We start from the raw sequence: 95,024 nt of genomic DNA, 5'->3' as shown, positions 1-95,024 counted from the left end.
GGTACGGCTTACGCTCACCCATGCCATCAGTGCAGCTCAGCCACACCCATGGTCACAATCCACCGCCATATGATTGTCACTCACAGTGACTAGTCATACTGGAACGCTCGGCCACAAAACTCCCTCTGAGGTTGCCGTAGCTGATGGCATGTTCCCACCGGATGTAATCGCTCACGGGCTCGGATACGATCCGCAGCCGACGGAATCGGATACCGCGGGCGACAGCGCCCCCGACCAGGTCGATCCAGCCGTCCCATTGGTAGGTGGTGTCGCCGTCCTCCAGCCATTTCATGAAGGCCGGGTCCGTCTGGTCGTACGTATCGCGGGCTTCGAGGTGGACGACGGATCGTTCGGTTCCGGCCAGTAGTTCCTCGAAGGCCGGTTCCCCGGGGCCGTCCCTGCCCGGCTCGAAGTCGCCGGTGAGGGCTTCGAGGAGGCTCTGTTTGAGGTTCGCCGGCGTCCAGATCGCGACCTCGTCGTCAGCGATCGATGTGTGCCGGCCCAGCCGAGCGAGGGTGGCGGGGTCGGTGACCCGGCGTCCGACCTGAAGGACGTCACCTGTGCCGGGGACCACGAGGACCGCCGGACATTTGTTGGCGGGCGAGTCGTCGTCGATCCCGACGAAGTCGACATCGCCGGACGGCGGGTTGTTGGGCTTTTCGGCCGGTCCGGGCATGAATAGCTCCCAGCTAATGTTCGCTTCACCTGATCCCCCTGACATTGACCGCCTCCCCGGTCGACGGTCAACCCTGCCGGACCGCGCACGGGTGTGAATGTGTGTGAACTTTCTGGCACCTGCCAGAGCTGTCGGCGAATCTCCTTGCCATGGCCGCAGAGCCGACAGTGAGGAGCCGTTGAGCTCCGGAAGGGTGTGGAGAGTCGATGACCATCCGAGAGTCCATGGAAACCGACGAGTTCGACCTGGACATCAGTGTTCTGGAGTCCAGCGACGCATCAGCCGACCTCATCGTCCTCACCGACGACGGGTGTGGCAGCACGTGCGCCAGCCCATGCGCGACCAACGTCGTCTGACCGCGCTCTGACGTTGACGTCCGGGCTCCCGCCCATGCTCCGAAAGGTTGTCCGGGGCATGGGCCGGAACCCGGCAGAACGCTCCCCGAAGGCGAGACGATGGCATCAAGCGACGGAAAGCGCCTGTACCGGTGCGCTGAGACGGCGATGGTCCGTGCCACTCCTCACTCGACGTTGGAACTGCCGGAATGGCCGGACCTCACCGGCAACTCACCGGAACACGTCGCCGGTTGGCGTGCGTGGCTCCAGGCGATCTGGACGCTGGACGAGATCGCCGAAGCCATAGAACAGGCCAGCCCGGCACTGACCCGGCAGGTTGCGGTGGTGTGCTCGACCTCGACCACGGACGCCCGAAAGGCGCGGCGCACGGTGCTGTCGGTCATGCGATACGTGCTCCGGATGACGGGCAGAGCGACGCCTTTCGGGCTGTTCGCCGGAATCGCACCGGCCGGCTTCAGTGCCCAACCGGTGGTCGAGTGGGGTAAGGACCATCAGGTCGTCGCACGGGCCGCCGCAGGCTGGATCAGCGAGGTCATCGCCCAACTGCAAGGCATCCCGGAACTGTTGCGGCGGCTGCCCCTGATGGCTAATCCCCTCGCATTCGTGCGGGGCGGTCGCCTGGTCGTCCCTTACCCGCCCGGGCGGCGGGCAGGTCAACGCTCCCCGTCGGAAGTATCACTGCGGTGCACCACGCCCGTGCAGATCGCGATGGAGACGGCCCGTCCTCCGGTCCCGTTCGACGAAGTGGCGGCCGCGGTCGCCGCCGTGTTCCCCGCGACGCCGCAGTCCCAGATCGAAAAGCTGATCACCAGCCTGTTGGATCAGGGCGCTCTCATCAGCAGCCTGCACGCTCGCTCCACCACGATGGATTCCTTGGGGCATGTCGTGGAGCAGGTCGAGAAGGTCGGGGCAGGCGAACTGCGGCAGGTCGCGGACCTCTTGGATCAGCTGCGCGAGATCCAGACGGGCCTTGCCGAGTACAACCGGCTCACGACCCCTGCGGATCGCCGAAAGGCCCGCCCCGCCCTCGCGGATTGCACGGCGCGCCTGGGAACGAACACGGACTCAGCCCCAGTGGTGGACATGCGGGTCGATTGCTCGCTGAGCTTGCCGTTCCAGGTCGCCCGGGAGGCCGAAGCGGCCACGTCGGTGCTGGCACGCCTGACCGAGTTCCCGGCAGGCACGCCTGGCTGGCGGAGCTATCACAACCGCTTCTTCGAGCGGTACGGGATCGGCTCGCTCGTGCCGCTGCGGGATCTGATGGATCCCAATGTGGGTTTGGGGTTCCCCGCCGGTTACCTGGGTGGCGAGCCTGAAGCACGCGAGCCGGTGACCGCCAGGCAGTTGCGGCTGCTTGCCTTGGCGCAGGCGGCAGCCCTGGACGGGTGCCAGGAGATCGTGCTGGATGAGGACCTGATCGGTGAGCTGGAGATCGGCGCCAAAACCCAAATCTTGGTACCGCCGCATCTTGAGCTCCGTTTCCACCTTCAAGCGGCATCCACGGAGGCGCTGACTCGCGGACACTTCCAGCTAACGGTCGTGGGACCTTCTCGTGGCATCGGCACGACAACCGGCCGGTTCATCGGCTTGCTGAGCTCTGGCGACCAGGCCAATGCCGCTGCCGTATTCGATCGGCTGCCGGTCAGCGAACCACGGACGATAGCCGTTCAGCTGTCCTTTCCGCCGCTCAACTCGGGCGACGCTCATGTGGCTCGGGCGCCGGAACTACTCGCCGCCACGATCAACCTCGCGGAGCACCGTTCTGCAGGGCCCGAGGTGATCGGGGTGGACGACCTGGTGGTCGGTTGCGACCAGCGCCGCCTCTTCCTGCTTTCGCGATCACGGGGGCAGCGTCTGGAGCCGGTGGCGCTGCACGCGCTCGATCTGCGGACGCACACTCCCCCGCTGGCGCGCTTCCTCGCCGAGATCGCCAGGTCCCAGTCTGCGGTCGTGTCCAACTTCTCATGGGGTCCGGCCGGGCGAATGCCGTTCGTGCCCCGCCTTCGGGTGGGCCGCACGGTCCTTTCACCGGCTCGCTGGCGCTTGCACCATTCGGACCTACCCGACCGCCATACGCCGTGGCCCCAGTGGTGGGACAGCATGTGTCATTGGCGGGCCCGCCGTCGCATACCGGACGCCGTCACCCTGACCGATGGGGACCAGGCCCTACCTCTGGACCTATCCCAACCCGCGCACCTGGCGGTGCTGCGCGCACACGTTGACTCAACCGGCGTCGCCCTGTTGAGCGAAGCGGCGACCGGGAACGGCTGGTTCGACGGCCACGCCCACGAGATCGTCGCGCCCATGACCGCGGTCGTAGCAAGAGGATCGGCAGGGGGACCGCGAGTCCCGGCCACCCGGCCGCAACGTCGGGATCATGGGCAGCTGCCGGGGGCGTCCCGGCTGCTGCTGGTCAAGCTCTACAGCAGTACCGAACGGCACCCAGAGATCCTCGGCAGCTACCTGCCGGACCTGCTCGCTCAGTGGGCGAATCCACCCAAGTGGTGGTTCCTGCGCTATCGCGACCCGCTCCCCCATCTACGGCTGCGCATCGCGCTCAACGACCCCGCCCAGTTCGGACCCGCCGCCAACCGCGTCTCCGGGTGGGCCGCGCTTCTGCGACGCGAAGGGCTTCTCAACGAGGTGCAGTTCGCCACCTCCTACCCCGAGCCCGGCCGCTGGGGCTGTGGAATGGTGTTGGAGGCGGCGGAGGAGGTCTTCGCTGCAGACTCTCGTGCACTCGCCGTGCAGTTCGCACAGATGGCCGGGCCATCCCCGCAGGCGCTAACCGCAGCGAACCTCGTCTCCATCGCAGCCGGCTTCACCGGCAGCACGCAGGGTGGCATGCACTGGCTGATCCGGAACGGGAAGGTCGATGCCGCTCGGCCCCTGGAACGGCCAGTACTCCGCGAGGCGGTCCGCATAGCCGACCCGAAGGACGGCTGGGCAGCGCTGTGTGCGGTCCCCGGCGGCGACACCGTCCTGGCCGCCTGGTCCGAACGCGACCAAGCGCTGGCCCGCTACCGGGACCGGTTACGCAGCGCCGAGGACTTGAACCCCGACCTCGTCCTGGATTCACTGCTCCACGCACATCACATCCGGGCCGCTGGGCCGAACAAGAACGACGAACACATCTGCGTGCGGCTGGCCCGCGCCGCCGCGCTGGCGTGGACAGCACAGCGGTCGTCGGCGGCCGGACGGTGAGGTAAACGTGGCCGATCAAACGGTAGTCACGCCGGCCGGCGCGCAGGCTGGAGCAGGGCTGGCCGCCCGAATCGCTGACCACCTGGCCTCGCCGCAGGCCGTGCGCGCTACCGTACCGGCCCACAGCTGGTGGCCGCAGTCCCTGGCCTATGGCGCGGCCGGGATCGCGTTGCTCCATATCGAGCGAGCCCAGTTGGGCGAGGGCTCCTGGCAGCGTGCTCACGACTGGCTCGCCTGCGCCGCTGCCGAACCCGCCTTAACAGGGGCGGACAGCCACCTGTACTACGGGGCACCGGCTCTCGCCTTCGCCTTCGACGCTGCGGCTGACCGGCCTGGACGTTATGCCCGCGCCCTGGAGAACCTTGATCGGCGCATCGCCGCTGTCACCCGCTCTCGGTTGAACGAGGCCCACGCCCGGATGGATCGCGGCGAGCTGCCCGCGCTGGCCGAATTCGACGCCATCCGCGGGCTGACCGGCATGGGGGCTCTGCTGCTGCGGCGCACTGTCCACCATGGCGATGCTCACGCCGACCTAGTCCGGGCCATCCTGGCCTACCTGGTCCGGCTCAGCGAACCCATACGGCACCACGGGGACCTCCTCCCCGGCTGGTGGAGCGATCTGGCCCCATCGGGCAAACGGTCCTCGCAGTACCCGAGCGGGCACGCCAACAACGGCGTCGCCCACGGCATCGCCGGCCCGCTGGCTCTCCTGGCCTTGGCCTCCCTACGCGGCATCACCGTCGGCGATCAACGAGAGGCGATCGAACGGATCTGCGCCTGGCTCGACCTGTGGAGGATCGAGGGACGAGACGGCCCGTGCTGGCCGTACTGGATAACCGTCAGCGAGCTGGAGTCCGGACGTCCCAGCCCTGGTCCCGCGCGCCCCTCCTGGTGCTACGGCGCCGCAGGTTCAGCGCGCGCCCAGCAACTCGCCGCTCTGGCCACCGGCGACACCGGACGTCAGCGCATGGCCGAAGAGGCGCTGCTACACGCCATGACGGCCCGGATTCCGCTTGCCGCGACCACCGACCTGTCACTGTGCCACGGCTTCGCCGGCCTGGCGCACATCGTCCAACTCGCCGCGGCAGATGCGATCACGCCAGGCCTGCGCGAGTGCTTGCCCCGCCTCTTAGCACCGATCGAACGCACCTCGCCGGGCACCCTTGTGGCCTGCGGCGCCGGACTTCTAGAAGGCGCCACCGGCGTGGCGCTGGCTCTGCTCGCCCAGGTCACTGGAGGCGCCCTTTCCGGGTGGGACTCCTGCTTCCTAATTGCCTGACCTCGTACGCCTGAAGGGAGACCGGCCGGATGACAGCCCAGCAGTGGCAACAGCACGTCATCACATTCGCCGACTGGCGCAGCGCCGAGCGCACCGTGCTGGAGCATCTGCTGCCCGCACTCGAAACCTCGCAGAGCGGGGAGCCGCACGCGTGGTCGTTCGTGCGCAAGTACCCGACCTGGCGGCTCCGGCATCACCCGACCACCGACCACGGCCTGCGGAGACTGGACCGGGCGCTGGACATGATGCTCTCCAACGGCTTGATCGAAGGCTGGACGCCCGGCATCTACGAGCCGGAGACCACCGCTTTCGGAGGCGCTGTGGGCATGGATGTCGCCCACGCGCTCTTCCACCACGACAGCCGCCTCGTCCTCCAGCATCTGGCCCAGTCCGGTCTCTCCTGCAGGAATCCGCGAGAGCTCGGGCGACGCGAGCTCGCGGTGCTGCTCCCCAGCTTGGCGATGCGGGCCGCGCGCCTGGACTGGTATGAGCAGGGCGACGTCTGGGCCAAGGTCGTCGAGCAACGACCCACGCCGCATGGCCAGCCCGGCTCCCGGCGGCTCTCGCATGCCATGCACCGGCTCATGACCGTCGAGGCGGGCTCGGCCAGCACTCTGATGACCACGGGCAGGCTTGCGCCGCTGGCCGACTGGGCCACCGCCTTCGAGCACCTCGGTCGGCGGTTGGCAGGTCTCAACCACCTGGGCCGGCTGGAACGCGGGCTGCGGGCCGTCCTCGCCCACCACGTGATCTTCCACTGGAACCGCATGGGCTTGTCCCGCGAGGAGCAGGCCACCTTGGCCGTACTAGCGAAAGAAGAAGTCATGGGAACAACCGGACAGCGTCCCGTGTCCGCCTCTGGCACAGGTCCGCCGAACACTACGGTGGCCCGCGTGAGCAATGACACGATCGAGGCCGCCTCCGCCGAGCCCCTGCGCCACGCCCTGGTCAACCAGCTGATCGAGCACGGGCGCATCCGCACCTCCCGTGTCGAAGAGGCGATGCGCACAGTCCCCCGCCACATGTTCGTGCCGCAGGCTCCCCTGGAGAAGGCGTACGCGAACGCCACGGTAGACATCAAGCTCGACGCCGGCGGCGCGTCGATCAGCTGCGCCTCCCAGCCCGACATCGTCGCCATGATGCTGGAACAACTCCAGGTCGAACCGGGCCACAAGATCCTGGAACTGGGGGCCGGGACGGGCTACAACGCTGGTCTGCTCGCCTACCTGGCCGGCCCAACCGGCCACGTCACCACAATCGATGTGGATGACGACATCGTCGACGGCGCCCGCACCTCACTGGCCGCCGCCGGCATCGACAACGTCACCGTCATCCTCGGCGACGGCGCTCTCGGCCACGCCGACAACGCGCCCTACAACCGCGTCATCGCCACGGTCGGCGCACACGCTGTCCCCCACGCCTGGCTCGACCAGCTTGCCCCGAGCGGACGGCTCCTCACACCACTGCGGCTGCGGGGCACCGTCGCCCGCTCCATCGCCTTCGAACAGCAGGACGGCGCCTGGCGCAGCGTCAGCAGCGAGATGAACACCTTCATGCCGCTTCGCCAAGGCATCGCCGACGATCCGCGGCGCCTGGTTCCCGTGACCTCCGACGGCACGGTCACCCTCGTGACCAGCGGCGGCCAGGAGGTCGATGCCGAAGCGCTGGGCGATGTCCTACACCAGCCCGCCTCACAAGTCTGGACCGGAGTCACGTTCCGCGGCCAGGAGTCGGCCGAGTGGCTGGAGCTGTGGCTGGCCTGCACGATGCCCAACGGTCTGAACCGCATGCCCGCCAAGCCCCAAGCCATCGAAAGCAGCCTCCTCACCGCCCCCTACCTCAGCTCGACAGCCTGCTTCGACCAGGCGGCACTCACCTACCTGACCCGCCGCAAGGCCACCCGCGCCGCGCCGGACGGCGCCAGCCTGTACGAGTTCGGCGTCATCGGCCACGGCCCCGGCAGGGACACCCTGGCCGAGCAGGTAGCCGATGCCGTCCGCACCTGGGACCACGAGTACCGCGGACGCGAGGTCACCTTCGAGATCCAGCCGCTCGACAGCCCGCCTCCCGCCCAGCGCCCCGGCCGTTTCACCTTCTCCAACGCCCTCAACCGGATCCTCATCGAATGGCGATGAAATGGACGTCGGCCCGATAGCCCAACGCTTCCCACTGGTCGCCCGCCCCCGCCCCACCTGCCCACCCCTCGCCGAGCGGGTCGGTCAACTCCGCGAAATGGCCCGCACCGCTCACACGGAAAGCGACCAAGCGTCGGCCGCCGCCGTACAGAACAAGGCCGCCCTGATCGCCAGCGACTGCGGCCTGCACGACCTGGCACGGACCCTGTGTTGGCGGCACTTCGACACCTACCTCAGCCACTGGCCCCTCGATGCACCAACAGCCCGGCATGCCCTGGAACCCCTGGTCAACATCGCCCGCCTGCTGATTCGCACCCGCGACGCAAACAGAGCCCACCATCTACTGGACGCCCTCTTCCATGCGGTCAGCGCCCACGACGACGTCGTGATCGACGGCCGCTCCATATCCTTCCGCCACCTCACCAACACGGAAGAGGACCACCGCACGCTCTGCCAATGGTTGTGGACAGTCCTGCTCGCCGACGGCACCCGCGCCCTGACGAGCGCCGGCCGGTGGCAAGAGGCCCTCGCTTACGTACAGCAGCACAAGGGCATCGGCCGCCGACTGCTGGACGGGCGGCAAGTCGCCGTCCTCGCCCACCTCCACGCCGACGATCCCGACACCGCGCTGACAACCCTCAGCCAGAGCGCCACCGCCGAGCCATGGGAACGCGCGGTGGCCGCCTGCCTGACCGCCCTATGCACAGCCTGCACCGACCGGCCGGCCAACGCGGCGATGACCACCATGATCGACCACTACCTCAGCCTTTTCCCCAGCCCCGAACTCGTCCTGTTCCAAGTCCGCTTGGGCCTGACCGCCACAGACATCGCGGGCATGGCCGGCCAACACCACGAAGCCGAACGAGCCGCGGGCCGACTCGTCGAGCAGGCCTTGACCTTCGAAGACGGATACGCTGCCCAAGAGGTCCTCAACAACCGAAGCAGCCGGACCAGTCTGACCGCCGCCCATAGGCGCGTTCTGTCCGCAGTCGTACGATCGGCTGGGCTCGACCGCAATGCCATCCCCCAACACCTCATCACCGAACTCCTTAACGCTGCCGAAGCAGCCCGGGAAGTCACCACGCGACGACTGCACGCCCCAATCCCTCGTCCACACCCTCGAGGCTCGAGACAACTAACCTGAAGCGAGCACTCTTGTTCCCGCGTGGTCTGCACCCCAGGTCTGCACCCGATGGGGACGATCTCTCCTCAAGCATTCATCGTTCCTCGACGCCGACAGTGAGATCGAGACCGTGGCGCGGGAACAGATCGCCGAAGACTTGGTTCGTGGCCACCGCGTACGGATTCGTCGAGGCGGACCGGGAAGAGCTGATCGCCACCCCGGACTGGTGAACATCGAAGGAGCAAGATCATCAGTACCTCGGGGCAGCCTGCGCGGAGCAGAGCGCTCTCGTTGAAGCCTCATTCCGGACGCTGCACGTCCTTAGGTCCGAGCGCACTTCCTTGACGACGGCATTCGTCCAGCGTCAGGAGGAAGACGTGCCCCAGGAGTCCGATCCGATTACCCGTCCTGAGCTTCACCGGCAAGGCACCGCCGAGGAACCGGGTCGGCGCCGGAGTAGTGGGGACGACCCGGGCAAGTTCGTGATCGTGGCGAACGCGGCACTGATCGGTGTGCCGACCGCCTATGCCACCTCCCAGTCCGTCCTGGTCACCGTGCTTGCCGCGATAGTCGCCATCGTGTTCGTCCTCGTCCACGCGGCACGTCGGCCTCGGTGAACGCACGCCAGCCCCGTTCCCGGAAAAGATTTCTGGGGACGGGCTGCACGTTCGGCCCGCCGATCGCACTTAGTGATTGAGGGGATGGGAGGACGCGCCTGGATAGCAGCAGGGGCTGACAGCCAGGCGCATCACCCACCTCATATGTCCACGAGATAGGAAGGCTTCGTGATGCGCGCACGGCAACCCCCAAACCTCATGGAATGGAGTTCCAGCGCATGCCGAAGAAGGTGGCCCTCGACCCGTCCTCCCTGGCGGGCTTCCCCTCTTACTACCGAACCGACTTCACCCCCCTGATCAGCTTCGTGATGAATCTGGGCGCCAAGCCCGAGGAGGCGCGCGACGTGGCACAGGAAGCCATGCAGGCCGCGATGCGCAGCTGGTCCGAGATCGAGTACCCGCACGCCTTCACCCGCAAGGTCGCCGAACGCGTCTACCTGCGCGAAGCCCAGAAGCACCGGCGCATCCGCGAGGCGGTCCTCAGCGACGTCCACCACCGCACCGTCGCCTCCCCCGACATCGCCGTCCAGCAGGCGGGCGGACGGTTGGTACTGGAGCTGCTCACGCTGCTGCCGTCCGAGCAGCGCGCCGTCATGGCCTGGACGATCGATGGCTACTCCCCCAGTGAGATCGCGGAGATCACCGGGCACCGGCCCGCGACCGTGCGGTCCCATCTGCGGCACGCCCGGCGACGGCTCCACCAGGAAATCAAGTCCAGAGAGGAGGCGAGCGATGGACCGTGACGACGGCCTGGACCTGGACCGGCTGCTCCAGCAGGCGTCCGCGGCCACGCGGGAGAGCCTGGACTCCACTATCGACGTCGAGCAGCACCTGTACGACCTCTTCCAGCAGATGGGGCTCGATCCCGCCTTCGCACACCAGGACGAGGACCCCACCGGATAATCGCCAGGCCCCGCAGGCTGGTGGACCGAACGACCAGCACGGTCCACCAGCCTGGCGCCGCCCATCGCCTGGCCGATGCCCACGCGACCACGACGACTCACAGCAACCCGACCCAACCATCGAGTTCATGAGCCGGCTGGCTCGTCTCCAGGAAGTTCTCCGCTGAGACTTCGGTGGAGAAGTCGATGCCCATCACTGCCGTTCAGACTCCGTCGCCGGGCCTCCAGGTGGGCGGTGTCGCGGTAGAAGCGGCGAGCGTCTTCGATCGAGGCCACGGCGAAGCCCAGACCGAACGGGCCGGAACCTGTCAGACCTGGTGAGACGTCAGGCTGCGTGGGTGCTTTGGCGCTGGTTGTCGGGCTGGAGTGATTCAGGTGGCGGGGTTGATCCAGACCTCGTCCGGGAGCGGGGTGGTGAGGGGCACCGTCCGCGGAATCGTTCGGGTTGGGTCTGGAAGGCGGTGTGGGGGTGGCGGCCCCGGCGGGCCTGGATCTGGGCGGCGGTGCCGTCGTGGACGGTCGCGGGGATGTGCATCCCGATCCCGGAATGGCGATGTTCGTGGTTGTAGCTCGCCGGCGCTCAGGCCGTCGAGGTGGCCTTCTTCGATGCCCGCCTGACGATCCAGTTGCTCAGAACCGACTGGCTGATGCCCAGGCTCTTGGCCAGCGCGGTGACCGACTTGTCGCCGGTCCGGGCCAACTCGACGGCGCGGCACCGGAACTCCGGCGGGTGAGGTGGTGGCACGAGACGTTTCCTTCCAAGTTGATCAAGGTCAACTCAGATCGGATGTCCGTGGAACGGGGGAAGCTCATGGCCGTCTCACGTCCCGGCCTCGATCAGTCATCACGCTGTACCGGCGCGATGCGGGTTGCAGCGATTAGGCTAGTCCGGCATCTATCCCCCTGACTGGCTGATGTGCGGGTGTGACAAAGGAGCGTTGAGGCTGGAGATGACCGGAGTGCCCACGCGGATCGGCCGGTACACCGTATTCGAAGAGCTGGGCTCGGGTGGCATGGGAGAGGTGTATCTCGCCTACACACCCGCGGGCGACCCGGTGGCGGTGAAGCTGATCCGCAGGGACAAGTTGAACCCCGACTCGAGGGCTCGCTTCGAGAAAGAGGCCCGGATCGCTCGCACTGTGATCGGCACTAATCGAGTGGCGCGGTTCCTGGATGCTGATCCGTTCGCGGATCGACCGTGGTTGGCGATGGAGTACGTGGCTGGACGCACGCTTCTGGCATGCGTGGACGATGACGGGGTGCTACCGCTGCCGCTGGTGGCCAGCCTCGGCGCGCTGCTCGCGGAGGGGCTGCACGCAGTGCACGAGGCGGATCTACTGCATCGGGACTTGAAGCCGCAGAACGTCATCATGGGCCGCGAGGGCCCCAAGATCATCGACTTCGGGCTCGGTGCCTTTGCAGACGCCTCGCAGGATTCCCTGTCACACAGCGGCATGATCATCGGGACGGTGCGCTGCATGCCGCCGGAACAGGCGAGCGGCCACCCGCATGTGACACCGGCCGCCGACGTGTACGCGTTAGGAACGGTTGTGCTCTATGCGGCGGCCGGCCACTACCCGTACGACGGTCTGCGTTGGGAGGCCGTCGCGGCCCAGGTGACGAACCCTAAGATCGGCCCGGACTTGGGTGGCGTTCCGCAGGTGCTGCGGCCCCTGCTCAGTTCGATGCTCGCCCATAAGGCCGAGGATCGGCCGACGCTCGATGAGGTCTCCGACAGGTGCGGACAACTGCTGCAGGTCGCCGGTCGGACACCGGCCGAGGCGCGGCTGGCGTTGATCGCCCGGACGACAGGGGGCAGCGATCCGACCGCGTCCAAGGAGCTGCCGTCGCCTTCGGTCGAGCAACTGCTTGCCGATCACGCCGAGGCCGATGATGCCTCGAACTTGGCCAGTTCCCTCGACAGCCCGCCCGGACCAGCGGGCGAAGACGATGAGGCGACGGACGAGGAGCGGGCAGAGCCACTGCCTGGGGGCACTAGACCGGCGCCGAGTTCGAAGACTCAGCCGAAAACCCGTCGCGGCCGACCGGTGGCCTCCAAGCTGGTCGCGGATGGGTTGCGGACGGAGTACGCGGTGGATCCGGTGCTTTGAGTGCTGTCGGCGCCCGGTGGGAAGCTTGGCGGACGAGGGCTTGAGGCGGGCGTTGCCGCCACATCCGTTCGTCCGGTGGGTGATCGGTGGCAGGTGCACCAGTGCGAGATGAAGGGATGGAGCGGACGTTGAGCGTCGAGGCAGAAGCGGTAGATGTCCATGACGGCGCGGTGCCGGGTGCCGTGGGACTCGACGATTCATCGGCCGAGAGAGCGGCACCGGCCTCGGCCGGGTATGCACCGGGTGCCCAGGTCCTGATCCGCGACGAGTTGTGGTTGGTGCGCAACAGCGTGCTCACCACCCATGACGGCTGGATGCTCGAAGTCACCGGCATCTCCTCGTTCGTCCGCGGTCTGGACTCCGTGTTCTACGACCGGTTGGACACCGTCAGGGAGTTAGACCCACGCGAGACCGAACTCGTGGCCGACGATTCACCCAGCCACCGGCGGGCCCGGCTGTTCCTGGAGGCGGTCATGCGCAAGACCTTCCTGCCCCAGACACAGCTTGGGCTGGCCCTGGCGGACAACTTCCTCATGGACCAGCAGGTCCACCAGCTTCGCCCGGCCGAACTGGCGCTATCGATGAAGAACCCGCAGCCGCGAATCCTCATCGCGGACGTGGTGGGGTTGGGTAAGACTCTGGAGATCGGGGTGCTGCTGGCGGAGCTGATCCGCCGCGGACGGGGCGAACGCATCCTGGTGGTAACGCCGCAGCATGTGCTTGAGCAGTTCCAGCGCGAGTTGTGGACCCGGTTCGCGATCCCCCTGGTGCGACTGGACTCGACCGGTATCCAGCGGGTTCAGCAGGACATCCCGGCTGGACGCAACCCGTTCGCCTACTTCAAGCGCGCGATCATCTCCGTGGACACGCTGAAGAGCGACGTCTACGCGCACCATCTGGAACACACCGATTGGGATGCGGTCGTCATCGACGAGTCTCACAACCTCGTCAACCGCGGCACCAAGAACAATGCGCTCGCCCGCCTGCTGGCCCGCAGGACCGACGCGCTCATCCTGGCCTCGGCCACCCCCCACAACGGCGACCCCAGCTCGTTCGCCGAGTTGGTCAGGATGCTGGACGAGGCCGCGATCGCGAACCCCTCCCAATACGAAGTCAAGGACCTCGACCACCTCTACATCCGGCGGACGAAGACGACGCCGGAAGTCCGCGACTCGCTCAAGGGCGCCTGGGCCGACCGAGGTCCTTCCCAGCCTGTCTACGCGCCGGCCCGCGAGAAGGAACTCGCCGTCTTCGCGGAGTTGATCGCTCGGTGGATTCCCGCTGATCCAGATACTCCGTCCGTCAGCAGGCATCAGCTTGTCCCGTACCAGCTGTTGAAGTCGTTCTTGTCGTCGCACAAGGCTTTGCTGGAGACCATCGATACACGGATCGGCACCTTGGACAAGCCGCGCCCCGACAAGCGCGCGAACGGCGCCAAGAGGCAGCCCAGACCCGCCGATCCGGCGGCACAGGAGGCCGAGCGGAAGGCTGAACGAGCCGCGCTTGTTTCTCTGCGGCAGCTCGCCGAGCAGATCGGCGACCAGGATTCGGCAAAGCTGGCCGCGCTGCTGGACGAGCTGCGCGCGCTGGGGGTCGGGCCGGGTTCGGACACGCGAGTGGTGGTGTTCTCCGAGCGCATCCCGACCTTGCGGTGGCTGGCTGAGACCGTGCCAGCAGAGCTGGGCTTCGAGCGCACCGACAGCCCTGACAACAAGAAGCCATGGCTGGGCTTCGGCGGCGCTGTACAGGTCATGCACGGCGAGGCCAATTCCGACGAGGAACAGCGCGGCATAGTCGAGAATTTCGGGCTACGCGACGACCCCGTGCGCATTCTGTTCACCGGCGACATCGCGTCCGAAGGCGTCAACCTGCACCAGCAGTGCCACCTGCTCATCCACTACGACCTGCCGTGGTCGTTGATCCGCATCGAACAGCGCAACGGCCGCATCGACCGCTACGGGCAGGAGCGCCCTCCCCAGTTCCGGGCACTGGTCCTCACCAGCGACCTGCCGTGGCGTACGGATGAGGCCACCGGCCGACCGCGCACACTGGACGACCGGCTGGTAGGCGAGAAGCTCCTCAAACGAGAGGAAGAAGCCCACAAGATCGAAGGATCGGCCGAGGCCGTCACAGGGCTCTACAGGGCCAAGGAAGAAGAGGACCGCCTGACCCTGGACTTGATCACAGGCCACACCGTCGAGGAGTCGATCAAACAGTCGCAGCAAGGTGGCGCGGCCTTCCTGTCCGGGCTGCTCGGCCAGGTCGGCGCGGTACCTGAGCATCCCGACGTGGCCCGTGCGCCGGAGCTGCGACTGTTTCGTTCCACGGCCGACTACTTCGATGAGGCGCTACGGCAGATCTGCCGCCCCAACCCCGAGGACATGCTGTCACTGCGCCGCGACGACGACGGCACCATCGCCTTCGAACCGCCCGGCGACCTCCTCTACCGGTTGAAGGCGCTGCCCAAGTCATACCTGGACGAGCAGCACATCCTGCCACGCAAGGCCGAGCCGGGCCGGATGCGGATCACCTTCTCCAAGACCCTCGCCGGCAAGCGCCTGACGGCCGCGCGGGAGACCTCCAAGTCTCAGTGGCCGAACGTCTCCTATGTCACCGATGTCCACCCGGTCTTGGACTGGCTCACCGACAAAGTGCTGGTCGAGATCGGCCGCCACCAAGCCCCAGTACTGGCCGCCACCGTTGACAGCCCCACCTACCTCGTTCAGGGCATCCACTCCAACGCCCTAGGCAAGCCCACCATCGTGAAGTGGCTCGCGGTCTCCGGCCTGCCCGATGACCCACGCGTCGAGCAGCTCACCACGGCCCTGCTGGAGCGTTTCGGTGTCGGTCCGGCCATGCCCGGCCGCGCCACGCCCCAAGACCTGCCCGGGCTAAGCGCCCTGGTACCCGATGCTGTGGAGGCGGCTCAGCGGCACCTGACCGACGTCGCAGACGAGTACCGCAAGCGGATCTCCAAGACCCTCGCCCCCTATCGCGAGCGGATCGATCGGTGGCAGCAGGATGCCCTGTTCGCCAGCGCGCGCCCGAACAGGAAAGGCATCGACGAGACCGCCGATCGGCGACGCCGACTCGTCGAGTCCCTGGAGACGGTCGGTAAACCGATGCTGCGTCTGCTGGCCGTGTTGGAACCGCATACGGCCGCCGAGGAAGGCACTGCGCGATGAGCACCGACTTCGACTCCTTCACCAACCGAGGCGAGTACCTGTCCGCGCACTACTTCGCCGAACAACTCGGCACCGACCTCAAGAAGGGCCTGTTCGCCACCTGGGCCGTGCGCGAGGGGGACGCACACGACCCCCGCAAGACACCGCGCGAGCAGCTGCGCGCTCTGCGCACCGCTTACCTCGCCGATGAACTGCGCGGCTACTTCGTCAAGACGACCGAGAGCGACTCCGGCGACGAGGCGCGGCTCACCACCTACAACGACCCCGAATGGACCAAACGCCTGGCCGAATGGCACCAGATGGTGCTGCACGCCCTCGGCTATGAGCCCTCCCCCGCCGAACTCACCGTCCACCGGGCCGGACGCGACCACACCCTGCCCGTTGCCTACCACGGCCACGGCATCATCGCCCTCGACTGCGGCTGGGCCACCGACAATGACGCAGCCCTAGACACCGCCGGCCCTGGAAGGCTGCTCACGCCCCTGCGCGTCAGTGCGAGCGAAAGCTACGAGACCGGAGCAGCCCTGGCCTCCTGGCTCTTCCAGAGCGAACTCGGCGAGGCGAACGGCCCGCACCCTCGCTTCGTCCTCCTGCTGTGCGGCGGCGTGATCCTGCTCGCCGACCGCCAGTCCTGGAACGAGGGCCGCTACCTCGCGGCCAACCTCGATGCTGCCCTGGTGCGTAACGACCGGACCCAGCACGGGGAACTCGCCACCATCGCGGCCCTGTTCAGCCTGGACATGCTCCGACCCGGGGAGAACGACCAGAGCCGCGCGATCGACGGCCTGCTCAAGTCCTCCGGCGACAACGCCGCCGGAGTCTCCAGCGAACTGCGCTACGGCCTGCGACGCTCGGTCGAGATCATCGCCAACGAAGTCCTGGCTCGGATGGCCGAACCGAGAAACAACGTCACCCCGAGCGACATCGCCAGCCCCCAAATGCCCTTCGCCCGGGAACTCACCCGCGAGTCCCTCCGCTACCTGTACCGCATCCTCTTCCTGCTGTACGCGGAGGCACGCCCCGAGCTTGGGATCCTCCCCGCCGACGATGGCTCCTACGAGGCCGGCTACTCCATGGCACGCCTCCGCGAACTGGTCGCACGCGACGAGCAACTCGTCGACGAGGAAGCCAGGAACGGCTTCCACCTCTTTCAGTCCTTGGACGTTCTGTTCGGCAAGGTCAATTCCGGTCACCGCCCCTACGGCACCGAACCCGACGACGACCAGCCCGGTGACGACGACGAAACCCGCAAGGCCAAGGCTGCCCGACGCAGCGAGGATCGCGGCCTGCGTTTCGAGCCTCTGCGCAGCGAACTCTTCGAACCCGCCGCCATCCGCCTCATCGGTACCGGAGTTCCCGATCCCACAAGCGATGAGGACACCGACCCACGCTGGCTCGACCTCCGCCTGCGAAACGTCGCCCTCCATGAGGTGCTACGCCTGCTCACGATGAAGAAGGGCAAGCGCGGTGAACGTGGCGGGTTCATCTCGTACCGCAACCTTGGCATCAACCAACTCGGCGCCGTCTACGAGGGGCTGATGTCCTACACCGGCATCATCGCCGAAGAGGAGCTTTGCGAGGTCGCCAAGGGCGGCGACCCGGAGCAAGGCTCCTGGCTCATCCCCTCCCGCAGGATGGACCAGTACCCCGACAAGACCCTCGTCCAGTACGGGGAGGATGACGCCCGCAAAGGCTTGCGCGGGGTCAAGAAATACGAGAAGGGCTCCTTCGTCTACCGTCTCGCCGGCCGTGACCGCGAGACCTCCGCCTCGTACTACACCCCCGAGTCACTGACCAAGGTCACCGTCGAACTCGCCCTGAAGCACCGCCTCGACCAGGAGCGCGACGAGGACGGCAACGTCATCAAGACTCGGGCGTCGGAGCTGCTCAAGTACAAGATCTGCGAGCCAGCGCTCGGGTCTGGGGCCTTCCTGAACGAGGCGATCAACCAGATAGCAGAGGAGTACCTGCGGCGTCGCCAGGACGAACTCGGCGTCACCATCCCCGCCGCGGATGCGATCACTGAGAAGCAGAAGGTCAAGGCGTACATCGCCCTGCACAACGCCTACGGCGTAGACCTCAACGCGACCGGAGTCGAGCTGGCCGAAGTGTCCCTGTGGCTCAACACCATGCACCCGGGCATGCGTGCACCCTGGTTCGGGCTGCACTTGCGCCGAGGTAACTCCCTGATCGGCGCCCGACGCGCCGTGTACGCCGGGGCGGATGTAACTTCGCCGGACAAGGCGTGGCTTAAGGCGAAGGATACTCTGGCCCCGACCCCCTTGCCTTTTCTCAGGGACGGCGAGTCGCAGTTTCTTCCCAACGACGCGGTTCACCAGTTCCTGTTGCCAAGCCCCGGATGGGCGGCGGTGACAGGCTCAAAGGAAGCCAAGGAGCTGTCCAACAAAGGCGTGGAACAGCTCGCTGCCTGGAAAAAGGGTATCCTCCAACGCCCCAAACGCAGCACCGCGCATCTCAACAAGGACGGCAGCCCCAAGCTCGACCGCAAGACCGGGAAGCCAAGGCAGGAAACAAAGACCCAGTTCACGCGGCTACGGGACGCTGCCCGACGAGTCGAATTCCTATGGTCGGCAGTTGTCAAACGTATGGAACTGTCCGAGAGGGAGATCGCGAGACGCATCGACGTCTGGCAAGCCGATCCAACCGACCCGGAGTACGCTTTCCTCCAGCACCCCGACCAGGCGGTACCAAAAGAGAAGGTTCTGGAAGACCTCTTCAACGCTGTAGACACTCCGTACTGGCGACTGAAAAAGGTCATGGACGCCTGGTGTGCGTTGTGGTTCTGGCCGACCGACAAGGCCGGATTGCTGGACGGCACCGATGCCGAGTACTCGACACGAAACGAGGTAAGCGATCCCAGCGAGCTCAGCGAGATCTTGGGTGGCCTCCCACTGACAGGGGGAGAGCTAGAACCCGGGGCACTGCCAGTTCAGGAAAAAGCTCGCGAGCCGACTCCTCCCTCCAGAGTTGAGCTGCGCTCAGTTGAAGTGATGGCGCTGTTCGCCATAGGCCCCGAACAGACCTCTCTCAGTGACCTCGAATTGCCCAGCAACGAGTCGCCGATCTTTGAAACAAAGCAGATCGGTTCGCAAACAAAGAGGCCCGCACCCAAAACGAAGGCTCCCAAGCTCCGCCCGCGCATCCCGCTCAAAGAGCTTGATGATTGGCTGGACTTCCTGGAAGCAATGCTCGGCACAGCCAACGAGTTCGAAGGGACCCTTCTCGACACCTTCACAAGCCTGGAAGAGCTCAAGGAGTTTGAACAGGCGATACCTCACTTCATGCACATGGATCCTGGCGATCCAGAGCAGCGTTTCCCGTGGCTGCGCACGGTCCACGACATCGCGAACGAGCAGGGCTTCCTGCACTGGGAACTGGAGTTCGCCCTTGTGTTCGCGCAGGGCGGAGGCTTCGATCTTCAGGTGGGAAATCCGCCCTGGGTGCGTCCTCGTTGGAACGAGTCCGCAGTGCTGGCAGAGCACGAACCGTGGTTCGAACTGGAAAGCAAGGCATCGACCGCAGACAAGGATCGGCGACGCGAAGCGGTTCTCGGGGAGGAGGAGGCCCGACAGTACGTGCTTGACGAGATAACGAACACTACTGCCCAGGTCGCAGTGTTCGCGGCGCCGCAGATGTATCCACTACTGACGGGAACGCAGCCGGATTTGTACCGGGCGTTCATGCTGCAGGTGTGGGCACACATGTCGGCGGAGGGGACCGCCGGTATGGTGCATCCGGATACGCACTTCACCGGAGACAAGGAAGGGAAGCTTCGGGAAGCAACCTATCGGAGGCTTCGAATTCACGGAGACTTTGTTAACTCGGGACAGCGGTTCTTTCCGCGGCCGGTCGGCGACACTGCCCATTTCGGGGTGCACATCTATGGACGGCCAGGCAAAATATCCTTTGACCATCTCTCCTGGCTCGTCTCCGCGGACGCGTTGCGGCACTCTGCGCAGCACGACGGGGAGGGCGAGGTGCCGGGCATCCGATACCGCAATGGGGAATTTGACGAGCGTCCTCACCGGGCTCGCGTTGTACGGGTGGACACGCGACAACTCACAATCTGGCAACGCCTGCTGGACGTGACTGATCAGCCGGTCGAACAGGCCCGGCTGGCGTTTCCGGTCAGCACAGCGGAAGCATCGGCGATTCAGGCGCTGGCGGTGTATCCGGTGCGACTTGGAGCCCTATCTCCGCAGATGTCGTATGGTTACAACGAGAGCGGAGCCAAGAAGGCCAACCTGATCGATCACAACCGCCCCAACCCCACCACCGGCAAGGAGTATCGGCCCAACCAATGGCGTCGTGTCATCCTCAAGGGCATCCAATTGAGCGTCGCCACTCCCGTCTTCAAGCATCACGATGCCAACAGCAATGATCCACATGGAGCCGATCTTGTAGCTCTTCCCCCTGACTTCGTGCCAGACACGGCTTTTGTGCGAGTGCCCGGACGAAATCGTGAATTTCTCAACGAACAAGAGAGATGGATCGACTTTCGAGCACTCTCGCGCTTGCGGACGAGCGACAAAGCGATCGCCCGTGCACGGCAGCAGCTTGCGCACGCGCACTCCATTCCCGAGGAGCGGGTGGCGCCGGACCAAATCGACGCGGTATTGCAGCAACGAGCACGGCGCCGATACGCCACGTTCTATCGGCTTGCCTGGCGTCGACAAATCGCGCCGAACACAGAGAGGGCGCTCTACGGTGCCCTCGTTCCGAGGGGCATGGCTCACATTGACGCAATGAACAGCCTCGCAATGCCAGAACTCCGCCACACCGCCCTGGTGGCCGGTTTCTGGGCATCATTGCCCCTTGACTACTTCCTGCGTGTCACCGGACGGAGCGACCTCCGCAGCGCAAGCGCCAAGGCCACCCCAGCGCCTGCACTCGGCCATCCTTTGGCCTCCGCCCTTCTCCTTCGAGCCCTCCGCCTCAACTGCCTCACTTCCGCCTACGCCAACTTCTGGACCGAGCTTTACGACCCCGGCTGGCCTGACCAGGAACCCTGGGCATGCGACTGGCCCGGGCTCCAACGCCTGAACGAGGTCACACCCGACTGGCGCCCCGAAACCCCCCTGCGTACCGAGCGTGCCCGCCGGTCGGCTCTGGTCGAGATCGACGCCCTGGTGGCCGTGTGGCTCGGTATGGATGCCGATGCGCTCATCGCTGCTTACCGAGGCCGTTTCCCGGTACTGCAGAAGTATGAGGCCGTGACCTGGTTCGACGCCGACGGTTGGAAGATCGCGGGGAACGCGCGGACAATCGGGCAGCGGCAGACGAAGGAGTCGTGGAAACAGTTCGAGCCGTACCGAACGGCGGTGGAGACCGGCAGCGACCCGGACAAGGCACCCGTGCCCGACGGCTACTGCGCCCCCTTCTACCAGGCGAAGCGCGAGGACGAGATGCGTACGGCGCACGCATACTTCAAAGCACGGCTAGACGCGGCGGTCGCGCGCGGGGAGTGGGATCCGGTCCAGCAGGAGGTGCCGAGGTCGTGAGGCCGACGCTGGAGGCGCGTGGGCTCAAGGAGAGCCTGCTGCAGTATCTGTCGACGACGTATGCGTTGACGGATGAGGGTGCGCGCGAGGCCTTGCACCGGTTCCTGGGGGATGAGACCTCGGGCATGTTCCGGGGGCCATACCTGCGGATTCGTACACCATTCACCTTGGCCAGCGACGAATGGCGCGAGCACCTGGAGTGGCGGCGCGATGGGTGGGTGCCGTACGCCCACCAGGCCGCCGCGTTCGCCCGGCTGACCTCCGCACAAGGGCATACGCCACAGCCGACGCTCATCACCACTGGTACGGGTTCGGGTAAGACGGAGTCGTTCCTGTATCCGGTGCTGGACCACTGCCGAAGGGAGCGAGAGGCGGGTAAGGCCGGGATCAAGGCGGTGTTCCTCTACCCGATGAACGCCCTCGCGACGGACCAGGCCCAGCGAATCAACGACCTGCTCACCCAGCATGAGGCGGAACTCGGCAAGCTGTGGGCCGGCTTGTACATCGGGGACCGGGCGGCCATCCGGTACGAGAAGGTGCGGACGTGGCGTTCGGACATGCAGTTGTCGCCGCCCGACATCCTGTTGACGAACTTCAAGATGCTGGATCTGCTGCTGCAACGCGAGGCCGATGCTCCGCTGTGGCGGGACGCCGACATCCGCTACGTGGTGGTCGACGAGTTCCACACCTACGACGGTGCTCAGGGCACAGACGTGGCGATGCTGCTGCGGCGGCTCGCCGCCGCGGTGGGGGTGTCGGAGAAGGGGCGTCCGCTGGGACAGATGTGTCCGGTCGCAACGTCGGCGACGCTCGCGTCAGGGACGGACAAGGACGGCGTGGCTCGCCTTCTTGAGGTGGCGACCGATGTCTTCGGGACCGAGTTCAAGGCGGACTCGATCGTCGGGGAGAACCGGCTGCCGGTGGAGGAGTTCATCCCGCTGACGGGGTTGACGATGCAGGGGCTGCCCACCCCTGATGAGCTGCTTGCGCTGCCCGACCCGGCTGTCGGCGATGAGGCGCTGCTGGACCTCATCGAGACGGTGACCGGTGTGCGCGACCTGGATCCGGTCGTCCTTGGCGGCAATCTCCAGCGGCATCTGTTCACTCGAGCGGTGATGCAGGCGCTGGATGGCGAGGTGAAGACCAGCGCCGAGGTCTTGGACATCATGTGGCGGTCCGGGGCGGCCGGTTGGGCCGAGTCGGTGGCCCGGCAGCCGGAGAAGGCCGCCGAGGCGTTGGCGCGTTTTGTGGCGCTGCTGTCGTATGCGCGCCATCCGGATTCGCCTCCAGGTGAACTGTGGCCCTTTGTGCATGTCGAGGTGCATCAGTGGGCGCGGTCGGTGTCGCGGTTGCTGCGGGGTGTGCTGCCGTGGCCCAGGGCGGAGTTCCGGTGGGATGCGGCGGGTGCGGCGGATGCTAGCGCGGCGGAGAGCGGCCGGAATGCTCCGGTGACGACGGCAACGTCGGTACAGAGCGCGAACCTGTTCTTGCCGGCCATTTACTGCCGTGATTGCGGGCGCTCGGGCTGGGCGGTGTTCTCACCGGAGAGCGACGACCACGACGTCCAGTTCGACACGTTCAAGATCCGTCGTTCTTCTCTGGGACAGGACAAGGTCCGGGTACGGAACCTGATCGCGGCGACCGACCGGGAGGCCCAGGAGGGATCGGGGGCGGCGGCCCTGCCGTCGGCTGGCCGGGGCGCCAAGGGAGCAGCGGCGTCTCATGGGGCGGGCGGGCTGCTGATGGTGTTGGACGGGGCGCGCAAGCGGTTGCGGCTGCCCGATCCTGCCAACGACTACGACAAGGACACCGGCGAGCCCCGGCTGACGGCCCGCGACTCGGCTTTCGTCCTGGTCAACTTCGGGGAGACCGCGAACACTGCAGCGTGGGAGGACTGGTGTCCGGCGTGCGGGGAGCGCAATGCGATCCGCTACCTGGGGACCGGGGCGGCCGCGATGGCGGCGGCGTCCATCACTCAGTTGTTCACGGGCGGGGAGCTCGACGTCGAACTCCACGAGGACAGGACGTTGATGTTCAACGACTCGGTGCAGGATGCCGCGCACCGGGCCGGATTCGTCGCCAACCGCTCGTACACCTTCTCCCTGCGCGCTCTTCTGGCCAAACACCTGCGCTCCGACTCGCCGACAGCGCTCAACGATCTGATCGCCGATGTGGTCGAGGCCACGACGGACAAGGACACGCTTGCCGCGGTCGTACCACCGGATCTGCATGGTTTCCGAGGGGTTGAGCTGCTGCTGTCAGGGCGGGGACACGGCGGGAGCCGACCGACCTGGCAGATGATCGGGCAGCGACTGGCGTTCGAGACATTGATGGAATTCGGTTTCCGCTCCCGCAATGGCCGCACTTTGGAGCTGACCCGCACTGCCGCCGCGCAGGTGCGGATCGCGGACCCCGATGCGGTAGTGACGCTCGCCAGGCAGGCCCACGAGGAGTGCACCGACGGCAAGGTGCCGCTCGTCGAGCAGGATGACGCGCGCTATCTGGGCCTTGTTCGCATCTTTCTGGAACGGCTCCGTACCAGGGGTGCGGTCGCCCACAAGTGGCTGGACAAGTACGTCGAAGAAGCGGGCACCAGCCGCTACTACATATGGGGGAAGCGGGCGCCGGGAATGCGGCCCTTCCCCAAGCGGATCGCGGCCCCCATGTTCCTGCTCAACCCGACCAAGACCGGCAGTGAGTTCGACTTCGTCGCGGGGCGCCTGTCCTGGTGCGAGCGATGGGCTGGGAAGTGTCTGGAGTTGCCGCGGGAGCTGGCCCCGGAGTTCTGGCATCGGCTACTGCCCGAGCTGGTGGCGCTCGAGTTGTTGTCGGTGCGTACGCCGCGAGACTCCTCCGTGCGGATCTACGGGCTCAAGCCGGGGCACATCGAGGCGCAGCTCCTGGATGACGAGCAGGTGCGTCATGCCTATGTGCGCTGCCCGGTGTGTTTCTGGGAGCAGACGGTCCATCCGTCCCTGCTCGACCAGTGGCGTGACCAGCCCTGTCCCGCGTATCGCTGCCGCAGTGGCCGCCTGGTGGCGGGGGACCGGCCCGCGCGGCTGGGCGTGCACCATCGTGATCGCGACTACACCAAGGACTACTACCGGCGGTTGTACCGGGAGGCGGGCACCTATCAGGTGGTGACCGCCGAGCACACCAGCATGCTCGACCGCCCGCAGCGGGAGAAGGTCGAGAGGGCGTTCAAACGGCGTGGGGGCTTCAAGGATCCCAATGTGCTGTCGTGCACGCCGACGTTGGAGATGGGCATCGACATCGGCCAACTGTCCGCAGTGGTGCTGGCCGCGTTGCCGCGCCGCGCCGCCTCCTACGTGCAGCAGGTCGGCCGAGCCGGGCGACGCACCGGAAACGCGTTCTTGCTGACGATCCCCGACCGGCGCCGCCGTGACCTCTACTTCTTGGAGCGCCCCAAGGACCTGATCGCCGGCACGATCGTGCCCCCGGGCTGTCATCTGTCGGCCATCGAGATCCTCCGCCGTCAGTACTTGGCGCACCTGCTGGACTTGGCCGCCGCGGGACGCCTCGTGCGCGCGGACGGCATCGTGCTGCGTGCGCTGCCGTCCAAGGCACCCGACCTGTTCGGCCCCTCTGGCTACCTGGTGGACCTGGTCGAGGTCGCTCTCGCTCAAGGCGCTGAGTTGGCGGAGGGATTCCTTGAGTTGTTCCCCGCCGGCGTCAACGAGCAGGCCAAGGCCGACCTGCGCGCATACGCGACACACGATCTGCGCGGCAGGATCGAGGAGGCCGAGCGGGAATGGTTCCGCGGCCGGCAGGCACTGAAGGACCGGCTGCGGGAAATCCACGCCGCGCACGACGAGCTGCACGACTCTGACCCGGATCAGGCCCGCCAGAAGGCCGAGCTGGACGCCGAACAGCGAGGGGTCGGGAGGCGCCTGATGATCCTGGGCGACACAGCCGCCCAAGAGGCCCTGTGCGATCTGGGGCTGTTGCCCAACTATGCGCTGATCGACTCCACCACCACGCTGTCGGCCACGCTGATAGGCGAGGATGGTGTCGACGCGGAGACGGGGAAGGTGCGTTTCACCTCCACTACCAAGGCCTATGAACGACCGCGTCGCCTCGCCCTTGAGGAACTCGCCCCGGGCAACACCTTCTACGTCAACGGATACAAGCACCAGATCAGCGGGTTGGAGCTCAGCACCGGTGGCCGGCAGGAGTGGCGCACCTGGCGAGTGTGCCCGGGGTGTGGCTACGTGCGCACGGAGAACGCTGCCGCCGACCGCTCGCCATGTCCGCGCTGCAAGACCGGCCACATCGCCGACGACGGCTCGTGCTTGTTCCAGGTGGTGGAGCCGACCACCGTCACCTCCCGTGACAACCGGGACGATGCCCAGATCCGTGACGACAAGGACGACCGAGACCGCCGCACATATACGGTCGTGGACGCGGTCGACATCCCGTTGTCGGACATCGAGCCCGGCTCCTGGCGGCACAAACGTCAGACCTTCGGCGTCGACTACTGCCGCAGCGCCGTGATCCGCCGGATCAACGTCGGCCCTGTTCGCTACGACGCCCCGAGCCGGGACGACTTCGCCGGTCACCGGGTGCGACTGAACCCCTTCCACGTGTGCACAGCCTGCGGTGCGGCCAGCGCCGACGGCCGGCCTGTCTTCGACCACGACACCGACGCGCTCGATTCCCTGGCGGCCCGAAACCCACGGCTCAAGCACCATCGCCCGTGGTGCCCGCTGCGCCGCGGGAAGAAGGACGGGGTGCGTCAGGAGCCGGTGCTGCTCGCCCATCGGCTGGAGACCGAAGCCCTGCGGGTGCTGCTCCCTGCCGCCACCGCCGACGTCGACGCCAAGGTGCACTCTTTCCGGGCTGCCCTGCGTTTGGGTGTCGATCTCCATTTCGGCGGAGATCCGCAGCACCTGGACACCACCGTCGCCTCCATGCCGGACAGTGAGAGCGGAGAGCGTCGCTGGTTCCTCGTGCTGTTCGACTCCCTACCCGGCGGGACGGGTTACCTGGACCGGCTCACCGACCCGTCCGCGTTTCGCGATACGCTCGCCGCCGCCTACGAGGAGCTCAAGGCCTGCCCATGTGCCGAGGAGCAGCGCAGGGCCTGCCACCGCTGCCTGCACCGCTACACCCCCGAGCACCTTCAAGACATTGTTTCACGCCAAGCGGCGCTGAACATGATCGAAACGTTGCTGTTCAAGATGGACGGCACGGATGGGTGGGAGACCAGCGACGTCGACCACACCGGCCTGGTCGGGCTGGACGCCCAAATCGAATCCGACCTGGAAGCCCGTTTCCTGGCCGCGCTACGGGAGTGGGTCAAGACAAATGATGACGCCGCTCTGGAAGAAGACGGGCATGCCAGCGGACATCTGCGCTTCACCGCCGGATCCAGTGTCACGCACTGGCGGCTGACCGCCCAGCAGGTAATGCACGGCACCCGGACTGACTTCACCTTCACCCGTGTTGACGGCCCTGCGCAGAGCGTCAAGGTCTACCTCGAAGGCTTCCGCTTCCACGCCAGCCGTGAGCACAACCGGATAGCCGACGACGCTGCGCAGCGCACTCGGCTACGTGCCGACGGCGAGATCGTCTTCCAAGTCACATGGGCGGACATCGACCTGTTCGAACAGCGCACCGAGCGGGCCGAGCCCGTCTGGCCGCCGTACCAGGGCACCGCTCAGGAACAAGCCAAGGCCGCCTACGAGCAGTACGGCGGGCAACGTGCCCACCTCGCGCCGACCGTGTTCGCCAACCCGATCGACAGCCTGATCGCCTACCTGCGGGATCCGGATGCCGACCTCTGGGCTCGGCGGGCCCAGGCGCTGGTCACTGGCCTGGCAGCTCACCCCGATACCACCCCCGTCGCCTCGACCAGCAGCCGTAGCGAGCTTGTGGCGGCCCTTCGTAACCAACTCGCCGCCTTGGGCGTCGGCGGCCGCAACGCCGGATCCATCGGGCCGGACGGCGCAGGAATCGGGCCCGTTCACGTTTTCCGTACGAAGGATGCCAGCGGGCTGCCGATCCTGTTCGTCCTGGACGCCGCCGACCCCGAGGCGTTGAAATGGACGGCACTCGCCGTCCTCGACGACTCCGAGACCGTACTGGAGACCGACGAGCACAAGAAACGCTGGCGGTCCTGGCTGTACTGGACCAACCTCACGCAGTTTCTGTCCCTGGCCGGTGGTGACGGCGTCCAGCTCGCGACCAGTCGCGCCGCCGACTTCGAGGTCGAGGTCCTCGCCGTATGCGGCGGGCTCGGCGAACTCGACTCCGTCAACGGCACCCCCGGGGTGCCCCTGCCTGCTGGCAAACCCTTCGCGTCCTCCCTCGGGGCGCCCCCGGCAGCGGATGCCACGCTCGGTCAAGCGTCCCGGGACGCGGCCTGGGACGAGGACATTCTCGTCATTCTGCGCGAGGAGCCCGAGGAGGAGCCGGATCTGCTCCGCCTTGCTGAACGGCTCGCCGATCATGGCAAACAGGCCCCGATCTTCGGCTACGAACTCGGCGACAGCCGCTGGCAGGCCGACCTCGCCTGGGACGGCTCCGACCTGAAGATCGCCGTCGTCTCCCTGCCCCATGGCGCCGACGATCACGAGGCCGAACGCCGCGACATCGCCTACGCCGAGGATGGCTGGACGGTACGTACCGCCGCCCAATGGCTCGACCACTTCGACGAACTGCTCGACCGGCTCCCCGACACGGAAGGCACCACCTGATGACCGCCCGGCTTAGCCTGTACCGCAAAGCCGAACAAGAGCTCTACAGGCTCGACCGCTCGGTCAAGGCCCAGTTCTACGACTTCTGCCACAATTTCCGCAACGACCCTGCCCTGCCAGGACTCAAGAAGAAGAAGCTAAAGGGCGACTCTCGTATCTGGTCCGCGCGCATCAACCAGTCCTACCGGGCCCTGCTCACCCCGACCGGTATCGACCCTGACGGGACGGAAAGCTGGCTGGTCATCGCCGTCCGCCACCGCAGAGAGGTCTACGAAGAACTTCAGGTCGCCGTCAACCGTGTCACCGGAGAAATCGAGTTCGTCGACCTCTCGGTCGTCGGCGACAGCGCCCTGCGCCGCGCTGGCATCACCCTCACACCAACCGAGCCGGCAGCAACAGACGAACCCACCCGCTCGGCAGAGGCCAACCGTCGCCCCGAGCCCGAACCGGAAACCAAAGCCCCGGCACTGCTCGCCGCCTATGACGCCGAGCAACTCCGCAGGCTCGGCGTCGCTGACCAGCTGATCGACCTGGCTCTGACCGTCACCGACAGCGCCGAACTCGACCAGCTCGTAGAAAGCGCCCCTCTGCTGTCCAAGGACATCCTGTACGGTCTTGCTGCCGGCATGGACATCGACGAGGTCCGGCGCGAGATCACCACCCCGGTCGAACTCGATCAGCAACCTGACCTCGACGACTTCGCAACGGCGCTGTCCCGCACGAAGGTCACCAGCGTCGACGATTCCGTCCGCGCCGTCATCGAAGAGGGTGACTTCCGCACCTGGAAGGTCTACCTTCACCCCACCCAGGAACGCATCGTCCACCGCCATTACAACGGCCCCGCCCGCGTCTCCGGCGGCCCCGGCACCGGCAAGACCATCGTCGCCCTGCATCGAGTCAAGCACCTCGCGAAGCGGCTGCCGCCCGGCAATGACAAGCCGATCCTGCTGACCACCTTCACGAAGAACCTCACCACCGACCTGCGGCTGCGCCTCGCATCCCTCGTCGACACGGAGCTCCTCGCCCGCGTCGATATCGCACACATCGACCAGCTCGCCGCTCGTGTCCTCGGCGAGAACACCGTCCCCGGCCACGGCAAGCAACGCATCTACGACCAGGTGGCGCTGAATGAGATGCGCCAGCTCCTGGCCGAACTCGACGACCACCGATGGGATGCTGAGTTCCTCCTGGAGGAATGGGAACAGGTCATCCTCGGTCAGGCCGTCCCCACCCGGTCCGCCTATTTCCAGACTCGCCGCGCCGGCCGGGGTCGAGCGCTTACCCGCCCCGAGCGCAGCCACGTCTGGAAGCTCATCGAACAGTTCACCGCGCGCCTCGACAAGCTCGGGGTTGAAACCTGGGGCCAGGCCGCGGAGCGCGCCGCACGGTTCGAGATCGAACGTGCGGCGAAGATCAAGGCCCGCCGCCAAGCTCAGGAAGGCAGCGACGGCGAGGGCCCCACCGCTAGCGATGACAGTTCGGGCCTGCGCTACCTCGGCTACCGCTATCGACACATCGTGGTCGACGAGGCCCAGGATCTGCGCCCCGCGCATTGGAAGATGCTGCGGGCCATGGCCGACCCCGACCAGCCCAACGACATGTTCATCGCCGGCGACACCCACCAGCGCATCTACGACCACCAGGCCGCGCTCGGCGCCCTTGGCATTCATATCCGCGGCCGCTCATCCCGCCTGACTCTTAGCTACCGCACAACCAAGGAAATACTCGCCAAAGCCCTCTGCGTCGTGGACCCTGAGCACCCAACGGAGAAGATCTCCTACGACGATCTCGACGATGGAACCGACACGCTCGCCGGCTATCGGTCCGTCCTCCGCGGCCCAGCCCCTCTCCTCGTCCCCTACCGCAGCTGGGACGACGAGCTCGCCGGTCTCGCCGCTACCTTGCGCAACTGGCGCGAGGAACTGTCCACCGACGACAACGGGGCTATTCGCGACCCCGGCGGCCTGATCGCCGTCTGCCTCGCAGACCGCAACATGGTCAGCCAGACCATGTACTACCTGGAGACCCAGGCTGGCATCACCTGCGCCGAACTCACCAAGGACGGCCCCAAGGGTGATGGCGACATCCACGTGGGCACCATGCACCGCTTCAAAGGCCTCGAATACCAGCGGCTCGCCATCGTCGGGGCGAGCGACGGCATCATCCCTCACACCAGCATCATCGAGCGCTACCGCACCAAGGACCCGATCCGCTACGAGCGCGAACAGCGCAAGGCCCGCTCTCTGCTCTTCGTCGCGGCCACCCGAGCCCGCGACGCCCTCACCATCAGCTGGCACGGCCGACCGAGCCCATACCTGCCGCTCTGACCTGGCTTGTGCCCTGGGAAGTGACCCGTCGCACGATCGTCAGGCCGGCAGCATCAGGGAGCCCGCCTACCCTTCTGTTCCCGGACGGGACAGCGAACTCGGCTCGTACTGCAACTGGTAGGTGCGCACCCCGGCACCGTCCATGCGGTAGAGCGTGATCGTGGACAGGAACTGCTCCTTGAACTGGGTAGTGCGACGGCGCTCCTTCTCCCCTATGCCGCTGATCCACTCCTCGATGTGCTCCGGGATCTTGAACGTCAGCTCGTACGCGCCCGCCGCGTCCGCAGGCGACAACGTCCATTCAGCAGCAGCACCGGTCCCGCGGCGCCTGATCCTCACCGGATGATCCGGCCTCGTCTCCGCATACGCCAAGAACCGCCGGTGATCGTCAACAGCCAGCGGAAGAATGAACGGAGCGGAGGGAAACCCCAGCAGCAGTTCCGCTTCGCTGCGCTGCCCCAGCACGGCGGCGAACTGTGCGAGGGCCACACCGGCGGCCTGCCTGAACTTCCCTTCGGGGACCGAAGCGGGGGGCAACAAATTCAAGGGCGAGGTTTCCAGAGCCTTCCGCAGTTCCGTCCGCATCCACGTCACTGGGAACGGATCTGACCCAGGCAGATGCTGCTGCGCCCCGTACAAACTCGAAGCCGTCGTTCCGATCAAGCCGAGCAGCCAGGCAAAGGATGCACCCGACAGGTCCACCAGGGAGATTTGATGTGCGAGCGCGTACCTCTGGGCGTCTCTCGTGAACCCGTTCGCCGAGAACAAGGCATAGGAGTACTTATACCGCTGTCGGGGGCGTGCACCGTCGTCCGCCATGAAGTTCTCGTTCACATCGTGTATCACGCCGTGAGCATTACGAACGGTCTCCAGCCCGCAACTGCCCTGGTAAAACTTGGCCTCCAAGAACAGCCTCACCGGCATGGAGAACGCCGGAGTGAACGCGAACTCGCCGAGCACGTCCACTTGATGCTGCGCACCCCGCCCACGAACCCGAAGTGTCCCGCCGTCCCTGATCAACTCAGCAGGGTCCTGGTCTGCATGGACCAAGAGCCGGTATCCGCTGAAGCGCAGCATCCAAGCCAGCGACTCTTCGAGCAGATAGCCCCGCAAGGCGGATTCCCTGATCAGTTCCAACGCCTCCGACCTGCATCCGTATCGTCCGCTACATCTTCAGCCAGCGGCACCACCAACCGCGTGCCGCGCTACTCGGAACGGACCGGTCCGAGTAGCGCGGCACGCGCCGACAGCCGTCACATTCCAGCGACGTGCTGCAGCGTGCTAGCCGCCAGCGCCGTGCCGATTCCGGTCGCCACCTGGAGCGCCCAGCCGCCCGCACGTGCCAGCCTGCTCTGGGCACCCTCCTGGTCGCCCTGCCGGAGCAGTTCGACGGCCTGGCTGACCTCGGCGACCGCGACGTCCTGTTCGGCATTGGCCGCCTGCTCGCGCATCGCGTCCCGCAGGGCCACCAGTTCTTTGATGAGTTCCGCCAGCATGCCGGGAGCGGCGATGGAGCCCGCGAAGGTATTGTTGTGCGAGGAGGCGTTTTCGCCCATCGCACCGACCAATCCGTAGTTGTTGTAGTTGCTCGTCATGTAAGGGCCTCCTGCGGCGTTGGCATTCACGGTGAGGATCAGTGAGGGCTGCTGCGTCCCGGGTTGTGTGCCCTTTCCATCGTTCTCGGGAGGGGACGGCGCAACGAGGGGGAGTTCGATCTCGTACTCCTCCATCAGTTCGGCGACCGGCATGCTGTCCGGCGAACGGTGCAGGTCGAACGGCAAGCCGGTCAGTGCCCTGGGCAGCCACGGGAAGTAGAAGGCCGGGTATTTGTCCGGGGCCTTGGGGATGTCGTCCCATATCCTCAGCCACAGCCGGTCGTCGGTTTCCGCATCGTCGGGCAGGGGCTTGTCGAGGCAGCGGCTGAATTCCTTGCGGGCACGTTCGTCATCGTCCGTGCATAGGGCGACCATCCCGCGCAGCCAGAAGGTGCTCTTATTGGGCGGCAGCTCGGCCTGCGCCAGGATTTCGGCGGCGCGACGCGGCTCGCGCTCGCAAAGCCAAGCGAAAGCCGCCTGCGAGATCAGGGCGTGCGTCCGTGGGTTGGACTGCGCGAGCTCCGCGGCGCTGGCGAAGTCGTTCAGGATCTGCCGGCGGATCACCTCGCAGAGCAGCAACTGTTCGGTCACCAACGGCGAGTTCACCGCCATGATGGTCTTGCGGTTCTCGTCCAGTTCCGTGGGGTCGTGTCGGCCGAAGGCGATGAAGATCGCCTGCTCGATCAGGCGCTCGGAGTTCTCGACCCCGGCGATCTCCCTGTAGCCGTCACGCAGCAGTCTTAAGGCGTCCACCTGCCGCCCCGCCGTGCACAGGACGAACGCGGTGAAGGAATAGATGCCGTACTTGTTCCCGGCGGGGAGGCTACTTCGCCCCTTGTCCATCAGGCGCAGGGCACGCGCCTGGTCCCCTAGCGCCATGAGGGCCTTACCTGCAGCATGGTAGAGCTGGTAAGCCATTGCCGGGGGCACGGCGTCCACCCCCTGCATCAGGGCGGCCTCCACGGCGGCGGCGCCTTCGAGCCGGCCGGCCAACTGGATCCGCGTCCGCCATGCCCATAGGTCCCTGGTGGCGCGGCTGGCTATGGTCAACTGCTGGAGCGCGATGCGGTCGTCGTCGCGACCTCCGCGGGCGAGCAGCAGCTTCGCCAGGAATATCCGGACGGGGGCCTGCACCTTGGTCTCCTCCGCCAGCGCCGCCATGAGGGTCGCCGTCAACTCCTCGATCCTGCCCGGGTCCTCTGGGACCTTCGCGGAACTGCGGTAGGCGGACAAGACCATGCTTCGGAAGGCGTGCGCCACCTCGTCGAACTCCCGCGTTCGTTCGGACTTCAGGAGGTGGTAACGGGCCTCTACGAACTGGGGCGCGAACTTCAGGGTCGCGCCCGAGCGCGCCCGGAAGTGACGCACGTAGAAATCGGCGGCCCGGCTGTGCGCGGCAAGCTCCTGCTTCGGGCTTCCCCGCAACTGGGCTCGGAGGATCTCCCGCGCCACCGGGTTCAGCGAATACCACTTTCGGTTCCGGGTGAGAATGAAGCGCGACCTCAGGCGCTCACGTGAGACCTCTACGTTGGTCACCAGGCGGCGCAGGTTGTCGATGGCCTCCTTCTGGAAGGGCCTGCGGTACACCGAAAGCATCTCCAGCAGCGTCCCTGAATCGGGATCCAATCGGTCAAGGATGCGGTGCAGGAACTGCCGCTCCAGGCGTTTGATCAGTTGTGGGGAGGTCGCCTGGTCACGCATGTCCCAGGAGGCCTGGTCGAGACCAATCAGGTCCTCCAAGGGGTCGTCCTTGAGGCAGGAGACCAAGATGCGCATGGCCCGCCCGTTGTATCCAAGCCACCGGACGACGTCGGCACGCTGCGGCGGCTGGATCTCCGCTTGAAGGCCCTCGTCGGCAAGGAGCATACCGAGATATCCGACGGCGTCGGATACGCTTGGCTTGGCGACCTGCCTGATCCTGGCGTTCTCGAGCCATGGCGCGTCGCCGTCCAGGCTGATGCTGCTTACTAGCAGCAGTCGCCCCCGGGTCAGTGGACTGCGGCCGATCTGCTTGATGAACTCCGCTAGCCACGGATCGGGCAATCGGGACTCGGGGTCCAGCAGGACGTCGAAGTCGTCTACCACGACCAGGCAACTCTGCTTCATCGCGGCTGCGAATCCGGCGCGCAGGTCCGGTTCGTTGGCCATCGCCGGAAGACCGCCCTGTTCGAGACCAGCCGCGATGTCCAAGAGGATTTCATCAGACTCCGCCATGCCCGGTGAGACCGCGACGAACGCGTTGGGGACGGTCGCGTTCCGGGCTACCTCCATGGCGATCCTGCTCTTCCCGACGCCGCTGAATCCCTGGATGACGCACACCGACTCACCGTTCTCCTGCCAGTCGCCCATGAGCCAGGCAAGGAGCTCGTGGTCAAGCAGATCAGTCAACCAGCCACCCCGTTATCAGTCGTAAGCACGCAAACCGCACATGGAGAGCAGTCGCTCGTCCCCCGAGACGCTCCACCCCTTAGCAGAACCAAGAAGAAGCACCGTAACACGCCATGAATGCCGCCACGGCGCACAATCAGACAAACATCTCCAAGGGCTTCGGCTTGCTCGACCACCCTCTCCACAGGAAGGGTTCTCACGAGGCTCTCGTAGCGACTCGCGAGCCGCCTCAAGATCGTCAGCGTCATCGGCCGCCACCGCGGCAGCCCACTCAGTCAGGCAGCCAGACCAGGGCGCTCGCGCCCGCGGCGCTGAAACCCCCGGCGCACTCGAGCAGGGCATAGTTGACGACCCTCCGATGCTGCCGACGGCCACGGACAACGCCGACGCCGCCGCCACGCGATGCCGTGGGCCGCCACAGCCTGTCACGGCTCGCCCACCTGACCCGAGGCGGTCCCAACCGAATGGACACACTCCCTACGGTTCGAGGGGATGGACACGTAGGCCCTGATCACCGTCATGACAGGAACTGTCGGCGGAGCCACATACTCTGTGTAGAGGGGATTTGGATAACTGGGGCAACGGCAGTGACTGATGACGGCTTACCTGATCATGGCGGACGAGTCGGTCCTGGAAAACGAAGCGGCGTCGTTCTCACGGGCGATCACCGAAACGATCAAGTTCTAGCCTGGTGGCTGCTGGGTGTTCCAACGCCGTCAGTCAGAAGTCCGGTTGATAGCCCTCGGTTATGGCGTGCCGAGGCCCAGGCGGGCGTCATCGACCCAGCGGGTTGTAAATGTGACCCGTCTGGAGCGCGTGGACGAGGAAGCCGATCTTGAAGAGATCCTCGCACGGCTCCAAAACCAGGGCGCTTCAAACCGGCGACTAACTCGACGACTCTGTCGCCGGCGGGACACCGCACCGCTCGCAGCCGTTCGCATGGTCGTCCCGACAGACGTAGCCGATGGCACCTTCCACGCACCATTCGGCAGCTGCTTCGGACAGCAGGTCCGGCCCGGCAAGCAGGAGCCGACGCAGTTCAGCGTTGTCCGCAATGTCGGCCGGACGGCTGGTGAACCACTCGTCGAACCAAGGCTGGTCCCGGTGCACGCGCCAGTGTCCGTGATCCCGGTCGTCGACTGCGGCAACGAACCGATCGACGATGCGCCTCCAACTAGGTGCGCCGAACCAGCCGTTGTCGAACGCGCAGAAGAATCCGATCAGGGTCCGCAGGCCGAACTCCTGCTCGTGGAGGCGGTACGCACGGCCCCAACCGATCGCGTCCTGTGCCATCTCCGCGAGGTCGTCGCGCGGATCATCCTCGTGCGCCGGGTCGTCAGGGTTGTGGCAGGCCAACCCGAGCTCGAGCACGGACTGTCCAGTCGGCAGAACCCGAGACGGCTCGACGATCGCGAGACCGACATCGACCCAGTCGACATGGTCAAACGACAGCATCGAGCGCACGAGCCGGGTGGTCGCCGCGTTGATCCGCATCATCGTGCCGTCGTGCAGCGGGCTCCTGCCGGCATGCCAGTTCTCGACAGGCGTGTTGCGCCACAGGGCGAGCGTGATCCGGGTGGCGGCGAGCCATAGCAGAGCGTCGTCGTCAAGGTGCCCGAACCGGCTGGCGCACTCCTGGGCGCCGTACCGGATCAACTCTCGCTGGCTCGGTCGCGCGTGACTGTCGGGCCTTTCGGGTTCGACGTACTCGTAGTCGGTGGCGTACTCGTCGAGGATCTCGTTGAGCTCGGCTGCACTGTCGGCGACGTCGTACTCGAAGCCGTCCGGCCCATTGACGGTGTACACGTCGTGGTCCCACGTAACTTGCACGTCGCCCCAGAGCACGACGGCGTCGCACTTGTCGATGGCACCGTCAGTCACTACCGGCCTGATCGTGATCGGTGCAGTTCGCCCATCGGTCCGCCCGTCGTCCTGTTTGGCCGCCCACGCGGTGATGACGCCCAGCGGCTTCGGGACGAAGGGACCGACCTCGGTGAAGCTGAACGGCTCGTCGTTCTCATCGGTGTCGAACCGGCTGTTGATGAACGCGACCGCCTCGGCAGGCGTACTGACGATGGCCTCGGCGCCACTGTCGTTGTCGACAACTCGCCACAACACGCTGTTCTTCACGACGGTCTCCGATCGAGGTGGGGACACCGGGGCTGGCAGGACGCCGAGTTGCTCGGCGCTGACTCAATCATGTCTCCGCTTATCGACAAGAGCGGCGACTTCCTATTGCCTTTGAAGAGGAAACGGGAAACGTCCATATCGCCTTGCCCTCCCAGCCCGGGGTCCCGCAGTCTTACTGACGGTGACTCTCGGCTGTTCGGACAGGCAGTGACGGAGGTTGAGGTGGTCCAGCAGCCGACTGACTTCGGAGCAGAACTTCGACGACGGCGCCTGGAAGCCGACATGACGCTGACGGGGCTGGCCCAGCGGGTCCATTACAGCAAGGCCCAGCTGAGCAAGGTCGAGCGAGGCATCAAGAAGCCCAGCCGTGAGCTGGCCCGCCTCTGCGATGCCGCGCTCGCCGCCGATGGAGCGCTCGCCGCCCTGGTCCCGGAAGACCCTTCCGGGATTGGAGTCACCGTAGATGCAAATGGTGATGAAGAGGTGTGGCTGATGATGTTGTCTTCACAAGGTCAAAGCCGGTTCCAGCCGATGAGCCGACGACAGGCGGTTGCGGCCGGTGCCGTGTCGATCGCGGGTGTGAGCATCGGCCTGCCTGCCGTTTCCACCAACGTCGAGGACACGACGCTTGTCGGGACATTCCAATCTTTGTTCGATCAATATCGACAGCTCGGTCAGACCACCAGCCCCGGGCTGCTGCTACCCGTTCTCATCGCACAGACCCACGCGCACCAGGAACTGTCAAAGACCGCCGGTGCACACACGCGCAAGGCGTTGTTACGGCTCGGGTCCCGTTACGCCGAGTACATCGGCTGGTTGGTTCAGGAGACCGGCGACGAGCATGGCGCGCTGTGGTGGACCCAGCGTGCCGTCGACCTCGCCGACGCCGGCGGTGATCACCATCTCGCTGCCTACTCGCTGGTCCGGCGCGCGCTCGTCACGCTCTACCGCGGCGACCCCGGGCAGACGATCGGACTGGCCCGGCAGGCGCAGAGCGGTGATGTGTCACCGCGGATCCGTGGCCTGGCCGCACAACGGGAGGCCCAAGGACACGCCCTCGCCGGCGATTACCACGCTTGTATGCGGAGCCTGGAGCAGGCCCGCGCCCTGCTCGCCCGCCCAGGGGAGGGCTCGGGTGCCCCGGTCATCGGCACCACGAATCTGAACGATCCCGCCGAGATGGTCAAGGGCTGGTGCCTGTACGACCTGGGGCGGCCACGCACCGCCGCGCAGATCATCGAAACACAGCTGGCACAGGTGCCCGAACAGGCCCTGCGTACGCGAGTCCGCTTCGGCCTACGGCGGGCGCTCGCCCACGCAGCGGACGGCGAGATCGACCATGCCTGCCAGCTCACCCGGGATCTGCTGTCAGGCGTCACCACGCTCGGCTCGGCGACCATCGCCACCGACCTGCGTGCTCTCGCGCGCACGCTGTCTCGCCACCCCAAGAACCGATCGGTGCGCGCGCTGGCACCCGCACTCGGTACCGCCCTAGGGACCACCACCCGCAAATGAGGAGACCACGATGCATGGAGTGTTCATCAACTACCGCACCGGCGACGGCGACGAGGCAGCCACGATACTGGAACAGGGACTGTCCCTGCGGTTCGGCAAGGAGCGGATCTTCCGCGCCACCACGTCCATCCAGCCCGGCCAGGCCTACCCGGAAAGACTCCTCAACGCCGTATGCAACAGCGCGGCCCTCCTAGCCATCGTAGGCCCCGACTGGGCTCGCGACCCCCGGCTGCGCGACGAGAGCGATTGGGTACGCCGGGAAATCCTGGAGGCCTACGCCTCGAAGATTACCGTCATCCCGATCCTCAAGGGCCGCGGAACCGAACGCCTGAAAGCCGCGGAGCTGCCGACCGAACTGGAACGCCTGGCCGATGTCCAATCCCTCAGGCTGGACCCGCGCGACAGCGAGATGGACATCAGACGCATCGGCGACTTCCTTGCCGAACTCGTCCCGGTCCTCAGGAAGGCGGACCGGCAAGCCGCCCCACCCCCCGACACCGGCCCCGTATACAACACGGCGCGCGACACCCGCGGGACGGTAATCCAAAGCCGCCATGTACAGGGCGACGTCGGCACCGTCATCAAGGGCAATCAGGGTCCCGTCCACGCCGGGAAAGGCGATATCAACCAGAACACCCAGCATTTTTCCGGTGACGGAGCGACGTACATCCACGGCGATAACCACGGGGGCGTCGGTCACCGCTTCGGCCAGGCGCGCGGAGACGAGGAGGAGCGTTGAGCGACTCTTTCGAGGCGCACGCCTCCGGCTTTCACGGAGGCATGCACACGGGAGCCGGAGACATCAACAACATCTACTACCTGCCGCGGACCGACCCCCTCGGAGCCTCTCCCCGTAAGCAGCCCACCGACGAGTTGCGGTGGTTGAGACGGCGCTTCGTTGAGCCAGCGGGACTGGGCAAGGCACGAGACATCCTGGAGACCTCCCGCACCGTGTTCCTTGACGGGCTCCCGGGCAGTGGCAGGGTCGCCGCGGCGAAGATGCTCCTGTGGGAACTCGGGGTCGATCGGAGGCAGATCCACGAACTGGTGCTACAGGAGAATGCACCGCGCATCGATCGCAGTCATGTCGGCGACGGCGACCTGGTGTGGCTGGATCTGTCACGGGTCGCGGGGCGACGGTGGGATGAGGTCCAGGACGAACTGTCCCCGCTACGCGCGACGGTGCACGACCATGACGCGCATCTCGTCGTCGTCCTGCCGGACAGGACCGGTCATCTCGGTTCAACCCTGGACCGATACCGCATCGAGATACAGCGCCCGGCCGTCGATGAGGTGTTGTCCCGCCACCTGTTGGCGGAAGACATTCCTCGACCGGCTCCGCTTCCTCCGCTACGTTTTCTGGACGCGGACCGCCGCATGGACGAGGTCGACAAGTATGTCGGGCTGATCCGCAGGGCTCGCGACGAGCGCCGTGAGGGCAGCTTCATGGCCTGGTGCGATGAGGCCTATCGGGCGCTGTCCCGCCAGGCGCGGGACGTGGCCGAGCAGGTGGCCGAACTCGCCGCGGGCCCGCAGCGCGCACTGCTGCTCGCCGTCGCCATGCTGCACGGAGCACACGCCGACGTGATCCACCGGGCCGACGCCAGTCTTCTCACCGCTGTCGCACATCCGTGTGAGGACAGCCCGCTTCTGGAGCGTGTCCCCCTCGACCAACGGCTCAAGGAGATCGGCGCAGAGGTCGATTCTTCCGGCCGCGTCCAATTCGAGAAGCTCGATTATGATGCGGCGCTCCGTTCGTACTTTTGGGCTCATATGCCGGAGCTCCGCGACGCGCTACAGGATTGGGTGAAGCAGACCGCCGACTCATCCGACCTCTCCGCCGGCGAACGGAGGAATCTGGTCGAGCGGTTCACCGAGTTGTGCTTGAACGAGCGCTACCGGCCGACACTGGTATCTCTGGTTGAACAGTGGACCGCAGATCCCACGACGACCCGCAAGATGGAAGCGGCCGCTCTGGTGGTGCGGCGCGGACTTCGGGACGAACAGCAGGCCCGCTCCTTCCGCCGGCAGATATACACCTGGGCGCGTACGGACAGCCTCTCTCAACGGCTCGCCGAAGTGATCATCGTGGCGTGCCGTGACGAGATGATGGCGAGGCATCCCGACGAGGCCCTGGTCCGGCTGCACCACGTTGCGAGGCGAGAGCGCGGAACTCGGGCAGGCGAGACCTTGGTCGAGCTGGTCAGCGGTGCGCCTCGGCTCCGTCGGCAGATGCTGACCCGTCTCACGGATCCGAAGTTCGAACGGGGCAGATGGCACCGCGACATTGACCTGTTCCTGCAACTCGCCGACCCCGAAGCGCTCACCGACCCTGGACGACGCGATCACGCTCCCATAACCGAAAGCACGGTGCGCCAACAGTTGGCCACCGGCTGGTCGCTGGTCTTCGCGCGCTGTCCGCATGATGTGTGGACCCCGGCCATCCGGCGGTGGCTGCATGTCGCCGCCACAGACGAACGGCATCGGCACGCGCTCCTCGACATCCTCGTAGGCGGAGGCGAGGAGGAGGCCAGCGTTCTTGCTCGGCTCTACGCGATGACGCGCGAGCGGGAAGCATGGGCACCGCTCGGTGACCTGGTCATCCAGGACATCAACACCGTCTGGGGAGCCCGGACAGCATGACTCACGGGAACGAACGGAGAGCCCCATGAACACCGGCCGGAACACCGCGACACTGTACTTGGCGCTCACCGGCGGAGCGATCCTCATCGGCCTGATCCTCTTCGCCCCCTGGCCGCTATTGATCTCACTCGGAACGGCGGGCGCGCTCGGCGCCGGCCTGCTGTTCCTGACACGGCCAACCGGGCAACGAGCCGCCAGAACCTCGCGCTCCGAGCCCATGTTCGGGAACGCAGCCGACCCGGCGGCGAACGTCAGGAGGTCGCGCGTCACCGACATCCTCTTGCCGACCGACCTGCCCGACTACCACTTTCTGTTCTCGGCCACGGTGATCTGGTCACCGACTCCGGCCGTGACGGACGAGTCCGCGATCAATCCCGCTGCCCTCGCGGTCGACGCCGTGGTGAAGCGCGCCCGAAAGATCACCGAGTTACGAGATCCAAGTCACGCCTCACTCGTCCGGCACGAACTGGCCGGCGCGCTCGGAGAGATGCGGACAGACAGCACAGGACGACTCCGAACGATGGCCGAGTCGGTCCAACTCGTCCTTCCCGACCACGATCAGGAGCGGCTGGACAAGCTCGCCACGGTCCGCAAGGAAGAAGCCGTCTGGGAGCACGAACGCAAATATGAACTGAGCAAGCGCGACTACCTCGGCGGAGACGTTTTGAAGAACCCCGGCAGCGCCGTGGTCTGGTGGCTCGCCAGGAACGACTACCAGGTGGAGAAGACGGTCAACGACATCGGTCTTCTCGTGCAACTCTCGTCCGCCGCCAATAACAGCGATATGCCGGAGGCGTTCCACTCGTTCATCTCAGGATTCGCCGCACCGAACGGCCAACCCGGCACGAACGGATCAGGTACGGCTTGGCCGTCAGAGCACAAGGAGTCCGCCGGCGACCTCTTCGATGCCCTCCTGCACGCGATACAGCTGGACGAGCACGACCCTCAGCGCCGCCTGTTCGCCCGGCAGGTGGCCGACTGGGCCAACGCGCACGGATGGCAGGAACTGGCAGAAGAACTGATACGCCGATACGACACGCCAGCCGACAACGAGCCCGCAGGAGAGGCAGACGATGGAAGCTGAACTGGCCGCACTGGCAAGCAGTGGAGCAACCGCACTCGTCGGATTGATGATCTCCGATTCCTGGGCACAGGTGAAGGGCGGATTCGCACGAATGCTTGCTCGGTCCGCTCCCGCCGAAGCGCCGCTGGAGGAACTGGAGACATCACGGACGGAACTTGTTACCGCCCACCTCGAGCATGACGACACGAAAATGGCAGCCATAGAGAGCCATTGGCGCTCTCGCCTGGAACTCCTCCTACGCTCAGACGAAACGGCCGCAGATGCACTACGACGCCTTCTCCCTGTGCCCACACCGTCTCCCGTGAAGACTATCTCCAACTTCAACAGCGGAGACACGCATTTTGGCTCCATCATCCAAGCGGGGCATATTTCAGGAGCGACTTTCCACATGCCGCCGACGTCCGGTGAGCGCATCGACAAAGATGATGGGCCCCGATAAAGAGTCGAATACTCGACTTTTCGAGCACCGCCGGATCTGCTGAAGTCACCGACAAAACTGTGTCAATAGGCCTGTATGCTGTGTCCTATCGCGTCACCGGGCGGCCGGGGCCAGTGCTTGTTATAGGGATATGGGTCCGAGCCTGGTGTTGACCGCGGCGAGAGAGAACTCCGCCGGGTCGAAGTCGGTGGGTGACTGCAGGCCAAGCCAGTCGAGCATCTCCTGGTGCTCGTCGAAGGTGGGGTCCGCCATGATCGTCTTGAGGTCGGCGTAGCCGAAGGTGCCGCCGCAGTCCTCGGGTGGGCAGGCGCCCTTGCCTGCGGTGGCGACCGGGTATGACGTGCCGGTGTCGAGAGGGAGGATCTTCTCCAGGCGGATCTCGTGCTCCCAGCCGTCGCCGAAATCGTAGGTGTAGTGGAGCTTGTCTCCGGGGTCGCTGAGGAGTGCTGACAGCGGCACCGCACTCTCGTCTCGGTGGCCGAGTTCGGCGTCGGGAACGCCGTACGAGTGGTCCCCTTCGGTGAACACGTGAAGATGGCAGTCATGCCATCCCATCGCGCGCTGAATCACCAGGTGCAGCCGGTCGAGACCGATCTCCGCCGGGACCAGTACCCGCCGCCAGACCGGCGGTGTGGAGACCCCGCCAAGCGTGATCTTGATTTGGTAGGCCTGGTCGGACCGGACGCGCTTGCCCCGCTCAGGTCCGGGTGCCGCCTGCATGGTGACCGGTTGCGGCGCGAATACGGAGCCTTCGAGCGCCTGGACGAGGCGCCCGGCCGCGGGGTGGCCCGAGGCCGCGAGCTGGGGCAGTGCCTCGGCCAGCTCGCTGTCCGCCAGCTGTTGCACGATCATTGGGAGCATGAGGCCGGTTGCCTCTTCGGGGAACGCGTCGAGCATCGCGACGAGCGTGTCCACGGTCGCCCACGCCTCGTCGCCATCGCCAGGCACCTTGTCGTTGTGCTCGGCGAGCCAGATCCGCGCGTATGCGCCGAAGCCGGGGCTGGTGCCGTACTCCTCCCAAGCCGGGGCTGCCTCTGGGCCGCACTGCCGGGCGAACTGCAGCGCCTGAATCCGTGCCGATCCTTCGGCGGACTTGGCTAGGGCGAGCAGTTCCCCGGCGGCCGATGCCGGGGTCCGGGCGTCCAGCCAGGGCCGCGCCATCAGCCTCGCCACCATCGGCGGGAGGCCGTCCAGCGTGGTGACGAACTCCGCGACGTCGGTATCCGCGGCCGGTGCGCTGTGGTGGAACATGACCGTGGTGAGCCACCGGCCGAGCACGGACAGCTCGACGGCATCGTCCCGGACCGTGACCACCCCGAACTCGGCCAGGTCCAGGACGGCGGTCTCCGCCCGTTCGCGAGGACTCACGATCAGCCCGAACAGGTCCGGGAAGCCCGCCGCCTCGCCATGGAACTCGCCACAGTCCGGGCAGGGCGCGCCGTCTCCTCCGCCGGGGAACTCATCGATACCGGTTGCGAGCGCATCGAGCGTCGCGGTGGCGCCGCGGTCGTACAGGGTGCACAGGACGGCCAGGTAATCCAGATCTTCGGGCTCTGCCGGTTCCGCCAGCCCAAGCCCGTCGACGGCGCACTGGGTCCAGATCGCCACCGCCGCCCGCGCATCCCCGTCCTGCCATTCCCGCAGGGCAGGACCCGGGACGACCCGGCGATCGGTGATCTCGATGAACCCGGCGCCCGCGGCCGCGCTCCACGCCATCATCAGCTCGTCGATGTCCAGCGCGCTGCGCGGCTTCTTCGGCGCATCGATGCCGAGTACCGCACATGCCTCGACCGCCGCCCCGGGCCTGAGCACACCACGGGCGGTGAGGTCACGGCCCGCGCCTATCCACTCGGCCAGCTCCTGAGCGGTGACCAGAACTTCGCAGTCCCGGGCACGCTTCGCCATTTCCGTCAGCAGGGCGGGATCATCGCCCAACGCGAGGTGGGTTTGGGGCACGTCGGGAGCATAGTGTCTCGGGTTCATGGCGGCTGCCGGAATCGACGCGGGAGCGGATGACCGGAGGAGCTGTGGCCGCTCTAATGGAAGAAGTCGGCGCCGCTGTGAGCGGGACCGGCCAGATAGGGGCTGATCCAACGGCGCTCGATCCGCTGTCGGCCGGGGCCGCAGCGGTAGCGGCGCCAGTGTCCCTCCACCCACCACCGCACCGAGTACTCCCGCCCGCTCCTCCTCTTCGAGGATCAGTCCGGCCTGCTGCACGCCGAACGGCGCCAGCCGGTACACCTACGTCCGCGGCTTCCAGCTCGCCGAGATCCGCAAGGCCGCCAGCGTCACCCAGGCCGAACTCGCCGACACCCTCGGCGTCAGCCAGACCCCCATCTCCAAGATCGAGCACGGCGAGGCATCCGGCATCGACGTCGTACGCGCACCCTCGGCGGCCACCTCGACCTCATCGCCACCCTCGACGACCGCTCCTGGAAGGTCGCCTGACCACCATCACAGCCACACCGGTGATCGCATGTTCGCTCGGTGTTCGCTCGGCGGCATCGGTACGGACCGACACCCTGCGGAACGGGACGGCACGCGAACGCCATGCATCCCGGACAGGACGGCACAGACCGACCGCGAGAGCACTGATCTGACACGAGAGCAGCGGACTCTTAATCCGCGGGTTCGGGGTTCAAGTCCCTGACGGCGCACCCGCTATTGACCTGGGCGTTCACGACTGTGTCGCGAACGCCCATCGGTGTTCATGGGCCCCTTGCCCGCCCGCCGGACACCACCCCAGACACCTGCGCCACCCATGGCCGGCTTCTCCAGCACTTGCCATGGGCCCAGGCGCCGCCGAAACGGTCCCGCCATCACAGGCGCGCGCTGCTGCTCCCGGTCGGCGCAGCCTGCCGGGCGTGTGGGTGCCGGTTGTGTCACCTCATGCGACCTGCGAGTACTCGTGGAGCAGTCCGCCGAGTCGGTCACGGCGCAAGACGCGGAACGGCGTTTCGAAGCAGGTCGAAGCGCCATGTCCGGAGGAAATATCGAAAGCCCATACTCCAGAAGGTCGAGATCATCTAATGAACCGCATCCGCTGAAGATCCGCAATCTGCGGAGAGGCGATAGAGAATGTGCATGTGATGCGGCAGCGAGTGGCGTGCCGCTCGGTTATCGAGTGTGCGGACGGGGCACGGCGTGCTCACGACGCCGCGGGCGACCGCAGCCGAAGGCTCGCCCGGCAGTACGCCATCTGCCGGCGTCTGCTCACCAGGTACGAGGGAGGGGCGAGGAACGCCACGTCGTTCGGCAGGCCGTCGGCACCGCGGGCGTCGAGCATCCGCTGCGCCTGCCGCGCGGTCCCCACCACCGCGATCGCCTCCACCATCTCGTCGGTGACCGCGGCTGCCATCGAGCCGGGGTCCCGGTCGGCGAAGGCCGCGCGGATCCGGCGGACCGGCTCGCCCCAGCCGTGGCGCTCGACGTAGGCGTCGTAGGTCTTCACCGTGAGGTAGAACGCGATCATCCTCCGGGCGTCCAGGACGGCGCGGTCGGGGTCGTCGTCGTCGACGGCCGTGATGACCCATCCGATCTCCCGCGGCGGTGCGTGACGGGACAGGTCGGCGGCCTCCCGCCCGTCCGCCATCGCGGGTCTGACCGTCTCCTCCCACCACAGGCGCGTGAACAACCCGTGACCGACGACCCCGTCAGCGACCTGTCCCGCTGCGCGGGCCATGCCGGCGTTGAATCCCGCCACGAGCAGGGGTATCTCCAGCCGCCCGAGGACCGTGGCGCGGATGTCGGCCGCGAGCCGGTAGTGCTCGCCCTCGAAGCGGACGACCTCGCCGTTCTCCGCCTCGAGATACGCCCGGACCGCCCGCACGAGTTCCTTCATGCGAGCGACCGGCCGGTCCGCCTCCACCGAGAACCAGTCGCGGTTGATCCGGTACGCCCCGGTGCCGAACCCGAGGAAGACCCGGCCCGGGGCGACGCGGTGGAGTTGGCGCGCCGCGGTGGCGTGCGCGTACGGCGTCCGCGCGAAGGCGTACGCGATCGCGGTGCCGACCTCCGCGGAGACGGTCTCCCGCGCCATGTCCGCCAGATTGAGGTAGGCGTCGTGGTCAGCGAAGTCTCCGGTGCAGAAGGCACGGAAACCCGCCGCCTCGGCCTCGGCGGCGACCTCGGCACCGTTCCACGGCAGGCCCAGCCTCACCGCGTTGCCACAGCGGGGTCGCCCGCGGCCGCGACCGTCTCCAGGACGGCCCGGCGGGAGCCGAACGAGTGCGCGAGCGCCAGGTGGCGGCGCACGAAGAGATGCGCGTCGGCCTCGGCGGTGAAGCCCATGCCGCCGTGGTTCTGGACGTTGTCGGCCCCGTTGTGCTCGGACGCGTCCCGTGCGACGGCGAGCGCCGCAGCCGCGTGGAAGTCCGGGTGGTCATGGTCCTCGTCCTCCACCAGTGCGGCGTAGACGGTCTGGAAGAAGGCGGCCTCGGCCCGCACCGCCATCTCGGCGCACCGGTGCTTGACCGCCTGGAAGGCGCCGATGGGCTTGCCGAACTGCTCGCGGGTCCTGGCGTACGCCGCGGAGTCGTCGCGCGTGGCCTCCGCCATGCCGCAGAAGATCGCGGCCTGCAGGATCCGGCCGTGCCGGACGATGCCCGGATCGTGGACGACGTGGATCGCGGACGCGTCCAGTGCGCCGATCGTGACCGGCGCGGTCGGGTCCACGGCGTCCACGGCGTGCGGGGTGATCGCCGCCGGGACGAGTGCGGCAGCATCGCCGTCGACGACGACGATCACGTCGGCGGTCTCCAGGTCGTGGACCCGGACGGTGCCGCTCACCCGGTCGCCGACCTCGAGGTCGGCTCCCGTCTGCCGGAAGGCCACGGCCGCGCGCAGGACGCCGTCCGCGATCCTCCCGGCGATGTCGGCCGCTCCCGCCGCGACGGCCGTGTGGGCCGCGATCACCGTGCCGAGCACGGGTCCCGCGGCGAGGTGACGGCCGGCCTCGCGGAAGACCGCGACCTCGTCGGCGACCCCGAGGCCGGCGCCGCCGGCGTGTTCCGGGAGGCCGAGCACGAACAGGCCGAGCTCGGCCAGGCCCTGCCAGTACCTGTCCGATGCGGGGGAAGCCGCCTCCGCTCCCGGCTGGTCGGCGGCGTGCAGCGTCGAGAGCGGCAACGCGTCGGCGAGGTACCTGCCCAGGGAGGCGACCATGGCCTCCTGCTCGTCGGTGAACAACATGTCCATGTGAGGGCCTATCTGTCCTTCGGGAGCCCGAGCAGTCGCTCGCCGATGATGTTGCGCTGGATGTCCTTGGTGCCCGCCGCGATCGACGCCCGGAACGCGTTGAGGTGCCCGTGCGCCCACGGCGAGAGGCGGTCGTGCCCGACCGTGGTGCTCCCGAGCACCTCCACGCCGAGGGCCTGCGTACGCTGGAGCAGCCGGGAGAAGTAGAACCGGACGATGGACCCCTCCACACCGGGCTTGCCCGTCCGTGCGATGCGGGAGACGGTCGCGTAGTTCAGCGCGCGAAGGGCGCTCACCTCGGCTCTCAGCTCACCGACCTGAGTCCGGACCACTTCGTCGTCGTAGGCCCGTCCCGTTCCGTGCGGCGCCGGCGCCTGCTTGGCCTGCTCGATCAGCCGCTCGACCGTACCGGCGAGCTCGACGATGTCCGCCATGAAGGCGGTGCCCCGCTCGAACGACAGCGTGGACATGGCGACCGACCACCCGTCGTTGAGCTCGCCGACGACGTTGCCGAGCGGGATCCGGACGTCGTCGTAGAAGACCTCGCAGAACTCTTCCTGGCCTGCGATGTTGCGGATGGCGCGCACATCGATCCCGGGCGTGGACATGTCGCAGATGACCCAGGTGATGCCCGCGTGCTTGCGGGCCTCGGGGTCGGTGCGGACGAGGAGCTCCTGCCGCTCGGCGACATTGGCATAGCTCGTCCAGATCTTCTGGCCGTTGACCACCAGGTGGTCGCCGTCGACGACGGCACGGGTGGAGAGGCTCGCCAGGTCGCTACCGCTGCCGGGCTCGCTGAAGCCCTGGCACCAGATCTCGTCGCCCGCGAGGATCCTGGGGATGTGGGTGGCCTGCTGGTCGCGGGTCCCCCGGGCCATCAGCGTCGGCCCGGCGTGGCTCATCCCGACGAAGTTGACGCCGAGAGCCGGGGCGCGGGCCTCCGCATAGGCCTCGTACCACAGCAGCTGCCGCAGCATCGAGAGGTCACGGCCGCCCCACTCCGCCGGCCAGGCGATGCCGGCCCAGCCCCCCTCGTACTGGGTCTTCTGCCAGGCCACGTCGTAGTCGCGAGCATCCGGCCACTCAGCCGGACGGGGCTCGGTCGGCCTGTTCTCCTCCAGCCACGTGCGAGCCTCCTCCCGGAAGGCCCGGTCCTCCGCGGAGAACGTCAGATCCATGCCACTCCTTCAGGCGCGTCTGCGATACGCGCGGTAACCTAGTTAAATCATATGACTCAATCGATGTCCACCCGGCCGGGCGGCGGCCGGCGTGACAATATCACTAAATAATTATACCTTTTGTGCCATGACTGCTGCCCCTTCCCCGCCCCTGGTCTGGCGACGGCCGCGCCGTGTGCCGCGCCATGTGCCGCGCCTCGATCTGCGACCGTCACGGTCCGCTGCTCGCCACGGCCGACCAGCAGGGGCTGCTGCGGCGGCGCCGCTCCGGTCACGGCACGACCCTGTATCCGACGCCGCACGGGCGTGACGTCGGCAAGAGAGGAAGCTGACCCATGTTGCTCGACGGAGTTTCGGCCTTCATCGCCGGCGGTGGAGGAGGTTTCGGCGCCGCCACCGCCCGGCGTCTCCACGCCGCCGGAGCCCGTGTGATGATCGCGGACCTCGACCAGGACAAGGGCGCCGCGGTGGCGAAGGAGCTCGGTGCGGGGGCGCGGTTCATGCGCACCGACGTCACCGACGAGGACGGCGTCCGGTCGGCGCTGGACGCCGCGGCCTCGATGGGACCTCTACGGGTCAGCGTCGCCGCGCACGGCGGTCCCGGCGGCAAGCGCGTGCTGGACCGGGAGGGCGGGGCTCAGGAACAGGCCGACTTCACCCGCGTGATCGATGTCTTCCTTTCGGCGACCTTCAACATCGCCCGGCTGGCCGCGGAAGCCATCGCCCGCAGCGAGCCGCTCGAGGACGGCGAACGCGGCGTGATCATTAACACCGCGTCGATCGCGGCCTACGAGGGCACGATCGGCCAGGCCGCGTACGGCGCCGCGAAGGCGGGCATCGTCGGGATGACGCTGCCGCTCGCCCGGGATCTGTCCCCGGTCGGCGTCCGAGTGGTCACGATCGCCCCGGGCACCTTCCTGACGCCCGCCTTCAAGGATGCCGACCCCGTGCAACTGGACGCGATGTGGGGGGCGGCCGTGCCGTTCCCGAAGCGCATGGGGCGCCCCGCGGAGTACGCGCTGCTGGCCCAGCAGATCTGCGAGAACGTCTATCTCAACGGAGAGACGATCCGGCTCGACGGCGGTCTCCGGTTCACGCCCAAGGGAGCCCGCTGACGGTCTCCCCACCGGCCGCGGGTCGACCGCGGTCCGGTGGGGGCGCCGTCCCCGGCCCAGTCTCAGCGCATGCGCGGCTCGGGCTTGTCGTAAGTGGACCGGTCGACGCCGCGGATGCCCTGCGGGCTGCCGATGTGCGTGTAGGACAGGCCACGCTCCAAGGCGGCGGCGCGGCCGAGGTCGAGCGACTCCCAGTTGGCGCGGACGGTGCCCTGCACGGCCAGTGGCGGTTTCGCCGCGATCAACGCCGCGATCTCATGGGCGCGGGCGTGCAGGTCCTCCCGGGGCACCACCTCGGTGACCAGGCCGATGTCGAACGCGGTCCGCGCGGTGACACGCTCATCGAGCCCCATCAGGGCCATGCGCATCGCCTGGGCAAAGCCGATCTTGTGGACCATGCCGATCGTTTCGAGCGACGCGACCATCCCGTAGCTGACATGCGGATCGAAGAAGGTCGCGTCCTCCGAGCAGATCACGATGTCGCTCTCGTTGATCCAGTAGAAGGCGCCCCCCGCGGCCATCCCGTGGACCGCGCAGACGACCGGTTTCCACACCTTGCGTGCCTTGGGACCGAGGATCACCCCGGGGTCGCGCCGCGACCAGACGTTGTCCGGCTTGGGGACCCCCTCCTTGACGTCGATGCCCGTGCAGAACGCCCGGTCGCCGGCGGCACGCAGCACGAGCGCCCGCACGTCATCGTCGCCGTCGACGACCTGCCACACGTCCGCGAACTCGTCCAGCATCCGCTGGTTGAAGGAGTTCATCGCTGCCGGCCGATTCAGGGTGATCGTCGCGACGCCGTCCCCGGAACGCTCGAACACGATCGTCTGGTAGTTCACGGCACCCCTCTCTCTGAGAAATCCAATTGAGTGATATGGCCATCAAGGCGCCCTCCGAGCCCCGGGCCCGTCAGGCGCCGAGTTCCGCGATGATGCTCTCCGAGGTCGCCACCGTCGACAGCAGCGGCAGCATGTGCCGCAGAACGAAGTCATGGGTCTCATCCGTCGCACCGGAGACGCAGTCCGACGGAACCACGACGGAGAATCCCCGGTTCACGGCTTCGATGATGCTCCCCGGAAGGGCGATGTTCAGCGACACCCCGGTGACGACAAGGCTTTGGACGCCCATGTTGCGCAGCAGGTATTCGAGCTCCGTCCCGTGGAACGCGGTCAGGCCGCGGTGCCGGGCGACGACCACGTCCTCGCCGGCGACGGTGATGCCGGGGTGGACGGCCGTGCTGATGTGCCCCTCGACCAGCGGCCGCTTGCGGATGCTCGCCGTCAGCGGGCTGTTCGCCCCCCAGCCCCGGAAGCCCGGCAGTCCCTGGACCGTCGCGTGGAAGACGGGGACGCCCCGTGCCCGGAGCACGGCGGCGAGCGCCTCGATCTTCTCGATCGTGCCGCGTTTGCACACCTGCCCCGAAAGAAGGTCGTTCGTCGAGTGCTCGGGATCGGTCATCCCGTTCTGGCACTCGCTGATGAGCAGCGCCGTCGTGCTCGCGGTGCCGAGGCCCTTGATCGCCACAACCCCGTCCTCCCGATCGATGGGCTCAGCTCCGCGCCGCGGCGCGGAGCTCATTGTGGCGCCGCATCAACCGTGCGGCCTGTCCGGCGAGTTCCCCGGGAACCTCGGGAAGGCGGACGTCGCCGTGCTCCCGACTGGGCAGGGCCACCGTCGCGGTGGCCGGGCACGTGTTCTCACCCCGCTGGTTGACGCCGCTGAGCTCGAGGTCCACCACCGGCCGACCGTCCTCGATCCGCTTGGCGACGACCGTGCCCGTGACGACGTGGTGGTCGCCCATGTAGTTGAACTTCCGGATCTCGCTCGACTGGCGCAGCAGCCAGGCGTCGTCGCCCATCCAGTCGGTGACCAGGTGGGAGAGCCAGCAGTCGCGCATGACGCCATAGTCGTAGGCCATCGGGGCGCCGACCTGTTGCGCCCACGCGGAGTCCCAGTGGACACGCTGGGCGACGTCGGGCACGCCCTGGGCGTTCTTGACGTAGAAGGACGCGATCCGCCGCCGGTTCCGGTAGGCGAGGCGGCCCGTCGCCGGCGCGAACGGAGTGAATCCGTAGCCGCCGGCGTGGAAGACGATGATGTCCGTCGTGGTCAGCGGCCCCTTCGCAATCGGCCCCAGAGCGTCGCCGGCGGAGACGTCCTCGAACCACCGGGGCACGGCGCCCCGGCGCCGCTCGGCGGCATAGATCCCGTCCAGGCGGGCGAGATCCTCCGCGGAGTGGACGGCCGGTTCGACGACGTACTTCCTGCGAGATCGAGCCGCCTTCCGCTCGGCGTGGATCAGGATCACCCGCGCCACCGAGACGACCTCGGCGTTCTGGTTCATCCGGACGTGACGGCGCCTGATGATGACGGTCCGCCCGGCGAACTCCGACTCCTTCTCCTCCACCGACTCGTAACCCTGGAACGTGTGGAGGGTGTCGCCGGGACGGACGGGCCGGTAGAGCTCCCACTCCGTCCCGGAGACGAAGTTGTGCACGCCCCGGAAGGCGGGGCGCCTCAGCTCGGCCGGCCGCGGGTCCCCGAGCATCGGCCGGTTGATCGCGAGGCCGATGAGCGGCGGTGCGATCTGCCCCTTCCACACCGTGTTCGCACCATAGTCCTCGTCGGTGTAGAGGGGGTTGTCGTCGCCGTACCCGCGGGCGAAGTTGCGCAGGGAGTCCGGATGGGCGCCGGTGTACAGCTCGGCGTTCTTCTCCGCGAAGTAGTGGCCGCACAGCTTGCGCGCCTGCGCGACGTCCTCCTCCTTGATGGTCCCGTCATGATCGGCGGCATCGTCGGCCATCGTTCACCCTCTCCCGGACGCGTGGCGGCCGGCGTTTCAGACCGAGCGACCACCGTCAACAGATATTTGTCTGACTGTTTTTTCCGGACGGCGGCCGAGGCGCCCACGGGTCCATCGCCCCGTCCCAGCGACCCACCCCTGCCACCGCGCTGCGGCGGAGCCGGACCCGGGCCCGTTAGGCGGGCTGGATCTCGTCCTCCAGGACGCGCGCGAGTACCTCGCGCCGGACCAGCTTGCCCGTCTCCGTACGCGGCAGCTCCGGCCAGAACCGGATGCGCTCCGGGGCCTTGCTGGAGCGCAGGCTCGACCGCACGTGGGCGCGGAGCTCGGAGCCGCCGGGTTCGGCCCCCGGACGCGTCACGACGACGGCCTCGATCCGCTGCCCCCACTCCTCGTCGGGCACGCCGATCACCACCGCCTCCGCTACGGCGGGATGGCGCATCAGCACGTCCTCGATCTCGGCGGGCGCGATGTTCTCCGCCCCTCGGATGATCGTGTCGTCGACCCTGCCGCCGACGAACAGGTACCCGTCCTCGTCGACATGGCCCTGGTCGCGCGTGTCGAAGAAGCCCTGCTCGTCGACCGCGCGGCCGATCCCGGCGTACTCGGCCGAGACCTGCCGGCCCCGCACGCAGATCCGCCCGGGGACGCCCGCGGGAAGCGGCCGCCCGTCGTCGTCCCGGATCTCGATCTCGACGGTCGGCAGCACCTTCCCCACGGAGGAGAGACGAGCACGGACCCGGGGGTCCTCCGCGTCCAGCGCGGTGCGGTGGTCGTCCGGCCCGAGGACGGCGATCGTCGAGCTCGTCTCGGTGAGACCGTAAGCGTTGACGAAGCCCACGTCCGGCCACGTGCGCAGGGCGCGCTCGATCACGGCCGCCGGCATCGGGGCGCCGCCGTACGCGAGCGCGCGCAGGTGAGGCACCGACTTGTCGCAGTCACTGTCGGTGATGCGGGCGAGCATCGTCGGGACCACGAGCGCGTTGGTCACCTTCTCGGCACGTGCGGTCTCCAGCCATTCCTCCGGCCCGAACCGCTCCAGCACCACGGTCCGCCGCCCCGAGTACACGTTGGAGATCACGCTCGCGACGGCGGCGATGTGATAGGGCGGCACGCTCACGAGGGCCGCGTGCTCGGGCTCGGCGCACGCGAACTCCACCGACCCGACGACGTACGAGACGAGGTGCGAGTGGCGGAGCAGCACGCCCTTGGGCTCGGACGTCGTCCCGGAGGTGTAGATGATGACCGCCGTCTGATCCGGGTCGGACGGCTCGTCCGGCACGACGGCGTCGTCCCGTTCGGCCGTGATCGCCGACCACTCGTCCGGCCCGGCGGCCTCGATGCCGGCCGCGGCCAGGGCCGCGCGTCCGGCATCGTCGGCGATCGCGTAAGCGCCCGGATGCCTGGCGAGCAGAGCGGCGAGCTGGTCGCCGCCCAGCCGGTAGTTGATCGGGACCAGCGGAACGCCCGCACGTGCGGCGGCGAACATCGCGATCGGGAACGCGGGGCCGTTCACGGCGACGTACAGCAGCGCGTCCGCGCCCTTCTCGTGCAGGACGGCGGCCCCGCCCTCGGCGCGGCTGCGCAGTTCCACCGGTGTGAGCGCGCTTCCCGCGCGCCCGATGATCTCCCGTTGCCCGAAGCCGTCGACCGCCATGTCGAGCATGAGTGAGAGTCGCATGCCCGCGCCTTCAGTCGGACGCGGGGAGCGGCTTGGCCCCCTGGACTTCGAGGGGATCGCCGTCCATCGCCAGCGTCCCGCTTCCCCCCGCGGTGCAGAGCAGTTCGAGCCGCCCCTCGGCATCGGCGTACCGCTTGCCGAGCAGGGTGCCACCCATCTGATCGTCGTCCGGGGAACCGGTCGGCGGCTCCTCGCCCTTCGGATGCATGGCCACGCCTCCGCAAGTGAGCACCACGTCACCCGCGGGGGCCCTGGTCACGATGACGGCGGTTCCGTCCACGGCGCTCTTGAGCGCCTGCCCCACCTTGAGCCGCACCTTTCCTCCTAGTCCTCGCACGGCCGGAACACGGCCGCTGATGTCCGCCGGAGCCGCGAACGGCTCAGCGTCCGGTCCACACCGGCCGACGCTTCTCCGCGAAGGCCCGCGCGCCCTCCCTGGCGTCGTCGGACGCGGAGACCACGCGCGTCATGGTCACCGACTTCTCCATGCTCTCGGCGAACGTCCAGTCCCGGCCCTCGTATGCGAGCCGCTTGGTCACGGCCACGGCCAGCGGACCGTTCGCGGCGATCGCCCCGGCCAGGTCGATCGCGGCCCCGCGGGTCTCACCCTGGGGCACGAGGCGGTTGACGAGCCCCAACTCGGCCGCGCGACGCGCGCCGATCGGCTCCCCGGTGAGCAGCATCTCCAGTGCGACGCACTGGGGAACGCGCTGCGGAAGCAGGACCGCCGCACCCGCCGACGCGACGAGGCCCCGCTTGACCTCCGGCACCCCGAACCGGGCGCCGTACGACGCCACGACCATGTCGCACGCCAGCATCAGCTCGAACCCGCCGGCCAGCGCCCACCCCTCGACGGCGGCGATCAGCGGCTTCTTCGGCCGCCGCGCGGTGATACCGCCGAAGCCGCGACCGGGGATCCCGGGGCTCTCCCCACCGGCCGCGAACGCCTTGAGGTCCATGCCGGCACAGAACGTTCCGCCGGCACCGGCGATCACGCCGACGCGCAGATCGTCATCGGCGTCCAGCTCGTCGACGGCACGGGCCATCTCCCGGGAGGCGGCGCCGTCGAGCGCGTTCTTGACGTACGGGCGGTTGATCGTGATGACCTGGACTCCCTCCCGACGCTCGACGAACACCTCGTCCGACACCTTCTCGGCCATGGCCCTGACCTCCCATTGTGCGCACACCTGCGGGGATACACCAGCGCAAAGAGTTTAATGATTTTACTTGAGGCTCACCTCTCAAGCCTGAACGCTTCCCGTGTGCACCCGGGCCAGGTGCAGCCCGTCCTCCTGGGTCTCCACGTCGACCCGCCAGTCGCCGCATGAGCAGAACGCGTAGTACCCGGTCCTGTTCTCGTGGGGCAGGACCGCCTGGCCGTCGCAGTGCCCGCCTGAGTTCGCGATCGAGGTCATGAACTCGAGCGGCTTCTCATGCAGTGCGTTCTCGTCGTGGTCGTCCATGTCCGTTCTCCCGGTGGTGGTGCGGCCCGGAGGCCGGGATCCGAATCGGCTGTCACCCCTCGGCCGGCACCGGGGGGACGTGGGGGAACAGCTCGTAGAAGGCCCCCTGGGTGATGCGGAGCCGCGTCTCGTCGCTGACACCGTCGAACAGGTCCTTGAGGGTGTTCTGGGTGTGACCGAACGTGCCCTCCATGTGCGGGTAGTCCGAACCGAACATGACGTTCTTGTAGCCCATGGCGTCGTGTGCGGCGACGGCCGTCTCGTCGTGCTGGAAGGAGGCGTAGACCTGGGTCATCAGGATCTCCTTCGGGTTCCGCGACAGCTTCGGGCGCGCCATCTTGTAGTGCTGGCGATACCCCTCCAGCAGCCGGTCGCCGAGGAAGGGGATCCACGTGGCGCCGCCCTCGGAGATCAGCACCTTCAGGTCCGGGTGGCGGTCGAGCGCACCCGACGCGACCATCTTCATCGCCGCCCGCTGGCCCGAGAACGTGGTTTCGGCATAGTTCAGCACCGCTCCCCCCGGGCCACGGAAGACGACGCCGGCCCCGCCGGCCGTCAGGTCGACGGGGTCCGTGCCGATGTGGAACGCGACCACCATGCCGGCGGCCTCGGCGGCGGCCCACAGCGGTTCCCAGTCGTAGCGGTGCCAGTCCGGAGCCTTCGGATGCGGAGTCGTGGGCAGGAACACCGCCCTGAAACCGTTCTCGGCGGCCCACTCCAGCTCGGCCACGGCGTCCTCGACGACCAGCGTCGGGATCTGCGCCGTGACGACGTACCGGTCCGACACCGGGACGAGCTCCCCCATCGCCCACTCGTTCGACGCGCGGAGGGCCGCCCTCAGCAGCTCGGGCGTTCGGAACGTCGACGCCCACATGCCGAGCGAGGGGAAGACGACCTCTCCCCACACCCCTTCCTTGTCGAGATCCCCGATCCGGGCCCCCGCGTCACGGACGCCCACCGCCCGGTAGGAGTCCTCCTTGAAATCGGCCATGGCCGAGGTGGGCAGCTTCCTCCGGAACGACTGACCGTCGACGTGCACGGTCTCCCACTCCCCGTCGGGGTCCTTCTCGCTGCGCGGGGTCAGCTCGGCCAACTCCTTCGGGAGCCGGGTGCGCCAGAGGTCCTCGGGCTCGAGGAAGTGCGAGTCGCCGGAGTTCGTCCAGATCTTGCCCATCACGCGCCTCCTTCGTGCGGCGGCCGCCGGTGACTCGTCTCCACCGGCTTACCGGGCTATATTTAAGAGCTATCGATTAGCTTCTACTCCTTGATATCATGTCCTCCCAGCTAGGCCAACCCATAGATAATGGCTATCTATTAATTTCAAGGATGTGCGGCATGACACAGGACCCCGCGACCCCGGACGACACCGTCCGCCGCCGGAGGTCGCACACCGGAGGCGACGCCACCCGGGCGCGGTTGCTGGACGCGGCGGAGTGGCTGATCGCCGAACGCGGCGTCGACGGGGTCTCCCTCAGCGAGATCCGCAACCGGGCCGGCCAGTCGAACTCGTCGGCGATCGCCTACCACTTCGGCTCGAAGGACGGGCTGCTCCGGGCCCTGGTGCTCGACCGGCACCGCCGGATCGAGGAAGAGCGGACGAAGATGATCGGCGAGCTGGTCCGGAGCGGCACCGAGCGCGACCCGAGGTCCGTGGTGTGGGTCGTCGTCCGCCCCCTGGCCAACACCGTCCGGTCCGGCAGCCGGTACGCGGCCTTCCTTGCCCGCCTCTCGGAACTCCCCGAGGTGCGGACGCGGTACTGGCCCCGGCAGGCGGATTCGACCGCGGACGACCTCGAACGCCTGCTCGAGGACTCGGTCCCGCACCTGCCCGAGCGGGTGCGCAGGAGCCGCTCGTTCCAGATGACCAACAGCGTTCTCAACCTGCTCGGCGAGCACGCCCGCACCAGGCGCAACCTGAGCGAGGTCCGGCTCCTGAGCTACGTGGACGGCTGGGTCGGCATGCTCACCGCACCGGTGTCCACGGACACCGCGGGCCTGCTGCCCGGCTGACCCGCCCGTCAGAGCGTCTCGATGACGACCGCGCCGCCCATGCCGCCGCCCGCGCACATCGCCGCCACTCCGAGGCCTCCGCCGCGACGCCGCAGCTCGTGGGTGAGCGTCGTCAGCATCCGCGCTCCGGAGGCGGCCACGGGGTGGCCGATGCTGCAGCCGCTGCCATAGATGTTGACCCGGTCCTCGGGGATGCCGAGCAGGCGGCAGGAGGCGAGGGGCACCGGGGCGAACGCCTCGTTGATCTCGAACAGGTCGACGGCGGAGAGGTCGACGCATGCCCGCTTGAGCACCACCGGGATCACCTCGGTCGCGGCCATTCCCATCCGGTGGGGCTCGACCCCGATCGACGCCCAGGCCCGCACCCGGACGAGCGGTTCCAGGCCGCGCTCGGCCGCGAGTTCGTCGCTGACCAGGGTGAGCGCCGCGGCCGCGTCGTTCACGCCGCTCGCGGTGCCGGCCGTGATGCCGAAGCCCTCGATCTCGGGGTGCAGGGGTCGCAGCGACGCCAGCTTCTCGGCGGAACTCGACCGGCGCGGGTGCTCGTCCACACCGAACTCGGCCTTCTCCCCGTCCTCCCCGATGACGGACACCGGGACGATCTCGTCCGCGAAGAGCCCGCCGTCGATCGCGGCGATCGCGCGCCGGTGGGACCGCAGGGCCCAGCCGTCCACCTCCTCGCGCGACAGACCGGCCTCTCGCATGGTGTTCCAGCCCACCGTGACGGTGACGTCGTCGGTGTATCCGTCGTAGTAGGGGTACGTGGGCGGCATCCCCTCCCTCGGCGGCTCCCCCGGCAGCGGTCGCCAGCTCAGGGACGGCGCGGTCGACGTCGACTGAACGCCGCCGGCGATGACGGCGCGGTCCATCCCGCTCCGGATCGAACCGGCCGCGTTGGCGACCGCGGTGAGGCTCCCGGCGCAGTGCCGGTTCACCGCCTGCCCCGGCGCGCGGGTGAGGCCCGCGGCGACCGCGGCGTACCGCGCGAGGACGCCCCCGCCGTAGTGGGACTCGGCCAGGACCACGTCGTCGATGTCCTCCGCGGCGAGACCCGCGCGCTCGACGGACGCCGCGACGGCCAAGGTCGCTAGGCGTTCGGCGGGAACGTCCTTCAGCGATCCCTTGCGGGCGGTCGCCACGGGCGTGCGCAGTGCGGAGACGACGACTGCTTCGACCATGGTGTCGAGTTCCTCCCTCTGTACCGGGCCGACAGCGACCCATGAGTACAATTATCTTACTCTTAGCTTGGCGAAGGAGCCAGACCGCCCCCGCCCCGGGGCCGGACTCCGGGGGGTTTGGCCGCCCTCCGACTCAGCCCTGGAGACTCCGGACGAGGGCGGGAACCTCGGCCAACGCGCGGATCGCATCGTTGAGGTGCGTGCATCCCGCGACCCCGCGCAGGCGCCGGAGCACCTCGCCGCGCAGGTCGCGCAGCGCCACTCCGACGAGCGCGTCGACGTTGCGGGAGGCGAGCGGGCATTCACGGTAGGGCAGCACCCGCGGATCGGCGTCCAGGCGCTCGACGACTCCGCTGCCGAGACCGGCCTCGCCGGTGAGCCGGTACTCGTGCACGGCCGCGCGACCGCCCCCGGGCTCGGTCGCGCTGTCCTGGAACATCGAGTCGATCAAGATACGTCCCCCGTCGATCCGGACGTCGATCCGGCGCGCCCGCCGCATCGACATCTCCGTGATCCGCTCCACCTCGTGCCAGCTCCACGGGTCGCCGTCCTCATCGACCTCCGGCACCGCTTCGGTGTGGCGCTCCAACACCGGGGCACCATCGGGCATGAGCGCCCCCGATCCCGGCATGAAGCCCGTGCACACCCCCGTCATGGGACGCGGCGGCGGCCTGCGGATCACGGCGAGCTCGTCGCGGGGAAACCAGCGCGAGTACGCGAACCCGGCGATGAGCGTCGCTCCCGCGATGTCGTCGAGGAGGAGGTACAGCCCCGTCCCCGCCGCGGCCTCGTCCGCCATCACCGAGGCCAGCAGCCCCCGGGAGTGCCGCCCGCCCCGCGCGCCGGTCAGCGCGTCGGTCCCGGGCCGGCGCGGAACGGTCTCGAGCCACTCGACCGTCCGGGACGCCGGTTCGAACCCCGCGGTGAGACGGGCCGAGTCGAGCACCCTCGGCGCGGCGCCGTCCGCCGGCGTCAGCAGATCCCGCGCACGTCCGTCGAGGCGCAACCGCGCCCCCGGTCCCGCCGGCCAGCGCATGTCGATCGTGGAGGTCCTCCGGACCGCCCCGGGACGCCGGCGCGGCGCGGGGCCCGACGGCCCGCCGATGGCCGGCTCCGCGGGCGCGGACGCGTCCGCGTGAGCCGTCCTGCCCCCTTCCGGCGGCTCGATCACGCCGCGGGCACCGCCCGGAAGGTCCGGCCACGCGGGTGCGTTGCCGGAATGGCGCTCAGCAGCTGCCTCGTGTAGGTGTGCTCGGGAGACTCGTAGAGCCGGCCGGGCGTCCCCGTCTCGACGATCTCCCCCTGCCTCATGACGACGATCCGGTCGGAGATCGCACGGACCAGCGACAGGTCGTGGGAGACGAACAGGTACGCCAGACCCCGTTCGGCCTGCAGTTCCCGCAGCAGCTCGACGACCTGCGCCCTGATCGACATGTCGAGGGCCGCGACCGGCTCGTCGCACACCACGATCCGCGGGTCGGTCATCAGTGCGCGGGCGATGGCCACGCGCTGCAGCTGGCCGCCCGACATCTCGTAGGGGTAGCGCTCCAGGAACCGCGGTCCGAGGCCGACGCGTTTCATCAGCGCGGCGATCCGATCGGACCTCTCCGACCTGCTGTAACCGCCCTGGACCAGCATCGGCTCGGCCAGCGCGTGGACGATCTGCCGCTTCGGGTCGAGCGACTTGTACGGGTCCTGGAAGATCATCGTCGCCTTCGCGCGCATCCGCCGCAGGTCGTCCCCTTTCAGGGACGCGATGTCCTGTCCGAGGATCTCGATCCGGCCCGCGTCCGGCTCCACCAGCCGCAGCACCATCCGGCCCACCGTCGACTTCCCGGCACCGGACTCGCCGACCACCGACAGCGTCTCGCCCGCCCGGATCGAGAAGTCCACTCCGCGGACGGCGTGGTGGACGCGCTTCGGACGCCCGAACGCGTTCCGCTGGAGCACGAAGTCCTTCCTGAGGCCCTCCACCACGAGGGCGTCGCCCGATTCGGCATCGGTCGCGGGCGCGGCCGGCGGCTCCCCCAGTTCCCGCGCACCGAGCAACCGGCTCGTGTAGTCGTCCCGCGGCTTGTCGAAGAGGTCGACGACGGTCGCGTGCTCGACGACGCGACCGCCGTACATCACGGCCGCGCGGTCGCACACCTCCGCGACCACGCCGAGGTCGTGGGTGATGAGAAGGACACCGAGCCCGAGCTCCTCCTGGAGTTCGCGGATGAGCTCGAGCACCTGGCGCTGGACCGTGACGTCCAGTGCCGTCGTCGGCTCGTCGGCGATCAGCAGGCTCGGACTGCACGCGAGCGCCATGGCGAGCATGACCCGCTGGCACATGCCGCCGCTGAACTGGTGCGGGTAGTCGCGCGCCCGCCTGGCCGGGTCGGGGATGCCGACCCGTTCGAAGAACTCCACCGCCCGGGACCAGGCCGCCTTGCGGTCGACGCGGTCGTGGTGACGGACCGACTCGGCGACCTGGTCGCCGACGCTGAACGCCGGGTTCAGGCTGCGCCGGGGCTCCTGGAAGATCATGCTCATCTCGCCGCCCCGGAGACGGCGGAGTTCACGGTCGGGAAGGCCGACCAGCTCCCGGCCGCCGAGCCTCACCGAGCCGGTCAGCCTGGCGTTCGCCGGCAGCAACCGCATGACGGCGAGGGACGTGATCGTCTTTCCGGATCCCGACTCGCCGACCAGCCCGACGGTCTCACCGGGACCGACCGTCAGGTCCACGTCCTCGACGAGCGTCGTCCACCGCCCCTCGTTCGAGACCTCGACCTTCAGATCGCGCAGGTCGAGCACCGGTGCGGTGGCGGCCGTAGCCATCGCCGCACCGGCGTCCTTCACCAGCTTCGTCATGGCGCCCTTCCTCACGATCTTTCGGCCTGCTGTCGTCCGCCCGCGTCCCGCAGCGCGTCCCCCAGCAGGGAGACCAGGAGGATGGCCACCACGAGGATCATCGAGGGCGGGACGATGCTCCACGAACTCTCGGCGAGCCGGTCGAAGCCCTCGCGGGTCATCGACCCCCAGCTCGCCGTCGGAGGCTGCGCCCCGAGCCCGAGGAAGCTCAGCCCGGACTCCGCGACGATCACCACCGAGGCGCCGAAGGACATCTGCACCACGAGCGGGGACGCGATGTTGGGGAGGATGTGCCTGACCACGATCCGCTGCGGCCCGGCACCGGCGGCCCGCGCCGCCTCGACATAGTCCTCGTGCTTGCTCTGCGAGGTCTCGATCATCGCCAGCCGGAAGAACCGCGGCAGCAGCAGCACGCCGACCGCGATCATCGCGTTGGTCAGGCTGGGACCGAGAGCACCGACGATCGCCACCGCGAACAGCAGCGGAGGCAGCGAGAGGAGGACGTCGGTCAACCGGCTCAGCACCCAGCCGACGGGGCCTTCGACGAACCCGGCCGCGACGCCGAGCGCCACCCCGCCGACGACGGCGATGCCCATGCCGACGAAGCAGGAGACCAGCGCGGTCCAGGTGGCGGCCATCAACCGGCTCAGGATGTCGCGCCCGAGGGAGTCGGTGCCGAGCCAGTACTCCGACGAGGGTGGTCGCAGGCGGTTCGTCAGCTCCTGCGCGGCGGGGTCGTGCGGCGTCCAGACGAGGGACGCCAGCCCGAACAAGAGCAGGAACATGAGGCCCACCAGGCAGGACACGCCCACCCTGTCCCGCGCGAAGCGCCTCAGGGTCCGGCCGGGACGGTAGGAGACGCGCAAGGCCCGGAGGGCGGGAGTAACGATGGTCATGACGTTCGCATCCTCGGATTGAAGTAGCCGTAGGAGACGTCCACGACCAGATTCATCACGATCACGATGAGGCCGCTCACGAGGACCACGCCCTGCATCGTCGGCAGGTCACGGGTGAGCACGGCCTCGACGCCGAGCTGGCCGAAGCCCCCGACATTGAAGATGGCCTCCACGATCACCGCCGCGCCGACGATCCGGCCGACCTGCAGACCGAGGATGGTGACGTACGGGATCGCCGCGTTCTTCGCCGCGTGCTTGCCGACGACGAGCCGCCCCGCGAGGCCCTTCGCGCGGGCCGTCCGGATGTAGTCCTCCTCCAGGGCATCGATCAGCGAGCCTCGGCCGAGGCGTGCGAGCTCGGCGACGCTGATGCTCGAGATCGCGATCGCCGGGAGGACGGCGAAGCGCAGCCACTCGGCGAATCCCGCCTCGCTCAGCTCCGCGTAGCCGCCGGGCGGAAGGATCCGCAATCCGCCGAGCGAGAACCAGGCGATGAGCATCGCGGCGAGCACGAACGGCGGAAGCGCCAGCATCACAACGGAGGTGCTCGTGATCAGGCGGTCGATCCACGTGTTGCGCTTCAGCGCCGCCACCACCGCCACCGGGATACTGATCACCACCGAGAAGAGGATCGCCAGCGCGGCGATCGAGGCTGTCCGCGGCAGCCGGTCGAGCACCCGGTCGAGCACCAGCTCGTTGGTCGAGTAGGACGTCCCCAGGTCGCCCTGGAACAGGTTCGCGAGGTAGTCCCCGTACTGCACCAGTGGTGAGCGGTCGAGCCCGAGATCCTCGCGGATCGCCGCCACGGCCTCGGGCGACGCGTCGGGGCCGGCGATGGTCGCGGCCGGATCGCCCGGCGCGATCTGCACCAGGGCGAACACGAGCAGCGTGAGCAGGAACAGCAGCGGGACAACGGAGATCACGCGCGTTCCCAGGAAACGGAGCATGCCGTCGGTTCGCCTCCCTCGGAACGAACCGAACCGCCGCGCATCGGCGGATCGGGCGTGATGGTCACCACGCGTCTCAACCGTGACAAAGGGACAAAGAGACTGTCAATATATTTGGGTAGAATTATTTTACTATATCGGCGGGCTGAGGCCGGCGGGCGGCTCAGCCGATCACCCTCCGGGCGCGAAGCTCGGCGATCCGGTCGTCCGGCACCCCGATCTCGGCCAGGATCGCATCGGTGTGCTGGCCGATCAGGCAGCTGGAGTCGGCCTTCACCGCCGAGCGCGAGAACGTCGTGGCCGGGGCGAGCCGCCGGTACTCGTCGAACACGGGGCTGACCGCCGCCACGCTCAGCCCCAGATCGAAGCCCGCGTCGTCCTGCAGGCAGCGCTCGGGGACGTCGTCCGCACAGGCGACGCAGCCCACGTCCGCCGCCGTGAGATCGTCCTCCCACCCTTGCTTCGGCCTCCGGGCGAAGGTGTCGCCGAGAACCTTCGCGAGCGCGGCCGGGTTCCGCCGCCGCGACTCCTCCGCGGCGAACCGCCGATCCGCCGCCAGGTCCACCCACGGGCGCAGCGCCTCCGTCAGCGTGTCCCACTCCCGAGCGGTGGGCGCGGCCAGGAAGACCCAGCCGTCCGCCGCACGGTACAGGCGGTACAGGGGCGACAGCCCGTAGAGGTCCGGATCGGGCTCGGGCACCGCCGGGCGATCGGGGTAGTCCAGGTTCCGATCCATCAGGGCGACCGTGGAGGTCGCCAGCATCGTGGTCGTCATGGTCCCCACCGGGCGCCCGCGCCGGCGCGCGAGCAACCCGAGCAGCAGCGCCGACGCGACGCCCAGAGCGGCCACGCCGTCGGCCTGGACGCTCTGGTTCATCCCTGCCGTGTGGAGCGGCGGGACACTGCGCTTGATCTGCTCCATGCCGTCCGTCGAGCCCGCGGCACCGGGCACGGAGGACAGGGCCAGGCCGGACGCCGCGCCGATGGACGGCGCGTAGGCCGGGGCCTTGCCCAGCGGCCCGTCCGTACCGTACCCGGGCGCGTTGAGGTAGATCAGGTCCGGGTTGACACGCCGCAGGGAGTCCGCGTCCACGCCCGCGCGCGCGGCGGCCCCGGCGCGGAAACTCTGCAGGACGACGTCGGCCCGCCGCACCAGCTCGTGGACGATCTCTCGCCCCTCGGGGGTGGAGATGTCGACGGCGATCGACTCCTTACCCTCCAGCACCTTCGAGCCGCCCGCCTCGGGGAACGCCACGAGCCGGCGGATCTCGTCGCCCTCCGGTGACTCGACCTTGATCACCCGAGCGCCCAGATCGGTCAGCAGCGTCGCACCGTAGGGCGCGGCGAACATCGTCCCGAACTCGAGCACGGTCACGCCGGCGAGCGGCAGCCCGCCCACCGGCGGTTCGCCCGCGCCGGCGTCCGGAACCGTGCGCGGCTCGACGTCCCGGTACTCGCCGAGCCGGGGCGCCGGCCGCGGCGGGACCAGCGGCCGCCCGTCGACCTGGATCATGGTCGAGGGCTGCCGGACGGGTCCGGCCTCCGGGTCGTCGACCACGACGACCCGGTTCTCGTGCAGCAGCTGCGGATGGTCCAGCGCCTCGACCGGTGTGCGGAAGACCTGAGCGCTGACATCGGGGTTGCGTTCGAACGCCTGCCGCCACTCCGCGTAGGTTCGCTGACGGACCCGTTCGATCATGATCTCCCAGAGCCGGACCCGGCGTTCCACGTCCGGGAAGTCGGGCAGTCCCTCCCATTCCGGCTTGGCCAGCTCTTTCGTGAGGCCGAGCTCCTCGACGAAGGCGTCGAAGAGGCGCGGCTGGGTCTGGGCGAACTGCAGCCAGACACCGTCCCGGGTCGGGGCGATGAGCAGCGCGTAGATGAGGCGGGCCTGGGGGCGTCCCTCCTCGTCCCAGGGGCCGCCCATGCTCGCGAAGGCACCCGGCCACCTCCGCGCCACCAGTTCCTTGAACCAGTTGTAGGTGTCCATCGTGGCGACGCCGCGGATCAGGTCGGCCTCCACGTGCTGGCCGTGACCGGTCGTCTCGCGTTCGTACAGCGCGGCCAGGATGCCGTGCACGGCGGTGTGCGCGGCCCCCCAGGACGCGTACGGCGTGCTGATGAAAGCCTGGCCGGGGCGCGGCGTGGCGTCATGGAGGCTCTGGAAGAAGCCGAACTTTCCCATCACCAGGCCCTCGTAGCCCTTGATGTGGGCCAGCGGGCCGCGGGACCCGAAGCCGGTGATCGCCGCGCTCACCACACGGTGGTTGCAGGCGGCGAACTGCTCCGGCGTCAACCCCAGCCGCTCGGCGGCCGCGGGACGCATCGCGGTAACGACCACGTCGGCGCCCGCGACGAGATCCCGGATCCGCTCGCGGTTCCGGGGGTCGCGCATGTCGAGTTCGAGGCTGCCCTTACCGCGGGCGAGCCCGGGCCACCCGGCGCTCGACCGCAGCGGGCTGCCCCCGGCGGGCTCGACCATGAGGACGTCCGCGCCCCCGTCCGCCAGAAACTGCGTCGTCATGGCTCCCGGCAGGGTCCGTGTCAGGTCGACGACCCGGATTCCGGCAAGCGGTCCCTCCATCGTCCCGAGTTCAGCCACCTGCGACTCCTCCACCTTCTCGGCCGTGCGACATCATCGGCGGACGACCTCGGCGGCGTACGCGGCGAGCACGTCCTCCAGCCGGCGGACGTCGTCTCCGGGGGGTTGCAGGACGAACGAGTCCACTCCCGCCTCGGCCAGCCGACCGATGTGATCTCTGTGCTCCTCGTACGACCCCGCCGCCTTCATGAAACCGCTCTCGGGTGTCTGCACCTGGACGGTCACTTCGGCATCCGGCCCCTGGATCTCGGCTGCGCGCTCGCGCACCTCCGTGACGCGGACGGCCAGTTCCTCGATCGTCGCGAGCGGCGGGGTCCGGGTGGTCGCCGCCTTGGCACCGGGCGCCATGAGAAGCGGGCTCCACCCCTGGTTGGCCGCGGCCCGCCGGCGTGCGACGGCACTGTTGCCGCCGACGAGGATCGGCGGACCGCCCGGCTGCACCGGCCCCGGCAGCGACGCCACGCCCTTGCCGACGAAGTTCCGGCCCTCGTGATGGAACGGAACCCGCGTCCACACGCCTCGCATGACCTCCACCGATTCGTCGAAGATCTCGTTCCGTGCGTCCATGTCGATCCGCAGGGCGAGGAACTCCGAGCGCAGGTAGCCGGTCCCGGCCACGACGGTCACCCGCCCGCCGGACAGCAGATCGAGGGTGGTGAGCGCCTTGGCCGCCGCGAAGGGGTTGTGGTAGGGCAGCACGAGCAGGTAGGTCATCAACCGCAGCCGGGTGGTCCGGGCCGCGCAGAACGACAGGGCGGAGACGATGTCGAGGGTGTGGTGTCCCCCGGCCTCGATCCACTTCAGCGAGGGGGCGGGGTGCTCGGTGAAGGCGACCGCGTCGTACCCCTCGCGCTCGATCGCCCCGGCCACCCGCGCGACCCCCTCCCCCGTGACGAGGGCGGGATCGTAGTCGCGGGCGGCGACCGGATACTCGATCGTGAACTTCACGGTCACCTCCTGCGTTCGGCCGGGTCGCGGGACGGCATCCCCGGTTCGTACGGCAGGCGCAGCACCTGCTCGGCGATCGTGTTGCGCTGGATCTCCGCGGTGCCGGCACCGATCGTGGACGCCCTGGTCCGAAGAAAGCCGTAGAGCCAGCGTCCCCGCTGCACGGCGTGTCCCGACCCCCGCCCGACCAGTCCGGCCGGGCCCAGCACGTCGACCGCGAACTCGTGCAGCCGCTGCTCGAACGCCGTGATCAGCAGGCGGGACACCGACGATGCCGGCCCCGGCTCGCCCCTGGTCATGATGTCGGATATGACCCGTGCGGCGTTGTAGCGCATGATCCGGACCTCCACGTCGAGGGAGGCGAGCCGGTCGCGCACAAGCGGATCGCGTCCGAGGTCACGTTCACGAAGCAGCTCGATCAGCTCGTCCAGAACCCGGCGGTAGGTGGCGGCCTGGTTCATCGCTCCGGCCGCGCGCTCGTGGCCGAGGCTCGTCCGCACGAGCGGCCACCCGCCGTTCTCCTCACCGATCCGATCCGACACCGGGACGCGAACGTCGTCGAAGTAGATCTCACTGAACGCGTGACCGCCGGTGATGTCCCGGAGCCGGCGCACCTCGACGCCCGGGGCGTGGGCGTCGATCATCAGATAGCTGATCCCGTCCCGGCGGGACTCCCGCGATCCGGTGCGGACCAGCGCGAAGATCACGTCTCCCCATGCGCCCTGCGTCGTCCACACCTTCTGCCCGTTGACGACGTACTCGTCGCCCTCCCTGCGGGCCGCCGTGCTCAGGTTCTCCAGGTCCGAGCCGGCACCGGGCTCCGAATACCCCTGAACCCAGATCTCGTCGCCGCGCAGCATCGGACGGAGCCACCGGCGCTTCTGGTCCTCGGTCCCGTACCTGACGATGATCGGCGCGACGATGCCCTGGCCGGTCCCGAGCGGCCGCGGGACCCGTGCCCGGGTCAGCTCCTCCTGGTAGATCACCTGCTTGGCGAAGGACAGGTCCATGCCGCCGTGTTCGACCGGCCAGCCGGGGCCCGCGAACCCGTGGTCGTACATCGTGGCCTGCCATGCCCGCTGCCACGCGAGCCGCTCGTCCGGAGCCTTCGGCCCGCGCCCGGGATGGCGCTCGCGCAGGAATGCGCGGAACCGCCGCCGGAACTCCTCGTCCGCCTCGCTCGTCACGCTCAGATTCCGATCAGGGTGGCGAGGCGGGCCCGGTGCTCGACCGGCGACCCGAAGAGCACCTCGGCGCTCTTGGCTCGCTTGAGGTAGAGGTGCGCGTCGTGCTCCCACGTGTAGCCGATGCCGCCGTGCACCTGGATGTTCTCCTTCGCCACGTGCGTGAACGCCTCGGAGCAGTAGGATTTCGCCAGCGCGGCGGCCACCCGGGCCTCCGGGCCGCCTCCGGCGACGACCGACGCCGCGTAGTACGCGGCCGAGCGCGCCGACTCCACCTTGAGCAGCATGTCGGCGCACTTGTGCTTGATCGCCTGGAAGGATCCGATCGGCCGCCCGAACTGCTCGCGAATCTTGGCGTACTCCACCGCCGTCTCCAGGGCCCGGGCCGCGCCGCCGGCCTGTTCCGAGGCGAGCGCCACCACCGCCAGATCGTGCACTCTCTCGAGGAGCCGCGCGCCGTCGGCGCCCGGAGCGATGCGGATGGCCGGCGCCTCCCGCATCTCCACGCGGGCCAGCCCCCGGGTCAGGTCGAGCCCGTCGAGATCGGTGATCGCCACGCCCGGGGCGCCGCCGTCCACGCCGAAGAACCCGAGGCCGTCCGGCGCCACCGCGGCGACGACGAGCAGGCCGCTGGAGACCGCGTCGACCACGAACGACTTCGCTCCGCTCACCCGCCAGCCGTCACCGGCGGGCTCACCCCGGGTGGCGAACGTGGCCGGATCCCAGGAGCCCGCGTCCTCGGTGACGGCGAGCGCGGCGGTCAGCGACCCGTCCGCGATGGACGGCAGCCAGGTCTCGCGCGCCGCCTCGTCGTCCACCTCGGTCAGAAGCTGCCCAACGAGGGCGACGGTCGAGAAGTAGGGACCCACGTAGAGCCGCCGCCCCATCTCCTCCAGCACGATGCCGAGTTCCACCGGGCCGAACCCGGCGCCTCCGTACTCCTCCGGGATCGCCAGGCCCTGCAGCCCGAGCTGCTCCGCCATCTGCCGCCACACCGCGTCGTCGCGGACGGCGCCCGCGTCGATCCGCTCCCGCACCCGCTCCGGGGAGGACTTCTCCTCCAGGAACCGGCGGACGAGGTGCCGAAGTTCCTGCTGCTCGTCGGTGAAAGACATCGTCATCGCCCTTCCGTCGCCCTGAAGACCGGCAGCATCCAGCCGTCGGAGATCGGGCTGAAGTCGACCGTGACCCTCATCCCGATCTCGACGGTGCCGGGATCGATCCCGACGATGTTGGTGACCAGCCGTGCGCCCGGTGCGCCGGCGAGGTCGACGACCGCGGCGACCAGCAGCAGGTCCGGGTGGCCGGGGAAGCCGTGAACGACGGAGTAGCTGTAGACCTCGGCCTCACCGCTCAGTTCGACCCAGTCGATGTCGGTCGACCGGCACTCCGGGCAGAACGGGGTCGGCGGCATGCGGAAGGTTCCGCACGCCGCGCACCGAGGCGCGACCAGCCGTCGCTCCTTGGCGGCCCGCCAGAACGGCTCGGTCGACGTGTCGGTCGTGATCCGGACCGTGTCGCCGGGCCGGACGGTCGACAGGGTGCTCACTGGTCCCTCCCCAGGATCAGCCCGCTGACGGGCAGGGTCGCGGGTCCTCCGGTCACGAGGGCGAACTCGGCGTCCGCGACCTGGTTGATCGCGGTCCCGCGCAACTGCTCCACGCCTTCGAGAACATGGGTCATGCCGACGATGTAGGCCTCCGAGAGCTGGCCGCCGTGGGTGTTGACCGGAATCGACCCGCCGTCGTACCGGATGGCGCCGCTCTCGACGAACGGCCCTCCCTCGCCCTTCGCGCAGAAGCCGTAGTCTTCGAGCTGCATCAGCACCATCGGCGAGAAGTGGTCGTAGAGGAGGGCGACATCGATGTCGCCGGGCGTCAGCCCCGATGCCGAGTAGAGACGGTCAGCGATCGGCTTCTGCCCCGAAGACGCGAAGTACTCGTCGGGCATGCCGAACCAGTTGAAGGCACGTCCCCATTGGCGGACGCCGCCGTGGGCCGCGGCGATCACGGGCACCGGCCGCCGCCGGAGGTCGCGGGCCCGGTCCATACTGGTCGTGACGACGGCGACGGCGCCTTCGGACTCCAGGCAGAAGTCGTACAGGCACAGCGGATCGGCGATCATCCGCCCCGCGAAGTACTGCTCGGCCGTCAAGGGCTCGCGGAAACGCGCCTTCGGACGGTCGACGGCGTTCAGCCGGGTCGAGATCGCGATCTCCGCGAACGCCTCGCGCCGGGTCCCGTAGAGGTGCATGTGGCGCCGGGCCAGGATCGACTGGGCGTGGCCCGGCCCCGACACGCCTGAGGGCACCACGAACGAGTTCAGCGGGTCGACCGGTTTCGAGGCCGTGACCTCACCGAGCCGGATCTGGTCCTGCTTGAGGGCCATCACCGTGACGACGACGTTCGCGTCACCGGCGACGATCGCCGCACGGGCGAGGCCGATGGAACCGGCCGAGCCCCCTCCGCCCGCCGTGAGAGCAGCGGTGAAGCGCACCTCGGGGATGCCGAGCATCTCCACGAACTCACCGGTCTCGAGCTTCTGGCCGTAGCCGGCACCGGCGCCGGAGTAGTACGCGAAGCCGTCGATGTCCTTGACCGGCAGACCCGCGTCCTCGCAGGCGGCGATGATCGCCTTGCCCGCGAGCTCGTTGGTCGTCTGGGGCGCCGACTCGCCGCGGCGGTAGTACGGGGTCGCTCCTACACCGACGATCGCGACGTCGGGTGCGCGACGGGTCATGGCTTCACTTTCCCTTGGTCGTCCTTCACGGCATCGCCGTCCTTCACACCGGTGTTCCTTCCCGTCACCGCGCCCCCGGCGGAACCCGAACCGATCTCGGCGGTGATCCTCTCCAGCAGGTCGACCCGGCTGACCTTCGCCGAGGCCGTCCGCGGCAGTTCGTCGAGAACGGCGACGAAGACGGGCACCTCGTACGCGGTCAGGGTCTCCCGGCACAGGGTCTTGAGCCCGTCCGAGGTGGGCCGCTCGCCGTTGCCGCCGACCTCGACCGCGGCCACGGGCACCTGCCCCAGCCGCGGATCCGGCAGTGGCAGCACGGCCGCCTCCCGTACGGCGGGGTGCCGCTCCAGCGCCTGCTGGATCACCAGGGGCCGCACCTTGAACCCGCCCCGGACGATGATGTCGTCGGTACGGCCGTTGATGAACAGGAAGCCGTCCTCGTCGATCATCGCCCGGTCGCTGGTCCGCACCCACGCGTCACCGCCCTGCGGGGCCTGGGCGGTGCGGATCTCCAGGACGCCCTCGTGCCCGGCGGGGACCTCGTCCCCGCCGTGGCCGACCACGCGCAGTTCGACACCGCGCGTCGCGCGTCCGACGCTGCCCTTCTTGCGCTCCCACCACCGCTGGTGCATGGGCTTGGTCCAGCGCGCGACCGCACCGGCGAACTCCGTCGCCCCGTAGGTCATGAGGACCCGGACGCCGTACTTGTCGAAGAACGCGGACGCCAGTTCGGGAGGGCAGTAGGCAGTGCCGCAGGTGACCACCTCCAGGCTCTGGATCCTGTCGCGCGGCAGATCGGCGTCCAGGACCGCGCGAAGCGCGGCCGGGACCAGTCCGGCGGCACGCGGCCGGTGCTTCGCGACCAGCCTCGCCCAGGGCTCCACCGAGAACTTGGGCAGCATCGCGATCGACCGCCCGGCGTAGAGCGGGGAGAGGACGCTCCACAGCCCCCCGATGTGCGCCAGCGGTGCGACGACGAGTCCGACGCTGCCACGGAACAACCGGCCGTCGGCGGGCGGTGCGACCGCGGTCCTGATCGCCCGGTCCACCTGGCGGTCTGTGAGCTCGATCCGCTTCGGTGGCCCCGTCGTCCCCGAGGTGAACATCTCGATCATCACCCCCGGGTTGGCACTGTTCGCGGAGCCGGAGACCCCGCCCCCGAGTTCGGTGACGGCACCGTCCGGCTCGAGCCGGAGGATGACGCCGCTCGCCGTGACCGCCTCTCGGACCTTCTCGTCCTGAAGGACGCCGGGGCTCGCCAGCACGGCAGGGAGGGAGCTCTCCTCGATGGCGCCCGCGAGACGTTCGGGAGGCTGCAACGGACTGAGCGTGACGACGCAGTATCCCTGAGCGATGAGGCCCACCAGCGCCGCCACGTGCTCCGGTCCGTTCTCGATCACCAAGCCCACACGTGCCGCGGCGCCGAGCCCTCGGGAGGTGAGGAGATCGTCGAGTCGTGCGGCCACCGATCGGAACAGCGCCCAGTGATGCCATCGATCGTCGAAGTCGACGGCCCGGGCGTCGTCGGGAGCCTCGGCCAGCAGGTGCGCGAGCCGTCCACGAAGACCACCCACGGTCCCTCCATCCGCTCATTAAGCATAAACAGTTATATGTTTGTACCACACCGGAGGCAGTGCCCGGCTGGAGGGGGTGGCACGTCCGCGATCACGTGGGCTCCCGGGGAAGGCCGAGGACGCGTTCCGCGAGGAGCGTGCGCATGATCTCGGTGGTCCCGGCGGCGATCGTCGACGAGCGCGTGGCGACGAACCGCCGGGCGGCGGGAGACGAGGCGAGCAGTCCGGCATGGCCCGAGGCGTCCAGCATCGTCTCGCCCAGCCGCGAGGTGGCCAGGCTCCAGGCGAACTTGATGATCGACTGCTCGGCTCCCGGATCGTCGCCATCGCGCAGCTTCTCCAGTGCCCTGACTCCCATCAGCCCGGTCAGCCGCGCGTCGATCCAGCACCGCACGAGCCGGTCGCGGAGCACGGGATCGGCGATGTCGACGACCTCCACGAGCCCGCGCACCTCGCGCTCGAGTCGAGCGGCGTGATTGATGACGCCGGTCCGTTCGTAGCCGAGCGTCTTCGTCGTGACGGTCCAGCCGCCGTGCAGCGCTCCGAGCAGTCGAGCACGCGGAACCCGGACGTCGGTGAAGAAGAATTCCGCGAATCCGTGGTCACCGGTGATCTTGCGCAGCGGGCGCCGCTCGACTCCGGGGGCGGCGAGGTCGACAAGGATCGCCGAGATGCCACGATGCCTGGGCGCCTCCTGGTCGGTCCGGGCGAGGAGGAGCATGTGGGTCGCCTCCATGCCGTCGGTCGTCCAGACCTTCTGCCCGTTGACGACGAAGTCGTCGCCATGGGCGTCGGCACGGGTCCGCAGGCCGGCGAGGTCGCTGCCCGCCTCCGGTTCACTGAATCCCTGGACCCAGATCTCGTCGCCGGTGAGGATGCGCGGCAGTGAACGCCGCTGCTCCTCGCTGCCGAACATGATGAGAGCGGGCCCCACGTTCTGCAGGCCGAGCACCCCGGCGAGCTGCGGCGCTCCCGCCTCGGCGATCTCCTGATCGCACTCGACGCGATCGACGGCCCCGAGCCCTCTGCCCCCGTGCGCGACGGGCCATCCGGGAGCCGCCCACCCCGCGGCGGCCAGCGAGCGCTGCCACGCGAGCCGGGCCGCGAACGAGTCGTCCTCGCCCCACGCGGTCCGGTGGGCCGGCAGCAGCCGCTCCAGGACCGCCCGCAGTTCCCGAGCCGGCCGCCCCGGCTCCGCTGCGCTCATCGGGCGCGACCCAGCATCTTGGCCGCCATGGCACGGAAGTCGTCACCGGCGAGGAGGCCGCCCTGGACGGCACCGAGGGCCGCGAGCTCCGCGTCGAACGAGCCCAGCCCGGCCCGCCGGAGGGACGCCTTGCTGCTCCGGACGGCGGGGCGGCTGAGTGAGGCCAGGCGCTCCGCGACGGCATCGACCTCCTCGCGGAGGCCGTCGGCCGATACCACGGTGTTGACGAGGCCCCACGTGTGCGCCGTGGACGCGTCGATCGTGCGTCCGAGCAGGACGAGTTCAGCCGCCCTCGTGCTGCCGACCGCCCGGGTGAGCAGGTGCGCTCCCCCCATGCCGGGAACCAGCCCGACATTGATCCACGAGCTGGCGAAGCGCGCGTCCTCGGCGGCGATGCGCAGGTCGCAGGCGAGGGCGAGGTCGAGGCCGGCGCCCATCGCGGGACCGTTCACGGCGGCGATGACGGGGAACCCGACCGAGCCCAGCAGGCCCACCATGCGGTGGAAGCGGCTGTAGATGGCGTCCGTCGCCGCCCCCGCCCCGCCATCGGCCACCCTGCTCAGACTGGGAAGATCGCCGCCGGCGCAGAAGGCGGATCCCGCTCCGGTGATGACCGCGGCTCGCACCTCGCCTTCCCCGTCGGCCGCGGCCAGCGCGTCCCCCACCGCCTCGACGAGTTCGACCGTGAGCGCGTTACGGCGTTCGGGCCGATCGAGCGTCAGCCAGAGCGTGCTCGCCCGCTGTTCGACTTCGAGCCCGGCTGTGGTGGTCATGAGCTGCTCCTTCGGGGGAGATCCGTTGACCACGGACTCACTGGGCCGTCGACTACAGTGCGTGGTCATAGAATATAGTTAAATAATAGTACACTTTCTCGACCCCGCACCGGCGATCCCCCGCTGACACCAAAGTGATCGCGTATCGTTCCCTCAAGTGAGATCAATCAATTAATATGTATGTATGACCCATCACCCGGTAGCAGGCCAGCGTGTAGGGCGCGTGGTGCGTGCGCCGAAGACCGCCGAGCTCATCGCCAACGATCTCCGCAGGCAGATCGTCCGAGGCACGCTCATCTCCGGCGAGACGCTGCCCCCCGAGACGCAGCTCATGGACCAGTACGGCGTCTCGCGGCCGACGCTGCGCGAGGCGTACCGGATTCTCGAGGCGGAGATGCTGATCACCGTCCGCCGGGGAAGCCGGGGCGGCGCGCAGGTCACCGCGCCCGACATCTCCGTCGCCGCGCGAACGGTGGGCCTGCTCCTGCAGATCCAGGGCACCACGATCAACGACGTGTACGAGGCGCGCATGGTGTCAGAGCCGGCGGGTGCGGCCCTGCTCGCCCAGCGCCGCACGGACAAGGACATCGAAGACCTCCAGGCCGTCGTCGACGAGCTGAAGGAGATCACCGAGGCGGGCCATCGTGCCGTCCCCGAGCCGGAGCGCTGGTCGGATCTCACGGCCCGGTTCCACGACATGGTGCTTCAGCGATGCGGCAACAAGACGCTCGCCGTCCAGGGCGGCGTGCTTCAGGACATCGTGTCGACGCACCTGTATCTCCGGGTCTCGCTGAGCTTCGACGAGGACGAGTCACCGGAGCGCTTCCAGCGAGTGATCCGCGCCTACCAGCGTCTCGTCGACCTCGTGACCGAAGGCAACGCCGAGGGAGCCGAGAAGCACTGGCGCAACCACATGGAGGTCGCCGCGACGTACCTCTTCAAGGACAGCCTGAAGAACAAGAGCGTCGTGGATCTGTTCGCATGACGCGCGGATCGTGACGAGTTGCTCAGGCTGAGCCTGGAGCGGGTCTGACAACGCCGGGTCTGAAAACTCCGGGTCTGAAAACTCCGGGTCTGAAAACTCCGGGCGCCCGCCGCGAAACCGGCGGGCGGTGTCCCTCACCGCCCGCCGGAGGGACGCGAGCTCCGCTCATCCGGTCGTCGTGAGGTAACGCCAGTCGTACGGTCCCTGCGTCGTCGCGAAGTCGAGATCAGCACTAAAGCCCTTGATCTTGTCCGAGAGGACGTACGCGGGGTTCTGCCACACGATCGGTGCTCGCCACGCCTGCTCGACGACGTAGGCGTTCAGCTTCCGGGCGGTCGCGTCGGCCTCGTCCCTGGACAGCCCGATCTTCGCGGCGGCCTCGAAGAGCCGCTCGAACTCGGGCGTCGTCCTGGCGGCGTTGCGCGTGCCGGTCCGCCAGTTCTCCTGGGCACCGATGACCGGGCTGGTACCCATCGTGACCGACAGGATCCGCGCGGCGTCCTTCCCCTGCGCCCAGCGCTCGAACGACTGGAGGGGCTCGATGACCCGGGCCTCGAAGGTGATCCCGGCTGCTCCGAGCTGTTCCTTGACGACGTCGAGCACGCCCGGGAGGTTCGAGGTGTCCACGAGCATCGTCCCGAGGTCGACACCGTTCGGGAACCCCGCGCTCGCGAGCAACTCCTTGGCCTTGGCCGGATCGTGGGCATAGGCGCCCTCCAGGGCCGGGTCGTACCCGGGCGTCCCCTCACGGTAGTACTGGTACTTCGGCACAGAGCCGGGGTAGAAGACCTTGACGATCGCCTGGCGGTCGAGGGCGTGGTTGACGGCCTGCCGGACCCGGATGTCGTTCAGGGGCGGCACGTCGTAGTTCAGCGCGATGTCGAACCCCTGCCCCTGCGGCACCTTGACGATCTCGAGCCCCGGGACTCCCTCAAGCGACGACACCTGGTTCGGCTGGAACTGGCCGACGTCGATCTGGCCGGCCCGCATCGCGTTGGACATCGCGTTGAAGTCGGAGATCTGGCTGTGCTCGATCCGCTTGATCTTCCAGGCCTTGGGGTCCCAGTAGTCATCACGGTCGCGAACCAGCACGAGCTTGCGCCCCGGATCGAAGCTCTCGACGCTGTAAGGGGTGGTGCCGTCCGCCTTCTTCGCCGGATCGCCGTCCTTGAAGAGCTTCGGGTTCATCATCATCCCCGAGGCCTCGGCGAGGGCGTACGGCACGACCGAGGTGTTCTCGCTCAGGCTCAGGGTGACAGAGAACTTCCCGGTCACCTCGACCGATTTCACCACGGACATCCGGCCCTTGACGACAGGACTGTCGAGGGTGCGGGCGCGGTCGAGATTGGCCTTCACCACGTCGGCGTCCAGGACGGTGCCATCGTGGAACGTGGCGTCCTCACGCAGCTTGATCCGCAGCGTCTCGCCGTCCTCGCCGTAGCTCCACTTCGTCGCCAGCATCGGACCGATCGAGCCGTCCGCCTTCACGGTGAACAACCGGTCGTAGAGGGAGAAGAGGCCGAACCGGTCACCGACGATCTCCGACGACTGCATGTGCGGGTCGAGGGTCTTCGCGCCCACCGTCCACGCTGCCCGAAGCTTCGCGTCCTTGGGGTCCGCGCCGTCCGCGCCTCCGCCACCGCACGCGGCGACGGCCAACATCGACAGCAGTGCCCCGAGAGCGGCGAGCCATCGTCTCATAGCCATGGATCTCTCCTCACAGAGTCGCGGTCCCTACAGGACGAACAGGACCTGACCTGGGTGAGGAGTGTCGCAGGTAACAATCAGCTGGTCAAGTTGGTTAAATTAAATCAGTAAACGATATTGCCCTCGCGGTACGTTCCTGCGGGCCGCCGGCGACACGGCCGCTCACCCAACCAATAGTTGAATAAGCTAACCGATTAGGCGTAGACTGGCATGATGTCCGCTCTAGTCGTCATCGTCACCGGAGCCAGCCGCGGGATCGGCCGCCAGATAGCCCTCGACCTCGCGCGACGGGGACATCGCCTCGTCCTCGCGGCGCGCACGATGGAGCCCTCCGGCGACCGGCCGGGAAGCCTGAGCGAGACCGTCCGCGATGCCGAGGCCGCGGGCGCCCACGCGATCGGCGTCCAGGCGGATCTGGCACGAGCGGAGGACGCGTCCAGGCTCGTGGAACGTGCGGTGGAGGAGTTCGGGGGCGTGGACGCGGTCGTGAACAACGCGGCCGCGACCGGGTCCGGCGGGCGCACGCTGGAGGAGATGTCCTGGGAGGACTGGGCGCGGCAGTTCGACACCAATGTCCACGGGACGTTCGCCATGATGCGCGCGGCGACCCCTCATCTCGTCGCCCGCCGAGGCGGCACGATCGTCAACCTCTCCTCACGAGCCGGGGATCTCTCCGACGACCTGGAGGGCTCGCGTCTCTTCTCCCCCGCCTACGCCGCCAGCAAGGCGGCGATCAACCGGCTGGGCAATGTCGTGGCGGCCGAACTGCGCGACAAGAACGTGGCCGTGGTCGCCCTCGACCCGGGCTCGGTTCGCACCGAGCGGGTCGCCGGGCTGAAGGACCTCAGCCCCGAGCACCAGGTTCGCCTGGTGGAGATGACGGTCCCCTCCAGGGCGGTGGTGCGTCTCGTGACCGGCGGAGACTCACTCCGGTGGACGGGACAACTCGTGCGGGCCAAGGAGTTCGTGGACCGGCTCGATCTACTTCCCGGGTAACCCCCGAAGCTCCGCCACCACGAGAGCGTGGAGGGGTCACGGAGCCATCTCATCGATGAGCCCCCAAGCGAGAGCCGCATGCGCGTCCAGCGGACCACCGGAGAGGGCGATGTAGAGAGTGCGCCAGCGGCCGATCCGCCGCGGGATGCTCACGGTGCCGCCCGCTCCGGGGATCAGGCCCATGGAGATCTCGGGGAGCCGGAAGCTCGCGTCCGGCCGTGCGACGATGCGTCCGGCGAACGCGGGCAGTTCGGCACCGGCACCGACGCACGACCCGTGGACATGCACCTCCATACGGTGCCGGAGCTGGTGGATCAACCGCCCCGCTCCGGCTCGGGTACGCACCAGATGCGCTGTCGTGAGGTCGGGCGTGGTGCCGAACTCGGCCAGGTCGCCGCCCGAGCAGAAGGCGGGACCCGTTCCGTCCAGCACGACCTGTCCGATCTCCTCGTCCAGCACGGCCAGCCGGAGTGCGTCCGCGAGGGCGTCGCGGAGTTGGCGGCCGTAGGCGTTGCGTCGTTCCGGCCGGTTCAGGGTGATCCGAAGGTGGCCGGCATCGCGGACGAGGAGCACCGGATCGGCGGCCTCGGGCGGCAGCGTCCGCGGCCCGCGTGTGCCAAGCCATCGTGCGAACTCCGCGCCACCGAGCAGCGTCGAGTAGGCGTACGACTCGACGTCCAGGGCCGCCGGGACGGGCATCCCCTCGGTCGTCCGCAGCACGTCGCGCAGCACCAGGGTCGCCTGCGGGTTGCGCTCGGCCGCCTCATACAGGAGCCCGACCCGTTCCTGCGGATCGGCGACGGCGACGGTTCCTCTCCCGGCGCCACCGACGGGCCCGGCCACGGTGAGGTCCAGCGCTCGGACGAGTTCCGGATGCGCTTCGCCCTTCGCCAACCCGACCAGAAGGCGATCGCTGCTCCGGGCCTGCCGCGCCGCCCGTTCAACCGTCGGCGGAGCGGCGCTCTCCAGATCTACGATGAGCAGCGGATCATGCACCTCGCCGTCCGGTCCGAACAGCGGCACGGCGGCCGCGCCCCCGGCCAGATCGGCGACCGAGATGTGCATGGGTCCGGCCATCGGGTCCCTTCCGCCCTGGATCCGTATCCCGGCCGGGCGGCGGATCCGTCCGATGATCATCCTGCGACCGGAGTGTACCGTTCGGACATGCGGCGGAGTCGAGGCGCGGCCGGGGAGCCTCGCCGGCGCCTCGTCCGAGCGGCCGTCACCGTGACCGGACATGCCGATGCGGATCCAGCCGATGAACCGCTGGGGCCTGCCGTCGGAACCCGCCGCCGCACTCTTCCTCGCCAGTGCCGAACCGTCCTTCGTCACATCCGGCTTGAGTCACAGAACGGCAGGAGCGTCATCCGCCCTCACCTCGCGGGACGCGGCATGAGTATCGTCGGGATCGTGTCGAGACGAAGCGGCCGCACAGGAAGCCGGCGCAGGTGAGCGGGGTGCCGCCGGACACCGGCGCGGCATCGGCGTGGGCGGCGAGCGGCACGGTGATCCTGTCCGGCCGGCCGGGCGGCCCGCCGCTGGTGCCTCCCGGCAGAGCGGCCGTGGTAGCCCGGGACTTGGCCGCGCGGTTCGCCGTTCTCACGGGCGCTCCCCGGTTGGACGGTGAGCGCCTGCTGTCCGAGCGCGCCGCCTTCACGGGCCACCGGCGAGGCGGGCGCGTCTCGCCGGGCGGCGCCTGCCGAATCCTGCCCACGGCGGACGGCTGGGCGGCCGTGTCCTGCGCCCGTCCGGACGACCCGGCACTCCTCGGCGCACTGGCCTGCGCCGATGTCGGCCGCGACCCGTGGCCGGCGGTCACGTCCTGGCTACGCGAGCACACCGGTGCCGACCTGGTCCGGCGCGCTGAACTGCTCGGTGTCGCCGCCGGGCCGGTTCGCACGCCGGCACCGTCCCGGCGCGTCCCGGTCCCCGCGTCGCCACGTCCGGTGAAGGGGGCGCTGGTCATCGACTTCAGCGCGCTGTGGGCGGGACCGCTGTGCGCGCATCTCCTCGGCCTCGCGGGCGCCCGCATCGTCAAGGTCGAAACCCCGACGCGCCCGGACGGCGCACGCCGCGGCGATCCTGGGTTCTACCGGCTCCTGCACGCCGGACACCGATCCGTCGTGCTGGACCCGGAGACCGCGGCGGGCCGCCGGGCGATGGGGGCGCTCGTGGAGGCGGCCGACATCGTCATCGAGGCGTCCCGCCCGCGCGCCCTCGCCCGCTTCGGGCTGGACGCCGAGGCCGCCGTCGCGGCCGGGACGATCTGGGTCTCGATCACCGCTGACGGGCGCGCGTCCGACCGTGTCGGCTTCGGTGACGACGTGGCGGCAGGTGCCGGGCTGGTCTGCCGCGGCGCCGACATGGTGCCGCTGTTCTGCGGCGACGCGATCGCCGATCCGCTGACCGGGCTCACCGCGGCCGTACTGGCTGCCACCGCACCGCCGGGATGCGGTGCCCTCTGGGACGTGGCGATGGCCGATGTCGTCGCGGCGTCCCTCGATCCGGGCCCGCCGTCCCCCAGCATCCCGGCCCTCCGCCGCGGTGACGGCTGGGCCGTCGAAACCGGCTCCGGCCTCGTCCCGGTCGCGGGGCCGGTCCGGCGCGAACCGGACGACGAAGCCCCGGCCATGGGCGCCGACACGACGGACGTGCTGCGCGAGCTGGGCATTCCGCTCCCGTGAAGCGACGGACGCGGCCGTGAACGCACTTCTGTTCCGTGATGCTGAGATCGCCGGGCGCACAAGGACGCACGTCCGCGTCACGGGCGACCGGATCACCGAGGTCGGCCCGCACCTGACCCCCGATCGCAGGGAAGAGGTGGTCGAGTGCCGGGGCGGTGCGTTGCTCCCCGGCCTGTGGGATCACCACGTGCATCTGCACGCCATGGGGGCGTGGAGGCGGTCCGTCCGATGCGGACCTCCGGAGGTCGAAGGACGGGACGCCCTTGCGGAAGGCCTTCGTGCTGCTGTGCCTGACGAGCACGGGTGGGTGCGCGGCGTCGGCTACGTCGAAAGCGTCGCCGGTGACCTGGACGCGGCTCGACTCGACTCGCTGCGCCCCGATCTGCCCGTCCGGATTCAGCACCGCAGCGGCGCGCTCTGGATACTCAACTCGGCCGCGGCACGCGAGGCGGACCTGGCCTCCGGGCGGCATCCCGGCATCGAGCGCGACGCGGACGGCGTCCCCACCGGCCGGCTGTGGCGGGCCGACGAATGGCTGCGCACCCGGCTACCGGTCGCACGCCCCCCGGACTTGCACGTCATCGGACGTGAGCTGGCGCGATACGGCATCATCGGTGTCACCGACGCCACCCCGGATCTCACCCCCGGCAGGCTCGCCGCGTTCGCGGAAGGAGCCCTCCCCCAGCGGGTCCATCTGCTCGGCGCGCCCCTGGACGCCCGAGGCCCTCTCCATCCGAAGGTGAGCATCGGCCCCTGCAAGGTCGTCTTGGCCGACTCGGGCCTCCCCTCGCTCGACGACCTGACCGGCCGCATCCGGCACGTGCATGCGCAAGGACGAGCCGTGGCCGCGCACTGCGTGACCCGTGAAGCGCTCCTGCTGCTCCTCGCCGCGCTCGACGAAACCGGGATCCGCGACGGCGACCGGATCGAGCACGCCGCCCTGGTCCCGGAGGGGACGATCGCTGAGCTGGCCCGCCTGGGTCTGCGTGTCGTCACGCAGCCGGGCTTCATCGCGGACCGCGGCGACGACTACCTGCGCAACGTCCCAGCCGATGACCATGACGATCTGTACCGCTGCCGGCGACTGGCCGACGCCGGCGTTCCGGTGGGGCTGTCGAGCGATGCGCCCTACGGTCCGCTCGACCCGTGGACGGTCATCGTAGCCGCCGCACACCGCCGCACCCGATCCGGAGCCGTCCTGGGAGCGCACGAGGCGATCTCGGCGCGTGCCGCACTCCGGTCCTACCTGACGCCGCCCGATGACCCTGGCGGCAGGGTTCGACGCGTACAGCCCGGGACCGGCGCCGACCTCGTCCTGCTTCACGTCCCGCTCGCCGAGGCACTGCTCAGTCCGGACGCGGGCGCCGTCCGCCGTACCCTCATCGCCGGCGGCCTACCAGGGTGCGGAACCGATTCGGAGCCGGCCTTTTAGCCGGCCTCCTGCTCCGGCCGTCTGGCGGGACGCCAGAAACCGCCGCTGAAAGGCAGTGCGTACGGCGTTGGAGGTATTCGCGGAGCCTCCCCTGGGTGGATGTGGCGGGGCGGACCCTGCGGCGAATGTGTGCGGCATCGCAAGCACAGCCAGCTGGAAGGAATCCGCCATGCAACAGCGCACAGCGTTGCGGTTCGTCGCATCCGCCGCCGGGACGGTCGTCCTGCTCTCCGGTGCCGGCCTCACGGTGCAGGCGTCCGCCGAGACGGCCTCGCGTCCCGCGGCCACGTCGACCGTTCTGGACACGCGGGCGGTGACCGCGTGGATCGAGAGGAACGCGCATCGGCTCGGCACGGTCGATCCGGGCGCGCCGCTCGGCGACCTGGAGCCTCTGCGGCGCTCGGTCGGGAACGCCTCGATCGTCGGCCTGGGCGAGCCGCAGCACGGGCTGCGGGAGGTGACCGCTCTCAAGCACCGCACCCTGCGCTACCTGGTGGAGCGGATGGGCTTCCGGTCCATCGCCTGGGAGGACGACTGGACGCTCGGCCTGGAGATCGACCGGTACATCCGCACCGGAGAGGGCGACATCGACGCGCTCCTGCGGCGGACGAGCGGCGCCTGGGCCAACCGCGACACCGCGGACGCGCTGGACTGGCTGCGCGACTTCAACAAGGGACGCAAGAAGAGCGACCAGGTCAGGTTCGTCGGCGTGGAGTACTACACGACCTGGCTCCCGGCCTACGACATCGTCGACTCGCACGTCGCGAAGGCCGCACCGTCGCTCGTCCCCGAACTGCGGAGGCACATGAAGTGGCTCCGGCCGACGAAGCCGGACGCCTGGGCCCACGCCGGCTGGTACATGCACGAGGTGAAGGACAAGAAGCCGTACGTCGAGCACGCCCGCGACCTGTACGAGATGGTCGAGCGGCTGCCGCACCGGCCCGGCGACCGGGCGTACTCGCTGGCGGTGCACGCCGCCAAGCAGATCCGCTCCTTCTACCTCAACTACTACATTCCACGCGAGACGTCCTATGCCTTCCGGGACGCCCGCGCGGCGGAGAACCTGCGCTGGTGGCGCGGCTACCACCACGGCAAGGTCGTGTACTGGGCGGCCACCCCGCACACCGCCGTCGCCCCGGGCATGCGCCTGGTCAGCCCGGAGCAGGGCGAGATGGCGTTCGCGAGCGTCGGGTCGTACCTGCGCCGCTGGTTCGGGGACGGCTACCGGTCGATCGGGTTCACCTTCGACCACGGGACGATCGCCGGGGAAAGCGGGACGGTCGAGATGCCGCCACCGCGCCAGGGATGGGTCGAGCGGCCGTTCGGCCAGGCCACCCGCTTCGACCAGCTGCTCATGGACCTGCGCGTGGACGCGCCCGCGCCGGTGCGCCAGTGGCTGCGGTCCCCGATCACCACGCGCGGCATCGCCACCGAGACCCCTGACCTGCCCTACGACTCCTACGCCACCGGCGGCACCGTGCGGCAGTGGTTCGACGTGGTCGTCCACCGCCAGGCGGTCACGCCCGCACGACCACTCTGAAGGCCGAGGGGCGGGGTTGTGCAGGCAAGAGGCCCCTTGGTGCACAACATCCTCGGAGGTAGCTTCCCGCCAGGGCGCGCTGGTCGCCGGGGGAGCCCTCGGGCCGTACCGTCAGCCTGGTAAGGGTGATCTTCACGCCCCCGAAGTCGAAGCCGTTGCCCACGGGTTGCCGCCCCCGTCCCGGCGGAGACGTAGCGCGTGGGCTCGACCCGCGGCCCCGCGGGCGGGCTCGCGTCCGTCCCGCCGTCAGCGCAGCCGGCCGGCAACGACCCTCCGAGCGCGAGTAGGTCCCCGGTGTCAGGGCTGGGAGCCGAGTTCCGGCAGGTTTTCGGCCAGGGGCACGAACTCGGTCACCGACAGCTTGCCGTCGTCGTCGGTGTCGTACTCGGCGAACAGAGCCTGGACGATCCCCGACAGGTCGTCCACCTCGGCCGCCGGGAACAGGCTGGCGATCGCCGCGGTGACCTCGTCCTCGGTGAGCTGCCCATCGCCGTCGGTGTCGTACCGGGCGAACACCGCCTCGTACTGATCGGACATGATTCCCTTCCCAGAGCGATCGTGGCCCTTGATCGTAGCCACTCCCGCGACCGCGACGCCGACCAGAACCTGGAGAGCGGGCCGGTCACGGGCGGGCGCGCGGGTGGGTGGGGGCCGGGTGTGCGGGTGGTCCTGAGAGGTACAGGCGGGGTCCGGTGCCCGGGACGGGGACGGCGTTCCACTGGCCGGGGAAGGTGGGGCGGCTCGCGACCACGAGGGCCACGCGCAGTCCCCGGGCGCGCAGTCGCTCGACGTTGGCGGGGGTGAGCCGCGCGGACGCGTCGCGCTCTCCGAGGCCGTCCCGCATGTCCGCCGCCCGGCACCGGCGCAGGTAGGCGATCTGGGGCGCGAACCGTCCGAGGACGGCGCAGTCGCCGTCCACGCCGCGGGCGGCCAAGGCGTCGGAGGCCTCCACGGGCCAGGCCAGCGCCACATCGGCCCGGTGTGAGGCGCGGTTCGCCTCCGCGATCTGCAGGCCGGTGTGAACGAGTGCCGCCGCGATGACGGCGCCGGCGAGCACCAGGTTCGTGCGGCCGCGCCGCGCGGCGCGCACGATGACGACGAGGCCCGCCCCTGCCGGGAGGGACAGCAGGGCGAACGCCGGGAGCAGGTACCGGGGGACGGCGAGCTCCGACAGCACCAGGTAGGCGCCTCCGACGGTGATGGCGGTCGCGGTGGCGACGAGGAGGGCGCGGCGGGCCTCTCCTCGGGCCGTCCACACCCCTGCGACGACCAGGGCCAGGCCTCCGGCGCACCAGAGGGCGGCGGCGACGCCGATCGGGCCGCAGTCCACCGTGGTGGGAGGGCAGGATTCCCGTCCGGTCAAGGTCGCCAGGTAGCGCGGCAGGACGAAGTGCAGCCCGCCCTCGCCGCTCACCCACCGGATCGCCCGCAGCCGCGCGGCCGGGCCGTCGAACCGGACGAACGACTCCACCAGCCAGGCGCCCCATCCGCCGGCCAGCCCGCCCGCGATGCCGATCGCCCGCCACCGCCATCCCGGTACCACAAGCGCCGCCGCGAACAGGGGCGCCGCGATCCACAGGGCGTCCGTCGGGCGCAGGAGCCCGATCCCGGCGACGATCAGCAGCAGGGGCGCCCAGGCGCGGCGGCCTCCCGCGGCGAGGACGCCCGCCGCGGCGACCGCCCCCAGCGCGACCGGCATGTTCGGCAGGACGGTGGCGCCGAACCGCAGGGACACCCACGGCACCGCGAACAGGGCCGCCGCGACGGGAACGGCCGCCCCGTCCAGGACCCGGAGCCAGGGCCGGAAGGCGAGGAAGAGCAGGACGGCCGAGAGCGCGGCGAAGTAGACGCGGATCACGGTCGGGTCCGAGGTCCAGGGGGTGACCGGTGCGGCGAGCAGCCCTTCGCCGAGTGACCGGTGCGCCGCGAACGGGATCCGCGGGGCGTCCCCGGAGAACTGGCTCGCGTACACGGCCTCGTCCAGATCCAGCGGAACCCGCAGCCCACCCGTCACCGCCTGGAGCACCGCGTACCCCAGCGCGACGCAGGCGAGCGCGACCCTGGCCGACATGCGTCCCCCCGGCAGCCGTCCCCGTCTTCCCAGGTCAGGCTAGATCATCGCCCGCTCCGGACCGGCGATGCCGGGGGCGTGTTCACCCGCGCTCGGGCAACCGGAACCGCGAGACGAACTCCCAGATGACGGTGTTGGCCGCGATGTCCTGGGTCGTCCCACCCAGGACGGGACCGAGGAACGGGATGCCGCCGGGCCAGTTGTGCCCGCCGCCCTTGATCCGGTACAGGATCACCGGAGCCTCCGAAGGGCACCGGTCGTAGGTGTACCGGGTGACGGTGGTGCCGTCCTCAGGGTGCGTGCCGGGCAGATCGGTGTCGGTCGTGGTCGCGGCGCAGCCGTTGTTGCGCGCCCAGAACGGGGCGGCGGCCGTCGCCGTGCCGCGCGTTGACGAATCCGGGATCGTCGACGTCGGGCGCGGGCGCCCCGCCGGCGACGCCCTGCCAGCCGATCCCGTGGTGCTCCGGTGTGATCATGATGAAGCCGCGGGTCCGGGCGTAGTGGGCCATCCGGCCGAAGAACTCGGCCATCCACGGGGTCTCGATCAGCCCCGGGAAGTGGAAGAGCACGGGACGGGGCGAGCCGTCGTAGTCGTCCGGCAGGCGCAGGATGGCCACGCGCTTCTGTCCCGCATGGGTGAGGTGAACGGCATGGTCACCCGAATCGGCGTGCCGATCCTCGCGAACGCGAGCGCGAGCATCGCGAGTCCGGCGATCAGGCGGATTCTCGCCCGTCGCGGCAGCGGATCGATGGGGCGGGTCATGACCGGCCTTCCTGCGTGCCCCGCCCCCGCGAGCCGCGGTACCTGCCCGGATCACCCCGGTCGTCACCCCCGAGGTTAGGCGCGCGTTCCTCCGCCCGGCTGCTCATCTGGGCCACACAATCGCCACCCCGCTTCAGCGGCCGGTGACAACCCTTCCGGTGCCGCGGATGGCGGGACGGTCGGCCGGGTATGTCCCGCTTTGGCGGCGTCCGGCGGACCGAGGTGAGAGCGATGCCCGAACGCGGTGGCCAGGTCGGAGGCGCGGCGCGCAGGCCGCACGGCGGCGGACCGGAGGAGCCGGTCGACCTCGGCCAGACCCGGAAGCGTCCGCGACGCCGGGAGCGGGCCGCCGAGCCCCTCCCCCGTTCCGCGCCCCTCGTGGTGCTGGTCCACGGCGGCTTCCTCGGCCCTTGGATCTGGACGGAGACCATCGGCGAGCTGGAGCGGCAGGGCGTGCGGGCGCTGTCGGTCGACCTGCCGAGCATGCGCGCCCCGGACGCCGATCTGCGCGACGACGCCCGCGCCGTCCGGGACCTCCTGGACGGTCTGGACGAGGTCGTGCTGTGCGGCCATTCGTACGCGGGAATGGTGATCAGCGAGGCCGCCGCCGGTCCGCATCGCGCCGTCCGGCATCTGGTCTATCTGGCCGCCGCGATCCCCGATGGCGGAGACAGCCTCTCCGGGCTGGCCAAGCGGCACGGCGACGGCGGTCCGGGCGGCGAGGAGGCCGAGGAGCTCGCGGACGGCCGCGTCGTCCTCACCCCGGGGAGCGCGCTGGAGGCGCTCTTCCACGACTGCCCCGCCGAGCGGGCGGCGGAGGCGGTCGCGCTGCTTCGTCCGGCGAACCCGCTGGTGAACACGCAGCCGGTGCGGGGCGCGGCGTGGCGGAGCCTGCCGTTCACCAGGGTCCGGGCGGCCGATGACCGGCTGCCGGAGCTGCTCTGCGACGCCGCGGCCGAGCGCCCGCACGAGGTCGTCACCCTGCCGACCGGCCACTGCCCGCAATGGAGCCGTCCCGACCTCGTCGCCGGCGTGCTGGCGCGGATCGCCCGCTCGCTCGGGCAAGATAACGAGGTGCTGTGATCTACGAAACTCTGTAGTGAGCGAGGTAGATTTTCGCGGCGGTGTCGGGTAGTGTTCCTTCCATCGAAGCGAGAAGAGTCCACGAGATGGGGCGGCGGACGAGCCGTCCGAGCAGATGGATGACGCGGACCGGGCGTGCCGGGGCCAACGCAGCGGAAGGGGTTCCGGCAGCCGGTCCGCGGTCCGGCGGTCAACGGACCGCCGGGAGTGCAGGAACGCAAGGAACACGCAGTACAGGTAGTGATGAGGAAGGGAGGTACCGGCGCCATCGGGATCGCCCGTCAACGGCTCCAGTCACGCCGTGCGGGTACCGCGGCCCCCACGATCGATCGGTGGGCGGCGGTCACGCATCCGCGATCCCCGCGCCTTCGCCTTTCCGGGCGAACCGCGCGGAACACCGGCCGGAGGGCCGGTTAGATGGTGTTACACCTCTGGGCCCCGGCGCCGCTGTTCGGCGCCGGGGCCCCTGTTGTGCTTTCCGGCCGGCGGCATCGGCGGGCCGGAAGCGGGCACTACCGAACGGCAGTACGGAAGGTTTCGTGAAAGCACCCCAGCCGGCTCGGGCCGGCGACACAGCAGTCCAGTACGGGAAGATCACCGCGCAGGACGACTCGGGCGACAGGCTCGACGACAAGTTCGACGACGAGGACTACCCCGCCTACAGCATGGGGCGGGCCGCGGAGATGCTGGGCGTGACCCCGGCGTTCCTGCGCAGCCTGGACGCCGCCAAGCTGATCGTCCCGCAGCGCTCGTCCGGCGGGCACCGGCGTTACTCGCGCTACCAGCTCCGGCTGGCCCAGCGCGCCCGCGACCTCGTCGACGAGGGCACCGCCCTTGAGGCGGCCTGCCGGATCATCATCCTGGAGGACCAGCTCGCCGAGGCCCAGCGCATCAACGAGCAGCTCCGCGAGCAGCGTTCGTCCGGATCCTCCTAGCGGGCCGCGGCGTCAGCCGCCCGCGGCGGGCGGCCCGGCGATGTTGCGGGCCAGGCCGCCGAGGTCGAGGACGCGCGCGACCATCGGCCGACGGTCGATGACCTGGTGACGCTGTCAGAGGTTTCCCGCGCCACCGGCCGGTCGACCGTCGCGATATCTCTCCGGCACGCGCGGCCGGCGGACGGCCGCGCGCTCAGGCGGAGGCTGCTCAGGCGGAGGCGCCGGCGAGGAGAGCGCGGTGCTGCTCCATCAGGTCGATGATCGAGCGGGCGGGACGGCCGGTGAGGCGCTGGACCGTGTCGGTCACGCGTTCGCCGAAGCCCGCGCGCAGGGACGTCCCGAACGAGACGATCATGCCGCGGACGTCGTCGGGGACGCCGGCGGCGCGCAGCTGGGCGTCGAAGGTCTCGTCGTCCACGCTCTGGTAGGCGACGGGGCGGCCGGTGACCTTGGCGGCGAGCGCGGTGAGGTCGGCGAAGCCGAGCGCTTCCGGCCCGGTGACGTCGTAGGTGCGCCCCTCGTGGCCGGAGGACGTCAGGACCTCGGCCGCGACGGCGGCGCAGTCGTCGCGGTGGACGAACGCGCCCCGGGCGTGACCGGTGTTGTCGACCAGCACGCCGCGGGCGACGGCGGGCGGGAGGATCTGCGTGACCGGGGTCTCGGCGTACAGGCCGTTGCGCAGGTAGGTGATGTCCAGCCCGGAGGCGTCCAGCAGCTCGTGGGTGCGCAGGTGGTCGGGCACGACCGTGGACGGGCAGGCCGGGTCGACCATGATGTAGGACGTGTAGACGATGTGCCGCACTCCCGCCGCGACGGCCGCGTCGATGGCGTTGCGGTGCTGGGTCACGCGGTGGCCGAGGTCGTGCAGGCTGATCAGGTAGAGCCGGTCGCCGCCCTCGAAGGCCGCGAGCAGCGACTCCGGCCGGTCGTAGTCGCCGTACCGGACGCTCACCCCCTGGCGGGCGAACTCCGCGAGCGCGTCCACATTTCTGCTGACCAGGATGACGTCGTCGGGGCTCGCCTTTTCCAGCACGTATTTCGTGGTGGCGCGGGCGAGGTGCCCGGACGCGCTGGCAATGACGATCCTCATAGGCGTCCCTCGATCGGTCGTCGGCATCGCCGGTCGGCGAGCGTCACGTTAAACTACCGCCCTCTTTCACCGCGAGCAGCGTGGAGGCCCAAAGGTGTCGTCCCCACGAGAAGAGGGAACGCCGGAATCAATGGTTCCGGAAGACCCGAAACCGCAAAGCCCGGTCGTCGACGCCGCCCATCCCTCGTCAGCACGGGTGTACGACTATCTGCTCGGCGGCAAGGACAACTTCGCCGCCGACCGGGTCGCGGCGGACCGGATCGCGGAGTCCTTTCCCGCCATTCGCGTCGGCGCGCAGGAGAACCGTCGCTTCCTGCTGCGCGGCGTCCGGTATCTCGCCGCCGAGGCGGGGATCCGGCAGTTCCTGGACGTCGGCACCGGAATCCCGACCTCGCCGAACGTGCACGAGGTCGTCCAGGCGATCACACCCGAGGCGCGGGTCGCCTACGTCGACAACGACCCGATCGTGCTGGTGCACGCCCGCGCGCTGATGGTGTCCGATCCCCGGGGCAGGGTGGGGTATCTGGACGCCGACATCCGCGACCCCGAATCCATCATCGGCAGCCGGCTCGTGCGGGACATCCTGGATTTCGACGAGCCGATCGGGCTCGTCCTCAGCGCCATTCTGCATTTCGTTCCGGACGAGCAGGACCCCGGCGGCATCGTGCGGGCCTTCGTGGCGGCCCTGCCTCCGGGCAGTTACGTTCTCGCCACTCATGTGACGCCCGAACACGATCCGCGGCTGCGGCCCGCGTCCGCCGGATATCGCGATGACGGCGTGCGCACCCAGGCCAGGACGGCGGCCGAGTTCGAGCGGCTCGTCTTCACCGAGCAGGGGCTCGGCCTCATTCCGCCCGGCGTGGTCCTGGTGTCGCAATGGCGGCGCGGCGCCGACGAACCGCCCGCCCCCACTCCCGCCGAGGTCTCCGCCTACGGCGGCCTGGCCGTCCGAAACTGACCCGGCCCCCACCCGCCCCGGGTCAGTGGACGGGCTGGGTGGACGCGGTGAAGGGGCGGCGGGAGCCGGGCGCGCCGGTGTGCGTGGTGCCGTCGCTGTCGTAGGGGAAGGCGAAGGGAATGCCCGCGGCGGTCAGGGGGCGGGGGCGGTCCATCAGGTGGAAGTGCAGGTGCGGCTCGGAGGAGTTGCCGGAGTTGCCGACCTCGCCGAGCACGTCGCCGGCGCGCACGCGGTCGCCCTTCCGGACGCGGACGGAGCCGCGGCGCAGGTGGGCGAAGACCGCGTAGACGCCGTCGCCGAGGTCCAGGATCACGGAGTTGCCGACGATGAAGCGGCCCGCCGAGAAGGTCAGCAGGGACAGCAGCTGGCGGAACACCATGCCCTCCAGCAGGAGGTAGAGGACGCCGGGCCAGGAGTTGCGGCTCCAGTGGTCGCGCTGCCGGTCGCCCGCCTGGACGACGACGCCGTCGGCGGGGGCGAGGACGTCCTGCCCGAAGGCCGGGAACGTGTGCGGGGGCGCGGCGAGCGGCCACCGCTCGACGGGGCGCCAGTCACCGCTCGGCACGTGGACGAGGTCGATCGCGTAGGTCTGGCCGAGCTCGTGCGTCCCGTGGCTCGGGACCTTGTCGGCGGGGCTGTTGACCGGAATCCAGCGGCCCCGGACCGGGCTGCGCAGCACGACCGGTTCCCGTCCGGGAGCGCCGCCCGGCACGAAGGCCAGGGCGAGACCGCCCACGATGAGCACGAGCCCGACCACCGAGAGGGCGCCGAGGCCGTGCAGGGGCATGGTCAGGCACAGGGCCAGTCCGAGCAGGATGAACAGCATCCTGAAGCGGGCGATCGTCCGGTACATCTGTTTCCTCCGGCGGGTCGGGTCAGCGGCGTGCGGCCGCGAGGACCGTGAGCAGCGGCACCACCCGCTCGCCCGGGACGCTGTAGCGCCCGCGCGACGTGGTGCGCAGCCAGCCGGCCGCGACCAGCTGGCGCAGGTGGTGGTAGAGCTGGCCGGTGGTGCCGAGGCTCTCGTGGGCGGCCAGCTCGGCGGTGGTCCGGGCGCCGTGCAGGATCTCCCGCAGCAGGAGCAGCCGGACGGGATGCGCGAGCGCCGACAGCGTGTCCGCGGTCTGGGACCAGTCGTCCGACAGCAGGTCGTCCACCGGGTGGCCCTGCTGCCACTCGTAGTGCTCGCCTCCCGGAAGCGTCACCGATCCGGTGAACAGCACGGCGCCGGGGTCGGCGGTGCGGTCCTTCAGGGCGTCGAGGGCCCAGAACGTGTCGTCGCCGTCCCGGGCCTCGGCCGGGGGGCGGGCGCCGTCCAGCGCGGCCACGCGCTCCTCCAGCCGCGCCACCCTGTCCGCAAGACTCTCCTCACTCACGACCCCAATATTACGTAACTACGTAGTTCTTTCAAAACGAAGGCCGGGTCGGTGAGGTTCTGGGACGGCAGGTCCGCCGGGACGGAGCCGGGCAGCGCGATACCGAACCCGCTCGACCGGCGGGACCGGGCCAGATCGACGGTGACGCCCGGTCAGCCGGTGGCGAGCGGGGTGCCGTACGTCTCGCCGAAGACGATCTCCTCGACAGGGGTGCGGGTGAGCCGGGACGGGAAGCCGTGCTCGGGGTAGCCGACCGCGATGTGCGCGGCGGTGATCACGCCGTCCGGGATGCCGAGCAGTTCCTTGACCTGCGGCTCGTAGTGGACGAGCAGGGTGGTCAGGGCGCTCGCGACGCCCTGGGCGCGCAGCGCGAGGCAGAAGTTCTGCGCGGTGGGGTAGATGGAGCCGCCGCCGACCACGCTGAGGCGGTCGAGTTCGGTGTCGGTGGGGTGCAGCCCGTCCTGCTCGGCGCACAGCACGACGATGGCCGGCACCTCGTCCAGGTGCTCGGCGAAGTGGTCGGCGTCGGTGACGGCCTTCGGCAGCGCCCCGACGCCGATCTCCCCGGCCCCGATGCCGGCCAGGTAGGCCTTCCACGGCGTCAGGTACCACTCGGCGAGCTGCCGCTTGCGGTCCTTGTCGCGGACGACGACCCAGCGGACCGGCTGCCGGTTGCCGCCCTGCGGGGCGAACCTGGCGGCCTCGAACGCCTGCATCAGCACCTCGTCCGGCACCGGGTCGGTGCGGAAGTAGCGGCAGGTGCCCGTGGTCTTCATGGCCTCGATGACGTCCATGTCACCTTCCAGGGGGAGGGTCAGAGTTTGCGGCCGACGGCGCCGTACATCCAGATGAGGTCGAGGTTGGGGGTGACCGGACCGTCCGGCCGCCACAGCGGGGTCTGGACGATGCCGGGCTCCAGCAGCTCGAACCCGTCGAAGACGCGCTCGATCTCCGCCTTGCGGCGCGCCACGGCGGGGGCCTTGGCGCGGGTGTAGGTGCTGGCGACCTGGCCGACCTGGCTGGCGCGGAAGTCCTGGGTGGGGTGCGAGACCGCGAGGTACCCGCCGCGCGGCATCGCGTCGCGCAGCGGGGCGACGATGTCCTGCGGCTCCCTGTCGGGGACGAACTGGAGCACCGACACCAGCATCACCGCGAGCGGCTGCTCGAAGTCGATCAGCGCGCGGACCCGGTCGTCGGCGAGGATGCGCCCGGGCTCGCGGACGTCGGCCTGCACGACCGCCGTCCTGCCCAGCGGGTGCGTCGAGAGCAGCGCCCGCGCGTGCACCAGGACGATCGGGTCGTTGTCGACGTAGACGACGCGGGTCTCGGGGGCGATCTCCTGGGCGACCTCGTGCACGTTGCGCTGCGTGGGCAGCCCGGCGCCGATGTCCAGGAACTGCCGCACGCCGGACTCCACCAGGTGGCGGACGGCGCGGCGCAGGAAGGCGCGGTTCTCCCGGGCGATGGCGCGCAGCTCGGGCGCGGCCTCCAGGGCCGCCTCGGCGGCCTGCCGGTCGGCCTCGTAGTTGTCCTTCCCGCCCAGGTAGTAGTCGTACATCCGGGCGGGATGCGCCACCTGCACGTTGAGGTCGGCGGGGGGATTCTCCTCGTCCGTCACCTGTCGGGCCTCTCTCTTCGGCTCGCAGACCATCACCGCGACGATCCTGCGGCCGTTGGAAGGATCTTATTTAGGCGCCCTCGGAGCCGGGGGCGAAATGGCCTGGAGAGGCCCGAATTCACGTTCCGGTCCCCGGAACGCCCCTCGGACGCACGGCGGCCGGGGATGCGGGCGGGCGGGTTCGAAACTTTTCGAAGGCCGAGCACAGCGCCCTTGGCCACGTCCGGCAGCCTGACCTCTGAAAGCTCACGCAAGTGGTTGACGAATGAGACCTACGGGGATATTTTCCTGTCGGCCATCGAAAAGCTAGCGAAATATTTCGAAGCCCGCTCCCCTACTGAGGAGACATCCGATGGGCAGATCCCCGCGGACGTGGAAGGTTCTCCTGGCCCTGGTCCCCGTCGCCGTCACGTTCACGGCGACCCCCGCCGCCGCGACCCCGGCGGACCATGGCGCCCCAGGAAAGCCCGGCCCCGACTCCTACGTCTCGTTCCGGGACGGGCGCGGGTACTTCCCGCTCGTCGAGGACGGGAAGGCCGCCCCGCTCGTGGTGAGCGGGTCCGACCACCCCGGCGTCGTCCGCGTCGCCGGGGACCTGCGTGCCGACATCGAGCGCGTGACCGGCGTCGAACCGGCGGTCGCGCGGGACACGGCCCCGTCCGGGCGGGACGTCGTCATCATCGGCACGATCGGCAAGAGCCCGCTCGTCGACGCTCTCGTCGCGTCCGGGAAGCTGGACGTGCGGGGCATCGCCGGGAAGTGGGAGACGACCCTCGAACAGGTCGTGGAGAAGCCGCTGCCGGGCGTCCGCCGCGCGTTCGTGATCGCCGGGAGCGACCAGCGCGGCACGATCTACGGCGCCTACGACGTCTCGAAGAACATCGGGGTCTCCCCCTGGTACTGGTGGGACGACGTCCCATCCAGGCACCGGGACGCGCTCTACGTGAAGCCTGGCCGGCACACGCAGGGCACTCCCGCGGTGAAGTACCGGGGCTTCTTCATCAACGACGAGAACCCGGCGCTCGGCCGGTGGGCGCCGAAGCAGTTCGGCCCCGGAAAGGCCCCCGGGCATCCCGGCGGATTCAACAGCGCTTTCTACGCCAGGGTCTTCGAGACGATGCTGCGGCTGAAGGCCAACTACCTGTGGCCGGCGGTGTGGGGGCGCGCGTTCGCCGAGGACGACCCGCAGAACCACGCCACCGCGAAGAAGTACGGCGTCGTCATGGGGACGTCCCACGAGGCGCCGATGATGCGGGGCATCGAGGAATGGAACCGGCACGCCGTCCCCGCGGAGCGCGACGAGGACGGGAACGTCACCAAGCCCGGCCACGACCCGTACGGCGGGACGGGCGAATGGAGTTTCCGCCGGAACGCCGACGCCATCAAGAAGTACTGGACGGACGGCATCGAGCGGATGGTCGACGAGGACTTCGAAGGCGTCGTCACGCTCGGCATGCGCGGCAACGGCGACACCAGCCTGCCCGACGGC

71 protein-coding genes and 1 tRNA gene (1 of these 72 only partly in view) are annotated in these 95,024 nt (G+C 68.9%); 30 read left to right on the top strand and 42 right to left on the bottom strand.

Annotation, left to right across the window (positions count from 1 at the left end; translation table 11 throughout):
• Positions 1-76: 76 nt before the first annotated feature.
• Positions 77-676 carry a DUF6879 family protein gene (locus tag ABGB11_RS03110; RefSeq protein WP_347628524.1) on the bottom strand — a complete coding sequence of 200 codons (600 nt, stop codon included), beginning with the start codon at positions 674-676 and terminating at the stop codon, positions 77-79.
• Positions 677-882: 206 nt separating this feature from the next.
• On the opposite strand from ABGB11_RS03110, the gene ABGB11_RS03105 reads away from it, so the two are divergent.
• The 8 genes from ABGB11_RS03105 (at position 883) to ABGB11_RS03070 (ending at position 10,293) form a co-directional block, all read left to right on the top strand.
• On the top strand, positions 883-1,032 hold the full coding sequence (locus ABGB11_RS03105; protein WP_347628522.1) for an FxLD family lanthipeptide: 150 nt from the start codon (positions 883-885) through the stop codon (positions 1,030-1,032).
• A gap of 99 nt (positions 1,033-1,131) precedes the next feature.
• Entirely contained in the window at positions 1,132-4,236 is a 3,105-nt protein-coding gene (locus ABGB11_RS03100; RefSeq protein ID WP_347628520.1) for a lantibiotic dehydratase, read from the top strand.
• A 7-nt stretch (positions 4,237-4,243) separates the two neighbouring features.
• Positions 4,244-5,515, top strand: a complete 1,272-nt coding sequence (locus tag ABGB11_RS03095) for a lanthionine synthetase C family protein (RefSeq protein ID WP_347628518.1) — start codon at positions 4,244-4,246, stop codon at positions 5,513-5,515.
• Positions 5,516-5,544: 29 nt separating this feature from the next.
• Complete coding sequence (gene fxlM / locus ABGB11_RS03090) at positions 5,545-7,650, top strand: methyltransferase, FxLD system (protein WP_347628516.1); 2,106 nt, start codon at positions 5,545-5,547, stop codon at positions 7,648-7,650.
• A gap of 97 nt (positions 7,651-7,747) precedes the next feature.
• Positions 7,748-8,794, top strand: a complete 1,047-nt coding sequence (locus ABGB11_RS03085) for a hypothetical protein (RefSeq protein WP_347628514.1) — start codon at positions 7,748-7,750, stop codon at positions 8,792-8,794.
• Positions 8,795-9,114: 320 nt separating this feature from the next.
• Positions 9,115-9,390 (top strand): hypothetical protein, encoded by a 276-nt coding sequence (locus ABGB11_RS03080; protein ID WP_347628512.1) that lies wholly within the window; start codon positions 9,115-9,117, stop codon positions 9,388-9,390.
• Between the two features lie 218 nt (positions 9,391-9,608).
• Positions 9,609-10,133, top strand: a complete 525-nt coding sequence (locus ABGB11_RS03075) for a sigma-70 family RNA polymerase sigma factor (RefSeq protein WP_347628510.1) — start codon at positions 9,609-9,611, stop codon at positions 10,131-10,133.
• The gene (locus ABGB11_RS03070) at positions 10,123-10,293 is read left to right on the top strand and encodes a hypothetical protein (protein WP_347628508.1); all 171 of its coding nucleotides are present in this window, start codon (positions 10,123-10,125) and stop codon (positions 10,291-10,293) included. The genes ABGB11_RS03075 and ABGB11_RS03070 overlap by 11 nt, the downstream gene beginning before the upstream one ends.
• Before the next feature lie 579 nt (positions 10,294-10,872).
• On the opposite strand, the gene ABGB11_RS03065 is transcribed toward ABGB11_RS03070, so the two are convergent.
• Entirely contained in the window at positions 10,873-11,037 is a 165-nt protein-coding gene (locus ABGB11_RS03065; protein ID WP_347628506.1) for a transposase, read from the bottom strand.
• A gap of 205 nt (positions 11,038-11,242) precedes the next feature.
• Between ABGB11_RS03065 and ABGB11_RS03060 the strand changes: the two genes are divergently transcribed.
• From ABGB11_RS03060 to ABGB11_RS03040, 5 genes are all read left to right on the top strand, one after another.
• Positions 11,243-12,403, top strand: coding sequence for a serine/threonine-protein kinase (locus tag ABGB11_RS03060; RefSeq protein ID WP_347628504.1), 1,161 nt, complete (start codon positions 11,243-11,245; stop codon positions 12,401-12,403).
• Positions 12,404-12,531: 128 nt separating this feature from the next.
• Positions 12,532-15,588 (top strand): DEAD/DEAH box helicase, encoded by a 3,057-nt coding sequence (locus ABGB11_RS03055; protein ID WP_347628502.1) that lies wholly within the window; start codon positions 12,532-12,534, stop codon positions 15,586-15,588.
• Complete coding sequence (locus ABGB11_RS03050; RefSeq protein WP_347628500.1) at positions 15,585-21,110, top strand: class I SAM-dependent DNA methyltransferase; 5,526 nt, start codon at positions 15,585-15,587, stop codon at positions 21,108-21,110. The genes ABGB11_RS03055 and ABGB11_RS03050 overlap by 4 nt, the downstream gene beginning before the upstream one ends.
• Complete coding sequence (locus ABGB11_RS03045; protein WP_347628499.1) at positions 21,107-27,829, top strand: DEAD/DEAH box helicase; 6,723 nt, start codon at positions 21,107-21,109, stop codon at positions 27,827-27,829. Before ABGB11_RS03050 ends, ABGB11_RS03045 begins: the two co-directional genes overlap by 4 nt.
• Positions 27,829-30,156 (top strand): UvrD-helicase domain-containing protein, encoded by a 2,328-nt coding sequence (locus ABGB11_RS03040; RefSeq protein WP_347628498.1) that lies wholly within the window; start codon positions 27,829-27,831, stop codon positions 30,154-30,156. The genes ABGB11_RS03045 and ABGB11_RS03040 overlap by 1 nt, the downstream gene beginning before the upstream one ends.
• Positions 30,157-30,222: 66 nt before the next feature.
• On the opposite strand, the gene ABGB11_RS03035 is transcribed toward ABGB11_RS03040, so the two are convergent.
• The 3 genes from ABGB11_RS03035 to ABGB11_RS03025 all read right to left on the bottom strand — a co-directional run bounded on the left by ABGB11_RS03035 (position 30,223) and on the right by ABGB11_RS03025 (position 36,269).
• Positions 30,223-31,293: a restriction endonuclease gene (locus ABGB11_RS03035; protein WP_347628496.1), complete on the bottom strand. Its 1,071-nt coding sequence runs from the start codon at positions 31,291-31,293 to the stop codon at positions 30,223-30,225.
• A 116-nt stretch (positions 31,294-31,409) separates the two neighbouring features.
• Complete coding sequence (locus tag ABGB11_RS03030; protein WP_347628494.1) at positions 31,410-34,139, bottom strand: hypothetical protein; 2,730 nt, start codon at positions 34,137-34,139, stop codon at positions 31,410-31,412.
• An 885-nt stretch (positions 34,140-35,024) separates the two neighbouring features.
• Complete coding sequence (locus tag ABGB11_RS03025) at positions 35,025-36,269, bottom strand: hypothetical protein (RefSeq protein WP_347628492.1); 1,245 nt, start codon at positions 36,267-36,269, stop codon at positions 35,025-35,027.
• A gap of 222 nt (positions 36,270-36,491) precedes the next feature.
• On the opposite strand from ABGB11_RS03025, the gene ABGB11_RS03020 reads away from it, so the two are divergent.
• The 5 genes from ABGB11_RS03020 to ABGB11_RS03000 are packed head-to-tail and all read left to right on the top strand — an operon-like array spanning position 36,492 to position 41,950.
• The gene (locus ABGB11_RS03020; RefSeq protein ID WP_347628490.1) at positions 36,492-37,784 is read left to right on the top strand and encodes a helix-turn-helix transcriptional regulator; all 1,293 of its coding nucleotides are present in this window, start codon (positions 36,492-36,494) and stop codon (positions 37,782-37,784) included.
• Between the two features lie 19 nt (positions 37,785-37,803).
• Positions 37,804-38,523, top strand: a complete 720-nt coding sequence (locus ABGB11_RS03015) for a toll/interleukin-1 receptor domain-containing protein (protein WP_347628488.1) — start codon at positions 37,804-37,806, stop codon at positions 38,521-38,523.
• Positions 38,520-40,427, top strand: coding sequence for a hypothetical protein (locus tag ABGB11_RS03010; protein WP_347628486.1), 1,908 nt, complete (start codon positions 38,520-38,522; stop codon positions 40,425-40,427). Before ABGB11_RS03015 ends, ABGB11_RS03010 begins: the two co-directional genes overlap by 4 nt.
• A gap of 25 nt (positions 40,428-40,452) precedes the next feature.
• Positions 40,453-41,511, top strand: coding sequence for a hypothetical protein (locus ABGB11_RS03005; protein ID WP_347628484.1), 1,059 nt, complete (start codon positions 40,453-40,455; stop codon positions 41,509-41,511).
• Complete coding sequence (locus ABGB11_RS03000) at positions 41,501-41,950, top strand: hypothetical protein (RefSeq protein ID WP_347628482.1); 450 nt, start codon at positions 41,501-41,503, stop codon at positions 41,948-41,950. The genes ABGB11_RS03005 and ABGB11_RS03000 overlap by 11 nt, the downstream gene beginning before the upstream one ends.
• A 120-nt stretch (positions 41,951-42,070) precedes the next feature.
• On the opposite strand, the gene ABGB11_RS02995 is transcribed toward ABGB11_RS03000, so the two are convergent.
• The gene (locus ABGB11_RS02995) at positions 42,071-43,906 is read right to left on the bottom strand and encodes a plasmid pRiA4b ORF-3 family protein (protein ID WP_347628480.1); all 1,836 of its coding nucleotides are present in this window, start codon (positions 43,904-43,906) and stop codon (positions 42,071-42,073) included.
• Between the two features lie 626 nt (positions 43,907-44,532).
• Here ABGB11_RS02995 and ABGB11_RS02990 point away from each other — a divergent pair.
• A tRNA-Lys gene (locus tag ABGB11_RS02990) sits at positions 44,533-44,607 on the top strand.
• Between the two features lie 491 nt (positions 44,608-45,098).
• Here the strand turns inward: ABGB11_RS02990 and ABGB11_RS02985 are convergent.
• Genes ABGB11_RS02985 through ABGB11_RS02975 form a run of 3 tightly spaced genes read right to left on the bottom strand, consistent with a single transcriptional unit; the run spans position 45,099 to position 48,324 of the window.
• Positions 45,099-46,109, bottom strand: a complete 1,011-nt coding sequence (locus ABGB11_RS02985) for an LLM class flavin-dependent oxidoreductase (protein ID WP_347628478.1) — start codon at positions 46,107-46,109, stop codon at positions 45,099-45,101.
• Positions 46,106-47,146 carry an acyl-CoA dehydrogenase family protein gene (locus ABGB11_RS02980; RefSeq protein WP_347628476.1) on the bottom strand — a complete coding sequence of 347 codons (1,041 nt, stop codon included), beginning with the start codon at positions 47,144-47,146 and terminating at the stop codon, positions 46,106-46,108. Before ABGB11_RS02980 ends, ABGB11_RS02985 begins: the two co-directional genes overlap by 4 nt.
• An 8-nt stretch (positions 47,147-47,154) precedes the next feature.
• Positions 47,155-48,324 carry an acyl-CoA dehydrogenase family protein gene (locus ABGB11_RS02975; protein ID WP_347628474.1) on the bottom strand — a complete coding sequence of 390 codons (1,170 nt, stop codon included), beginning with the start codon at positions 48,322-48,324 and terminating at the stop codon, positions 47,155-47,157.
• 335 nt (positions 48,325-48,659) lie between these two features.
• On the opposite strand from ABGB11_RS02975, the gene ABGB11_RS02970 reads away from it, so the two are divergent.
• On the top strand, positions 48,660-49,439 hold the full coding sequence (locus ABGB11_RS02970) for an SDR family NAD(P)-dependent oxidoreductase (RefSeq protein ID WP_347628472.1): 780 nt from the start codon (positions 48,660-48,662) through the stop codon (positions 49,437-49,439).
• 62 nt (positions 49,440-49,501) lie between these two features.
• On the opposite strand, the gene ABGB11_RS02965 is transcribed toward ABGB11_RS02970, so the two are convergent.
• The 8 genes from ABGB11_RS02965 to ABGB11_RS02930 form a co-directional block, all read right to left on the bottom strand.
• Positions 49,502-50,278 carry an enoyl-CoA hydratase/isomerase family protein gene (locus ABGB11_RS02965; RefSeq protein ID WP_347628470.1) on the bottom strand — a complete coding sequence of 259 codons (777 nt, stop codon included), beginning with the start codon at positions 50,276-50,278 and terminating at the stop codon, positions 49,502-49,504.
• Between the two features lie 70 nt (positions 50,279-50,348).
• A complete protein-coding gene (locus ABGB11_RS02960; protein WP_347628468.1) occupies positions 50,349-50,963 on the bottom strand; it encodes a cysteine hydrolase in 615 nt (204 codons plus the stop codon).
• Between the two features lie 25 nt (positions 50,964-50,988).
• Positions 50,989-52,242: a MaoC family dehydratase N-terminal domain-containing protein gene (locus tag ABGB11_RS02955; protein ID WP_347628466.1), complete on the bottom strand. Its 1,254-nt coding sequence runs from the start codon at positions 52,240-52,242 to the stop codon at positions 50,989-50,991.
• Between the two features lie 175 nt (positions 52,243-52,417).
• Positions 52,418-53,923, bottom strand: coding sequence for a fatty acid--CoA ligase family protein (locus ABGB11_RS02950; protein ID WP_347628464.1), 1,506 nt, complete (start codon positions 53,921-53,923; stop codon positions 52,418-52,420).
• A gap of 10 nt (positions 53,924-53,933) precedes the next feature.
• A complete protein-coding gene (locus ABGB11_RS02945) occupies positions 53,934-54,239 on the bottom strand; it encodes a hypothetical protein (RefSeq protein ID WP_347628462.1) in 306 nt (101 codons plus the stop codon).
• A 64-nt stretch (positions 54,240-54,303) separates the two neighbouring features.
• A complete protein-coding gene (locus ABGB11_RS02940) occupies positions 54,304-55,071 on the bottom strand; it encodes a crotonase/enoyl-CoA hydratase family protein (protein WP_347628557.1) in 768 nt (255 codons plus the stop codon).
• A gap of 93 nt (positions 55,072-55,164) precedes the next feature.
• Entirely contained in the window at positions 55,165-55,386 is a 222-nt protein-coding gene (locus tag ABGB11_RS02935) for a hypothetical protein (protein ID WP_347628460.1), read from the bottom strand.
• Between the two features lie 52 nt (positions 55,387-55,438).
• Positions 55,439-56,560: an amidohydrolase family protein gene (locus tag ABGB11_RS02930; RefSeq protein ID WP_347628458.1), complete on the bottom strand. Its 1,122-nt coding sequence runs from the start codon at positions 56,558-56,560 to the stop codon at positions 55,439-55,441.
• Between the two features lie 161 nt (positions 56,561-56,721).
• Between ABGB11_RS02930 and ABGB11_RS02925 the strand changes: the two genes are divergently transcribed.
• Positions 56,722-57,396 carry a helix-turn-helix domain-containing protein gene (locus tag ABGB11_RS02925; RefSeq protein WP_347628456.1) on the top strand — a complete coding sequence of 225 codons (675 nt, stop codon included), beginning with the start codon at positions 56,722-56,724 and terminating at the stop codon, positions 57,394-57,396.
• 8 nt (positions 57,397-57,404) lie between these two features.
• Here ABGB11_RS02925 and ABGB11_RS02920 read toward each other — a convergent pair whose 3' ends face one another.
• The 14 genes from ABGB11_RS02920 to ABGB11_RS02855 form a co-directional block, all read right to left on the bottom strand.
• Positions 57,405-58,574: a thiolase family protein gene (locus tag ABGB11_RS02920; protein ID WP_347628454.1), complete on the bottom strand. Its 1,170-nt coding sequence runs from the start codon at positions 58,572-58,574 to the stop codon at positions 57,405-57,407.
• A gap of 133 nt (positions 58,575-58,707) precedes the next feature.
• Complete coding sequence (locus ABGB11_RS02915) at positions 58,708-59,745, bottom strand: DUF2889 domain-containing protein (protein ID WP_347628452.1); 1,038 nt, start codon at positions 59,743-59,745, stop codon at positions 58,708-58,710.
• Positions 59,742-61,427, bottom strand: coding sequence for an ABC transporter ATP-binding protein (locus tag ABGB11_RS02910; protein ID WP_347628450.1), 1,686 nt, complete (start codon positions 61,425-61,427; stop codon positions 59,742-59,744). The genes ABGB11_RS02915 and ABGB11_RS02910 overlap by 4 nt, the downstream gene beginning before the upstream one ends.
• Before the next feature lie 11 nt (positions 61,428-61,438).
• Positions 61,439-62,323, bottom strand: coding sequence for an ABC transporter permease (locus tag ABGB11_RS02905; RefSeq protein ID WP_347628449.1), 885 nt, complete (start codon positions 62,321-62,323; stop codon positions 61,439-61,441).
• Positions 62,320-63,270 (bottom strand): ABC transporter permease, encoded by a 951-nt coding sequence (locus ABGB11_RS02900; RefSeq protein WP_347628447.1) that lies wholly within the window; start codon positions 63,268-63,270, stop codon positions 62,320-62,322. Before ABGB11_RS02900 ends, ABGB11_RS02905 begins: the two co-directional genes overlap by 4 nt.
• Before the next feature lie 163 nt (positions 63,271-63,433).
• Positions 63,434-65,872 (bottom strand): CoA transferase, encoded by a 2,439-nt coding sequence (locus tag ABGB11_RS02895; protein ID WP_347628445.1) that lies wholly within the window; start codon positions 65,870-65,872, stop codon positions 63,434-63,436.
• Positions 65,873-65,905: 33 nt separating this feature from the next.
• Complete coding sequence (locus ABGB11_RS02890; protein WP_347628443.1) at positions 65,906-66,820, bottom strand: TIGR03619 family F420-dependent LLM class oxidoreductase; 915 nt, start codon at positions 66,818-66,820, stop codon at positions 65,906-65,908.
• A gap of 2 nt (positions 66,821-66,822) precedes the next feature.
• Entirely contained in the window at positions 66,823-68,007 is a 1,185-nt protein-coding gene (locus ABGB11_RS02885; RefSeq protein WP_347628441.1) for an acyl-CoA dehydrogenase family protein, read from the bottom strand.
• A gap of 2 nt (positions 68,008-68,009) precedes the next feature.
• Complete coding sequence (locus tag ABGB11_RS02880; RefSeq protein ID WP_347628439.1) at positions 68,010-69,125, bottom strand: acyl-CoA dehydrogenase family protein; 1,116 nt, start codon at positions 69,123-69,125, stop codon at positions 68,010-68,012.
• A complete protein-coding gene (locus tag ABGB11_RS02875; protein ID WP_347628437.1) occupies positions 69,122-69,553 on the bottom strand; it encodes a Zn-ribbon domain-containing OB-fold protein in 432 nt (143 codons plus the stop codon). Before ABGB11_RS02875 ends, ABGB11_RS02880 begins: the two co-directional genes overlap by 4 nt.
• Positions 69,550-70,743, bottom strand: coding sequence for a hypothetical protein (locus ABGB11_RS02870; RefSeq protein ID WP_347628435.1), 1,194 nt, complete (start codon positions 70,741-70,743; stop codon positions 69,550-69,552). Before ABGB11_RS02870 ends, ABGB11_RS02875 begins: the two co-directional genes overlap by 4 nt.
• Positions 70,740-72,317 carry a fatty acid--CoA ligase family protein gene (locus ABGB11_RS02865; protein ID WP_347628433.1) on the bottom strand — a complete coding sequence of 526 codons (1,578 nt, stop codon included), beginning with the start codon at positions 72,315-72,317 and terminating at the stop codon, positions 70,740-70,742. The genes ABGB11_RS02870 and ABGB11_RS02865 overlap by 4 nt, the downstream gene beginning before the upstream one ends.
• 91 nt (positions 72,318-72,408) lie before the next feature.
• Positions 72,409-73,524 (bottom strand): acyl-CoA dehydrogenase family protein, encoded by a 1,116-nt coding sequence (locus ABGB11_RS02860; protein WP_347628431.1) that lies wholly within the window; start codon positions 73,522-73,524, stop codon positions 72,409-72,411.
• Positions 73,521-74,297, bottom strand: coding sequence for an enoyl-CoA hydratase-related protein (locus ABGB11_RS02855; RefSeq protein ID WP_347628429.1), 777 nt, complete (start codon positions 74,295-74,297; stop codon positions 73,521-73,523). Before ABGB11_RS02855 ends, ABGB11_RS02860 begins: the two co-directional genes overlap by 4 nt.
• Before the next feature lie 223 nt (positions 74,298-74,520).
• Between ABGB11_RS02855 and ABGB11_RS02850 the strand changes: the two genes are divergently transcribed.
• Entirely contained in the window at positions 74,521-75,282 is a 762-nt protein-coding gene (locus tag ABGB11_RS02850; protein ID WP_347628427.1) for an FCD domain-containing protein, read from the top strand.
• Positions 75,283-75,447: 165 nt separating this feature from the next.
• Here the strand turns inward: ABGB11_RS02850 and ABGB11_RS02845 are convergent, their stop codons facing one another.
• On the bottom strand, positions 75,448-76,989 hold the full coding sequence (locus ABGB11_RS02845) for an ABC transporter substrate-binding protein (RefSeq protein ID WP_347628425.1): 1,542 nt from the start codon (positions 76,987-76,989) through the stop codon (positions 75,448-75,450).
• 213 nt (positions 76,990-77,202) lie between these two features.
• Between ABGB11_RS02845 and ABGB11_RS02840 the strand changes: the two genes are divergently transcribed.
• A complete protein-coding gene (locus tag ABGB11_RS02840) occupies positions 77,203-77,985 on the top strand; it encodes an SDR family oxidoreductase (RefSeq protein WP_347628423.1) in 783 nt (260 codons plus the stop codon).
• A gap of 36 nt (positions 77,986-78,021) precedes the next feature.
• Here ABGB11_RS02840 and ABGB11_RS02835 read toward each other — a convergent pair whose 3' ends face one another.
• Entirely contained in the window at positions 78,022-79,122 is a 1,101-nt protein-coding gene (locus ABGB11_RS02835; RefSeq protein ID WP_347628421.1) for an enoyl-CoA hydratase/isomerase family protein, read from the bottom strand.
• A gap of 311 nt (positions 79,123-79,433) precedes the next feature.
• On the opposite strand from ABGB11_RS02835, the gene ABGB11_RS02830 reads away from it, so the two are divergent.
• From ABGB11_RS02830 to ABGB11_RS02820, 3 genes are all read left to right on the top strand, one after another.
• Positions 79,434-80,669 (top strand): CoA transferase, encoded by a 1,236-nt coding sequence (locus ABGB11_RS02830; RefSeq protein ID WP_347628419.1) that lies wholly within the window; start codon positions 79,434-79,436, stop codon positions 80,667-80,669.
• 16 nt (positions 80,670-80,685) lie between these two features.
• Positions 80,686-82,101 (top strand): amidohydrolase family protein, encoded by a 1,416-nt coding sequence (locus tag ABGB11_RS02825; RefSeq protein ID WP_347628417.1) that lies wholly within the window; start codon positions 80,686-80,688, stop codon positions 82,099-82,101.
• Positions 82,102-82,270: 169 nt separating this feature from the next.
• Positions 82,271-83,641 (top strand): erythromycin esterase family protein, encoded by a 1,371-nt coding sequence (locus ABGB11_RS02820; protein WP_347628415.1) that lies wholly within the window; start codon positions 82,271-82,273, stop codon positions 83,639-83,641.
• 297 nt (positions 83,642-83,938) lie between these two features.
• On the opposite strand, the gene ABGB11_RS02815 is transcribed toward ABGB11_RS02820, so the two are convergent.
• From ABGB11_RS02815 to ABGB11_RS02800, 4 genes are all read right to left on the bottom strand, one after another.
• Positions 83,939-84,178, bottom strand: coding sequence for an EF-hand domain-containing protein (locus ABGB11_RS02815; protein WP_347628413.1), 240 nt, complete (start codon positions 84,176-84,178; stop codon positions 83,939-83,941).
• Positions 84,179-84,263: 85 nt separating this feature from the next.
• Positions 84,264-85,712, bottom strand: a complete 1,449-nt coding sequence (locus ABGB11_RS02810) for a hypothetical protein (protein WP_347628411.1) — start codon at positions 85,710-85,712, stop codon at positions 84,264-84,266.
• An 82-nt stretch (positions 85,713-85,794) separates the two neighbouring features.
• A complete protein-coding gene (locus tag ABGB11_RS02805; RefSeq protein ID WP_347628409.1) occupies positions 85,795-85,947 on the bottom strand; it encodes a hypothetical protein in 153 nt (50 codons plus the stop codon).
• Positions 85,948-86,002: 55 nt separating this feature from the next.
• Positions 86,003-86,329 (bottom strand): hypothetical protein, encoded by a 327-nt coding sequence (locus ABGB11_RS02800; protein WP_347628407.1) that lies wholly within the window; start codon positions 86,327-86,329, stop codon positions 86,003-86,005.
• A 377-nt stretch (positions 86,330-86,706) separates the two neighbouring features.
• On the opposite strand from ABGB11_RS02800, the gene ABGB11_RS02795 reads away from it, so the two are divergent.
• The gene (locus ABGB11_RS02795; protein ID WP_347628405.1) at positions 86,707-87,558 is read left to right on the top strand and encodes an alpha/beta hydrolase; all 852 of its coding nucleotides are present in this window, start codon (positions 86,707-86,709) and stop codon (positions 87,556-87,558) included.
• A 665-nt stretch (positions 87,559-88,223) separates the two neighbouring features.
• Entirely contained in the window at positions 88,224-88,493 is a 270-nt protein-coding gene (locus ABGB11_RS02790; protein WP_347628555.1) for a MerR family transcriptional regulator, read from the top strand.
• Between the two features lie 208 nt (positions 88,494-88,701).
• On the opposite strand, the gene ABGB11_RS02785 is transcribed toward ABGB11_RS02790, so the two are convergent.
• Positions 88,702-89,583 carry an SDR family oxidoreductase gene (locus tag ABGB11_RS02785; protein WP_347628403.1) on the bottom strand — a complete coding sequence of 294 codons (882 nt, stop codon included), beginning with the start codon at positions 89,581-89,583 and terminating at the stop codon, positions 88,702-88,704.
• A 130-nt stretch (positions 89,584-89,713) separates the two neighbouring features.
• Between ABGB11_RS02785 and ABGB11_RS02780 the strand changes: the two genes are divergently transcribed.
• Positions 89,714-90,541 (top strand): SAM-dependent methyltransferase, encoded by an 828-nt coding sequence (locus ABGB11_RS02780; protein WP_347628401.1) that lies wholly within the window; start codon positions 89,714-89,716, stop codon positions 90,539-90,541.
• 22 nt (positions 90,542-90,563) lie between these two features.
• Here the strand turns inward: ABGB11_RS02780 and ABGB11_RS02775 are convergent, their stop codons facing one another.
• The 4 genes from ABGB11_RS02775 to ABGB11_RS02760 form a co-directional block, all read right to left on the bottom strand.
• Positions 90,564-91,394, bottom strand: coding sequence for a M23 family metallopeptidase (locus tag ABGB11_RS02775; RefSeq protein WP_347628399.1), 831 nt, complete (start codon positions 91,392-91,394; stop codon positions 90,564-90,566).
• Positions 91,395-91,416: 22 nt separating this feature from the next.
• Positions 91,417-91,917 (bottom strand): ArsR family transcriptional regulator, encoded by a 501-nt coding sequence (locus ABGB11_RS02770; RefSeq protein WP_347628397.1) that lies wholly within the window; start codon positions 91,915-91,917, stop codon positions 91,417-91,419.
• A gap of 152 nt (positions 91,918-92,069) precedes the next feature.
• The gene (locus ABGB11_RS02765; RefSeq protein WP_347628396.1) at positions 92,070-92,711 is read right to left on the bottom strand and encodes a nitroreductase family protein; all 642 of its coding nucleotides are present in this window, start codon (positions 92,709-92,711) and stop codon (positions 92,070-92,072) included.
• Positions 92,712-92,731: 20 nt separating this feature from the next.
• Positions 92,732-93,535 carry an SAM-dependent methyltransferase gene (locus tag ABGB11_RS02760; RefSeq protein ID WP_347628394.1) on the bottom strand — a complete coding sequence of 268 codons (804 nt, stop codon included), beginning with the start codon at positions 93,533-93,535 and terminating at the stop codon, positions 92,732-92,734.
• 352 nt (positions 93,536-93,887) lie between these two features.
• Here ABGB11_RS02760 and ABGB11_RS02755 point away from each other — a divergent pair, with 352 nt between their 5' ends.
• A protein-coding gene (locus ABGB11_RS02755; RefSeq protein WP_347628392.1) for a glycosyl hydrolase 115 family protein crosses the window boundary here: on the top strand, positions 93,888-95,024 show its beginning. 2,040 nt of this gene lie beyond the right edge of the window; 1,137 of the gene's 3,177 nt are visible here — the first part of the coding sequence; it begins with the start codon at positions 93,888-93,890; its stop codon lies beyond the right edge, outside the window.

The organism is Actinomadura sp. B10D3 (genome assembly GCF_039871695.1).
GTDB classification, from domain to species: Bacteria; Actinomycetota; Actinomycetes; order Streptosporangiales; family Streptosporangiaceae; genus Spirillospora; species Spirillospora madurae.
The sequence above is the reverse complement of the archived record's forward strand: the minus strand, read 5'-3'. Positions and strand labels throughout refer to the sequence as shown.

Coding starts and splice junctions, on each gene's coding strand:
- ABGB11_RS03110 (WP_347628524.1), bottom strand. CDS start 676: ATGCCCGGACCGGCCGAAAAGCCCAACAACCCGCCGTCCGGCGATGTC.
- ABGB11_RS03105 (WP_347628522.1), top strand. CDS start 883: ATGACCATCCGAGAGTCCATGGAAACCGACGAGTTCGACCTGGACATC.
- ABGB11_RS03100 (WP_347628520.1), top strand. CDS start 1,132: ATGGCATCAAGCGACGGAAAGCGCCTGTACCGGTGCGCTGAGACGGCG.
- fxlM (WP_347628516.1), top strand. CDS start 5,545: ATGACAGCCCAGCAGTGGCAACAGCACGTCATCACATTCGCCGACTGG.
- ABGB11_RS03085 (WP_347628514.1), top strand. CDS start 7,748: ATGGCCCGCACCGCTCACACGGAAAGCGACCAAGCGTCGGCCGCCGCC.
- ABGB11_RS03075 (WP_347628510.1), top strand. CDS start 9,609: ATGCCGAAGAAGGTGGCCCTCGACCCGTCCTCCCTGGCGGGCTTCCCC.
- ABGB11_RS03070 (WP_347628508.1), top strand. CDS start 10,123: ATGGACCGTGACGACGGCCTGGACCTGGACCGGCTGCTCCAGCAGGCG.
- ABGB11_RS03060 (WP_347628504.1), top strand. CDS start 11,243: ATGACCGGAGTGCCCACGCGGATCGGCCGGTACACCGTATTCGAAGAG.
- ABGB11_RS03050 (WP_347628500.1), top strand. CDS start 15,585: ATGAGCACCGACTTCGACTCCTTCACCAACCGAGGCGAGTACCTGTCC.
- ABGB11_RS03040 (WP_347628498.1), top strand. CDS start 27,829: ATGACCGCCCGGCTTAGCCTGTACCGCAAAGCCGAACAAGAGCTCTAC.
- ABGB11_RS03005 (WP_347628484.1), top strand. CDS start 40,453: ATGAACACCGGCCGGAACACCGCGACACTGTACTTGGCGCTCACCGGC.
- ABGB11_RS03000 (WP_347628482.1), top strand. CDS start 41,501: ATGGAAGCTGAACTGGCCGCACTGGCAAGCAGTGGAGCAACCGCACTC.
- ABGB11_RS02980 (WP_347628476.1), bottom strand. CDS start 47,146: ATGGACATGTTGTTCACCGACGAGCAGGAGGCCATGGTCGCCTCCCTG.
- ABGB11_RS02975 (WP_347628474.1), bottom strand. CDS start 48,324: ATGGATCTGACGTTCTCCGCGGAGGACCGGGCCTTCCGGGAGGAGGCT.
- ABGB11_RS02970 (WP_347628472.1), top strand. CDS start 48,660: ATGTTGCTCGACGGAGTTTCGGCCTTCATCGCCGGCGGTGGAGGAGGT.
- ABGB11_RS02955 (WP_347628466.1), bottom strand. CDS start 52,242: ATGGCCGACGATGCCGCCGATCATGACGGGACCATCAAGGAGGAGGAC.
- ABGB11_RS02950 (WP_347628464.1), bottom strand. CDS start 53,923: ATGCGACTCTCACTCATGCTCGACATGGCGGTCGACGGCTTCGGGCAA.
- ABGB11_RS02935 (WP_347628460.1), bottom strand. CDS start 55,386: ATGGACGACCACGACGAGAACGCACTGCATGAGAAGCCGCTCGAGTTC.
- ABGB11_RS02930 (WP_347628458.1), bottom strand. CDS start 56,560: ATGGGCAAGATCTGGACGAACTCCGGCGACTCGCACTTCCTCGAGCCC.
- ABGB11_RS02925 (WP_347628456.1), top strand. CDS start 56,722: ATGACACAGGACCCCGCGACCCCGGACGACACCGTCCGCCGCCGGAGG.
- ABGB11_RS02920 (WP_347628454.1), bottom strand. CDS start 58,574: ATGGTCGAAGCAGTCGTCGTCTCCGCACTGCGCACGCCCGTGGCGACC.
- ABGB11_RS02910 (WP_347628450.1), bottom strand. CDS start 61,427: ATGACGAAGCTGGTGAAGGACGCCGGTGCGGCGATGGCTACGGCCGCC.
- ABGB11_RS02905 (WP_347628449.1), bottom strand. CDS start 62,323: ATGACCATCGTTACTCCCGCCCTCCGGGCCTTGCGCGTCTCCTACCGT.
- ABGB11_RS02900 (WP_347628447.1), bottom strand. CDS start 63,270: ATGCTCCGTTTCCTGGGAACGCGCGTGATCTCCGTTGTCCCGCTGCTG.
- ABGB11_RS02880 (WP_347628439.1), bottom strand. CDS start 69,125: ATGACGATGTCTTTCACCGACGAGCAGCAGGAACTTCGGCACCTCGTC.
- ABGB11_RS02870 (WP_347628435.1), bottom strand. CDS start 70,743: ATGACCCGTCGCGCACCCGACGTCGCGATCGTCGGTGTAGGAGCGACC.
- ABGB11_RS02860 (WP_347628431.1), bottom strand. CDS start 73,524: ATGAGCGCAGCGGAGCCGGGGCGGCCGGCTCGGGAACTGCGGGCGGTC.
- ABGB11_RS02855 (WP_347628429.1), bottom strand. CDS start 74,297: ATGACCACCACAGCCGGGCTCGAAGTCGAACAGCGGGCGAGCACGCTC.
- ABGB11_RS02845 (WP_347628425.1), bottom strand. CDS start 76,989: ATGGCTATGAGACGATGGCTCGCCGCTCTCGGGGCACTGCTGTCGATG.
- ABGB11_RS02840 (WP_347628423.1), top strand. CDS start 77,203: ATGTCCGCTCTAGTCGTCATCGTCACCGGAGCCAGCCGCGGGATCGGC.
- ABGB11_RS02835 (WP_347628421.1), bottom strand. CDS start 79,122: ATGATCATCGGACGGATCCGCCGCCCGGCCGGGATACGGATCCAGGGC.
- ABGB11_RS02820 (WP_347628415.1), top strand. CDS start 82,271: ATGCAACAGCGCACAGCGTTGCGGTTCGTCGCATCCGCCGCCGGGACG.
- ABGB11_RS02815 (WP_347628413.1), bottom strand. CDS start 84,178: ATGTCCGATCAGTACGAGGCGGTGTTCGCCCGGTACGACACCGACGGC.
- ABGB11_RS02810 (WP_347628411.1), bottom strand. CDS start 85,712: ATGTCGGCCAGGGTCGCGCTCGCCTGCGTCGCGCTGGGGTACGCGGTG.
- ABGB11_RS02795 (WP_347628405.1), top strand. CDS start 86,707: ATGCCCGAACGCGGTGGCCAGGTCGGAGGCGCGGCGCGCAGGCCGCAC.
- ABGB11_RS02790 (WP_347628555.1), top strand. CDS start 88,224: ATGGGGCGGGCCGCGGAGATGCTGGGCGTGACCCCGGCGTTCCTGCGC.
- ABGB11_RS02785 (WP_347628403.1), bottom strand. CDS start 89,583: ATGAGGATCGTCATTGCCAGCGCGTCCGGGCACCTCGCCCGCGCCACC.
- ABGB11_RS02780 (WP_347628401.1), top strand. CDS start 89,714: ATGGTTCCGGAAGACCCGAAACCGCAAAGCCCGGTCGTCGACGCCGCC.
- ABGB11_RS02775 (WP_347628399.1), bottom strand. CDS start 91,394: ATGTACCGGACGATCGCCCGCTTCAGGATGCTGTTCATCCTGCTCGGA.
- ABGB11_RS02765 (WP_347628396.1), bottom strand. CDS start 92,711: ATGGACGTCATCGAGGCCATGAAGACCACGGGCACCTGCCGCTACTTC.